This window comes from Nonomuraea sp. NPDC049725 (assembly GCF_040674795.1).
Classification (GTDB): domain Bacteria; phylum Actinomycetota; class Actinomycetes; order Streptosporangiales; family Streptosporangiaceae; genus Nonomuraea; species Nonomuraea ceibae.
The window spans coordinates 111,665-225,871 of record NZ_JBFANJ010000010.1; the positions used below are offsets into that span (position 1 = coordinate 111,665).

At 71.9% G+C, this 114,207-nt stretch carries 103 protein-coding genes (2 of these 103 only partly in view); 46 read left to right on the forward strand and 57 right to left on the reverse strand.

Annotated features, from left to right (window positions below; genetic code table 11):
* Positions 1-286, forward strand: the 3' end of a protein-coding gene (locus tag AB0J53_RS25910) for a hypothetical protein (protein ID WP_364176689.1). 647 nt of this gene lie to the left of the window's left edge; 286 of the gene's 933 nt are visible here — the last part of the coding sequence; the start codon falls outside the window, past its left edge; it ends in the stop codon at positions 284-286.
* 44 nt (positions 287-330) lie between these two features.
* Here the strand turns inward: AB0J53_RS25910 and AB0J53_RS25915 are convergent, their stop codons facing one another.
* From AB0J53_RS25915 to mshB, 3 genes are read right to left on the reverse strand one after another with little or no spacing between them, the layout of a single operon-like run.
* Positions 331-831, reverse strand: a complete 501-nt coding sequence (locus AB0J53_RS25915) for a flavin reductase family protein (RefSeq protein WP_357589934.1) — start codon at positions 829-831, stop codon at positions 331-333.
* An 18-nt stretch (positions 832-849) separates the two neighbouring features.
* Positions 850-1,260 carry a DUF6113 family protein gene (locus AB0J53_RS25920; protein ID WP_364176691.1) on the reverse strand — a complete coding sequence of 137 codons (411 nt, stop codon included), beginning with the start codon at positions 1,258-1,260 and terminating at the stop codon, positions 850-852.
* A gap of 9 nt (positions 1,261-1,269) precedes the next feature.
* A complete protein-coding gene (gene mshB / locus AB0J53_RS25925; protein WP_357589932.1) occupies positions 1,270-2,175 on the reverse strand; it encodes an N-acetyl-1-D-myo-inositol-2-amino-2-deoxy-alpha-D-glucopyranoside deacetylase in 906 nt (301 codons plus the stop codon).
* 45 nt (positions 2,176-2,220) lie between these two features.
* On the opposite strand from mshB, the gene AB0J53_RS25930 reads away from it, so the two are divergent.
* The 3 genes from AB0J53_RS25930 to AB0J53_RS25940 all read left to right on the forward strand — a co-directional run bounded on the left by AB0J53_RS25930 (position 2,221) and on the right by AB0J53_RS25940 (position 9,451).
* Positions 2,221-4,287, forward strand: coding sequence for a prolyl oligopeptidase family serine peptidase (locus tag AB0J53_RS25930; RefSeq protein ID WP_364176693.1), 2,067 nt, complete (start codon positions 2,221-2,223; stop codon positions 4,285-4,287).
* Positions 4,288-4,382: 95 nt separating this feature from the next.
* Complete coding sequence (locus tag AB0J53_RS25935; protein ID WP_364176696.1) at positions 4,383-5,759, forward strand: alpha/beta fold hydrolase; 1,377 nt, start codon at positions 4,383-4,385, stop codon at positions 5,757-5,759.
* Positions 5,760-5,863: 104 nt separating this feature from the next.
* Entirely contained in the window at positions 5,864-9,451 is a 3,588-nt protein-coding gene (locus tag AB0J53_RS25940; protein WP_364176699.1) for a BTAD domain-containing putative transcriptional regulator, read from the forward strand.
* An 888-nt stretch (positions 9,452-10,339) separates the two neighbouring features.
* Here the strand turns inward: AB0J53_RS25940 and AB0J53_RS25945 are convergent.
* The 3 genes from AB0J53_RS25945 to AB0J53_RS25955 form a co-directional block, all read right to left on the reverse strand.
* Complete coding sequence (locus AB0J53_RS25945) at positions 10,340-10,495, reverse strand: hypothetical protein (RefSeq protein WP_219511524.1); 156 nt, start codon at positions 10,493-10,495, stop codon at positions 10,340-10,342.
* Positions 10,496-10,569: 74 nt separating this feature from the next.
* Complete coding sequence (locus AB0J53_RS25950; protein WP_364176702.1) at positions 10,570-12,330, reverse strand: ABC transporter ATP-binding protein; 1,761 nt, start codon at positions 12,328-12,330, stop codon at positions 10,570-10,572.
* A gap of 4 nt (positions 12,331-12,334) precedes the next feature.
* The gene (locus AB0J53_RS25955; protein ID WP_308126071.1) at positions 12,335-13,993 is read right to left on the reverse strand and encodes an ABC transporter ATP-binding protein; all 1,659 of its coding nucleotides are present in this window, start codon (positions 13,991-13,993) and stop codon (positions 12,335-12,337) included.
* A 121-nt stretch (positions 13,994-14,114) separates the two neighbouring features.
* On the opposite strand from AB0J53_RS25955, the gene AB0J53_RS25960 reads away from it, so the two are divergent.
* On the forward strand, positions 14,115-14,738 hold the full coding sequence (locus tag AB0J53_RS25960) for a phosphotransferase (protein WP_357589924.1): 624 nt from the start codon (positions 14,115-14,117) through the stop codon (positions 14,736-14,738).
* Between the two features lie 7 nt (positions 14,739-14,745).
* Here the strand turns inward: AB0J53_RS25960 and AB0J53_RS25965 are convergent, their stop codons facing one another.
* On the reverse strand, positions 14,746-16,197 hold the full coding sequence (locus tag AB0J53_RS25965; RefSeq protein ID WP_364176706.1) for an ATP-binding protein: 1,452 nt from the start codon (positions 16,195-16,197) through the stop codon (positions 14,746-14,748).
* Between the two features lie 113 nt (positions 16,198-16,310).
* Between AB0J53_RS25965 and AB0J53_RS25970 the strand changes: the two genes are divergently transcribed.
* Together AB0J53_RS25970 and AB0J53_RS25975 are read left to right on the forward strand one after the other, a co-directional pair.
* Positions 16,311-19,271: a LuxR C-terminal-related transcriptional regulator gene (locus AB0J53_RS25970; RefSeq protein WP_364176709.1), complete on the forward strand. Its 2,961-nt coding sequence runs from the start codon at positions 16,311-16,313 to the stop codon at positions 19,269-19,271.
* Between the two features lie 123 nt (positions 19,272-19,394).
* Positions 19,395-20,225, forward strand: a complete 831-nt coding sequence (locus AB0J53_RS25975) for an alpha/beta hydrolase (protein ID WP_364176712.1) — start codon at positions 19,395-19,397, stop codon at positions 20,223-20,225.
* 264 nt (positions 20,226-20,489) lie between these two features.
* Here AB0J53_RS25975 and AB0J53_RS25980 read toward each other — a convergent pair whose 3' ends face one another.
* Both AB0J53_RS25980 and AB0J53_RS25985 read right to left on the reverse strand, forming a co-directional pair.
* On the reverse strand, positions 20,490-21,227 hold the full coding sequence (locus tag AB0J53_RS25980; RefSeq protein WP_364176715.1) for an ABC transporter permease: 738 nt from the start codon (positions 21,225-21,227) through the stop codon (positions 20,490-20,492).
* Positions 21,208-22,005 (reverse strand): ATP-binding cassette domain-containing protein, encoded by a 798-nt coding sequence (locus AB0J53_RS25985; RefSeq protein ID WP_364176718.1) that lies wholly within the window; start codon positions 22,003-22,005, stop codon positions 21,208-21,210. The genes AB0J53_RS25980 and AB0J53_RS25985 overlap by 20 nt, the downstream gene beginning before the upstream one ends.
* Before the next feature lie 87 nt (positions 22,006-22,092).
* Here AB0J53_RS25985 and AB0J53_RS25990 point away from each other — a divergent pair, with 87 nt between their 5' ends.
* On the forward strand, positions 22,093-23,196 hold the full coding sequence (locus tag AB0J53_RS25990) for a histidine kinase (RefSeq protein WP_219511503.1): 1,104 nt from the start codon (positions 22,093-22,095) through the stop codon (positions 23,194-23,196).
* The gene (locus AB0J53_RS25995) at positions 23,193-23,885 is read left to right on the forward strand and encodes a response regulator transcription factor (RefSeq protein WP_364176721.1); all 693 of its coding nucleotides are present in this window, start codon (positions 23,193-23,195) and stop codon (positions 23,883-23,885) included. Before AB0J53_RS25990 ends, AB0J53_RS25995 begins: the two co-directional genes overlap by 4 nt.
* On the opposite strand, the gene AB0J53_RS26000 is transcribed toward AB0J53_RS25995, so the two are convergent.
* Entirely contained in the window at positions 23,854-24,258 is a 405-nt protein-coding gene (locus AB0J53_RS26000) for a hypothetical protein (protein ID WP_364176724.1), read from the reverse strand. The two genes, AB0J53_RS25995 and AB0J53_RS26000, sit on opposite strands and share 32 nt — an antisense overlap.
* Before the next feature lie 104 nt (positions 24,259-24,362).
* On the opposite strand from AB0J53_RS26000, the gene AB0J53_RS26005 reads away from it, so the two are divergent.
* Positions 24,363-25,178: an alpha/beta fold hydrolase gene (locus tag AB0J53_RS26005; protein ID WP_364176727.1), complete on the forward strand. Its 816-nt coding sequence runs from the start codon at positions 24,363-24,365 to the stop codon at positions 25,176-25,178.
* Positions 25,179-26,379: 1,201 nt separating this feature from the next.
* On the opposite strand, the gene AB0J53_RS26010 is transcribed toward AB0J53_RS26005, so the two are convergent.
* Entirely contained in the window at positions 26,380-27,270 is an 891-nt protein-coding gene (locus tag AB0J53_RS26010; protein WP_364176730.1) for an NAD-dependent epimerase, read from the reverse strand.
* Between the two features lie 71 nt (positions 27,271-27,341).
* Between AB0J53_RS26010 and AB0J53_RS26015 the strand changes: the two genes are divergently transcribed.
* The gene (locus AB0J53_RS26015; RefSeq protein ID WP_364176732.1) at positions 27,342-28,286 is read left to right on the forward strand and encodes a helix-turn-helix domain-containing protein; all 945 of its coding nucleotides are present in this window, start codon (positions 27,342-27,344) and stop codon (positions 28,284-28,286) included.
* A gap of 14 nt (positions 28,287-28,300) precedes the next feature.
* Here the strand turns inward: AB0J53_RS26015 and AB0J53_RS26020 are convergent, their stop codons facing one another.
* The 3 genes from AB0J53_RS26020 to AB0J53_RS26030 are packed head-to-tail and all read right to left on the reverse strand — an operon-like array spanning position 28,301 to position 31,658.
* Complete coding sequence (locus tag AB0J53_RS26020) at positions 28,301-29,041, reverse strand: succinate dehydrogenase/fumarate reductase iron-sulfur subunit (RefSeq protein WP_219511491.1); 741 nt, start codon at positions 29,039-29,041, stop codon at positions 28,301-28,303.
* Positions 29,038-30,963: a fumarate reductase/succinate dehydrogenase flavoprotein subunit gene (locus AB0J53_RS26025; protein ID WP_364176736.1), complete on the reverse strand. Its 1,926-nt coding sequence runs from the start codon at positions 30,961-30,963 to the stop codon at positions 29,038-29,040. The genes AB0J53_RS26020 and AB0J53_RS26025 overlap by 4 nt, the downstream gene beginning before the upstream one ends.
* On the reverse strand, positions 30,960-31,658 hold the full coding sequence (locus AB0J53_RS26030) for a succinate dehydrogenase cytochrome b subunit (RefSeq protein ID WP_308126070.1): 699 nt from the start codon (positions 31,656-31,658) through the stop codon (positions 30,960-30,962). Before AB0J53_RS26030 ends, AB0J53_RS26025 begins: the two co-directional genes overlap by 4 nt.
* A gap of 193 nt (positions 31,659-31,851) precedes the next feature.
* Here AB0J53_RS26030 and AB0J53_RS26035 point away from each other — a divergent pair, with 193 nt between their 5' ends.
* The 7 genes from AB0J53_RS26035 to AB0J53_RS26065 all read left to right on the forward strand — a co-directional run bounded on the left by AB0J53_RS26035 (position 31,852) and on the right by AB0J53_RS26065 (position 39,168).
* Complete coding sequence (locus AB0J53_RS26035) at positions 31,852-32,781, forward strand: LysR substrate-binding domain-containing protein (protein ID WP_219511486.1); 930 nt, start codon at positions 31,852-31,854, stop codon at positions 32,779-32,781.
* A gap of 32 nt (positions 32,782-32,813) precedes the next feature.
* Complete coding sequence (locus tag AB0J53_RS26040; protein WP_364176741.1) at positions 32,814-33,947, forward strand: fused response regulator/phosphatase; 1,134 nt, start codon at positions 32,814-32,816, stop codon at positions 33,945-33,947.
* Positions 33,944-35,089 carry an ATP-binding protein gene (locus AB0J53_RS26045; RefSeq protein WP_364176744.1) on the forward strand — a complete coding sequence of 382 codons (1,146 nt, stop codon included), beginning with the start codon at positions 33,944-33,946 and terminating at the stop codon, positions 35,087-35,089. Before AB0J53_RS26040 ends, AB0J53_RS26045 begins: the two co-directional genes overlap by 4 nt.
* Positions 35,082-35,531 carry a response regulator gene (locus tag AB0J53_RS26050; protein WP_364176747.1) on the forward strand — a complete coding sequence of 150 codons (450 nt, stop codon included), beginning with the start codon at positions 35,082-35,084 and terminating at the stop codon, positions 35,529-35,531. The genes AB0J53_RS26045 and AB0J53_RS26050 overlap by 8 nt, the downstream gene beginning before the upstream one ends.
* Positions 35,532-35,726: 195 nt before the next feature.
* On the forward strand, positions 35,727-36,515 hold the full coding sequence (locus tag AB0J53_RS26055; RefSeq protein ID WP_219511478.1) for a hypothetical protein: 789 nt from the start codon (positions 35,727-35,729) through the stop codon (positions 36,513-36,515).
* Between the two features lie 14 nt (positions 36,516-36,529).
* Positions 36,530-38,416 carry a fumarate reductase/succinate dehydrogenase flavoprotein subunit gene (locus tag AB0J53_RS26060; RefSeq protein ID WP_364176750.1) on the forward strand — a complete coding sequence of 629 codons (1,887 nt, stop codon included), beginning with the start codon at positions 36,530-36,532 and terminating at the stop codon, positions 38,414-38,416.
* Positions 38,413-39,168, forward strand: a complete 756-nt coding sequence (locus tag AB0J53_RS26065) for a succinate dehydrogenase/fumarate reductase iron-sulfur subunit (RefSeq protein WP_219511475.1) — start codon at positions 38,413-38,415, stop codon at positions 39,166-39,168. Before AB0J53_RS26060 ends, AB0J53_RS26065 begins: the two co-directional genes overlap by 4 nt.
* A 33-nt stretch (positions 39,169-39,201) precedes the next feature.
* On the opposite strand, the gene AB0J53_RS26070 is transcribed toward AB0J53_RS26065, so the two are convergent.
* From AB0J53_RS26070 to ychF, 13 genes are all read right to left on the reverse strand, one after another.
* Entirely contained in the window at positions 39,202-40,425 is a 1,224-nt protein-coding gene (locus AB0J53_RS26070; RefSeq protein ID WP_364176754.1) for a hypothetical protein, read from the reverse strand.
* 74 nt (positions 40,426-40,499) lie between these two features.
* Positions 40,500-41,804: a hypothetical protein gene (locus AB0J53_RS26075; protein WP_364176757.1), complete on the reverse strand. Its 1,305-nt coding sequence runs from the start codon at positions 41,802-41,804 to the stop codon at positions 40,500-40,502.
* A 97-nt stretch (positions 41,805-41,901) separates the two neighbouring features.
* Positions 41,902-42,294: a (deoxy)nucleoside triphosphate pyrophosphohydrolase gene (locus AB0J53_RS26080; protein ID WP_219511469.1), complete on the reverse strand. Its 393-nt coding sequence runs from the start codon at positions 42,292-42,294 to the stop codon at positions 41,902-41,904.
* On the reverse strand, positions 42,291-43,385 hold the full coding sequence (locus tag AB0J53_RS26085; RefSeq protein ID WP_308126068.1) for an NlpC/P60 family protein: 1,095 nt from the start codon (positions 43,383-43,385) through the stop codon (positions 42,291-42,293). Before AB0J53_RS26085 ends, AB0J53_RS26080 begins: the two co-directional genes overlap by 4 nt.
* The gene (locus AB0J53_RS26090; RefSeq protein WP_364176761.1) at positions 43,382-44,002 is read right to left on the reverse strand and encodes a hypothetical protein; all 621 of its coding nucleotides are present in this window, start codon (positions 44,000-44,002) and stop codon (positions 43,382-43,384) included. The genes AB0J53_RS26085 and AB0J53_RS26090 overlap by 4 nt, the downstream gene beginning before the upstream one ends.
* Positions 44,003-44,004: 2 nt before the next feature.
* Positions 44,005-46,368, reverse strand: coding sequence for a type IV secretion system protein (locus tag AB0J53_RS26095; RefSeq protein WP_364176764.1), 2,364 nt, complete (start codon positions 46,366-46,368; stop codon positions 44,005-44,007).
* A complete protein-coding gene (locus AB0J53_RS26100; protein WP_219511462.1) occupies positions 46,365-48,842 on the reverse strand; it encodes an ATP-binding protein in 2,478 nt (825 codons plus the stop codon). The genes AB0J53_RS26095 and AB0J53_RS26100 overlap by 4 nt, the downstream gene beginning before the upstream one ends.
* 47 nt (positions 48,843-48,889) lie before the next feature.
* Positions 48,890-51,946 (reverse strand): TcpE family conjugal transfer membrane protein, encoded by a 3,057-nt coding sequence (locus AB0J53_RS26105; protein ID WP_364176767.1) that lies wholly within the window; start codon positions 51,944-51,946, stop codon positions 48,890-48,892.
* A 54-nt stretch (positions 51,947-52,000) separates the two neighbouring features.
* Positions 52,001-52,249 (reverse strand): hypothetical protein, encoded by a 249-nt coding sequence (locus tag AB0J53_RS26110; protein ID WP_246644910.1) that lies wholly within the window; start codon positions 52,247-52,249, stop codon positions 52,001-52,003.
* 81 nt (positions 52,250-52,330) lie between these two features.
* Positions 52,331-53,035: a conjugal transfer protein gene (locus AB0J53_RS26115; protein WP_246644889.1), complete on the reverse strand. Its 705-nt coding sequence runs from the start codon at positions 53,033-53,035 to the stop codon at positions 52,331-52,333.
* Positions 53,036-53,694: 659 nt separating this feature from the next.
* Positions 53,695-54,006 (reverse strand): hypothetical protein, encoded by a 312-nt coding sequence (locus tag AB0J53_RS26120; RefSeq protein ID WP_364176772.1) that lies wholly within the window; start codon positions 54,004-54,006, stop codon positions 53,695-53,697.
* 79 nt (positions 54,007-54,085) lie between these two features.
* On the reverse strand, positions 54,086-54,808 hold the full coding sequence (locus tag AB0J53_RS26125; protein ID WP_364176775.1) for a class I SAM-dependent methyltransferase: 723 nt from the start codon (positions 54,806-54,808) through the stop codon (positions 54,086-54,088).
* A 9-nt stretch (positions 54,809-54,817) separates the two neighbouring features.
* Positions 54,818-55,894 carry a redox-regulated ATPase YchF gene (gene ychF, locus AB0J53_RS26130; RefSeq protein WP_364176778.1) on the reverse strand — a complete coding sequence of 359 codons (1,077 nt, stop codon included), beginning with the start codon at positions 55,892-55,894 and terminating at the stop codon, positions 54,818-54,820.
* Positions 55,895-55,963: 69 nt separating this feature from the next.
* Between ychF and AB0J53_RS26135 the strand changes: the two genes are divergently transcribed.
* Complete coding sequence (locus AB0J53_RS26135) at positions 55,964-57,220, forward strand: DNA recombination protein RmuC (RefSeq protein WP_364176781.1); 1,257 nt, start codon at positions 55,964-55,966, stop codon at positions 57,218-57,220.
* A gap of 15 nt (positions 57,221-57,235) precedes the next feature.
* Positions 57,236-57,745: a DUF6542 domain-containing protein gene (locus AB0J53_RS26140; RefSeq protein WP_219504940.1), complete on the forward strand. Its 510-nt coding sequence runs from the start codon at positions 57,236-57,238 to the stop codon at positions 57,743-57,745.
* A 33-nt stretch (positions 57,746-57,778) separates the two neighbouring features.
* Here AB0J53_RS26140 and AB0J53_RS26145 read toward each other — a convergent pair whose 3' ends face one another.
* On the reverse strand, positions 57,779-58,744 hold the full coding sequence (locus AB0J53_RS26145; protein WP_219504942.1) for a 4-hydroxy-3-methylbut-2-enyl diphosphate reductase: 966 nt from the start codon (positions 58,742-58,744) through the stop codon (positions 57,779-57,781).
* A 101-nt stretch (positions 58,745-58,845) separates the two neighbouring features.
* Here AB0J53_RS26145 and AB0J53_RS26150 point away from each other — a divergent pair, with 101 nt between their 5' ends.
* Positions 58,846-59,904 carry a hypothetical protein gene (locus AB0J53_RS26150; protein WP_364176785.1) on the forward strand — a complete coding sequence of 353 codons (1,059 nt, stop codon included), beginning with the start codon at positions 58,846-58,848 and terminating at the stop codon, positions 59,902-59,904.
* A 26-nt stretch (positions 59,905-59,930) separates the two neighbouring features.
* Positions 59,931-61,142 (forward strand): exodeoxyribonuclease VII large subunit, encoded by a 1,212-nt coding sequence (gene xseA, locus AB0J53_RS26155; protein ID WP_219504946.1) that lies wholly within the window; start codon positions 59,931-59,933, stop codon positions 61,140-61,142.
* Here xseA and AB0J53_RS26160 read toward each other — a convergent pair.
* On the reverse strand, positions 61,084-61,728 hold the full coding sequence (locus tag AB0J53_RS26160) for a TetR/AcrR family transcriptional regulator (protein ID WP_364176789.1): 645 nt from the start codon (positions 61,726-61,728) through the stop codon (positions 61,084-61,086). The two genes, xseA and AB0J53_RS26160, sit on opposite strands and share 59 nt — an antisense overlap.
* Positions 61,729-61,816: 88 nt before the next feature.
* On the opposite strand from AB0J53_RS26160, the gene AB0J53_RS26165 reads away from it, so the two are divergent.
* A complete protein-coding gene (locus tag AB0J53_RS26165; protein ID WP_364176792.1) occupies positions 61,817-62,224 on the forward strand; it encodes a nitroreductase family deazaflavin-dependent oxidoreductase in 408 nt (135 codons plus the stop codon).
* Between the two features lie 26 nt (positions 62,225-62,250).
* Here AB0J53_RS26165 and AB0J53_RS26170 read toward each other — a convergent pair whose 3' ends face one another.
* From AB0J53_RS26170 to AB0J53_RS26180, 3 genes are all read right to left on the reverse strand, one after another.
* Positions 62,251-62,484: an exodeoxyribonuclease VII small subunit gene (locus AB0J53_RS26170; protein WP_364176795.1), complete on the reverse strand. Its 234-nt coding sequence runs from the start codon at positions 62,482-62,484 to the stop codon at positions 62,251-62,253.
* A 131-nt stretch (positions 62,485-62,615) separates the two neighbouring features.
* Positions 62,616-63,152: a DUF4245 domain-containing protein gene (locus AB0J53_RS26175; RefSeq protein WP_364176798.1), complete on the reverse strand. Its 537-nt coding sequence runs from the start codon at positions 63,150-63,152 to the stop codon at positions 62,616-62,618.
* An 11-nt stretch (positions 63,153-63,163) separates the two neighbouring features.
* A complete protein-coding gene (locus AB0J53_RS26180; RefSeq protein WP_219504951.1) occupies positions 63,164-63,763 on the reverse strand; it encodes a TetR/AcrR family transcriptional regulator in 600 nt (199 codons plus the stop codon).
* 81 nt (positions 63,764-63,844) lie between these two features.
* Here AB0J53_RS26180 and glpX point away from each other — a divergent pair, with 81 nt between their 5' ends.
* The gene (gene glpX / locus AB0J53_RS26185) at positions 63,845-64,879 is read left to right on the forward strand and encodes a class II fructose-bisphosphatase (protein ID WP_219504952.1); all 1,035 of its coding nucleotides are present in this window, start codon (positions 63,845-63,847) and stop codon (positions 64,877-64,879) included.
* Between the two features lie 9 nt (positions 64,880-64,888).
* Here glpX and AB0J53_RS26190 read toward each other — a convergent pair whose 3' ends face one another.
* Positions 64,889-65,539: a DUF1707 domain-containing protein gene (locus AB0J53_RS26190; RefSeq protein ID WP_364176803.1), complete on the reverse strand. Its 651-nt coding sequence runs from the start codon at positions 65,537-65,539 to the stop codon at positions 64,889-64,891.
* A gap of 98 nt (positions 65,540-65,637) precedes the next feature.
* On the opposite strand from AB0J53_RS26190, the gene AB0J53_RS26195 reads away from it, so the two are divergent.
* Positions 65,638-66,279 (forward strand): DUF998 domain-containing protein, encoded by a 642-nt coding sequence (locus AB0J53_RS26195; protein ID WP_364176806.1) that lies wholly within the window; start codon positions 65,638-65,640, stop codon positions 66,277-66,279.
* Positions 66,280-66,323: 44 nt separating this feature from the next.
* Positions 66,324-67,484: an MFS transporter gene (locus tag AB0J53_RS26200; RefSeq protein ID WP_364176808.1), complete on the forward strand. Its 1,161-nt coding sequence runs from the start codon at positions 66,324-66,326 to the stop codon at positions 67,482-67,484.
* On the opposite strand, the gene AB0J53_RS26205 is transcribed toward AB0J53_RS26200, so the two are convergent.
* Both AB0J53_RS26205 and AB0J53_RS26210 read right to left on the reverse strand, forming a co-directional pair.
* Positions 67,468-68,424: a Gfo/Idh/MocA family oxidoreductase gene (locus AB0J53_RS26205; RefSeq protein ID WP_364176811.1), complete on the reverse strand. Its 957-nt coding sequence runs from the start codon at positions 68,422-68,424 to the stop codon at positions 67,468-67,470. The two genes, AB0J53_RS26200 and AB0J53_RS26205, sit on opposite strands and share 17 nt — an antisense overlap.
* A 22-nt stretch (positions 68,425-68,446) precedes the next feature.
* The gene (locus AB0J53_RS26210) at positions 68,447-69,811 is read right to left on the reverse strand and encodes a PLP-dependent aminotransferase family protein (protein WP_364176814.1); all 1,365 of its coding nucleotides are present in this window, start codon (positions 69,809-69,811) and stop codon (positions 68,447-68,449) included.
* A gap of 68 nt (positions 69,812-69,879) precedes the next feature.
* Here AB0J53_RS26210 and AB0J53_RS26215 point away from each other — a divergent pair, with 68 nt between their 5' ends.
* Positions 69,880-70,797, forward strand: coding sequence for a DMT family transporter (locus AB0J53_RS26215; protein WP_364176817.1), 918 nt, complete (start codon positions 69,880-69,882; stop codon positions 70,795-70,797).
* Positions 70,751-72,403, forward strand: coding sequence for a fumarate hydratase (locus AB0J53_RS26220; protein ID WP_364176821.1), 1,653 nt, complete (start codon positions 70,751-70,753; stop codon positions 72,401-72,403). The genes AB0J53_RS26215 and AB0J53_RS26220 overlap by 47 nt, the downstream gene beginning before the upstream one ends.
* A 34-nt stretch (positions 72,404-72,437) precedes the next feature.
* Here the strand turns inward: AB0J53_RS26220 and AB0J53_RS26225 are convergent, their stop codons facing one another.
* Positions 72,438-72,626: a DUF5999 family protein gene (locus AB0J53_RS26225; protein ID WP_357586301.1), complete on the reverse strand. Its 189-nt coding sequence runs from the start codon at positions 72,624-72,626 to the stop codon at positions 72,438-72,440.
* 510 nt (positions 72,627-73,136) lie between these two features.
* Between AB0J53_RS26225 and AB0J53_RS26230 the strand changes: the two genes are divergently transcribed.
* From AB0J53_RS26230 to AB0J53_RS26245, 4 genes are all read left to right on the forward strand, one after another.
* A complete protein-coding gene (locus AB0J53_RS26230) occupies positions 73,137-73,745 on the forward strand; it encodes a superoxide dismutase (protein ID WP_219504966.1) in 609 nt (202 codons plus the stop codon).
* 70 nt (positions 73,746-73,815) lie between these two features.
* On the forward strand, positions 73,816-74,928 hold the full coding sequence (locus tag AB0J53_RS26235) for a serine/threonine-protein kinase (RefSeq protein WP_219504968.1): 1,113 nt from the start codon (positions 73,816-73,818) through the stop codon (positions 74,926-74,928).
* 35 nt (positions 74,929-74,963) lie between these two features.
* The gene (locus AB0J53_RS26240; RefSeq protein WP_364176826.1) at positions 74,964-76,754 is read left to right on the forward strand and encodes a protein kinase; all 1,791 of its coding nucleotides are present in this window, start codon (positions 74,964-74,966) and stop codon (positions 76,752-76,754) included.
* Between the two features lie 29 nt (positions 76,755-76,783).
* Positions 76,784-78,172 (forward strand): class II fumarate hydratase, encoded by a 1,389-nt coding sequence (locus AB0J53_RS26245; protein ID WP_357586295.1) that lies wholly within the window; start codon positions 76,784-76,786, stop codon positions 78,170-78,172.
* On the opposite strand, the gene AB0J53_RS26250 is transcribed toward AB0J53_RS26245, so the two are convergent.
* From AB0J53_RS26250 to trpD, 3 genes are all read right to left on the reverse strand, one after another.
* Positions 78,169-78,486, reverse strand: a complete 318-nt coding sequence (locus AB0J53_RS26250; protein WP_219504974.1) for a MerR family transcriptional regulator — start codon at positions 78,484-78,486, stop codon at positions 78,169-78,171. The two genes, AB0J53_RS26245 and AB0J53_RS26250, sit on opposite strands and share 4 nt — an antisense overlap.
* 69 nt (positions 78,487-78,555) lie before the next feature.
* On the reverse strand, positions 78,556-78,984 hold the full coding sequence (locus AB0J53_RS26255; RefSeq protein WP_219504975.1) for an Hsp20/alpha crystallin family protein: 429 nt from the start codon (positions 78,982-78,984) through the stop codon (positions 78,556-78,558).
* Between the two features lie 61 nt (positions 78,985-79,045).
* Entirely contained in the window at positions 79,046-80,095 is a 1,050-nt protein-coding gene (trpD, locus tag AB0J53_RS26260; RefSeq protein ID WP_364176831.1) for an anthranilate phosphoribosyltransferase, read from the reverse strand.
* A gap of 245 nt (positions 80,096-80,340) precedes the next feature.
* Here trpD and AB0J53_RS26265 point away from each other — a divergent pair, with 245 nt between their 5' ends.
* The 5 genes from AB0J53_RS26265 to AB0J53_RS26285 are packed head-to-tail and all read left to right on the forward strand — an operon-like array spanning position 80,341 to position 86,460.
* Positions 80,341-81,087, forward strand: coding sequence for an SDR family NAD(P)-dependent oxidoreductase (locus AB0J53_RS26265; RefSeq protein WP_364176834.1), 747 nt, complete (start codon positions 80,341-80,343; stop codon positions 81,085-81,087).
* On the forward strand, positions 81,087-82,985 hold the full coding sequence (locus tag AB0J53_RS26270) for a GAF domain-containing protein (RefSeq protein WP_364176837.1): 1,899 nt from the start codon (positions 81,087-81,089) through the stop codon (positions 82,983-82,985). Before AB0J53_RS26265 ends, AB0J53_RS26270 begins: the two co-directional genes overlap by 1 nt.
* A 54-nt stretch (positions 82,986-83,039) precedes the next feature.
* Complete coding sequence (locus tag AB0J53_RS26275; RefSeq protein WP_364176840.1) at positions 83,040-84,311, forward strand: MFS transporter; 1,272 nt, start codon at positions 83,040-83,042, stop codon at positions 84,309-84,311.
* Positions 84,308-85,306 (forward strand): alpha/beta hydrolase, encoded by a 999-nt coding sequence (locus tag AB0J53_RS26280; protein ID WP_364176843.1) that lies wholly within the window; start codon positions 84,308-84,310, stop codon positions 85,304-85,306. Before AB0J53_RS26275 ends, AB0J53_RS26280 begins: the two co-directional genes overlap by 4 nt.
* Entirely contained in the window at positions 85,303-86,460 is a 1,158-nt protein-coding gene (locus tag AB0J53_RS26285) for a tannase/feruloyl esterase family alpha/beta hydrolase (RefSeq protein WP_364176846.1), read from the forward strand. The genes AB0J53_RS26280 and AB0J53_RS26285 overlap by 4 nt, the downstream gene beginning before the upstream one ends.
* On the opposite strand, the gene AB0J53_RS26290 is transcribed toward AB0J53_RS26285, so the two are convergent.
* Complete coding sequence (locus tag AB0J53_RS26290; protein ID WP_364176849.1) at positions 86,445-88,442, reverse strand: glycosyltransferase family 2 protein; 1,998 nt, start codon at positions 88,440-88,442, stop codon at positions 86,445-86,447. The two genes, AB0J53_RS26285 and AB0J53_RS26290, sit on opposite strands and share 16 nt — an antisense overlap.
* Positions 88,443-88,512: 70 nt before the next feature.
* A complete protein-coding gene (locus tag AB0J53_RS26295; RefSeq protein ID WP_308125745.1) occupies positions 88,513-89,154 on the reverse strand; it encodes a lytic transglycosylase domain-containing protein in 642 nt (213 codons plus the stop codon).
* A 327-nt stretch (positions 89,155-89,481) separates the two neighbouring features.
* Between AB0J53_RS26295 and AB0J53_RS26300 the strand changes: the two genes are divergently transcribed.
* The 3 genes from AB0J53_RS26300 to AB0J53_RS26310 are packed head-to-tail and all read left to right on the forward strand — an operon-like array spanning position 89,482 to position 92,089.
* On the forward strand, positions 89,482-90,156 hold the full coding sequence (locus AB0J53_RS26300) for a response regulator transcription factor (RefSeq protein ID WP_219504991.1): 675 nt from the start codon (positions 89,482-89,484) through the stop codon (positions 90,154-90,156).
* Complete coding sequence (locus AB0J53_RS26305) at positions 90,156-91,580, forward strand: HAMP domain-containing sensor histidine kinase (RefSeq protein ID WP_364176852.1); 1,425 nt, start codon at positions 90,156-90,158, stop codon at positions 91,578-91,580. The genes AB0J53_RS26300 and AB0J53_RS26305 overlap by 1 nt, the downstream gene beginning before the upstream one ends.
* Positions 91,577-92,089: a hypothetical protein gene (locus AB0J53_RS26310; RefSeq protein ID WP_364176855.1), complete on the forward strand. Its 513-nt coding sequence runs from the start codon at positions 91,577-91,579 to the stop codon at positions 92,087-92,089. The genes AB0J53_RS26305 and AB0J53_RS26310 overlap by 4 nt, the downstream gene beginning before the upstream one ends.
* Here the strand turns inward: AB0J53_RS26310 and AB0J53_RS26315 are convergent.
* The 13 genes from AB0J53_RS26315 to AB0J53_RS26375 form a co-directional block, all read right to left on the reverse strand.
* Positions 92,079-93,347, reverse strand: coding sequence for a PhoH family protein (locus tag AB0J53_RS26315; protein WP_219505104.1), 1,269 nt, complete (start codon positions 93,345-93,347; stop codon positions 92,079-92,081). The genes AB0J53_RS26310 and AB0J53_RS26315 overlap by 11 nt on opposite strands.
* Positions 93,348-93,607: 260 nt before the next feature.
* On the reverse strand, positions 93,608-94,369 hold the full coding sequence (locus AB0J53_RS26320; RefSeq protein WP_049573692.1) for an isoprenyl transferase: 762 nt from the start codon (positions 94,367-94,369) through the stop codon (positions 93,608-93,610).
* A 53-nt stretch (positions 94,370-94,422) separates the two neighbouring features.
* A complete protein-coding gene (locus AB0J53_RS26325; protein ID WP_364176859.1) occupies positions 94,423-94,929 on the reverse strand; it encodes a hypothetical protein in 507 nt (168 codons plus the stop codon).
* A 145-nt stretch (positions 94,930-95,074) separates the two neighbouring features.
* Complete coding sequence (locus AB0J53_RS26330) at positions 95,075-95,428, reverse strand: hypothetical protein (RefSeq protein ID WP_364176862.1); 354 nt, start codon at positions 95,426-95,428, stop codon at positions 95,075-95,077.
* Entirely contained in the window at positions 95,425-96,222 is a 798-nt protein-coding gene (locus AB0J53_RS26335) for a DUF692 domain-containing protein (RefSeq protein ID WP_364176864.1), read from the reverse strand. The genes AB0J53_RS26330 and AB0J53_RS26335 overlap by 4 nt, the downstream gene beginning before the upstream one ends.
* A gap of 114 nt (positions 96,223-96,336) precedes the next feature.
* Entirely contained in the window at positions 96,337-97,653 is a 1,317-nt protein-coding gene (locus AB0J53_RS26340) for a serine hydrolase domain-containing protein (RefSeq protein WP_364176866.1), read from the reverse strand.
* Positions 97,654-97,821: 168 nt separating this feature from the next.
* Entirely contained in the window at positions 97,822-98,790 is a 969-nt protein-coding gene (locus AB0J53_RS26345; RefSeq protein WP_364176869.1) for a TIGR04222 domain-containing membrane protein, read from the reverse strand.
* Between the two features lie 98 nt (positions 98,791-98,888).
* Positions 98,889-99,812: a TIGR04222 domain-containing membrane protein gene (locus tag AB0J53_RS26350; RefSeq protein WP_364176872.1), complete on the reverse strand. Its 924-nt coding sequence runs from the start codon at positions 99,810-99,812 to the stop codon at positions 98,889-98,891.
* Between the two features lie 59 nt (positions 99,813-99,871).
* Complete coding sequence (locus AB0J53_RS26355; protein WP_364176875.1) at positions 99,872-101,665, reverse strand: phosphoenolpyruvate carboxykinase (GTP); 1,794 nt, start codon at positions 101,663-101,665, stop codon at positions 99,872-99,874.
* Positions 101,666-101,912: 247 nt separating this feature from the next.
* Positions 101,913-102,434, reverse strand: a complete 522-nt coding sequence (locus AB0J53_RS26360) for a hypothetical protein (RefSeq protein ID WP_364176878.1) — start codon at positions 102,432-102,434, stop codon at positions 101,913-101,915.
* A gap of 72 nt (positions 102,435-102,506) precedes the next feature.
* The gene (locus AB0J53_RS26365; protein ID WP_364176881.1) at positions 102,507-103,721 is read right to left on the reverse strand and encodes a C40 family peptidase; all 1,215 of its coding nucleotides are present in this window, start codon (positions 103,719-103,721) and stop codon (positions 102,507-102,509) included.
* A gap of 41 nt (positions 103,722-103,762) precedes the next feature.
* Positions 103,763-104,263 (reverse strand): transcription elongation factor GreA, encoded by a 501-nt coding sequence (gene greA, locus AB0J53_RS26370; RefSeq protein ID WP_219505008.1) that lies wholly within the window; start codon positions 104,261-104,263, stop codon positions 103,763-103,765.
* 108 nt (positions 104,264-104,371) lie between these two features.
* Complete coding sequence (locus AB0J53_RS26375; RefSeq protein WP_219505010.1) at positions 104,372-104,791, reverse strand: DUF4307 domain-containing protein; 420 nt, start codon at positions 104,789-104,791, stop codon at positions 104,372-104,374.
* A 135-nt stretch (positions 104,792-104,926) separates the two neighbouring features.
* On the opposite strand from AB0J53_RS26375, the gene mca reads away from it, so the two are divergent.
* From mca to AB0J53_RS26390, 3 genes are read left to right on the forward strand one after another with little or no spacing between them, the layout of a single operon-like run.
* Positions 104,927-105,811, forward strand: coding sequence for a mycothiol conjugate amidase Mca (gene mca / locus AB0J53_RS26380; RefSeq protein WP_364176886.1), 885 nt, complete (start codon positions 104,927-104,929; stop codon positions 105,809-105,811).
* Between the two features lie 42 nt (positions 105,812-105,853).
* Positions 105,854-106,030 carry a hypothetical protein gene (locus tag AB0J53_RS26385; protein ID WP_364176889.1) on the forward strand — a complete coding sequence of 59 codons (177 nt, stop codon included), beginning with the start codon at positions 105,854-105,856 and terminating at the stop codon, positions 106,028-106,030.
* A complete protein-coding gene (locus AB0J53_RS26390) occupies positions 106,020-106,313 on the forward strand; it encodes a GNAT family N-acetyltransferase (protein ID WP_219505014.1) in 294 nt (97 codons plus the stop codon). The genes AB0J53_RS26385 and AB0J53_RS26390 overlap by 11 nt, the downstream gene beginning before the upstream one ends.
* On the opposite strand, the gene AB0J53_RS26395 is transcribed toward AB0J53_RS26390, so the two are convergent.
* Positions 106,310-107,461: a hypothetical protein gene (locus AB0J53_RS26395; protein WP_364176892.1), complete on the reverse strand. Its 1,152-nt coding sequence runs from the start codon at positions 107,459-107,461 to the stop codon at positions 106,310-106,312. The genes AB0J53_RS26390 and AB0J53_RS26395 overlap by 4 nt on opposite strands.
* An 85-nt stretch (positions 107,462-107,546) precedes the next feature.
* Here AB0J53_RS26395 and AB0J53_RS26400 point away from each other — a divergent pair, with 85 nt between their 5' ends.
* The gene (locus AB0J53_RS26400; protein WP_364176895.1) at positions 107,547-109,511 is read left to right on the forward strand and encodes a thioredoxin domain-containing protein; all 1,965 of its coding nucleotides are present in this window, start codon (positions 107,547-107,549) and stop codon (positions 109,509-109,511) included.
* Between the two features lie 147 nt (positions 109,512-109,658).
* Here AB0J53_RS26400 and AB0J53_RS26405 read toward each other — a convergent pair whose 3' ends face one another.
* Both AB0J53_RS26405 and AB0J53_RS26410 read right to left on the reverse strand, forming a co-directional pair.
* On the reverse strand, positions 109,659-111,770 hold the full coding sequence (locus AB0J53_RS26405; protein WP_364176898.1) for a transglycosylase domain-containing protein: 2,112 nt from the start codon (positions 111,768-111,770) through the stop codon (positions 109,659-109,661).
* 77 nt (positions 111,771-111,847) lie between these two features.
* Positions 111,848-112,333: an Lrp/AsnC family transcriptional regulator gene (locus tag AB0J53_RS26410; protein WP_219505018.1), complete on the reverse strand. Its 486-nt coding sequence runs from the start codon at positions 112,331-112,333 to the stop codon at positions 111,848-111,850.
* Positions 112,334-112,429: 96 nt separating this feature from the next.
* Between AB0J53_RS26410 and hppD the strand changes: the two genes are divergently transcribed.
* Together hppD and AB0J53_RS26420 are read left to right on the forward strand one after the other, a co-directional pair.
* Entirely contained in the window at positions 112,430-113,539 is a 1,110-nt protein-coding gene (gene hppD, locus AB0J53_RS26415; protein ID WP_219505019.1) for a 4-hydroxyphenylpyruvate dioxygenase, read from the forward strand.
* A 74-nt stretch (positions 113,540-113,613) separates the two neighbouring features.
* On the forward strand, positions 113,614-114,207 hold the 5' portion of the coding sequence (locus AB0J53_RS26420; RefSeq protein WP_364176903.1) for a M1 family metallopeptidase. It continues 810 nt past the right edge of the window; 594 of the gene's 1,404 nt are visible here — the first part of the coding sequence; the start codon lies at positions 113,614-113,616; the stop codon falls past the right edge of the window.

Genomic DNA, 114,207 nt, shown 5'->3' on the forward strand with positions numbered 1-114,207 from the left:
GGTGACCTCCACCCCGCCCCCGACGATCACTCCCACGCCCACATCCACGCTGATCCCGCCGACGGACCAGCCCACCGACGTGCCGCCTCCGCCTGATCCGACGGACGTCCCGACCGACGTCCCGACCGGCCCTCTGCCGACCCCGACCCCGACCGGACCCCCGCCCACCCTTCCGACGGACCCGGGGCCGGACTGTCACACCCCGACCGAGCCGCCGCCACCGACCGTCTCCCCGACCGTGTCCCCCACGGGCGAGCCGACCGTCCCTGAGCCCCCGGTCCAGTGACGCGGCGTCCCACCGGCTCCCGATCCAGGGGGCCGGTGGGGCCGTCAGAGCTTCTTGTAGCGCCCCTCGTGGTACGTGAGCGCCTCGCCCTCACCCGGCATCCCCAGCGCTGTCACCGCCCCCACGATGATCGAATGGTCGCCGCCCGGGTGCACCGCGTCGGTCCGGCACTCCACCGTCGCCAGCGCCGCGTCGAACAGCGCGACCCCCGTCTCCCCCCGGTGGTGCCCCCACCGGGCGAGCTGCCCGTTCAACGGCCGTCCGCGATGGGCGAAGAAGCGCGAGGCGTCCTCCATGGAGGCCGGCAGCACCGAGACCGCCCACACCCCCGCCTCCAGCACCGCGTCGTGGAAGCGCGCGACCTTCTCGGCGCAGAAGAGCACCAGCAGCGGCTCCAGCGACACGGACGTGAAGGAGTTGACGGTCATCGCGTAGTCGACGTCTCCGAGCCGGGTCGTGACGACCGTCACACCGGTGGCGAAACGCCCGACGACTTTCCGGTACGTTTGCCGATCTCCGTGCCGCTCTATGGACGCATGGTGCACGAAGGTTACTTTATGCCGCTACGACCGGCTGCTCTCCGGGTGGCCGTGCATCAACCACGAACCCCCTGATGAGGGCGACAGCAGGAACGCCGCGACCACGGCCGCGATCCCCCCGTAGAGGTACACGTACCCGGGCGTGTTTCCCGAGATGACCAGATCGCCCGCGCCCAGCTTGAACGAGAACGCCATCGATACCAGCAGCCACCCCGCCGAGGTCACCGCGGAGCCCAGGCGGGTCCCCATCAGCCTGCCCGCCCCCAGGCTGAGGCCGAACAGGATGACCAGCCAGGCGATCGCCGTGACAGGCTGGCGCACGCCGTCGTGGGCATGGGTGAAGCCGCCCACCACGCCCATGACGACGCCCAGGACGAAGAGCATCCCGTAGGCGGCTCCGCCCAGCGCCGACTCGGCCTGGCTGCGTTGCTCCATATCGAGAGGTTAGTGGATGCCGGCGAACAGATCGTTCTCGCGGACATGCGGCTCGCCGAGCCCTCCGGCCTCGATCGGCGGGCCTGCCACGGCGGGTCCGCGTACGCCCTCGGCCAGCACGAAGTGCTCCACGCCGAGCACTTCCTGGCCGATGTCGTTGGACAGCGCGTACCACGGCTCCCTGACCGTGATCTGCGTGGCGTGGGCGCGCATGGCGGCGGCCTTGTGGCCGATCCAGGGGCGCGCGTCGATCTCGGTGGTGATCACGTCGTCGGGGCTGCCGAACGGCATCTCGTCCACGTCCTCGACGATGAACCCGGACCCGGCCTCCCGCAGCGCCTCGTTGCTCCGGCGCATCACGGACCTGGCGCTGGCCGTGTAGTAGAGCTTGGCGATCCGCCACGGCTCGCCCGCGCCGAACGCCGGGTCGGCGGCCAGCTCCCACGCCCGCCGCGACACCCGGTGCGCCTGGATGTGGTCGGGATGCCCGTAATGGCCGTTCTCGTCGTACGTGACCAGCACCTGCGGCCTGACCTCGCGGATCACCTCGACCAGCGCGCCGGCGGCCTCGTCCAGGTCGGCCTGCCAGAACGCGGTGGGGCGGTCGTTGGAGGCCACGCCCATCATGCCGGAGTCGCGCCAGCGGCCCGCCCCGCCGAGGAAGCGGTGGTCCTCGACGCCGAGCGCGGCGCAGGCGGCCGCCAGCTCGCCGATGCGGTGCGGCCCGAGCGCGTCGTCGCGGTCGGCGGCCAGGTGCGCGAGCTCCTCCGGGATGACCTCGCCCTCCTCCCCCAGCGTGCAGGTCACGAGCGTGACGTGGGCGCCTTCGGCGGCGTAGCGCGCCATGGTCGCGCCGGTGCCGATCGACTCGTCGTCGGGGTGTGCGTGCACCAGCAGCAGACGTCGGTCCATCATGGTCCGAAGCGTAACGGGCGCCTGGTTGCTGGCAGGATTGGGCCCATGAGTGAGAGCTTCCCGCGCCTGGCCGCCAGGACCCGCCGCTTCACCCTCGGAGTGCCCAGGGGCTTCACGATCTCCCCTGACGGCGGCAGGGTCGTGTTCCTGCGGACCAGGTCCGGCACCGACCCGGTGACCTGCCTGTGGGAGCTCGACACCGAGACGCACGTCGAGCGGCTGGTGGTCGATCCGCGCACGCTCGACGCCGACGAGGGCGACCTGCCTGCCGAGGAGCGCGCCCGGCGCGAGCGCAGCCGCGAGCAGGCCGGCGGCGTCGTCGCCTACTCGACCGACTCCGCGGTGACCAGGGCGGCGTTCGCGCTGGCCGGCGGGCTGTACGTGACCGAGCTGGCCGACGGGAGCACGCGCAGGCTCGACACGCCCGGTCTGGTGATCGATCCCCGCATCTCGCCCGACGGGCGGCATGTCGCGTACGTCACCGGCGGCGCCTTCCACGTGCACGACCTGACGTCCGGCGCCGACCGCGTCCTGGCGACGCCCGAGTCGCCGACCGTCACCTACGGCCTGGCCGAGTTCGTCGCCGCCGAGGAGATGGACCGGATGCGCGGCCACTGGTGGTCGCCGTCGAGCGACGCCCTCCTGGTCGAGCGGGCCGACGACGCGCCGGTCCGGACCTGGTACATCGCCGACCCGGCCAACCCCGACCGGCCCGCGACCGTCCAGCGTTACCCCGCCGCGGGCACGCCCAACGCCGTCACCGAGCTGTTCGTCCTGGGCCTCGACGGCTCCCGGGTCGCTGTGCCGTTCGAGCACGAATACCTGACCACCGCCTCCTGGGACTCCCACGCGCTGTCGATCGTGACGCTGTCGCGCGACCAGAAGACCATGCGCCTGCTCTCCGTCGACCCCGCGACCGGCGCGTCCACGCTGGTGCGCGAGGACACCGACCCGGCCTGGGTCGACATCGTCACCGGCGTGCCCGCCCACCTCGACGACGGCACGCTGGTCTGGGTCGCGTCCGCCGACGGGGGTCACCGGCTGTTCGTCGGCGACCGCGCCGTCACCCCGCCCACGCTCCAGGTGCGCGCCGTGCTCGACGTCGACCACGACAGCGTGCTGTTCAGCGCGAGCGGCGACCCCACCGAGATCCAGCTCTGGACCTGGGACGGCCACTCGCTGCTGCCCGTCTCCACCCGCTCCGGCGTGTTCTCCGGCCGGATGGCGGGCGGCGTCGGCGTGCTGTCGGAGCAGAGCCTCGACACCGAGGGCGTGGCCACCACCGTCGTCCGGCGCGACGGCGTGGCGATCCCGATCCCCTCCCACGCCGAGCGTCCCGGCCTCGACCTGCGCGTCTCGCTCGGCCGTTCCGGCCGCCGCGAGCTGTCCACCGCCGTGGTGCTGCCCTCGTGGCACGAGCCCGGCTCGCGGGCGCTGCCCGTCCTCATGGATCCGTACGGGGGTCCGCACGCGCAGCGCGTCCTCAACCGGCGCGGCGGCTACCTGGAGAGCCAGTGGTTCGCCGAGCAGGGGTTCGCCGTGGTGGTGGCCGACGGGCGGGGCACGCCGGGCCGCGGTCCGGCGTTCGAGCGGGCGGTGCTGAACGACCTGGCCACGCCCGCGCTCGACGACCAGATCGACGCCCTCCAGGGCGTGGCCGAGCAGTATCCCGACGACCTCGACCTGACGAAGGTGGCGATCCGGGGCTGGTCGTTCGGCGGGTTCCTGGCGGCGCTGGCGGTGCTGCGCAGGCCCGACGTGTTCCACGCCGCCGTGGCGGGCGCGCCGGTGACCGACTGGCGGCTGTACGACACCTGCTACACCGAGCGTTACCTGGGGGACCCGGCGGAGCAGCCGGACGTGTACGACAAGTCCTCGCTCTTCGGTGACGCGGCGAAGCTCGAACGGCCGTTGCTGCTCATCCACGGCCTGGCCGACGACAACGTGGTCGCGGCCCACACGCTGCGCCTGTCGTCGGCGCTGCTCGCGGCCGGGCGCCAGCACAGCGTGCTGCCGCTGTCGGGCGTCACGCACATGACGCCGCAGGAGGTCGTGGCCAAGAACATGATGCTGCTCCAGGTCGACTTCCTGAAGAAGGCGCTGCACCTGTGACCCAGGTCTGACAGACCACGGTCTGATTCGGCACCCGCCAGAACCAGACCGTGGTCCGATGTGCGGGGGGCGTCGCGTCCGCGATCGTGAACGTCATGTTCAAGCCCCTCCTGCTGGCGCTGGCCCTAATCCTGCCCACCCCGCAACAGTCCCCCGCCCCCTCGCTCGCTTGGAGCCCGTGCCCCGGCGACAAGATCGGCATGGAGTGCGCCGACCTCCAGGTGCCCGTCGACTGGAGCAAGCCCGACGGCCGCCGCATCACGCTCAAACTGGGCCGCCTCAAGGCCACCGGCAGGTCCGAGGGCTCGGTCCTGATCTCCTACGGCGGCCCCGGCGGTCCCGGCATCGGCCTGACGCAGAGCCTGTCCTCGTGGTGGACGAAGCTCCGCGCCCGCATGGACCTCGTCACCTGGGACACCCGCGGCTACGGCCGCCAGTTCGGCGGCCTCGCCACCGGCCTCGACTGCACCTGGACCCGCCTGCCGATCCCCGAGTTCCCGCGTGACGACGCCGGCTTCGGCCGCCTGTCCGACACCAACCGCGGGGCGGCCGAGGTGTGCCGCCACAACGACCCCGAGCTGTTCGCCCACATGAGCTCCGCCGACCACGCCCGCGACATGGAGGCGATCCGCAAGGCGCTCGGCGGCGACCGGCTCAACTACTACGGCGCCTCCTATTCCGGCATCTACGGCCAGGCCTACGCCCGCCTGTTCCCCGGCCAGGTCCGCACGATGGTCCTCGACGGCACCCTCAACCACAGCACTGCCGACTGGGGCGCCGAGGTGGCGGCCATGGCCGCCGACAACGAGCGGCACCTGCGGCGCTTCTTCACCTGGTGCGCCGCCTCCGGCGACTGCCGCGACGTCCCCGGCAAGTTCCGTTCCCTCGTCAGGCGGGCCGACCGCACCCCGGTCCGGGCCGCGGCCGGCGTCGCCTACACCGGCCGTGACCTGCGCTCCTTCGCGATCGGCCGGGCCCGGCAGGGCGAGCCGGGCTGGCCCGCCCTGGCCAAGGCCGTCCGCCGGGCCCACGCCGGTGACGCCTCCGGCTTCCTCCCCGAGCGCGGCGCCCGCTATCCCGACCAGAGCACCGGCGTGACCGAGTGCACCGACTGGCCGCGCCCCGCCTCCCGCGCGGAGCTCGACGCCACCGTCACCCGCGTGCGCCGCGCCGCCCCCACCGCAGGCGCCGCCAACACCCTCGCCGCCGGGTCGCTGGCCTGCATCGGCTGGCCCGCCCCGGTCACCAACCCGCCCGCCCCGCTCCCCAAGGGCCTTCCGCCGCTGCTGGGCGCCGGCGCGTGGGGCGAGTCCGACGCCGTCTCGCGCATCCTCGCCCAGGTGCCGGGCAGCGTCACGATCGCCCACGACGGTCCCGGCCACACCCTCTACGGCGCCAACGCCTGTGCCCGCGACCACATCGACCGCTACCTCACCGACGGGCGGCTCCCCTCCCAGGGCACGACGTGCTGACGACCCTCCTGGGCAAGCCTCGCAAACGGCGCAATATTACGAAATTGCGCCAATGCAACCCGTCCACAATCCTGGTGCAAAAGCACCAGGGCATGATCCGACCCGTGAGATTCAGGATTCTCGGACCGCTGCAAGTCCTGGGCGACGCGGGAGAGCTTGAGCTCGGCGGGGGCAGGCAGCGCATCGTGCTCGCGATGCTGCTCCTTGAGGCCAACCAGGTGGTGCCGATCAGCCGGCTCGTGGAGGCCATCTGGGGCGAGTGCCCACCCGGCACCCCGCGCAACCAGGTGCAGATCCGGATCTCCCAGCTCCGCCGCACCCTCGGCGACACCGCTCAGCCCTACCAGACCGTGATCACCAAGCCGTCGGGCTACCTCATCCGCGTCGCCCCCGCCGACCTGGACCTGACCGTCTTCGAACACCTCATCACCCAGGCCCAGTCGCAACCCCGCGACCAGGCCGCCCGCACCCTGCGGGAGGCGCTCACCCTCTGGCGCGCCCCCGCCCTGGCCGACGTCGACAGCGACCTGGTGCGCAGCATCGCCCACGGCCTGGAGGAGCGCCGCCTGCTCGCCTTCGAGCGCTGCGTCGAGCTGGAGCTGGAGCTCGGCCACCACCTGCGGCTGATCGAGGAGCTCCGCGCCGTCACCCAGGCCCAGCCGCTGCGCGAACGCCCCCACGGCCACCTCATGCTCGCCCTCTACGGCGCGGGCCGCCAGGCCGAGGCCCTGGAGGTGTTCCGCTCCTACCGCACCTACCTGCTCGACACCCTCGGCCTCGAACCGGGCGAGGAGCTACGCCGCATCGAGCACGCCATCCTCAACCACGCCTCCCCCACCCCTCCGACCCCCCGCACCGACACCCCACCCCAGGAGCCGGCCGGCCGCCCCCTGAACGGCCACCATCCCCGTGGCCGGCCCACCGCCCCGGACGATCCGTCCCTCGCCCCCTCCTCCGCAAGACCGCACGGCGGCCCGTTCTCCTCCCAGACATCCGAAGACGGCCCCGCCTCCTCCACCCAGAGCCCCGGCGGCGGCTCCTCCTCCTCGGGGGAGCATGGCGGTCCCGCATCCTCCACCCGGAGCCCTGGGGGCGGCCCCGTGTCCTCCCACAGGGGGCGAGGCGGCCCCGCATCCACCCGGAGCGGCCCCGTCTCCTCCCAGGAGCGAGGCGGCCGCGTGTCCTCCTCCCAGGAGCAGGGCGGCCGAAGCCCCGCCGCCCAATGGGAGCGGGGCGCTCCCGCCTCCCAGAGCGAGCGGGGCGGCCCCGCCTCTCAAGAGCGGGGCGCTCCCAGCGCCTCCTTCCCGGCAGCGCCCGGCCGGGGAGCGGCGGCGGGACCATCGGCGGGACCGGCCTCAGACGCAGCCGGGGCGGCAACGGCGGCCGCCCCATCGCCCAGGCCGGCGTCCCGGCCGACCCCGGCGCCCGGGCAGGCCTCACGACCGGCATCGGTGCCGAGGCCGGTGCCGCGCCAGCTTCCTCCGGTGCTGTCGCGGTTGTCGGGCCGGGAAGCGGAGCTGGCCCGGATCGAGGAGCTGCTGACCGAGCGGCACGGGACGACGCTGCCCGTGGTAGCGGTGCTGGGCAAGGCCGGGGTCGGCAAGTCGGAGCTCGCCCTGCACGCGGCCCACCGGCTCGCCGACGCCTACCCCGACGGCCAGCTCTACGTGGACCTCCAGTCCGGCGCGTTGCGGCCACAGGACGCGCTGGCCCGCTTCCTGCGCGCCCTGGGCCTGCCCGCCGTCCCCCGCACCCTGGAGGAGCGCTCAGCCCTGTTCCGCTCGACGGTGGCCGAACGCCGGGTGCTCGTCCTGCTCGACGACGCCGAGTCGATGCAGCAGACCGAGCCGCTCCTGCCCGGCGGCGCGTCCTGCGCCGTCCTGGTGACCAGCCGCCGCACCCTCGTCGGCCTGCCCGAGCGCCAGGTGATCCGGCTGGGCCTGCTCGACGGCCCGGACGCGGCCGAGCTCCTCACCCAGGACATCGGCGGCGGCTCGGCAGCCGACCCGGAGGCGATCCGCCTGCTGGTCGAGCAGTGCGGCGGCCACCCTCTCGCCCTCCGGATCGCCGGCACGAGCCTGGGCACCTGGCCGCACTCCGCCGTCCAGGACCTCGTCATGACGATCGGCGACCTGGACGTCAAGGCCGTCCTCGACGTCGGCTACCGCGCCCTCTCGCCCCAGGCCCAGGCCCTGTTCCGCCGCCTCGGCCTCATCAGCGGCCAGCAGATCAGCACCTGGCTGGCCCACGCCCTCATCTCCACCCCGGCCACCCGATCCCTCCACCGTGAGCTGACCACAGCACCCCACTCGGCCTTCCCCCGCCCCATCCACTCCCCATCCACCACCCTGGCCGAACCGGCACGGACGGACAGCCCGAGGCGGGACGTGGGCGACGATCCCGTGATCTCGGGCACCCTCACCCCGCCGTCGCCCTCACCGTCCGGTGCCGCGGCAGTGCTGGAACGGGCGTTCCAGGAGCTGGTGGACGCGGCGCTGCTGCGGCGGCGGGGCGACCACTACGTGTGGCACGACCTGGTCAGGATGTTCGCCGCCGAACACGCGTTCGCGGAGGACCCCCGGGAGATCCGCACCGCGGTGCTCGAACATGCGGGCGCGACCCTGCTCGCCCTGGTGGAGCAGGCGCACCGGCGCCACTACAGCGGCCACTTCACCGTGCTGCGCGGCCTGGTGGACCTGCCGCCGATCGACGGGTCACGACTGTTCGGGGACGAGCCGCTCGCCTGGCTCGACTCCGAGCTGCCGGTGCTGATCCGCGCCGTGCGGCAGACGGCCGACCACGGGCTGGCCGAGCTGGCCTGGAGCCTGGCCATGACGGCGGTGACGCTGTTCGAGACCTACGGCTACTTCGACGACTGGCGGGCCGTCTCCGAGACCGCGCTCGCCGCCTGCCGCGCCGCGGGCAACGCCCGTGGGGAGGGCGCGATGCTGTTCTCGCTCAGCTCGCTGGCCATCTTCCAGCAGCGTTACGACGACGCCGCTCCCCTGGTCGGCTCGGCGCTGGCCATCTTCGAGAAGATCGGCGAAGACCACGGCCGGGCGCTGGCCCTGCGCAACGCCGCGCTGCTGGACCGGGCCGCCGGTGACCTCGACGGCGCCCTGCACCGCTACACCGAGGCCCGGCGCCTGCTGCGCGCCGTCGGCGACCGGGCGGCGGAGGCGTACGTGCTGTCGAACATGGCCCTCATCCACGGCGAATGCGGGCGGCTGGACGAGGCCGATCCGCTGCTCAGGGAGGCGCTGACCTTCTACACCCAGGAGGGCGTGCGGCGGGGCGAGGCTCAGGCGCTGATGCGGCTGGCGGAGTTGTCGCTGCGCCGTGGCCGTTCCGAGCCGGCGCTGGAGGCGTACGAGAAGGCCAGGAGGATCGTCCGTGAGGCGCATGACCGCATCGGGGAGGCGTACGTGCTGCAGGGGCTCGGAGAGGCGCACCTGAAGCTGGGGCGGGCGGCGGACGCCGAGCGCACGTTGCGCGAGGCCCTCGACGTCGCCGCCGAGGTCGGCGACCGGCTCATCCAGGGCCGCGCCCGCCTGGCCCTGGGCACGCTCCTGCTGGAGAGCGGCCGCCCCGGCGCGACGCTGGAGCTGGAACGGGCACAGGCGCTGTTCGCCGAGATCCACGCCGAGCCCTTACGCGCCAAAGCCGCCGCAGCCTTGTCCCGCAGCCACTGACCACGCACATCAGACCCCACACGCCCCGGCCCACACGCCCCGGCCCGCGCATCCCCACACACCCGGCCCACACGCCCTGGCCCCACGCCCTGGCCTGCGCACCCCCACCCCCATACACCCGGTCCACACGCCCAGACTCACGCACCCCCGGACCTCACTTGCCCACCGGAGCCCCGCTGTCCCCGACCCGGCTCCCCATCCCCAGGCGGCGTGCGGCCCCGCCCACGTGTGCCCCACCGCGCCCACCCTCGCGACGCCCCCTCGGGCACTCACCCCCGGTGCCGCCGCCCCCCTGCGACGCCCCCTCGGCACCCACCGCTGCCCAGCGACCCTCCACGCCCCCTACGGCGCACGCGCGGGCGCTCGCCTCCGGTGCCCGCCGCACCCCTACGACGCGCCCTCGGCACTCACCCCGCCCTGGTGCCCGCCGCACCCCTGCGACGCCTCCTCGGCACGGCACTCGCCCCGCGCCCCGGTGGCCGCCGCCCCCCTGTGACTCCCCCTGGGCACTCGCCGCCCGCCTGCCCCGCTGCCCCCGGAGTCTCCTGCGGGCGCTTCTTCCGAGCGCCCCACTCCACCGGCCGGCGTGGCCGCTGGCCGGTGGAGTGGGGGCGGAGCTCTACGTGCCCCGGCGTGCCCGCTGGCCGGCGCGGTGGAAAGCGGAGCTTTACGTGCCCCACCGTGCCCGCTGTCGCCAGCAAGCTCACCCCCTGTTGCGTGGCGGCCGGGCCGGAGGTCCGGCCCCGCGTCACCGCCACCCCGGGCGCGTCCCCCGCGCGCCGGGTGTGGCAGCCGCTGGTACGGCGTGGCACCGGCTCTGGTCCCCGTGTCGCGCTGTGGCGACTGCTCCAGAGCCGCACGCCGGTCAGCGGCTGCCGCGTCCTTCCGTCAGATGGTCCACGGGATGTCGCAGTCGATCTTCGGGTTCGTCTCGCACAGGCGAGGCGGGTCCGGGACCGGTCCGTCGGCGGTGATGCCGGCGGGTCCGGTGACCCCGGTGAAGGCCGTTGCCGCTATCCCCAGGATGACTAGCCACTTGCGCATGTCTGCCCCCGTCATTCGTCGGATCGACGGCGCCGACGGTAGCGAGGGCCGCTTTGGTTTCGCTTTATCGCTGGTCAGGAGCGGGTGGTGGTGGTCGGGGTGCCGTGCCAGCTCTGCCACAGCGCCGCGTAGGAGCCGCCTTCGGCGACGAGCTCGTCGTGGGAGCCGAGCTCGCTGATGCGGCCGTCCTCGACGACGGCGACCCGGTCGGCGTCGTGGGCGGTGTAGAGGCGGTGGGCGATGGCGATGACGGTGCGGCCGTCGAGGACGGCCGCGAGGGAGCGTTCGAGGTGCCGGGCGGCGCGCGGGTCGATGAGCGAGGTGGCCTCGTCCAGGACGAGCGTGTGCGGGTCGGCGAGCACGAGGCGGGCCAGCGCGAGCTGCTGGGCGTGGGCCGGGGAGACGTCGAGGCCGCCGGAGCCGACGACGGTGTCGAGGCCGTCGGGCAGGGCGAGCACCCAGTCGAGGGCGTCGACGGCCGCGAGCGCGTCGCGTACGGCGTCGTCGTCGGCCTCGGGCCGGGCGATCAGCAGGTTGTCGCGCAGCGTGCCCTTGAAGACGTGGTGCTCCTGGGTGACGAGCGCGACGTGGCCACGCAGGTCGTCCAGGGGCAGGTCGACGAGCGGCACGCCGCCGACGGTGACGGCGCCGGTGCGGGGGCCGTGGATGCCGGCGAGCAGCCGGCCGAGGGTGGACTTGCCGGCGCCGGACGGGCCGACCATCGCCAGTCGTTCGCCGGGCCGCACGGTCAGCGACACGCCGTGGAGCACGTCGCGGCCGGGCCGGTAGGCGTAGCGGACGTCGTCGGCTTCCAGCAGTTCGCCGGTGGGGCGGGCGTCGCTGGGCTGCCGGTCGTCGGGCACGTTGGCGACGCCGAGCAGCCGCGCCATGGCGGCCCCGCCGACCTGGAGCTCGTCGATCCACATGAGGAACCGGTCGAGCGGGTCGATGAGCTGCTGGGCGTAGAGGGTGGCGGCGGTGACCTGGGCGAGCGTGACCCAGCCCGAGCTGTAGAAGAGGCCGCCGCACAGCAGCGCGGCCACGACGGGGACGACGTAGCCGAGCTCGACGGAGGGGAACCAGATGACGCGCAGGCGCAGCGTGTAGCGTTCGGCGGCGAAGGATCGGCTGATGTCGCGGTCGGTGCGTTCGCGGCGGCGCTGCTGGAGGCCGAGGGCCTCGATGGCGCGGGCGCCCTCGACGGTTTCGGCCAGCCCTTCGGTCATGTCGGCATATGCGGCGTTCTCCCGCAGGTAGCCGTCACGGGCCCGCTTCAGGTACCAGCGGGTGCTGAAGTAGAGCAGCGGCGCCGCGACCAGCATGGGCAGCATGAGCAGCGGCCCGACGAGCAGCATCGCGCCGATGGTGATCGTGAACGTGACGACCGCGATCAGCGTCTCGGGCACGGCGTGCCGTACGGTCCTGGACAGGGAGTCGACGTCGCGGGACGTACGGGTGAGCAGGTCGCCGGCGCCGGCCCGTTCGACCGTGGAGAGCGGCAGCGCGAGCACCTGGTCGACGAACTCCTCGCGCAGCTCGGCGAGGACCTTCTCGCCGAGCTTGGACGAGGCGAGCACGGCGTAGCGCACCAGCGTCCCCTGCAGCAGCAGGAATCCGGCGATGCCGGCGGCGACCACGAACGCGTTGACCTCGGCGCCCGTCTCGACGTCACGTACGAGATTGCCGAGCAGCCACGGCACGGCCAGGCCCGCGACGGCGGCGAGCCCGTGCAGGCCGAGCGCGCCGGCGAGCTGACGCGGGTACTTCAGGGTGAGCCGCCGCGCGTAGGCGCGCACCTGTTTCTGATCGGCGACGGGCAGGATCTCGCGGGCCATCTCGTCAGTCCTCCCCTCGGGTGACGGTCGCGGCGTAGGCGGGCGCGGTGGCCAGCAGGTCGCGGTGGGCGCCTTCGGCTCGTACGCGACCGTCCTCGACGTAGAAGACGTGGTCGGTACGGTCGAGCACGAGCGGGCTGGTGGTGCAGATGAGCGTGGTCTTGCCGGCGCGGGCGTCGGCGAGACGCTGGGCGATGCGGGCCTCGCTGTGGGCGTCGACGGCGCTGGTCGGCTCGACGAGGATGAGCACCTCCGGGTCGGCGATCAGCGCGCGGGCGAGCCGGAGCCGCTGCTGCTGACCGCCGGAGAACTCGCGCCCGGCCTCGGCCACCTCGGCGTCGAGCCCGTCGGGCAGCGCCTCGACGATGTCCTCGGCACAGGCGTCGTGGAGGGCCTGGCGGACGCGTTCGGCGGAGGCGCCGCCGCGTACGTCGAGCTCATCGCGCAGCGGGCCGGTGAACAGGCGGGCGCCGTTGTCGGCGACCAAAATGCGCTCACGTACCTCGTCGAGGGGCAGCGTGGCGAGCTCGGCGGGGCCGAAGGTGACGTCGCCGTCGGAGTAGCGGCCGAGGCGGTCGGCGATGGCGGCGGCGTCCTCGGGGCTGCTCGCGGCCAGCGCGGTCAGCCTGCCGGGTTGTACGGTGACGCCGCTGTAGGAGTCGCGCAGCACGCCGCCCGCGCTGGCGCCGGAGCCGCCGGTCACCTCGGGTTCGATCGACAGGATGCGCACCACGCGGCGGGCGGCGACGTGGCCCTTGGTCAGCTTGTCGGCCGCCTCGGTGAGCGTGCGCATGGGCCCGATGAGGAAGACCGCGTAGGTGTAGAAGGCGACGAGCTGGCCGACGGAGATCTGGCCGGACAGCGCGAAGGACGCGCCGACGCCGGTGACGAGCGCGATGAGCAGGCCCGGCAGCAGGATCTGGGCGCCTTCGAGCAGCGACTCGACGCGTGCGACGGAGACGCCGGCGTGGCGCGCCCGCTGTGACTCCTCGCGGTAGCGCTCGGCGAACACCCGCTCGCCGCCGATGCCGCGCAGCACCCGCAGCCCGGCCACGATGTCGGCCGCCCGGGTGGACAGGTCGCCGGTCAGGTCGCGCTGCCGGTGCTGCCGCCTGTGCAGGGGCTTGAGCAGCGGCGCGACGGCGCCCGCCATGACGGGCACGCCGACCAGCACGAGCAGGCCGAGCGGCAGCGAGGTGGAGATGAGGATCACCGTCACGGTGACGATCGCCACGACGGCGCCGGTGCCGCGCAGCAGGATGTCCATGGAGCTGCCGATGTGCGCGATGTCGGAGTTGCCGACACTGACCACCTCGCCGGTCGACAGCCGCTTGGGCAGGGTGGCGCCGAGCCTGGCCGCCTGCCGGGTGGTGAGCTGGACGGTGCGGTAGGCGGCGGCCAGCCAGTTGTAGACGGCGAACCGGTGCCGCATGATCCCACTGAACGCCTGCACCAGCCCGAGCGCCAGCAGCACTCCCGACCAGGTCAGCAGCGCGCGGGTGTCCTTGGCCGTGACGGCGTCGATGCCCTTGCCGAGCACTGCGGGCACGAGCGACTGCACGAGCCACCACAGCGTGGCGAACCCGATGCCTGCCAGCAGCTGACGGCCTTGGCGACGGGCGTTCCACCAGAGGTAGCGCAGCGGGCTTCGGATGTCGGGCACGCCGGGATCGGCTTCGGGAAGGGAGCGCATAGCCTGTCAAGGTTGACAAAGTCGTTGCCGCTCCAGCAATCCATTTTTCCAGGGCTGACGCGGGCCCGGGAGTGCGCCAGAATCGTTGGCTGTGGAGCACGGCTACACCAACAGCACGGTCGGAGACGGCGCCCTGGTCGTCAAGTGTTACCAGGGTCCCGACGCGCGGATCAGGCTCGGGACGGAGAGCCGGTTCCTGCGGCGGCTGCGCGGGCGGCTGCCGGTGCCGCGCCTGCATTCCGTCACCGAGACGAGCCTGAGCATGCAGTTCGTGCCGGGTGCGCACGGCCAGGACCTGCTCGACGAGGGCCGGGCGGCGGAGGTGCTGGCGGAGTGCGGGCGCACGCTGGCGCGGCTGCACCGGCTCGGCCTGGTGCACGGCGACTACGGGCCGCAGAACATGCTGTTCGACCCGGCGACGTTCGAGACGGCGGCGATCCTCGACTGGGAGTGGGCGCATCCCGGCCGCCCGGTGGAGGATCTGGCGTGGTGTGAGTGGATTGTCCGATCGCATCACCCGGAGCACGTGCCGCACCTGCGTCACTTCTTCGACGCCTACGGCGGACCGGTGCCGCCGTGGCCCGACCGGCATGCGTACATGCTGGCCCGCTGCCGGTCACTGCTCGACTTCACCGCCCGCTGGGAACCGGGCGGCGAGGGCGAGAAACTCTGGCGCCACCGCATCGAGACCACCAGCGCCTGGACATTCGCCTGACGGGCGGTCATTTCAGCAGCGTCGGCAGGTCGACGAGGATCACGTCGTCCCGTCGATCCGCGGTGGCCTTCAGATCGGCGTGGAAACCCTCCAGGGAGAAGACGGCCAGGGTCGCGGACGACGTGTCATGCCCCTGCTCCGCCAGCAGCGCCCGGAGCCGGTCGAGCCGGTCCAGGTCCGCCACGCCTCGCTTGGTGATCGTCGCCTTGGCCTCGCCGATCAGCGTCACGACGGCCCGGCCGGACCGCTTGTCCAGGGCGATGACGTCGATCTCGTGCTTGGCCCGCCCGCTGGCGTCGTTGACCACTGTCGCGGTGACCTGGCCGGCGCCGGCGTCCTGGGCGCGGAGCCAGGCGCGGGCGCAGTCCTCGAAGTGCGGGCCCAGGATTCGGGCCGTGAACGTGGGCTGCGCCCGGCGCCACGCCTCGGCAGACCTGCTGGTGTCCACGAGGTCGCGCTGGGGAACCGCGATCAGATTGTGGAACCGGACGATCGGGTCGGCGACGGTGATCACCGGCCGCCGTTCCCAGAGCGGGTCGTGGTCGTAGCGGAGGAAACCCGCGCCGGCCAGCGCCTCGATAGGACGCGTCAGCGATCCACGCGGCTGCTCCAGCAGTCCGCCGATCTTGGCCGGGCTCGTGGCGCCTTGGGCCACCGCATTGATGATCGCGTAGTGCAGGGAGCTTCCGGTGAAGCGGGGGTCCTCCCGCAGCAGGTACTCCGCCTCGCTCCCCGAGAACAACGCCTGGCTCGGGTCCAGCACGGTCGCCGCCACCCAGCCGTCCAGCTCCGCCAGGGTCCGCGGCGCGGGAACGTTGGCGAGGTTGCGGTAGCCGGGCGCGCCTCCGAGCACGCTGTGCAGGCGCACCGCGACGGCAGGATCATCGACGCCCCAGTGCCGCGCCATCGTCGGCAGGTCGAACGGCTGCAGGCGAAGATCGATCGACGCCCGGCCGCGCAACGCCTTCGTCCCCGACAGCAGCTCGTTCATCACCGAGATCGCCGAGCCGCACACGATCACCCTGCCGCGCTCCTGGCCCAGCCCGGCCTGCGACTGGTCGTACAGCAACTGGAGCAGACCGGGCAGCTCAGGAGAATGCGCCATCCAGTACGGCAGTTCGTCGATGACGAGCAGGCCGTTGCGGCGAGCGGTGAGGTCGATGGCCGTGGTGAGCAGGGACTCCCAGCCGGCGTCGGCCACCAGCTCGGGGCCGATGCCCGCATATCGGGCTATGTCGCCGGCGAACCTCCGCCGGGCCGGCACGACCCCCTCCTCCGCCACGGCGGTCACGTACAGCCCCCCGTAGACCTCCGCCAGCGCGCGCAGCAGGAAGCTCTTGCCCACGCGCCGCCGGCCGGAGACGACGCCCAGCCGCATGCGGTTGTCCGGATGCTCGACGAACTGCGCCAGAGCGGACCACTCCGCGTCTCGCGCCAACACGCGTTCAGGCTTGTGCATGCCTAAATAGTAATGCCTAGAGCTTACTATTTTGGAGCGGTTGGCTATCGGTGAAACGGCCTGCCTTACAGGGGGCCCTTTATCGCTTGACACACCCGAGTAACACTCTGGTCATGTCCACCACGCTGTATGGCCGTGCCGCCGAGCAGGAAGCGGTGCGGCGGCTGCTCGACGGGGCACGGGGCGGTGACGGGGGCGCGCTGGCGGTGCTGGGGGCGCCGGGGATCGGCAAGACCGCCGTCCTGGAGCTGGCGGCCTCGCTGGCGAACGAGTTCACGATGCTGCGGGCGCGCGGGGTGCGGCAGGAGGCCCACCTGCCGCTGTCCGGGCTGGACGCGCTGCTGCGGCCGGTCGCCGATCGGGTGCGGTCCGGAGTGCTCGGTCGGGCGCTGCGCACCGGGGTGGCCGGAAGCGGGGTGGCCCTGCCGGTGGCGGTGCTGGAGTTCCTGCGCGAGCTCGCCGCCGAGCAGCCGGTGCTGGTGTGCGTGGACGACGTGCACCTGCTCGACCGGGCCAGCCGCGAGGCGGTCTGCTTCGCGGCCAGGCGGCTGGCCGGCGAACGTATCGCGCTCCTCCTCTCGGCCCGTACGCCGGGCGACCCGCCGGTGCCCGACGACGTCCCGGTCCTCGCCGTCGGACCGCTGGACGACACCGCGAGCCACGCGCTGGCCAGGGACCTGCTGTCCGGCCGGGCCTCGGAGGGCTTGTGCGCCTGTCTGGTACGGGTCGCCCACGGCAACCCACTGGGGCTGCGCGAACTCGCCGAGTCGTTGACCGCCGCGCAACTCGCCGGGCTCGCCCCGCCGCCCGACACCCTGCCGCCCGGCGGACGCCTCCACCGTGCACACGCCGAACGACTCACGGGCTTACCGGACGAGACCCGCGCCCTGCTCCTCCTCCTGGCCGCCGCCCCCGGCCTCCCCACCAGCGATCTCCTCCAGGCCGCAGAGGGCCCTCCTTGCGCTCGGCCCACGGCCGCGCCCCTGGGACCGCGCGAACTTGCCGACCCGCCCACCGTCCGGACGGGCGATCCCGTGGCCATCCCGGCGCCTCCCTCCTGGCGCGCCGACGATCCTCCCGTCGAGGCGGCACCCGTTCGGTCCACGGACCCGCTGGCCGTGCTGGCGGTGGCCGAGCGGGCGGGGGTGATCCGGCCGGACGGGGACCGGTACGTGTTCGCCGACGAGACGCTGAGGGCCGTCGCGTACGCCGAAGCCCCGCTGGCCCGCCGCCGGGAGGTGCACCGGCTGCTCGGGAGGCGGCTCACCGGCCTGCCCGGAGCCTGGCACCGCGCCGCCGCACTCGACGGCCCGCCGGACGAACTCGCCGCCGACCTGGCCGCCGCCGCCTCCACCGCCGCCCGCACCACCCCGTACGCCCCCGCCCCACCACCCATCTACGCCCCAAGCCAAAGCCACACACCGGGCACAATCCACGAGCCCACCACGGACAACGCGGCGCAGGGACCAGGCGGGCCGAACGGACCAGGCGGCTCGGGTGGTGGTCACTGTCACCCCAGCCCCTCCCTCGCGTACGAGAGGGCCGCGCAGCTCGGCGGCGACGAGGCGAGCAAGGCGGCATGGCTGGCCGCGGCGGCCCGGCACGCATGGATGTCCGGGGACTTCCCCCGGGCCAGGTCGCTGCTGGCCGGGCTGCACCGCCCGGTGGTCACCGACGAGGCCGAGCTCATGTACGGGCGCCTGGAACTGCTCAGCGGACATGCCGACAGCGCCAGCGCCAAGCTGCTGGCCGCCGCCGCCCGGCTGGTGGACCGTGACCGGTTGGTCGCGGTCAAGGCGCTCCTGCATGCCGCCGAAGCCAGCTACATGTCCGGCGATATCCGTACATTTCACGCAATCGCCCACCAAGCCGCACTCCTGCGGCGCAGCGACGACTGCCAGGACACGCAGCTCATGTTCGAGTACCTGGAGGGGATCGCGGCGACGTTCAGCGGCAGGCACCGGGCGGCGGCCGGGCCACTGCGGCGGGTCGTCGCGCTGGCCCCGGCCGTACGCAACCCCACCACCCTCGTCTGGGCCTGCGTGGCGAGCCTGCTGCTCGGCGAGGACGCCACGGCCATCGAGCTGTCGGCCCGCGCGATCGACACCGCACGCCGGCGCGGCGCGGTCAGCGTGGTGCCCCAGTTGCTGGAGTCGCTGATCCAGGCGGAGTTCTGGCTGGGCCGTTACTCGTCGGTGGCCACGCACGCCGCCGACGGGCTGCGGCTGGCCCAGGCGTCGGGGCAGCTCAACTCCGCCGCCCGTCACCTCGGCTGGCTGGCCCACGCCGCCGCCGTACAGGGTGACGCGCAAGGCTGCCGCGAACGCGCCCACGCCGCGCTGGACCTGGCCGAATCCCACGGTCTCGGCATCGCCACCAGCCTCGGCAACTGGGCGCTGGCCCACCTCGACCTGGCCACCGGACGTCCGGCGGAGGCGGCGGCCAAGCTGCGCGGCCATCGCGGCAACGATCATGTCGTCATCCGGGTCATGGCCAGCCCGCACTTCATCGAGGCGGCGGCCCGTACCGGCGACCGCAGGCGTGCCTCGGCCGCGCTGCGGGTGCTCGACCGCTGGGCAGGCAGCACGCGCAGCCCCGACCGGCGCGCGCTCGTGGCGCGCTGCCGGGCGCTGCTCGCCACCGGCAGCGAGGCCGCCGAGCTGTTCAGGGAGGCGCTGGAGCTGCACGCGTGCCCGTTCGAGACGGCGCGCACGCAGTTGCTGTACGGGGTCGCGCTACGCAGGGAACGCCGGCCGGGAGCCGCCAGAGAACACCTGCACGGCGCCCTGGAGACGTTCCAGCGCCTCGGCGCGGGCCTGTGGAGCGAGCGCGCCAGGACCGAGCTGCGCGCGTCGGGCGAGACCGTCGTGCCCATCGCGCCGGCCGACGGCCCCGAGCGGCTGCTCACCGCACAGCAGTTGCGCATCGCCCGCCTGGTGGCCGAAGGCGCCACGAACCGGGAGGTCGCCGCGCAACTCTTCCTCAGCCCGCGCACGATCGACCACCACCTCCGCAACGTCTTCGCCAAGCTCGGCGTACGCTCACGCGTCGAACTGTCGCGCCTCCTCTCCTGACACCGGCGATTCACCCGATGCGTCCCCTTCACCCCCGTTTGAAAATGACGACGTCGCACCCCCCGAGAACCTGGAGTTCCCGACATGTCGTCATCCCCAGCGAGGACCATCGCGAAGATCGCCATGGCCGCGACCCTGGCATGCGGAACCATCGCGCTGCCCGCGCATGCCGCCGGCCCGTACGAGCGCGGCCCCGACCCCACCGACGCCATCCTCGAAGCGCTCCGCGGCCCCTTCTCCACCTCCGACCAGTCGGTCTCCTCCCTCAGCGTGAGCGGGTTCGGCGGCGGAGAGGTCTACTACCCGAACGACACCAGCCAGGGCACGTTCGGCGCGATCGCCATCTCCCCCGGCTACACCGCCTCCTGGTCCAGCCTCGACTGGCTCGGCCCGCGCATCGCCTCGCACGGCTTCGTGGTCATCGGCATCGAGACCAACTCCCGCTACGACCAGCCCGCCAGCCGCGGCCGCCAGCTCCTGGCCGCCCTGGACTGGCTGGTCGAGGACAGCCCGCTCGCCATCCGCAGCCGCATCGACGGCTCCCGCCTGGCCGTGGCCGGCCACTCCATGGGCGGCGGCGGCACCCTCGAAGCCGCCGACGACCGCCCGTCACTGCAGGCCGCGGTCCCGCTCGCGCCGTGGAACCTGACCAAGAACTGGTCAGGCGTACGCGTCCCGACGCTGATCATCGGCGGCGAGAGCGACTCCGTCGCCTCGGTCACCACCCACTCCCAGCCGTTCTACGAGAGCATCCCCTCCTCGTCGGAGAAGGCGTATCTGGAGCTCAACAACGCCAGCCACTTCTTCCCGCAGACCACGAACACCACGATGGCCAAGTCGATGGTCGCCTGGCTGAAGAGGTTCGTCGACGACGACACCCGCTACGAACGCTTCCTCTGCCCGCCACCGAGCGGCACGGCCATCGAGGAATACCGCGACACCTGCCCCCACTGACGCCCACCCAGTCCCGGCCTCCCGTGCGCAACGCATGGGAAGGCCGGGACGGCCCATGCAGCCCCTTCCCGCAGCACAACCGTCCCCTCCCACAGCACAACCGGCCCTCCCCACAGCACAACCGGCCCTCCCCACGGCGCAACCGGCCCTCCCCAGGCCCACAGCAGGCCCCCGGGCCCACAGCAGGTCCACACGGCCCCTCCACAAGGTCCGCACGCGCACGCCCTTCCCCTGACCCGGGACGGGGCCCGGCGCGCAGCCCGTTCAGCGCCGTCCGGTGAGGGCCGCGATGCCCAGCGGGATGACCGCCCAGCAGCCGAGCACGGTGAAAGCCACCCATCCCGGCATGATGGCCGGCACCTGCCCGATGAGCTGCAGCGCCGGGTAGGTCGGCAATAAGTAGTTGCCCCACTCGCCCCCGGGCAGCATGCGGGCCACGAACGGCACCAACAGGATGATCGCCATCAGCGCCGCCATCGCCGCCGCCCCGTTACGCAGGAGGGCGCCCAGCGCCAGCCCGAGCAGGGTGGTCGCCACGATCATGAGGGTGCCACCGGCGATCACCGGCCACGCCTCCCCCGGCAGTGCCGACGGGTTGAACTCGGCGGCCACCACGCGCCCGTACAGATAACCGGGAACCGCGATGAGCAGCGAGGCGACGACCGCTGCGCCGGCCAGCACCACCGCCTTGGCCAGCAGGACCCGCGACCTTGCGGGCGTGGCGACATGCGTGGCGTCGATCATGCCGGACGCGTGCTCGCCGCTGATCGTCATCACACCGAGCATCCCGAGCGGGAGCTGGGCCAGGATGACGCCCACGTACACGGCCACCACGATGCCCATGGCGGCCTGGTCAGGGGCGTGACCGGGGTCCCAGCGCGAGATGACGGCGCCGGCGCCCAGCGCGGTGAGCACGAGCGCGACGAACACCGCGATCCCCATCGTCCACCAGGTCGAACGCAGGGTCCGCAACTTGATCCACTCAGCGTTGACCGTGTCCATCGCGCACCCCCGAATGCCTCATGTCCTGAACTGCCCCACGTCGCTCCCGAGCTCCCTCGTCCCGCTCCGGAGCCTCCTCCCGGCCCTCCGAGACAAGGTCCATGAACACGTCCTCCAACGACGTCCCCGGCCGGACCAGCTCGGCGATCGGCGCGTCGGCGAGCAGCCTGCCGCGCCCGATGACGATCAGATGGTCTGCCGTCAGCGCCATCTCGCTCATCAGGTGGCTCGACACGAGGACCGTGCGGCCTTCGGCGGCCAGCGACCTGAGCAACTGCCGCGTCCAGCGGATGCCCTCGGGGTCGAGCCCGTTGACCGGCTCGTCGAGCAGGAGCGTGCCGGGATCGCCGAGCAGCGCCGCGGCGATGCCCAGCCGCTGTTTCATGCCGAGGGAGAAGCCGCCGATCCGTTTGCCGGCCGCGTCGCCGAGGCCGACGAGGTCGAGCAGCCCGCCCACGCGCCGCGTGGAGAGCCCGTTGGAGGCCGCCAGCCAGCGCAGGTGCTGCTCGGCGCGCCGCCCGCCCTGCACCGCGGTCGCGTCCAGCAGCGCGCCGACGTGGGTGAGCGGCCGTTCCAAGCTTCGGTACGGTCTGCCGCCGACGGTGGCTTGACCGGCGGTGGGCCGGTCGAGGCCGAGGATCAGCCGCATGGTCGTGGTCTTCCCGGCGCCGTTGGAGCCGAGGAAGCCGGTGATCCTGCCGGACGGCACCTCGAAGGTGAGGTCGTCCACGGCCAGGGTCTGTTTGAAACGCCGGGTGAGCCCGTTCACTTCGATCACGTGCTCCACGATCGGCCGGAACGAGGGTTTTCCACATCGGTCCTGAGACCGATGTTCGGCCCCGCCGCCCCCGGTTACCTTCGTTCCGTGCGCGAAGACCTCCGTCCCCCGCTGTTGAGCCGGGTCCCCGAGCGGGCCTGGCTGTGCCTCGACGCAGGCGTCGCCGTGTTCTTCGCGGCCGCCTTCGTGGGGCTCGCCTCGTCACGCGGCAGCGTGGCGCCCGACGCGTTCGACTATGCGGCGGCTCTGGCGACGACCTTGCCGATCGCGGTCCGGCGGCTCTGGCCGCGGGCGGTGTTCCTGGTGGTGCTGGCGGCGGGGCTCGGCATGCGCGAGTTCCTGCTCCCGCACGCCGACCTGCTGTGCCTGCCCCTCGCCCTTTACACGGTGGCGGCACGCCACCGGGCCGCGGTCCCCCTCGTGGCGGCCGTCGCCGTGGGGTGGCAGGGCGTGGCCGAGCTGCCGGTGACCGACACGGTGCTGGAGCAGCTAGCCCTGGTGGCGGCGATCCTGGTCGCCTCCTGGGCCGTCGGCACGACCGTGCGCCAACGCCGGGTCTACACCGAGCGGCTGACCCAGCACGCCGAGCAGCGCGCCCGGGCCCAAGCCGCGGAGGAGCGGCTGCGCATCGCCAGGGAGTTACACGACGTCGTCGGCCACAGCCTCAGCACGATCGCCGTCCAGGCGGGCGTGGCGGGCCACGTGGGCATCGAGGGCGAGATGAGCCGGGCGCTGCATTCGATCGAGGAGACCAGCCGGTCCGCGCTGCGCGAGACCGGAAGGCTGCTCGGCGTGCTGCGCGACGACGACGGGGCGGAGCTCGCCCCCGTTCCCGGCCTGGCCGATCTCGGCGTGCTGGTGAGGCGGGCCGAGGCGACCGGGCTGGAAGTGGACTTGGCGATCGACGGCAAGGTGAACGGAGAAATGGAGCTGACGGTCTATCGGATCGTGCAGGAGGCGCTGACCAACGTGGTCAGGCATGCCGACGCCCAGCACGTCGACGTCCGGATCCAGCGGCAGGAGGGCGGGCTGGTCGTGGAGGTCGTCGACGACGGCCGCCACGGGCCGGTGCGGCCTTACGGGCACGGGCTGACGGGGTTGCGCGAGCGGGTGCGCGTCTTCGGCGGCGAGTTCGCGGCGGGCGCCCACGCGCCGGGCGGATTCCGGGTGATGGCGAGGTTGCCTCAGTGACACGAGTGCTGGTGGCCGACGACCAACCGCAGATCAGGGGCAGCTTCCGCCTGCTGGTCGACAGTGCGCCCGGATGTGTGGCGATCGGTGAGGCCGCGACGGGTGCGGAGGCGGTGCGGCTCGCGGAGCGGGACCGTCCCGACCTGGTCCTGATGGACGTACGCATGCCGGTGATGGACGGGATCGAGGCCACCCGCCTCATCTGCGCCGCCCGCCCCGAGACCCGCGTGCTCATCGTGACCACGTTCGACCTGGACGAGTACGTCTACGGTGCGCTGCGCGCCGGAGCCGCGGGCTTCATGCTCAAGCACACCCCGGCGGCCGAGCTGCTCAAGGCCATCGAGGTGATCGCGTCAGGCGAGTCGCTGCTGGCGCCGACCGCCACCCGGCGGTTGATCCAGCAGTTCGTGAGCTCCGCGCCGCCCGCCGTGGAGCGGAGCCGGAGCCTGATGTCGCGTGCCGCCGAGCGGATCCGGCGTCCAGCGCCGCCCCCGCCGCTGGCCATCACCGAGCGGGAGCGCGAGGTGCTCGTCCTGGTCGCGAAGGGGCTGTCCAACGCCGAGATCGCCGGACAGCTCTACCTCAGCCTGAGCACGGTGAAGACGCACGTCAGTCACCTGCTCACCAAGCTGGACGCGCGCAGCCGCATCCACCTGGTCATCGCGGCGTACGAGGCGGGGCTGGTCTGACGGCGAACCAGGCCCGCGACGATCCCGGCACGACGACCAGCACGGCCATCACCACCCCATAGGCAGCGACGAAGAGACCGAAAAGCCCATATCCCGGTACGTACGGCCCCGACGACGACTCATGCACGGACAGCCCCGCCGGCACCAGCAACCCGCCCGCCAGCATCAGGAAGATCCGTGAGCCTCGCCAGCCGCGCCACAGCCCCTGCGCCGCCGAAACACCGGCGAAGGCGGCCATCGCGGCGAGCAGGACGAGCGGCCAGAAACCTTGGAAGATCCCGACCACCGCAGAGACGAGCACGACCAACACGCCCAGCTCGAACATCACCGCCGCAGCGATGACCGGCGCGGGCGGCCTGCCTTGGAGGGTCACGCGCTCGAACGTACCCACTCACGCCCTTACCAGGAGGACCGATTCCTTTTTGTCCCGACACCCGTCACACGGTCGAGAACGTGACAGAAACGGAGCAACACCCCATGCGCACCACCACGACCACGACCGTGATCTCCCGCGATGGCACCCCGATCGCCTTCGAGCAGCTCGGCACCGGTCCCGCCGTCATCCTGGTCGCCTCTGCGCTGGCCGACCGCAAGGACGCGGCCAAGCTCGCCCGCCTGCTCGCACCGCGCTTCACCGTGATCAACTACGACCGGCGTGGGCGGGGCGCGAGCGGCGACGGGTCCGCCTACACCGTGGAGCGCGAGATCGAGGACGTGGCCGCGCTCATCCACCATGCGGGCGGCTCGGCGTCGCTGTTCGGCAGCTCCTCCGGTGCGGTGCTCGCCCTGCGTGCCGCCGCCGCAGGCCTCAACGTCGACCGCCTGGCCCTGTACGAGCCGCCGTTCGCGGTGACGGGCGACGGGTTCGCCCCACCGGCCGGGTTCGCCCAGGAGATCGACGCCCTGCTGGCCGCCGACCGGCCCGGGGATGCGGTCAAGCACTTCATGACGCGGGCGCAGGGGATGCCGTCGTTCATGGTCGCCATGATGCGGCTGATGCCGGGCGTGTGGTCCACGCTCAAGAGGCTTGCGCCCACGCTGCCGTACGACATCGCGGTGATGGGCGACACTCAGCAGGGGCGGCCTCTGGATGCGGCCGCATGGGCGGGAGCCGTCGCGCCCACGCTGGTGCTGACCGGGAGCAAGAGCCCCGCCGGGTTCCACGACGCGGCCCGGGCGCTGGTGGAGGTCCTGCCGCACGCCGAGCACCGCACACTCGCCGGCCTCAACCACGGAGCCGTCATGATGGCCCCGCACAAGCTCGCCCCCGTCCTGTCGGACTTCCTCACGTGAAACCCACCGACCGGCGCAGACACCCACCGCCTCCCCGCCGCCCAACGCGCAAGGCAGGCGCGGGTTACCCAGCGGCGTCCGGACTGGCGGGTTGCCCAGTGCCCAAGACGATTGGGCGAGCGGGGCGCCCCGTCCAACCCACAGGACACACCGCACCCCGGCCACCCCGCCACTCCACCAGCCCGCCACTCCACCAGCCCGCCAGCCCGCCAGCCCGCCAGCCCGCCAGCCGAGCGACCGCACCCCGACGGTGGGGCCTCCCGCGTCCGCCCTGACCGCGCCCGCGCCTCCGCCCGACCTGCCCCGGCCGACCTGCCCTCGGCCGACCTGCCTCCTGCCCGACTTGACCGCGACTGACCGCGCCCGACCTGACCGCGCCCGACCTGACCGCGCCCGACCTGAGGTGAGCTGGCAGCGGATGGCGGCCCGGCGGAGCGGGTGAACGGCGGAGGAACGGCGCGCGCCCTGACGGCGGGAGGTCTAACGGTGGGGACGATCTGACGGACGGCGGACGGACGGCCGTCGGGCGGACAGCCGCCCGAGCGGACGCCGGGTGGACGGACGGCGAGCGGACGGACGGGGCACGGGCGGACGGGGCACGGTGGCCAAGCGGTGGCCCGCCAGAGGGTGCGCCCACGAACGGCGCTCAAGCGGGTAGTGCGCGACCGGTCCGTGCCCCGACGGTGCCGGCCTGACGGGCCTGCGGCCAGACGATTCGGGGTCTGGCGGTGCGCGACCGGATCATGCGTGCCCCGACGGTGCTGGCCTGGCGACGTGCGGACTGACCGCCTGCGGCCGGAAGATGCGCGACCCGGTCGTGCGCGGCCCGGTGGTTGCGGCCCGGTGGTTTGCGGCCCGACCTGCGCCGTCCGCCCCTCTCGGACGGGTGGCGCACGGACGAACGGTGCACCGCCTAACGGCGCGGACCAGGCGGGGCGCGACCCAGCGGTGCACGGCCCCTCCAACCCCTGCGCCGACGGAGATGCACGACCCGGCGATACGCGGCCCTACGGTACGCGGACGGGCGGGGCGCGGAGGGGCGGGGCGCGGACGGGCGGGGCGTGATCCGGCGGCGCACGGACCGACCGCGCACGACCCGACCGGGCGCGACCCGGCGGCGCACGACCCGGCACCGCGCGACCCGGCAGCGCGCGACCCGGCGGGGCACCGAACGCCGATTGGATGTGGCTTTCGATGAGGTTTAGAGCAGGTCGCTCAGGACGGTGTCGACAGGTGTGGCGGTGATGCCGAGGATCTTCTCCGTTTCGGTGTGGTCGATGACGAAGGGGTGGCCGGGCTTTGCGAGGACTTCGTGCAGTTCGGCCCAGAAGGGGTCGGTGAGCGCCAGCAGGGTGAGGTCCCGCTCGGTCAGCTGCTCCAGGCGGGGGGTCGGGGCGCCGGCGAGGTGGGCGAGGCGGCCGGCGAGGTCGCGGACGGACAGGGTCGCGGTGGGGACGTGCCAGGCGCGGCCGTACGCCTGTTCGTCGCGTCCGGCGGCGATGAGCGTGCGGGCGGTGTCGGTGATGGCGGAGTAGCTGTGCGGGACGTCGAGTTCCTGGGGGACGAGGGCGAGCCTGCCTTCGAGGACGGGCCGCTGCACCATGAGGCTGAACACGGAGTAGGCGCCGGCGCCGTAGAACTGCGCGGCGCGCACCTCGGTCACCTTGGCGCCCGAGGCGACGGCTTCCTCCCAGATGCGCGCCCTGGTGCGTCCCTTGGGCCCGGTCGCCGTCAGGGGGAAGTCGGGCCGGATGGGGCCGTCCACGGGGCCGTAGCCGTAGAGGTTGCCGAGCATCACGTACGGGACGCCGGTGCGGCGGACGGCGGTGAGCAGGGAGGCGGCGAGGACGGGGAACTGGGCGGGCCAGGCGTGGTAGGGCGGTGCGGCGGTGGTGAAGAGGGTGCGGGCGCCGGTGGCCAGTTCGGTGAGCCGGTCGGTGTCGGTGGCGTCGGCGGCGATGCGCTCGACGAGGGGATGTCCGGGGCCGCCTCCGGCGCGGCTGATCATGCGCACGCGTTCGCCGTCCTCGGCGAGCAGTTGTGCGGTCTTCGAGGCGGCGGCGCCACGGCCCACGATCACATGAAAGGTCATGGCGACCACGCTGCCGGGTGGCGGCGGCGTAGCCTAGTGGCCGGAATGCCAACTATCCGGAGGATCTGGCCATGACGGAAATTCAGGACAGGCACCGGATTGCCGTCGTGGTCGTGACCCCGGTGCTGAGTTTCGATGTGTCGATCCCGTTGATGGTGTTCAACAGCGTTCCGGACTATGACGTGCGGATCTGTACGGCGCGGCCGGGGGCGGTGCCGACGGTCGGGGGGCCGGACATCGTGGTGACGGACGGCCTGGAGGCGGTGGCGGGCGTCGACACGGTGATCACCGTGGGCAGCGGCGGCGAGCCGGCTCCGTCGGAGGTGCTTGCGGCGCTGCGGAAGGCGGAGCGGGCGGGCGCGCGCATCGCGTCCCTGTGTACGGGCGCGTTCGTGCTGGCCCAGGCGGGGCTGCTGGACGGGCGGCGGGCCACCACGCACTGGGGGCTGGCCGGGGATCTGGCGGCCCGGTTCCCGTCGGTGAAGGTGCAGCCCGATCTGCTGTTCGTCGAGGACGGCGGCATCTTCACGTCGGCGGGCGCGGCGGCCGCCATCGATCTGTGCCTGCACCTGGTGAGGCTGGACTTCGGGGCGGCGGTGGCGAACGTGGCGGCGCGGGCGGCGGTGGTGTCGCCGGTGCGGCCGGGCGGTCAGGCGCAGTTCATCGAGACGCCGTTGCCGCCGGAGCGGGGCACGTCGCTGGCGCCGACGCGGGCGTGGGCGCTGGCGCGGTTGGACCGGCCGTTGACGCTGGCCGACCTGGCGGCGCACGCCAGCACCAGTGTCCGTACGCTGACCAGGCGTTTCCACCAGGAGACCGGGTTGAGCCCGCTCCAGTGGCTGTTGCACCGCCGGGTCGACCGGGCCAGGGAGTTGCTGGAGACGACGGAGCTGCCGATGGACCAGGTGGCGGAGAAGAGCGGGCTGGGCAGCGCCGACTCCCTCCGCAAGCACCTGGTCGAACGGGTGGGGCTCACGCCGACGGCCTACCGCGCGAGCTTCACGCACGCACGGTAGGCCGGGAACGGCGGCTACTTGGCGTTCGCCTTCAGGTAGTCCGTGTTCATCTGGGCGATCGTGTCGAGCGGGATGCCCTTGGGGCAGACCGCGGTGCACTCGCCGGTGTTCGTGCAGCCGCCGAAGCCTTCGGCGTCCATCTGGTCCACCATGGCCTTGGCGCGGGACAGGCGCTCGGGCTGGCCCTGCGGCAGCAGGCTCAGGTGGGTGATCTTGGCCGCGGTGAACAGCGACGCCGACCCGTTGGGGCAGGCGGCGACGCAGGCGCCGCAGCCGATGCAGGTGGCGGCGTCGAAGGCGGCGTCGGCGTCCTCCTTGCGCACCGGGACGCTGTGGGCGTCGGGGGCGGAGCCGGCCGGGACGGAGACGAAGCCGCCCGCCTGGATGATGCGGTCGAAGGCGCTGCGGTCGACGACGAGGTCCTTCACCACCGGGAAGGGCGCGGCGCGCCACGGCTCGATGGTGATGGTGGCGTTGTCCTCGAAGTGGCGCATGTGCAGCTGGCAGGTGGTGGTGGCGCGCTGCTCGCCGTGGGCGACGCCGTTGATCACCATGCCGCACATGCCGCAGATGCCCTCGCGGCAGTCGTGGTCGAAGGCGATCGGGTCGTCGCCTTCGAGGATGAGGCGCTCGTTGAGGACGTCCAGCATCTCCAGGAACGACATGTCCGGCGAGACTTCCTCAACCCGATATGTCACCATCCGGCCGGCGTCGGAAGGGCCGCTCTGCCGCCAGACGCGAAGGGTCAGGTTCACTTGTAACTCCGCTGGGTCATCTTGACGTACTCGTACACGAGCGGTTCCTTGTGCAGCACCGGCTCGCCCTCGGGCGAGTGCTCCCAGGCCGACACGTGCGCGAAGGCCTCGTCGTCACGCAGGGCCTCGCCGTCGGCGTCCTGCGACTCGGCGCGGAAGTGGCCGCCGCACGATTCGGTGCGCACCAGCGCGTCCAGGCACATGAGCTCGGCCAGGTCGAAGAAGTCGGCCACGCGGCCGGCCTTCTCCAGCACCTGGTTGAGCTCCTCGGCGGTGCCGGAGACCTTGACGTTCTCCCAGAACTCCTTGCGCAGCTCGGGGATGCGGTCCAGGGCCTTGCGCAGCGACTCCTCGGTGCGCTCCATGCCGCAGTAGTCCCACATGAGCCTGCCGAGCTCGCGGTGGAAGGAGTCGGGGGTGCGGGTGCCGTTGACGGCGAGCAGGCGCTCGATCCTGTCGCGGACCTTCAGCTCGGCCTCGGCGACCGCCGCCTCGTCGACCTCGCCGAACGGGCCGTCCGCCAGGTAGTCGCCGAGCGTGGTCGGCAGCACGAAGTAGCCGTCGGCCAGGCCCTGCATCAGCGCGGACGCGCCGAGGCGGTTGGCGCCGTGGTCGGAGAAGTTCGCCTCGCCGATCACGAACAGGCCGGGGATCGTCGACTGCAGGTCGTAGTCGACCCACAGCCCGCCCATCGTGTAGTGGACGGCCGGGTAGATGCGCATCGGCACGTCGTACGGGTTCTCGCCGGTGATGCGCTCGTACATCTCGAAGAGGTTGCCGTACTTCTTCTCGACGGCGTCGCGGCCGAGCCGGTTGATCGCGTCGCGGAAGTCGAGGTAGACGCCGAGGCCGCCGGGGCCGACGCCGCGGCCCTCGTCGCAGACGTTCTTGGCGGCGCGGGAGGCGATGTCACGCGGGACGAGGTTGCCGAAAGCGGGGTAGATCCGCTCCAGGTAGTAGTCGCGCTCGTCCTCGGGGATGTCGCCGGGGGCGCGCTTGTCGTCCTTGCGCAGCGGCACCCAGACGCGGCCGTCGTTGCGCAGCGACTCCGACATGAGCGTCAGCTTGGACTGGTACTCGCCGGAGACCGGGATGCAGGTCGGGTGGATCTGCGTGTAGCAGGGGTTGGCGAAGTACGCGCCGCGCTCGTGGGCCCGCCAGATGGCGGTGGTGTTGCAGCCCTTGGCGTTCGTGGACAGGAAGAACACGTTGCCGTAGCCGCCGGTGGCGAGCACGACCGCGTCGGCGGTGTGGCGCTCGATCTCGCCGGTGACCATGTCGCGCACGATGATGCCGCGCGCCCGGCCGTCGGCGACGATCAGGTCGAGCATCTCGTGCCGGGTGAACATCTCGACGGTGCCGGCGGCGATCTGCCTCTCCAGCGCCTGGTAGGCGCCGAGCAGGAGCTGCTGGCCCGTCTGGCCGCGCGCGTAGAAGGTACGCGACACCTGCGCGCCGCCGAACGAGCGGGTGTCGAGCAGGCCGCCGTACTCGCGGGCGAACGGCACGCCCTGGGCCACGGCCTGGTCGATGATGTTCACCGAGACCTGGGCCAGGCGGTAGACGTTCGACTCGCGGGCGCGGAAGTCGCCGCCCTTGACGGTGTCGTAGAACAGCCGGTAGATCGAGTCGCCGTCGCCCCGGTAGTTCTTGGCGGCGTTGATGCCGCCCTGCGCCGCGATGGAGTGGGCGCGCCGGGGCGTGTCCTGGTAGCAGAACGACTTGACGTTGTAGCCGAGCTCGCCGAGCGTGGCGGCGGCGGACCCGCCCGCCAGGCCGGTGCCGACCACGATGACGTTGAGCTTGCGCTTGTTGGCCGGGTTGACCAGCCTGGCGCTGAACTTCCGCTTCTCCCAGCGCTCCTCGATGGGTCCCTCGGGCGCCTTGGTGTCCCGGATCTCCGGGCCCTCGGTGTACTTCATTGCACGACTCCGAACATGATGGCGAGCGGCGGGGCGAGGAAGCCGACGACCAGGACGGCCGACAGCAGGCCGGCGCTCAGGCGCAGCGCCTTGTTGCGGTCACGGTTGGCCCAGCCGAGCGTCTGGAAGGCGCTCCACACGCCGTGGCGCAGGTGCAGGCCGACCATGACGACGGCCACGAGGTAGATGAGCGTGACCCACCAGCGGGACGGGTCGAACCCGGCGATCATGCGGTCGGCCGGGGTGGAGTCGAAGCCCTTGGGGTTGACGACGCCGAAGGTGAGGTCGAGCAGGTGCCAGACGACGAACAGCGCGATCGTCAGGCCGCCGAACCGCATGATGTGCGTGGCGTAGCCGGTGGCCTGCGACTTCTTGGCGACGTACTTGACCGGGCGGGCCGAGCGGGCCCGGCGCGACAGCGAGATCGCGGCCCACATGTGCAGCACGACCGACAGGACGAGCGCGATCTCCACGATCGTCAGCAGCGTCCGGTAGGGCAGCAGCGGCTCCAGCAGCGTGCGCAGGGCGTGCGCGTACTCGTTGAAGGAGTCCTTGCTGATGAAGATCTTGAGGTTGCCCAGCATGTGGCCGATCAGGAAGAGCACCATCACGGCGCCGGTGACGGCCATGACGGCTTTCTTGCCGTTGGACGAGCTGAGGAACCCGCGGGGCCGCTTGCGCGTTGGCTTCTTCACGGGTGCTGGGGAGGTAACGGGCGCGGTGGCGGCGCCGCGCTCTATCGTGGCTGTCACATCTTCTGAAGCTAGGGTAACCAGCGATGATCCGTCCAAGTCATCGCGGGCCTGGTTTCCATAGCCAAAGGCTATGATGTCTGGTTTGTATGGCCGGCATAAAAGCCAGCGAGTCCGCCGGTGCGAGGAAAATCACATGCAGTTGCAGCAGTTGGCGTACTTCGTAGCGGTGGCCGAGACCAGGCACTTCACCCATGCGGCCGAGCGGATGCGGGTCGCCCAGCCGTCGCTCAGCAAGCAGATCAAGGCGCTGGAGACCGAGCTCGGGGCCCCGCTGTTCTCCCGTGCGCGCGGCAACGTCACGCTGACGGCGGCCGGTGAGGCGCTGCTGCCGCTGGCGCGCCGGATGCTGGAGGACGCCGAGACGGCCCGGCGGGAGGTCGCCGAGCTGGCGGGGCTGCGCAGCGGCCGGGTGCGGCTGGGGGCGACGCCGTCGCTGTGCGCGGGGCTGATGGCCGACGTGCTGGCCCGCTTCAACCACGCCTACCCGGGCATCGAGCTGCTGGTGGAGGAGGGCGGCTCGCGTGACCTGGTGCGGGCGCTGGCGCGGGGGCAGCTCGACCTGTCGCTGATCATCATGCCGTTGCAGCATGACGACCCGGCGCTGCTGACCGAGGAGATCCTGCGCGAGAACCTGGTGGTCGTGGCGCCCTCCCATGAGCGGTTGCGCAAACCGTACATGCGGATCGAGGACCTGCGCGGCCGGCCGATGGTGATGTTCCGGCGCGGCTACGACCTGCGGGAGGCGACGCTGACGGCGTGCCGGCAGGCGGGGTTCGAGCCGAGGTTCGCGGTGCAGGGCGGCGAGATGGACGCGGTGCTGCGGTTCGTGGAGGCCGGGCTGGGCGTGGCGGTGGTGCCGTCGATGGTGCTCGACGGCCGGCCGGGGCTGGCCGGGACGCCGCTGGCCCCGCCGGGGCTGAGCCGGACGATAGCGCTGGCGCACCGGCGCGACGTGGAGCCGACACGGGCGGCCCAAGCGTTTCGGACTACATTGCTCACATTCGTCGTCGAAGCTGGTCAGGAGGGTACCCTTCCCCAAGGGGTCGAGCTCATCGCAGAATGAGCGGACGGCCTATCTCCAGCGAAGAGGCGTTTGTGACGGCATCCCTATCCGAAACGCTGACGCTCCTGCTGATCGAGGACGACGACGGAGACGCGTTCCTCGTGGAGGAGCTGCTGAAGCAGGCCGCGGCGCCGCCCCGGATCACCTGGGCCCGCAGCCTGGCGGAGACCAGGGCCAAGCTCACCCCCCACATCCAGTGCGTGCTGGTCGACCTGTCGCTGCCCGACGCCACCGGCCTGGAGGCGCTGGAGCACGTGCTGGCGATGGCCCCGCACGCGGCCGTCCTGGTGCTGACCGGGCTGCGCGACGCGCACGTCGGCGTGGCGGCGGTCCAGGCGGGCGCCCAGGACTACCTGGTCAAGCAGGACATCGACGCCCGCCTGCTGGCCAGGGCCGTCCGCTACGCGATGGAACGCAAACGCGCCGACCTGGCCCACATCGCGCTGACGAAGGCCGAGCTGACCGCCGAGGAGAACGCCCGGCTGGAGAACGGCCTGCTGCCCACCCCGCTGCTGCGCACCCACGACCTGGAGCACGTCACCCGCTACCTGCCGGGCTCGCAGGGCCAGCGGCTGGCCGGCGACTTCCTCGACACCGTGCAGACCCCCGACGGCGCGGTCCACGTCGTCATCGGCGACGTGTGCGGGCACGGCCCCGACGAGGCGGCGCTCGGCGTCTCGCTGCGCATCGCCTGGCGCACGCTCGTGCTCGCCGGGATGGACGGCGACCCGCTGCTGCGGACCATGGACACGCTGCTGCGCGCCGAGCGCAAGGCGCCGGAGATCTTCACCACCCTCTGCACGGCCAGGATCAGCCCGGACCTGAGCCACGCCGCGATGCGGGTCGCCGGGCACCCGCCGCCCGTGCTCCTGCGCGACGGCGTCGTCGAGATCGTCGAGGGCACCCCGTCCGGCCCGCCGCTGGGCATCTTCCCCGACCGCGAGTGGGCGGTCATCGACGTGCCGCTCGGCGAGCGGTGGTCGATGATGCTCTACACCGACGGGCTCATCGAGGCCGCCGCCGGGCAGGGCGGCGAGCTCGGCGTCGACGGCCTGGTCAGCCTGGTCAAACAGCACGGCGTCATCGACCTCGACCGGCTCATCCGACACGTGGGCACCCTCAGCGACGACCTCGCCGCGGTGCTCGTCCGCAGGAGCGCCTCATGAGCATCAACCCGCTGCCTCCGGCCAAGCCCGCCACCGGAGTCGGCCGGATCCCGCTCGCCCGCTGGTTCCTCATCACCGGCGCGCTCACCGGGGTCGCGTTCCTGACCTCGGCCACGCTGATCATGATGATGATCTCCGAGCTGAGCGTGCTGGAGCCCCGGCCCGAGATCGCCGCCCAGGTGAACCGGCTGACCGTGCTGCTCGTGGTGCTCTGCTCGGTGCTGCTGGCCTCGGTCCTGGCGCTGGTGCTCATCGTCCGCTTCACCGTGCTCAAGCCCATCGCGCGGCTCACCGACCAGGTGCGCGCCGTCGCGGGCGGCGACTTCGACCACCGCCTCGGCGTGGCCAGGCCCGCCGAGCTGGCCGAGCTGTCCAGCCACGTCGACTCGATGCGCCGGCGCATCCTGTCGAACTGGCGCATCGCCCAGGACCAGGCCGACGAGCTGCGCCGCTCCAACGGGGAGCTGGAGCAGTTCGCGTACGTGGCCAGCCACGACCTTCAGGAGCCGCTGCGCAAGGTCGCCAGCTTCACCCAGATGCTCGAACAGCGCTACGGCGACCAGCTCGACGAGCGGGCCAAGCAGTACATCCACTACGCCGTCGACGGCGCCAAGCGCATGCAGCTCCTCATCAACGACCTGCTCGACTTCTCCCGGGTCGGCCGGGTGACCAGCGGCCGGACCGTGGTGGAGACGCGGCCCGCGCTGGACGCGGCGCTGGTCAACCTCTCGGGCATGATCGAGGACGTCGAGGCCACCGTCACCGCCGACGAGCTGCCCGAGGTCGTCGGCAACCGCGTCCAGCTCACGCAGCTCTTCCAGAACCTCATCGAGAACGCCGTCAAGTTCCGCGGCGAGCAGCCGCCCCGCGTGCACATCGGCGTCACCCGCAAGGGCGGCATGTGGGAGTTCAGCTGCTCCGACAACGGCATCGGCGTCGAGCCCAAGTACGCCGACCGGATCTTCCTCATCTTCCAGCGCCTCCACCCGCGGGACGTGTATCCAGGTACGGGCATCGGGCTCGCGCTCTGCCGCAAGATTGTCGAGTATCACGGCGGGCAGCTGTGGCTCGACGGCGACGCGGAGGGGCCGGGCACGACGTTCCGATGGACGCTACCGGCCGCGGGAGACGACGATGAATGACTGGCGCCCGATCGAGGTGCTCCTGGTCGAGGACGACCAGGGCGACATCCTGCTGACGCGGGAGGCGTTCGAGCTCAACAAGGTGAGCAACCGCCTGCACGTGGTGAACGACGGCGAGCAGGCGATGGACTTCCTGCGCCAGAAGGGCGCGCACACCGGCGTGCCCCGGCCCGACCTGATCCTGCTCGACCTCAACCTGCCCAGGAAGAGCGGGCTGGAGGTGCTGGAGGAGGTCAAGCTCGACGAGGATCTGCGGACCATCCCGGTGGTGGTCCTGACGACCTCGGAGGCCGAGGAGGACATCCTGCTCAGCTACAAGATGCACGCGAATGCGTATGTCGCAAAACCGGTCGATTTTCAGCAGTTCATAAGAGTTGTCCGTCAAATCGATAACTTTTTTGTGACTGTGGTGAAGTTGCCCAACCAGGGGTTGCGCGCCTGACGGCGGACGTGACAGGAATCACAGGTCGTCCTGGAAAAAGTGAGTGATGCTTCTCACAAATCCGTATGCGGGCGTCGTAACGTATCCCACACCAACGCGCGCCGGAGCGGAGCACAGCGCCCGCCACATGTGCGCGCCAGACAGACGACCCGGACCCCAGGCGTGCGGGGTCCGCGGGAGGTGGAGAGGTCCGCGATGACCCAGACGACGCCCGACGCTCCAGTGAGAAGGCAGCGTGCCCAAGTCAAGGTGCGCACCCTGCGCACCGACCGATGGTGGATCACCCCGCTGCTGACGTTTCTCGGGCTCAGCTCATTCCTGGTCTACGGGGTGTGGGCGATCATCGACACGAGCAACTTCGTCGAGCCCTATATCGCCCCCTTCGCCTCGCCCTGCCTGACGACCTCCGCGGTGTGCGACGGCGCCCGGCTGTTCGGGTGGGCTCCGATCGGCGACTGGTACGCGCTGCCGCCGGGGCTGCTCATCCTCGGTCTGCCGGGCGGGTTCCGGCTGACCTGCTACTACTACCGCAAGTCGTACTATCGCTCGTTCTGGCTGTCGCCGGCGGCGTGCGCGGTGCAGGAGCCGCACGGCAAGTACACCGGTGAGACCCGCTTCCCGCTGATCATGCAGAACATCCACCGCTACTTCTTCTACTTCGCCCTGCTGATCGGCGCGATCCTCACCTACGACGCGATCCTGGCGCTCGTCCACAAGCCGCTCGGCCTCGGCAGCTACATCCTGCTGGCCAACGCCGTGCTCATCCTCGGCTACACGCTGGGCTGCCACTCCTGCAGGCACATCACCGCGGGCCGGCTCAACCACTTCTCGCGCCACCCGTTCCGCTACAAGGCCTGGACCCTCGTCTCCAAGCTCAACGCCAAGCACCAGCAGTGGGCCTGGGCCTCGATGTTCTCCGTCATGGGCGCCGACCTCTACGTCCGTCTGGTGGCCAAGGGCATCATCGCCTTCCCGTTCGCGTAAGGAATCGTTTCACAGTGGAAATCGAGCGTCACGAATACGACGTCGTCGTCATCGGCGCGGGAGGCGCCGGGCTGCGCGCCGCCATCGAGGCCCGTCAGCAGGGCAAGCGCACCGCGATCGTGTGCAAGTCGCTGTTCGGCAAGGCCCACACGGTCATGGCCGAGGGCGGCGCCGCCGCCGCGATGGGCAACGTCAACTCCGACGACAACTGGATGGTGCACTTCCGCGACACCATGCGCGGCGGCAAGTTCCTCAACAACTGGCGCATGGCCGAGCTGCACGCCAAGGAGGCCCCGGACCGGGTCTGGGAGCTGGAGGCGTGGGGCGCGCTGTTCGACCGCACCAAGGACGGCAAGATCAGCCAGCGCAACTTCGGCGGCCACGAGTACCCCCGGCTCGCCCACGTCGGCGACCGCACCGGCCTGGAGATGATCCGGACCCTGCAGCAGCGCGTCGTCGCCCTCCAGCAGGAGGACTTCGAGACGCACGGCGACCACGAGGCCTACATCAAGGTCTTCCAGGAGTGCACGGTCACCCGCCTGCTCAAGCAGGACGACCGGATCGCCGGCGCGTTCGGCTACTGGCGCGAGAGCGGCAACTACGTCCTGTTCGACGCCCCCGCCGTGGTGCTCGCCACCGGCGGCATCGGCAAGTCGTACGTGGTCACCTCCAACTCCTGGGAGTACACCGGCGACGGCCACGCGCTGGCGCTGCTGGCCGGGGCCAAGCTGATCAACATGGAGTTCATCCAGTTCCACCCCACCGGGATGGTCTGGCCGCCCTCCGTGCGCGGCATCCTCGTCACCGAGTCGGTGCGCGGCGACGGCGGCGTGCTGCGCAACTCCGAGGGCGAGCGCTTCATGTTCAAGTACATCCCCGAGGTGTTCAAGGACAAGTACGCAACCACCGAGGAGGAGGGCGACCGCTGGTACACCGACCAGGCCAACAACCGCCGTCCCCCGGAGCTGCTGCCGCGTGACGAGGTCGCCAGGGCCATCAACGCCGAGGTGAAGGCCGGGCGCGGATCCCCCCAGGGCGGCGTCTACCTGGACGTGTCGACCCGGCTGCCCGCCGAGGAGATCAAGCGCCGGCTGCCGTCGATGCACCACCAGTTCAAGGAGCTGGCCGACGTCGACATCACCGCCGAGCCGATGCAGGTGGGCCCGACCTGCCACTACATCATGGGCGGCGTCGAGATCGACGCCGACTCCGGCGCGGCCTCCGTGCCCGGCCTGTTCGCGGCGGGCGAGGTGTCCGGCGGCATGCACGGCTCCAACCGGCTCGGCGGCAACTCGCTGTCGGACCTGCTGGTCTTCGGCCGGCGGGCCGGCGCTGGCGCGGCGGCCTACGTCGACACGCTCGCCGCCCGGCCCCGGCTCGCGCAGGCGGACGTGGACGCCGCCCGCGCCGAGGCCGAGGCGCCGCTCCAGCGCTCGGGCGAGAACCCGTACGAGGTCCACCAGGAGCTCCAGCGGACGATGAACGACCTGGTCGGCATCATCCGCAAGGCCGACGAGGTCGCCGAGGCGCTGGAGGTCGTGGAGAAGCTCAAGGAGCGCGCCCAGCTCGTCGGCGCGGCCGGGTCGCGCGTCTACAACCCCGGCTGGCACCTGGCGCTCGACCTGCGCAACATGGTGCTCGTCTCGGAGTGCGTGGCGCGGGCCGCGCTCAAGCGCGAGGAGAGCCGGGGCGGCCACACCCGCGACGACTTCCCCGGCATGAACCCCGAGTGGCGCCGCAAGCTGCTCGTCTGCTCCACCGGCGACGGCCGGTCGATCCAGGTCGAGGAGCGCGTCCAGCCTCCGATGCGCGACGACCTGATCACCCTGTTCGACCGCGACGAGCTGAAGAAGTATCTCACCGACGAAGAGATGGCCGAGTTCGACGGGATTTCGAAATGAGCTACAAGGCGAAGTTCAAGGTCTGGCGCGGTGAGGGAGGCGAAGGCAGGCTCGAAGACTTCACCGTCGAGGTGAACGAGGGCGAGGTCGTCCTCGACATCATCCACAGGCTCCAGGCCACCCAGGCCCCCGACCTCGCGGTCCGCTGGAACTGCAAGGCCGGCAAGTGCGGCTCCTGCTCGATGGAGATCAACGGCAAGCCGCGCCTGGGCTGCATGACCCGGATGTCCACCTTCGCGGAGGACGAGACCATCACGGTGACCCCGATGCGGACCTTCCCCGTCATCAAGGACCTGGTCACCGACGTCTCGTACAACTACCAGAAGGCCCGGGAGGTGCCGTCCTTCACGCCCCCGGAGGGCGTGCGGCCCGGCGAATACCGGATGCAGCAGGTCGATGTCGAGCGGTCCCAGGAGTTCCGCAAGTGCATCGAGTGCTTCATGTGCAACAACGTCTGCCACGTCATCCGCGACCACGAGGAGAACAAGCCGGCCTTCTCCGGCCCCCGCTTCCTCATGCGGATCGCCGAGCTGGACATGCACCCGTACGACGTGGCCGACCGCAAGGACTCGGCCCAGCAGGACCACGGCCTCGGCTACTGCAACATCACCAAGTGCTGCACCGAGGTCTGCCCCGAGCACATCAAGATCACTGACAACGCGCTGATCCCGATGAAGGAGCGCGTGGTCGACCGCAAGTACGACCCGCTGGTCTGGCTCGGCAACAAGATCTTCAAGCGCTCGTCCAAGTGACACCGGCGGCGGGGCCTTCGGGCCCCGCCGTTCTCACTTGCTCTTGCGCCGCAGCCCGCGCCTGCGCTTGCCCTGCTCGGGCCGGGGCTCCTCCACCGTCGCGCCGTCTGCCGGCGTGTCCTCCGCCGGCGTGCCCGGCAGCGGCTGGACGACCGTCCGGTCCGCCGCGAACGCCTGCCACGGCTCGGCGTCGCCCTGCTCGGCCATCGACGCCGCACCCAGCGGGCGCTCAGGCGTGTCCTCGTACGGGCCCGCGCCGCCAGGCGGGATGTCCGAAGGCGGCGGCTCCGGCGGGACCAGCGGCTCGAACGGCGCCCGGAAGGCCGGCTCCTGGTCCACGGTGTCGAACTGGTCCGGCTGCAGTACCACCGGCTCCTGCACGGTCGCCGGCTGCTGGTGCTCGGGAGCCGCCTGGCCGTACATGGCAGGGTCCTGGTAGACCGCGCCGTACTGGACCTGGCCCCCCGGATACGTCTGCACCGGGACGAAACTGATGATCGGCGCGTACGCCGTGCCGCCCGGGTAACCGGGAGCCGGGAACGCCGCCGTCGCATAACCCGGACCCGCCGGGTAGCCCGCCATCTCCGGCGGCACCGGCGGCAGCTGCGGCCCCGCCTTGCGCACCGCCGCGGCGTGCGCCATCCGGCGCAACCGGCCCTCGAAGATCAGCACCGCGAACAGCACCAGCAGCACCATGACCAGCGCCGGGATGCTGAGCTGCTGCGTCAGCGTCCGCTGGTCGAATTCCGGTGCCGCGTTACGCACCTCCAGCGGGATCGGCTCGCTCTCCGACGACTGCGGCAGCGTCTCCGACGGCAGCGGGTCGCTGGTGGCCACCTGCGGCATTTCGACCTCCGACTCCGTCTCGGAAGGCGTCGCCGCCGGGACCTCCACGCTCTGCGTCGGCAGCGGCTGAGGCTGCGGGGCCGAGCTCGTCTGCGGCGTCGGATCGGGCGCCTGTGTGGTCTTCGTCGGCGTCGGCTTGGCGGTCGTCTTCTTCGGGGTCGGCGTCGCCGTGACCGTCTTGGTGACCGTCGTCTCCGGCTGCTCCGTCGGGGTCGGCGTCGGCAGCGTGGTGATGACGGTGACCGTGGTCTCCGGCGGACCCTCCTCGCACACCTCGCCCGCGTCACACGGCTCCACCGGGGTCAAGGCCGTCGCCGAAGCGCTCTGCCCCACGAACGGGGCGACGCCCGCGCAGGTCAGCCCCAGTGCGAGCACCATCGCGGACACGGCCGTCGCTCGCGTGCGTGCCACCTGTGCCCTCCGCGCAGTCCCGCAACCTTGGTCAAGGGAATACTAGTCGGGTAAAAGGCACAGTAAAGACGGAATTACCAGACGTTTTTTTGAATGCGTGCCCGCTGCACCCTGGCGATCAGCCACAGCGCCCCCATCAGCGCCGCGATCCCCACCGCCACGGCAGGCACGCCCCGCGGCCCGGCCAGCGGATTCACCGCCTCCTCGGCCCGTACCCGCATCCTCCCGCCCCCGACCTCCCGAGGCAAGGGCGCCTCCACCGCCTCCACCGGCTGCCCCGTCCCCACGGGCGCCACCGCCACCCCACCCCCACCGGGAGCAGCGGCAGGCGCCCCCTGCTGGGCGGGCACGCCCCCAACGGCAGTGGCCCCACCCAACGCGGGCGCGTCCGCAACGTACGGCGCGTACCCCCGCACGGTGGCCCCACCCGGCGCGGGCGCACCCCCGACCGAGGGGGCCGCATTGAGGGCCGGCGCGTCCTGGACGGTCGCACCCCGCTGAGCGGGCGCGCCGCCGGTGGACGGTGTGCGGCCACGTGCGGTGGGGTCGCCCGGCGCGGGCGCGCCACCTACGGGCGGCGTGCGCCTCCGCGTGGTGGCGTCGCCCGGCGCGGGTGCGCCCCCGACGGAGGGTGCGGCATTGAGGGCGGGCGCGTCCTGGGCGGGCGGGCGTTCCTGGCGGGACGCGTCCCTCTGGGCGAGCGCGTCCTGCCGGGACGGCCGTGCCGAGTGGCCATCGGGGCGCGGAGGGACGGCGGCGGGCGGGGCGGCCTTCTGGGTGAGGCGGACGGCGTTGCCGCTGAAGCCCACCGCGTCACGCGGCACCGGCCCCTCGAAGATCGCAGTGCGCACGCTCCTGGCGATCGTCGTGTGCCCGAGCCCGCCGTCCTCGCGCACCTTCGCCACGGCGGCCAGCTCGACCTCGCCGGCCCCCTGCGGAACGGTGAGCGTCACGTCCACGACCTGCTTGCCGGCGAGCCGCCCCAGCGGGCACACGCGGGCACCGGCGTCCACCGCCCCCGAGAGCGCCCGGTTCGCCGTCACCCGGGCGCCTGCCACCCGCCCGGGGACGCCCTCCGGAGAAACGCCGGCCCCCACCGGCGCGGGCGCGGCACTCGCGGCGGCCTCAGGGACGACCCCGGTGACAGGCCCGGTGGCAGCCCCAGTGGCCGGGCAGGCGACGGTCGTGAGGGCGGCGGCCGGGACGCTGGCGACCGCGAGCCGGGCGTCGTGCCCCATGCCCTTGAGCCGCACCTGGTAGCGCAGCACGTCGCCGGTCCTGATCCATTTGAGCACCCCGTCGGGGTTGCCCACCTGGTCGAGCACCATGGATACCCCGTTGGCCGCCGCCGGCACGGCGGGCACTGCGGCAGCGAGCATCAGGGCTCCGCCCACGATCCAGCCCCGATTCATGACGCCGCCTCCCTCATCGTGACAAATAACGCCCAGTAATCGTTATGTCACAGAGAGCGACCATTCAATCCTCGCGGAGCAGTTTCTCCACAGCTTTCATCACAGGCAGGTCCCCCGCCAGCCACGGCACGTCGTAGTACGCGCCGGGCGCGAGCCAGCGCAGCGCCAGGTGTTCCTTGGGCCGGGGCGTGCCGGCGGCGACGGTGGCGAGCCAGACCCGCAGCACGTACTCCTTGCCGAGCGCCCAGTCACCGCCGACCCGTTCGCCGACGGCGATCTCCACGCCGAGCTCCTCGCGGCACTCACGGACCAGCGCGTCGAGCTCGCTCTCCCCCGGGTCGACCTTCCCGCCGGGGAACTCCCACCCGCCTCTCAGCGCCGCGGGCGCGCCCCGCTGCGCGGCGAGCACCTGCCCGCCGTCTCCCACGATCGCCGCGGCCACCACGATCACTGTCATAGGGATGCATTCTTCAGCTTCTCGAGCTGGTCGAGGACGGCGGGGTTCTGCAGAGGCCGGGTGAACCCGACGATCTTGTCCCGCGACTCGTAGCTCGTCACCTTGATCGGCCCGCACAGCCGGCAGCGCGCCTCCACCATCTTCCCCTTCGACACGACCATCCCGACATGCCCGGGGTTGTTGGCCGACGTGCCCGGCCCGGCATTGAAGAACACCAGGTCGCCGGGCTGCTCGGTGCCCTGTTCGATCTTCACCCCGAACGGCCACTGCCCGAACGTGGTGCGCGGGATCGACAGCCCCGCCGACCGGTAGGCGGCGAAGATGATGCCCGAGCAGTCGAACGCGTCGGGCCCGGTCCCGCCCCACAGGTACGGCTTGCCGCGCTGGTCCAGCGCGTAGGCCAGGATCTTGCGCACGACGTCGCTGGGCGCGGCCTCGACCAGCGGCTCGTCACAGGAGTCGTCGGTCTCGGGCGGCACCTCGACCTCGCCGGACCTGGCGTACTTCCTGGCGATCTCCTCGACCTGGTCCACGTACCACCAGGCCCGGTTGTAGACGAACAGGGCACGGCGGACGTTCTCGGGGGCGCCGTTGCGCTTGAGCATCCTGGCCGCGCCGAGAATGGCGTCGGCGGGGTTGTAGACGTCGCCGATGCCGTCACCGTCGCCGTCGGAGGCGTAGCCGTTGAACGTCGACGACATGGGGATCCGGGCCTTGCCACCCCATGTGCTGATCAGGAACTGCATCGGCCCGGCCGCGCCGGCGTAGTTGGTGCCGCTCTTGACGCCCGGCAGGTTGGAGCGGCCGTGGTCGGTCTCGCGCTTGCCGACGGCGGCCAGGATGTTCCACTGGACGCCGATCTTCTTGCCGTGCTGCCGGTAGAGCTCCAGGTATTCGGCGGGGATGTCGGAGGCGGCCGAGTCGGACGCCTCCTGCACCTGGGTGCCGTCGGTGCAGTCGGGCGGCGCGCCACCACTGCCGACGAACGAGGGGATGGACGTCATCAGCATCGGCGACACGATGACCAGGACGAGCAGCAGCATCCCGGCGACGACGACCGCGAGGATCACGCGGGGGCGGGAGGTGTTCACCCCTGCGGATCCCCGTCCTGGCCCTCGTCGGCGGGCCTCAGGTCGAACACCCGCCAATCGGAGCCCAGCTGGCTGACCGTCACCGCGTAGTCGGCCGCCTGCTGCTTGGCGCCGCTCTTGCCGGTGAGCTGCTGCGTCGCGGTGATGACGAACACGATGCTGGTCTTCTCGATCTGCCGGATCTCCTTCAGCGCGGCCGTCGCCGTCGACACGGTCTGGTCGTCCTGCTCCACCGGGCCGGCCGCGGTGCGGGTCCTGGCCAGGATGTTGCCGAAGTCGGCGGTGGTGTACTTGCGCACCCGGTCGGCGTACGTCTGCGGCGCCTCGTCGAAGCGGTACGTCGCGTACTCGGCGGTGAAGCGTTCGGCCAGGTCGGCGGCGGCGGCGAGCTGCTCCTTGGACATCGGCAGGAAGGAGTAGACGTCGAAGGGCGCGTCACTGGCGGTGGCCAGCGGCGTGCTCGCGATGACCGGCGTGCTCGTGGTCCGGCCGGAGGCGGCCTGCTCGGCGGCGGGCTGCTCCGGGTCGGGCCACAGCCACAGGTAGGCGCCGACGGCAGCGATGATCACGACGATGACGGCGAAGGCCATCCCTCGCTTGTCGCCCCGCTGAGCCATGATCAGTCCCTGTCCGGGTGGGAGGGGTTGAGCCAGAACGGCACCGGCGGCTCGGCCTTGCGGGAGCTGCCCCACAGCGGCGGCGGCTCGGAGGCGCGGCCGTCGGACTCGGAGCGGCTGAACATGCTGCCGCCTCCGCCGTTGCCGAACACCCGCCCGTCCTCGTTCCTGCCGAAGATGCCGCCGCCGGACGACTGCCGGTCGGACCGCGACCCGCCGCCGGAGCCGGTCCGCCGCGACCCGCCGAACATCGACCCGCCCGACCGGGACCCGCCGCCGCCCGAGCCGCCGAACCGCGACGCGCGCGACCCCCCGGACCCGGACCCGCCGGACCCGGAACCGCCGAACCGCGACCTGCCGGACCCGCCCGACCAGGAGCCGCCGGACCGGGACCCGCCCGACCCGCCGGACCCGCTCACGCCGCCTGACCCGCCTGAGCCGCCGAGCTGGGAGCCGCCCGTACGGGTGCCGCCCGAGCCTCCGCGTGGCGCCCAGCCACCGCCCGAACGGCCGCCGAACCAGCCGCCGCCCGCCGTACCGGAACCGCCGGAACCACCCGAGCCACCTGAGCCGCCGGGACGGCCGGGGGCGGCGCCGCGCGGGGCCGCGCCGGCGCCGCGCGTGCGGGTCGGCGCGCCACCCAGGTTGAGGGGCGGCGCGTCGCCCTTGCGGGGAGCGGGCGCCTGCCGCCCGGCCGCCTTGCCGCCCTGCGGGTCGGTGTCGAGCGGCGCGGGCACCCGGACGCCCGACGGCATCGCGCCGGTCTCGCCCTCCTCGCCGCGCGCCCGGCCCTGGGCGACGGTCGCCGCCGTGGCGCCGGCCGCGCCGCCCGCCACCGCGCTGACGATGGGCTCCGCCTTACGCGCCCCCCAGCGGCCGATCCTGGCCGAGGCGACCGGCGGCAGCACGTTCGAGGCCCGCTCCAGGACGGGCGAGCCGGCCGCGTCGCCGAGCATGCGGGTGGTGAGCGTGTGCCCGTTCATGGAGGCGAACAGGTGCTGGAACGGCCGCCGGTAGAAGAACACCGCGATCGTCAGCAACGCCATGAACAGGATCTGCATGCCCCACGGCATCGCGGTCGAGATGATCAGCGCGTAACCGTACACGAGCACGCCGAGCACGAGCGCGAGCACGGCCTGCCGCAGCAGGGTGCCGATCAGCATCTCCACCCAGCGCATGGCGATGATCCGCCCGCTGCCCGGATGCACGCCGATGAGCAGGAACACCGGCCCGAGGATGAGCAACAGCAGGAAGCCCACCTTGAGCACCAGCAGCGAGACCGCCACCAGGAAGATGAGCACCCCGGCCACCAGCGCGGCGATCAGCGCGCCGATGGCCACGCCGAGCCGGCTCGTCCAGTCACGCCCGGAGAAGATGAAGTAACGCGAGTCGTTGCGCAGCTTGTCAGCGATCTCGGCATATTTCGCCTGATGCGCTCCCACGTCGGGCGCCGGTTGCCCTGCCGTGGCCGGCGGGATGGACTGCGTCTCCAGCATCGTGCGGCCGAAGTCGCGCACGATCGGCTGGTTGGGGTCGGCGGTGCCGAACAGGCCCATCAGCCACGGCTTGCACACCAGTGTGGACCAGAGCGCGTCGGCGTTCTGGTCGACGCCCGGGGTGCCGTTCTGGCCGAAGCCGCCGGCCTTGACCTCGGGGCTGGCGTCGCCCGGTGGCGGCAGGCAGGACGCGCCGCCCGCGCCGGGCAGCCCGGAGAAGGCGGAGTTGACGACCTCACCGGTCTTGTCCGTGACGACCTTGCCCAGGCCGGTGAAGTCCTGCGGCCGGCTGAGGAACCAGGTGGCGACCGTGACCGCGAGCACCATCCAGATCACGCCCTCGGCGGTCGTGGTGGCCCGCTTGCGGATCAGCCCGTACCAGGCCAGCCAGATCGCGCCGAGGATGACGATGGGCTGCAGGTAGGGCCAGTACATGGCCTCCGACAGGTTCGTCACGATGTCGTCGACCACGTCCTTGATCGACTGGAGCGGCCCCTCGGTCGCCGCCGCCTGATAGGTCGTGATCGTGAGCCGGTCGACGGCCTTGGCCCACAGGAAGATCGTGTTGGCCCACGAGTTGCCGAGCACGGCCGCGATGTCGGAGCAGCCGAGCTCGTGCGTGTGCCAGAACTGGCCGGCCATGCCGAACTGGCTGTAGTTGGTGACCACCGCCGGCGTGCCGGGCTCGGGCGTCGGCGGCTGCATCATGCCGTCGGTGCCGCCGCCGATCACCTCGGGGGCGAGCTCGCCGGACAGGTCACACGGGCCCGCGGCGGCGGGCGACAGGCTGCCCGCCACGATCGGCACCACGAGGACGCCGAGCAACACCACAAGCGCCAGAGCCCATCGTCTGGGTAGCCGGATCCTCATGACCGCACCTCCTGCGCGTGGCCCACTCCCCCTTGAAGATCATCATGCCCGCCGCCGCCGGGTTTGTCGTGTGTCGGGTTCGTGTCGAGCCAGCGGAGCAGCTCCTCGGAGATCAGGTCTACTCCGATGCGGCCCGCCCTGCCATCCAGATCGCGGAAAATGCATTCCCCGTTGCCCAGCGATCTGAGGACGGCCTTGTGCTCCTCCGACGGTTCGACGCCCAGCAGCGACATCACGTGACCGACCTCCACCCGTTCGGTCGAGCGGAAGGCGAACACCGACGACAGGCAGTTGGTCACCTGTTCGTTGAGCAGGTCGCCCGCGTTCTGCGAGACCAGGACGAGGGCGGTGTTGCGGGAGCGGCCCATCCGGCTGACCTCGGGCACCAGCTTGGCGCCCTCGGGCGTGGACGTGATCGCCCACGCCTCGTCCAGGAAGATCGCCTTGGGCGCGCGCCGGTCGAGGCCGTTCATCAGCCGCCGGGCGAACTGCGACACCAGGTAGAGCAGGGCCACCGACAGCCGCTGCTCGTAGGAGTAGTCGTCGCGGCCCGTGGCCACGTCGGGAAGCGTCAGCCCGCCGAGAGTGAACACGGTGGTCCAGCCCTCGCTGTCGATCTGGTCGCCGCCCGACGGGTCGAAGCAGAGCCTGGCCAGGTGCATCTCCGACATCGAGCGCAGCACCGCGCCCAGGTTCTTCGACGCGGCGTCCTCGGCCTGCTCCAGATAGTCGACGACCTTGCCGAGCGACGGGTCGGCGGCGTTGGACACCGCCGCCACCGCCTGGATCATCGCCGACTCGCGCTCCTCCGACATGCGCGGCAGCAGCAGCCGCAGCGTCTCGGTCGCCATCGTCTTCTTGGCCGCGATGTCGTCCCCGAACGAGAACGGGTCCAGCAGCCCCGGCGCGGCCGAGCCCAGCGGGATGATCCGCGCCTTGCGCTCGCGCTTCTGCAGCAGCTCGACCAGCGACTCGGCGTCGCCCTTCGGGTCGATCACCGCGACCGTGACGCCGCGCAACGCCATCTGGTAGATCATCAGCAGGGCCAGCGTCGTCTTGCCGCCGCCCGGCTCGCCGGTGATCGCGATGGCGGTCGGCCGGTTGCGGCTGGCCGCCAGCAGCGGGTCGAAGTGCACGATGCTGCGCGCCCGGCCGACGGTCTCCCCGATGTACGGGCCCAGCCAGCCCTCGCCGCCCTCCTCCAGCCGGTCGCCCAGGTCGACGGTCGCCGTCGCCATCCCGCCCGCGATCGTACGCAGCGGCTGACGCTGGGCGTAGGCGTTGACGCCCACCTTCTCGCCCGGCAGCGACTCGCAGAACAGCGAGAACTGGTCACCGGTCGAGTTGACCACGTCGATGCCCATGTCGCGGTAGTGCTCGACGACCGCCTCCACCCGCTGCACGCAGATGTCCTCGGTCGGCGCCGACACGATCAGCCGGTGCCACCCGTACACGAACGGCAGCCGCTCCTTCGTGATGCCGTGCTCCAGCATCCGGGCCGCGTCGATCTGCTCCGCCAGCGCCAGCGGCGCCTCCGCGCCCGCCTCGCGGATGTGGATGTCCATGTCGCGGGCGTGCGCCAGCTTGCGCGCCACGTCCTTGGACGCCTTCACCGGCGGGATCAGCCGCATCCGCGACGACACCTCCACCGGGAACGGCAACTGGTCGGCGAAGTGCATCCACGGCTCCCCGTCGGGGAACGGCATCAGATCCGGGAACCGGGCGAACGACAGATACGCCACGTACGAGTCGCCCTGCGGCTGCACGATCCGCAGCAGCGACCTGCCGTTGTGGATCTCACCCTCGACCAGCGACTCGATCTCGCCCTTGCCCCAGCGCCGCTTCGGGCTCGCCGACGGCGCCGCGTCCGCCAGCGCCCCCGCCGCCGCGTGCTGGAACAGCCACGCGACCTCCACCGACGTGGCATGCCGGGCATACAGGGCACTGGACGCCAGCGCCCGGCCCAGCCGCTCGGCCTGCTCCGTCCACCGGCCGACCTCGCTCTCGGGCACGTGGTCGTCCTCCAGCCCGAGGACCTTCTCCGTCTTCTGGTAGAAGCCGAACACCTGAGCCAGCACCCCGGCGCCCAGCTGCTTGCCCCGCGGACCGAGCCGTACGCCCAGATAGACCTCCTTCGACCAGAAGTCCTTCGCCCAGACGTGCCGGTACATCTCCTCCAGATAGTCGCGCCAGCCCGGCCCCTCGTCGGAGGTCGCGTTGAGCGCCATCGCCCACTCCGCCGCCGGATAGGCGCGATGCGCCACCCGCAGGTGCACCTCGGCGTCGGGCATCCTGATCGCGGCCAGCGCGATCGTGATGTTGGTGGCCAGCGCCTCACGCTCCTCAGGCGTGACGAACTCGTAGCTGACCGTCGGAAGGCGGAAATACGCCCATGCGTCGGTGTCCGTGAGCAGGATGCGGTCGTCGAAATAGCGGACCGCCAGGCGCTGACGCGCTCTAGACGCCCTGCTCATGCCGCCCCCTCGGCGCATGAACGGGCCATGCCTGCTCGCATGTTCACTTATCGCTCACCGATTCTCGTGCCCGGGGGGTCACTCGCCAGCTCCTCTTCGTCAGTTCGGACCTTCTGTGCCGCGAAGCCCGCGATCACGACCCCGGCGAGAGCGAGATACGCCCGCCGCCCGGCCGCGCGCAGCTGCCCCGGATCGACCACCCCGGCGCCGCCCGGCGCCAGATCGTCGTCCCAGGGGACCCTGACGATGGCCCGGCACCTGCCGCGCGCCACCGCCTCCGCCTGCTCGACGTCCGTCATCGAACGCCGGCTCACCCCGTTGACCACCATGACCGCGCGCCGCCTCAGGTGCGCGCAACCGTGCCCGTCCAGCCACTCGTACGTCATCGCCACCGCGTCCGGCGCCTCCACGCTCGCGGGCACCACGAGCACGAGCTGATCCGCGTACGGGAGCACGCGGGCGGCCAGCGCGGCGGCCGGATCGATCACCGTGAGCTTGTAGTGCCGGTCGAGCAGGCTCATCGCCTCGCCCAGCCGGTGGTCCGAGAACAGGCCCCGGTCGGCCAGCCGCTGCTCGTCACCGTCGGCCCCCACCACCTCCAGCCCCGAAGCGGTGCGCGTGGTGTAGCCGCGCATCGTCAGATAGCCGCTCACCCGCTGCAACCCCGCCAGCAGCGACGTCAGCGTCTCGGGCGTCTCCGGATGGATGCGGCTCGTCATGCTGCTGTCCCCCGACGCCGCGTCCACGGCCACCACCCGGTCGTCGCGGTACTGCGCGAACGTGTGACCCAGCATCAGCGCCGTCGTGCTCTGCCCGGCGCCGCCGGTGCACCCCAGCACCACCACCCGCCGGCTCCCGGCGAACACCCCCCGGGCGCGCGCCTCGTCCAGCTCCGACCCGTCGGTCCGTACGCCGTTGCCGCCCACGACCACCTGCGCGATGCGCCGCCAGCCGCCCGAGTCGCGCCCCACCACGGACTCGACCCGCCGCACCCGCTGCCCCGGCCTGGGCCCCGGCACCACGGCCGCCCCACCGTCACGCCCCTCCTCCGGCTCCACGGGCACCGCTGGCGCCTCGGCCACCGGCTCCGGCGCGACCTCCTCTGGGGGCGGCAGCTCCCCGGGCACGACGTCCGTACGATGAATCGCCCGGCTCGGCAGCTCAGCCTCACGCCCCCGCAGCGGGCGCGACAGGGTGACGGGCTTGGCATCGGGACTCAACGGCGCCCACGCCCGCGCGTCGGGCAACGCCACCCCCGGCCCCAACCTGGGCGGCTGCCCCTTCCTGTGCTGACTCCGCGCCGCCTCATCCCCCTCGGCCTCCGGCCCAGCCCCACCAACCTCACCGTGGCCCTCCTCGGAGGCGGGGGCATCCTCGGAGGCGGGGCCCTCCTCGGAGGCGGCAGCCTGCCCGGCGGCGGTGGCCTCCTCGGAGGCGTGAGCGTCCTCAGAGGCGGAGACCCGCCCGGACGCAGCCACCCGCTCGGGGGCACCGGCCTGCTCCGGAGCCGAGGCATGCGCGGAGGCGCCCCCCTTCTCACGGGCGGCGGCCCGCTCGGACGCGGGAGCCTCCTTAGGGGCGACAGCCCGGAAGCGGGCGGCGTCCTCCTCAGAGGCGGCGTCCTCCTCAGGGGCGGCGGCCTGCTCGGAGGCGTCGGCCCGCAGGTGGGCAGGGGCCTGCTCGGAGGCGGGGGCGGCACTCCCCCCAACCGGGGACTCCCCGGAAACGGCCGCCTCCTCAGCCGCCTGCCCGTCCCCGGAGGCGGAGGCGCTCTCACGGACCGAGGACTCTCCACGCGCCACCGCAGGCACCGGGGGCTGTCCGGGCGCAGGGGCGGGCTCGCGGGCCGGAGCCTGCCCAGCACCGGACGCACCCTCAGCGGCTCGCCTCCGCTTGGAAGCCGCAGCCCCCTCACGGGCCGGCGCACCCTCCAGTCCCCGCGCACCCTCACGGGCCCGAGGCTGCTCGGAGGCCGACGCCCCCTCCTGGGCCGCGGCCGGCTCGGGCGCGGGGGCGCTCCCGGCGGCCAGCGGCCGCTCGGACGCCGCAGCGCGCTCGTGGGCCGGGGCACTCTGCCCGTCCCGCGCGCCGCCGCGGACCGAAGGCTGCTCAGAGGCCGACGCTCCCTCGATCGCCAGGGGCTGCTCGGCAGCGGGGGCGCTCCCAGCGGGCAGTGCGCGGTCTAGCGTCGGGCTGCCCTTGCGGCGGCCCGGGGTTCCCTCGGGGGTCTGGGTGGCGTCGGGGGTGGGGGTGGGTTTGGGGGGGTCGGCGGTGGCGGCGAGTTTGCGGAGGCGGCGCAGGGCCTCGGTGTCGATCGGCTTGCCCGTGGGTTTGCGGGCCGCCGTCTCCGGTCTGGGGCGCGCCGGGGCGGGGTCGCGTACGCCGTCGAAGGCGCGCAGGCCCTGCGCCTCCGGTGCGGGGTCGGGGGCGGCGGGGGTGTCGCGTACGAGGCGCAGCTCGACCGGGGCCGAAGGCGAGGGCGCGGCCGAGGGCGGGGGCGAGGCCGACGACGAGGGCGCGGGTGACGACGGCTCGGGGGCGAGGGCGGGGGCGGCGGCGGTGGGGCGGACGCGGGAGCCCCAGCGGACGGGCGGGTCGGCGAGCGGCGCCTGGGCGGCGGCCACGGCGGCGGCGGCCACGGCGGGGCGGACCTGGCGGGGCCCGGTGACCCGTTCGGGGGCGCGCTTGCGCTCGGTCTGGCGGGCCTTGCGGGGCTTCTTGACCTTCACCCGCTTGGGCGTGGCGTGCCAGACGCGCCCGGAGAACGTGATGGTCTCGGGCTCGGCCGCGGGCGACAGCCGGTACCAGGCGCGCGGCTGCCCCAGGTAGCGCAGCTGCGACTCCAGCAGCTCGGTCAGCCGTTTGCCCTCGATGACGGGCCGGGTGGACAGCCAGGTGACGATGCCGGGCGGGACGAGGAAGAGCACGTGCCAGGGCATCTCGACGGGTACGCCGACGAGCCAGAGCAGGAGCGACCACGGCACGAAGACGCCGACGAACACGCCGATCCAGACGATGGGCAGCGGCATGGGGAGCCGTAGGTCGTACAGCTTGTAGAGCCGCTTCTCGATACGCCAGATGTTCGTGTACGTGGGCAGGTCCACGCGGTCCTCCTCTCCACCCGCTCGTTCATGACCGCGCGGAGGCGGTCCCAACCCTCACTGGTTGATGCCCAGCGCGCCCGCGATCGCCTTGGCCGTCACCTCGATGATGTTGGGCACGTAGAAGATCACGCCGATGGCCACGGCCAGGATCAGGAACTGGACGAAGCGCGTGATCTCGCGGGTGAAGAGGAAGAACAGCGCGACCACGGACACGACGACGAGGAACAGCGGGGCGAAGAACGCGCGCAGGAAGTCGGCGAGTCCTTCGGTGTTGACACCCGTCGGTGCTGGTGTGGGTGTCATTTCGATGAGGTTGAGCACTATGCTTTTCAAGATCACTTCTTGTCCTCCCGGGGGGTGCCGATCAGCAGCGCGGTCGTGCGTCTACCCAACGGCCCTACCGGCACCGCGGATGTCGTCGACGTACCATTTGTCGCCCTGCTTCTCGACAGTGAGGCGGTAAGCCTGCTGGAGGCGGCCGGACACCGCTTCGGGGTTGTTGGCCTCGTCCGCGGGCGGCGTGCCGTCGGGCACGATCCACACCACGACCGCCTGGATCTCACGGGTGGCACCCCCCACAGGCACCACGACACTCTTGAGCTCGCCGAAGGTGAACGCGCCCGCGAAGGTGGGCAGGCTCGTGCCGGCGGTCACGTAACGCTGCAGCTCGACGGTGTTGCCCAGCGCGTAGTAGCGGAAGAAGCCCTCGAGCTGCGGCTTGAGCTCGGCGGCCGCCACGTCGTCGCTCTCGGGCGCGGCCACCTGCGGCAGCTCGGCCGGCGCGGGAGCGGGCAGGATGGCGGGCCAGCCGGAGACGACGAACCTGTCGTCGGAGTAGTAGAGCGGCACCGACAGGTGGAGCCTGCGGGACCCCGACTGGAACGCGACGGTGACGATCGCGTTGTTGTCGTCGCTGACCTGGATGTCGTACGGCTGGATCGCCACGGCGCCGAGCTTGCCGTTGCCGTCCCAGCCCATCTGCTGGTCCATGCCGTCGGCCATGAACGCGGCCAGCTTGCCGGACCTGCTCACGGCGTCGTCGGGGCTGAAATTCAGGTAAACGCCGGCGAACTGCGCGGCGAACGCCATGCCACGGTCCGCCGGGAACGAGCTGCCCGGTTGGGCGGCCGCATTCGGCGCGGCGGCGTTTTGGCCGGTAAACCGCTCAAAAGGGGCACGGATCCCATTCACCACGATAACCACAATAAGCGCCCAGAGAATGATGCGCCCGGTCCACACCAGCCATCGCCCGCCGCCGCCCGACCAGCCTCCGCGCCGCGGCCTGTGCGGAGGCGGCGCGTCGAAGTCGTGTTCAGGGCGTGCGGAAAGGCCGGGGTCGCCAGCGATCCGAGGACCGTGCTGGACGGTTGACCTACGAGCCATCACGCCTCCGCTCGCGCCAATCCCCCCGGCTGGCGCGGTGTCGTCCGTTGCCGATCCCCATCATCCGCGGTGAAGCAGTCACCCTATCCGGTCTCCGCCATTGTTCCAGGAAAGCCACGCCCATGCTGCAAGCATCGCCGTCCGGGGGCAAACCGAGTGCGCATGGGACGCATCGGAGCGCCGACTTGTGTGCGTTCCCTGTCGAATGGGCATTTGACCAGGCCAGAGACCTAAAAACGCATAACCCGGTGGCCACCTATTCCTGTCCATATGGCGTCAGGGGCGCTCTGACCTGCGATTTCCTCCTGAAAACAGGAACGGCCGCCGTGCCCGGCAGCGGGCAGGCGGCACGTCCGTATAGGGGGTCAGGCCGGCTCGGGGCCCTGGTCGCCCACCGACCGGCGGCGGCTGTGAAGGTCGACGACGGTCGGGGGCGCGGCCGGCGGTACGGCCCGCTCCAGCGACCCGCGCAGCTCCGCGAGCATCATCCTGGCGTCGCCTCCGCGCGTGCGGGTGGCCAGCTCCTCCCGTTCGTCCACCTTCCTGCGCAGATACGCCTCCCGGTTGACGCGCAGGCCGTACATGAGCTCCACCCTGAGCAGGGCCAGCTCCTCCTCCAGGGTGATGCCCGCGAGCTTCGGCACCGGACGACGTCGGCGGATGATGCGACGGATCATGAGGGCCTCCCGATTCAGCGTGAACGCCGTGACGATTCGACGCGCAAACTCGCCGGGTGGTTGACGCGGAAGCTGTCCCTCAGGCAACGAACCGGGCGACGAACACGAACTCCCGCCCCGGCCGGTCCGGCGCGTCGCGCACGTCCTCGACCCGGTAGCCCGCCGCGACCAGCGACCGCTCGACCTCGTCCCGCTCTCGGAACCGCAGCGTCGAGTCGGACGTGACCACGTCCCCGCCGTCGCCGAACACGTACGTGTGCCGGAAGGTCACGAGCGGGCCGGACACGTCCAGCACCTCGCACCAGGTCTCCACCTCGCCGACGCCGCCGATCTCCACCCGCCTGCGGGTACGGTCGCGCGTCCACTCCAGCCAGGCGCGCCGGGCGGGAACGCGGGTCTCGAAGGCCAGCACGCCCTCCGGCCGCAGCGCCGCCCTGACGCCGCGCAGCGTGGCCTGCCAGTCGTCGTCGGTGAGGAAGACCTGGGCCACGTTCGCGGTCATCACGGCAAGGTCCATGCGCAGCGGCGGCAGCGTGGTGGCGTCGCCGTGGATCCACCGCACCGCGCCGCACTTGCCGCGCGCCACGTCCAGCGACGCCTCCGCCGGGTCGACGCCGACCACCTCGACGCCGCGCGCGGCCAGCAGGCACGCGAACGTGCCCGTGCCGCAGCCCACGTCGAGCACCCGCCGCGCGCTGAACTCCGCCACCATCGCCGCATAGGCGTCGAGGTCGCCGCGGTCGGGGTCGAGCGGGTCGTAGATCCGGGCCAGCCGGGGATCGGCGAAGATCGCGTCGGGCACGCGCCCACGTTAGACGTTGAAGCGGAACTCCACCACGTCGCCGTCGCGCATCACGTAGTCCTTGCCCTCGATCCGGGCCTTGCCGGCCGAGCGGGCGCTGGCGATCGAGCCGGCCTCCACCAGGTCGTCGAACGAGACGACCTCGGCCTTGATGAAGCCGCGCTGGAAGTCGGTGTGGATGACGCCGGCCGCCTCGGGCGCGGTGGCGCCCTTGCGGATCGTCCAGGCCCTGGTCTCCTTCGGCCCGGCCGTCAGGTAGGTCTGCAGCCCGAGCGTCTCGAAGCCGACCCGGGCGAGCTGCGACAGGCCCGACTCCTGCTGGCCGACCGACTGCAGCAGCTCCAGTGCCTCCTCGTCGTCGAGCTCCACCAGCTCCGACTCGATCTTGGCGTCGAGGAACACCGCCTCGGCCGGCGCGACCAGGGCCGACAGCTGGGCCCGCAGGTCGTCGTCGACCAGCTCGTCGGCGTCGAGGTTGAACACGTAGAGGAACGGCTTGGCCGTCAGCAGGTGGAGCTCGCGCAGCTCCTCGCCGTCGAGCTGGGCCTCGAAGACCGTCTTGCCGGTCTCCAGGACCTTGAGCGCGGCCTCTGCGGCCTCCAGCGCGCCCTTCTTGTCCTTGTTGTGGCGCGACTCCTTCTGCAGGCGCGGGATCGCCTTCTCCACCGTCTGCAGGTCAGCCATGATCAGCTCGGTGTTGATCGTCTCGATGTCGCGCTTGGGCGAGATCTCCCCGTCGACGTGCGTCACGTCGGGGTCGCCGAAGACCCGGATCACCTGGCAGATCGCGTCGGTGTCGCGGATGTTGGCGAGGAACTGGTTGCCCCTGCCCTGCCCCTCGGACGCGCCCTTGACCAGCCCGGCGATGTCCACGAACTCCACCTTGGCCGGCAGGATCCGGGCCGAGCCGAAGATCTTGGCCAGCACGGGCAGCCGGTCGTCGGGCACGCCGACGATGCCCACGTTGGGCTCGATCGTCGCGAACGGGTAGTTGGCCGCCAGGGCGTTGCCGGTCTTGGTCAGCGCGTTGAAAAGCGTGGACTTGCCGACGTTGGGCAGGCCGACGATGCCGATAGAGAGGCTCACGTCCAGCGAGTTTACTGTGTCGCGTGTCGGGACCCGTCCCGGCGCGGCAGGGCTGCCATCATCGTGTGGATGGATGTCGTCTCCCTCCTCATCGGGCTGCTCGTCGGCGCGGCCATCGGATTCCTGGTGGCGCGCACGCGGGCGGCGGTGCGGGTGGCCGAGTCCGACGCGCGCGCCAAGGCCGCCGCCGACAAGCTCGTCTACGTCGAGGAACAGCTCGCCGAACGCTTCCAGGCCCTGTCCACCCGGGCGCTCGACGTCAACAACGTGCGCTTCCTGGAGCTGGCCGAGACGCGGCTGGCCGCCACCCGCGCCGAGGCCACCGGCGACCTCGACCAGCGCAGGCAGGCCGTCGAACACCTGGTGGAGCCGCTGAAGGACGCGCTGGCGCGGGTCGAGTCGCAGCTGCGCGACACCGAGTCGGGACGCCGGGCCGCGAGCGCCGAGCTGACCCAGCAGATGGAGTTCGTCCGGCAGAGCCACGAACAGCTCCGCGCCCAGACGACGGCGCTGGTGCGCGCGCTGCAACGGCCCGAGGCGCGCGGGCGCTGGGGCGAGATGCAGCTGCGCCGCGTCGCCGAGATCGCCGGGATGCAGCGGCACTGCGACTTCGACGAACAGGTCACCGAGGGCGCGATGCGGCCCGACATGGTGGTGCGCCTGGCCGGCGGCAAGAACATCGTGGTCGACTCCAAGGTCTCGCTCGCCGCCTACCTGGAGGCCGCCGAGGCCGCCGACGAGTCACTGGCCTCCGTACGCCTCGACGCCCACGCCCGCCACATCCGCGAGCACATCGACCGGCTGGCCGCCAAGTCCTACTGGCAGGGGTTCAACCCGTCGCCGGAGTTCGTCGTCCTGTTCATCCCGGGCGAGGCGTTCCTGTCACCGGCGCTGGAGCGCGACCCCGGGCTGCTGGAGTACGCGATGGCCCGCCGGGTGCACATCGCCACCCCGACGACGCTGATCACCATGCTGCGCACCGCCCACTACGCCTGGCAGCAGGCCGCGCTCAGCGAGAACGCCCGCGCGGTGTTCGAGCTGGGCAAGGAGCTGTACGAAAGACTGTCCTCGATGGGCCGCAACGTGGAGTCGCTGGGCCGTTCGCTGGCGCGTACGGTGGAGGCGTACAACAAGACGGTCGGCTCCCTGGAGAGCCGGGTCCTCGTCACCGCGCGCAAGCTGCACGATCTGGGCGTGGTCGACGGCGAGCTGGCCACGCCGGAGACGCTCGAAGGCGTGCCCAGGCCCCTGGCCTCCCCCGAACTGCTCGAAACCACGTCTCTCCTCCCGCACACGAACGGTAAGTTGGCCAACGGGTCGCAATAAAGGGGGGCGGGTCCGATGACCGGGAAAGGCAAGAGATCTGCCGTCAGGCTGACCGCCCGCGGCGCCATCGCGCTCACGCTGCTCGCCACGCTCGCCGGCTACGTGCTGGCCGCGGTCGCCGGCATCGAGGCGCTGGTCGGCGTCGCGTTCGTGGCGGCGTGCCTGCTCGCGGTGCTCCTGGTCAATCCACGCGAGCTGCTGTCGCTGGTCGTCACGCCGCCGCTGGTGTTCTTCGTCGCCACCCTCTTCGTCGAGCTCGGGCGGGCGCTCAGCTCCGTGGGCATCGTGCAGTCGCTGGCGCTCGGCCTCTACAGCTCGCTGTCACGCGGCGCGCCCTGGCTGTTCGCCGGCTCGGCCGTGGTGCTCGGCATCGCCTGGGGGCGCGGCCTGCGCGACAACGTGCGTGAGCTGCGCGAGGAGCTGCGGGCGGGCGCCGACGTGCCGCGCCCGCGCCAGCCGTTCGTCCCCGAGCCCGAGGGCTACTTCGAGCCGAAGGTCTACGGCACCCCCCGGGGCGACGACTAGCCCGTACGGGATCCCGTACGGGCCGATCGTGGGTCAGGACGCGCGCAGGTCCTTGCGGAGCTCGTGCGGCAGGGCGAAACGCATGCTCTCCTGCACCGGCTCGACCTCCTCCACGTCGCCGAACCCGTGGCCGGCCAGCCGCTCGAGCACCTGCTCGACCAGCTCCTCCGGCACGGACGCGCCGCTGGTGACGCCGACGGTGGTGACGCCGTCGAGCCACTCGTCACGGATGAACGAGGCGTTGTCGACCAGGTAGGAGGCGTCGGCGCCATAGTCCTTGGCCACCTCCACCAGGCGCTTGGAGTTGGACGAGTTCTCCGAGCCGACGACGATCACGAGCTGCGACTGCGCGGCGATCTCCTTGACGGCGACCTGCCGGTTCTGCGTCGCGTAGCAGATGTCGTCGCTCGGCGGGTCGATGAGCGTCGGGAAGCGCTCCTTGAGCCGGGCCACGGTCTCGGTCGTCTCGTCGACCGACAGCGTCGTCTGCGACAGCCAGACGAGCTTGCTCGGGTCCTTCACCTGGACGCGGTCGACCGAGTCGAGGCCGTCGACGAGCTGGATGTGGTCGGGCGCCTCGCCGGAGGTGCCCTCCACCTCCTCGTGACCCTCGTGCCCGATGAGCAGGATGTCGTAGTCCTGGCTCGCGAAGCGCTTGGCCTCGTTGTGCACCTTCGTCACCAGCGGGCAGGTGGCGTCGATGGTGCGCAGGCCGCGCTCCTTGGCCTCGCCGTGCACGGCGGGCGAGACGCCGTGCGCCGAGAACACCACGATCTCGCCCTCGGGCACCTCTTCGGTCTCCTCGACGAAGATGGCCCCCTTGGCCTCGAGCGTCTTGACCACGTGCGTGTTGTGCACGATCTGCTTGCGCACGTAGATCGGCGCGCCGTACTGCTCCAAGGCCTTCTCGACCGCGACAACGGCTCGATCGACTCCGGCGCAGTAGCCGCGCGGCCTGGCCACGAGGACGCGGCGGGAAGTGGACGTCTGGGGCTCCATACTTCTTATGCTACGTGGAACGACCAGCAAGCCCGAGCGTGCGCGGTTGCCCGCCTTTTGCCAGACTGGCCGTCCAATACTGACCTCCCAGGGAGACGTACATGTCCCTCAGCGACGTGATACGCAACATCACCAAGACCGTCACCGACAAGGACGAGCTCAAGGGCAAGGCCCGTGACCTGCCCGTCCTCTTCGTCCAGGGCACGCTCAGCATCGCCGGGCACGCCCTCCAGTTCGTCGACCGGGTGAAGAACTCGATCAAGGGACTGGGGAGCAAGGAAGAGGAGGAGAAGCAGGAGGAGCGCGACTCCCGTCCCGCCGACGCGGTTGCCGCCGAGGAGGAGGACAAGCCGGCCCGCAGGGAGCCGGTCATCTTCGCGCCCCGGCCCGACGCCGCCGCGCCCAACGGCACCTCCAAGACCAAGCCCGACCCGGTCATCTTCACCCCGGCGCCCAAGCAGGACGAGGCCCAGGCCGAGGCCGTCCACAAGCCCGCCGCCGAGGCCGCCGCCGCTCCCCAGCCCAAGCCCGCCCCCACGGAGGCCAAGCCGGAGCCCGCCGCCCCGGAGGCCAAGCCCGAGGCCGCCGCCGACCTCAAGGCCGAGCCCACCACCGAGCCCAAGCCGGAGCCCGTCGCCGAGCCCAAGCCCGCTGCCGTGCCTGAGCCCGTCGCCGAGGTCAAGCCGGAGGCCGCTGCCGCGCCTGACGCCGTCGCCGCGCCTGAGCCGTCTGTGGCCGAGACCGTCGCCGAGACCGTGGCCGAGAAGCCGAAGGCCAAGCCCAAGGCCGCCGCCAAGCCCGCCGCCAAGCCCGCCGCGAAGGCGCCCGCCAAGACCAGCCCCGCCAAGACCAGCACGCCCAAGGCTCCCAAGGCCGCGAAGGCCGACAAGCTGGCCGAGGCCGTCGAGGCCACTCCCGCCAAGGAGGCCCCCGCGCAGGAGACCGCTCCGGCCGTGGCCACCCCGGTGAAGGAGACGGGCCTGGTGGAGCCGATGCCCGGCTACTCCGAGCTGAGCGTCGCCTCGCTGCGCGCCCGGATGCGCGGCAAGTCCGCCGAGCAGATCGGCGCCTGCCTCGCCTACGAGCAGGCGACGGCCGCCCGCCCCGAGGTCGTCAAGATGTACGAGAACCGGCTGGCCAAGCTGCAGGCCGGGGAATAGTCGGCGCGGCACCGTAGGCTTCGGGCATGAGCTCGAAGACCACCCCCGAGGCGCCCCTGCCGGTCCGCACCGTCCTGCAGATGGTGGGCGGCTGGATCGGCAAGCTGGGCACGGTGTGGGTCGAGGGTCAGATCACCGACCTGAGCGCCCGCGGCGGCACGGTCTTCCTGACGTTGCGCGACCCGGTGGCCAACGTGTCGGCCCGGGTCACGGCCCCGCGCGGCGTCTACGAGGCGACCGAGCCGCGCCCGGCCGACGGCGCGCGGGTCGTGGTGCACGTCAAGCCGGACTTCTGGGTCAACAGGGGCTCGTTCGCCTTCACGGCGCTGGAGATCCGCCCGGTGGGCGTCGGCGAGCTGCTGGCGCGTCTTGAGCGGCTGCGCCGGCTGCTGGCGGCCGAGGGCCTGTTCAACGCCGACAGGAAGCGGCGGCTGCCGTTCCTGCCGGGCACGGTGGGGCTGATCTGCGGCCGTGACTCGGCGGCCGAGCGCGACGTGCTGGAGAACGCCAGGCGTCGCTGGCCGGCGGTGCGGTTCAAGGTCGAGGAGGTCGCGGTCCAGGGCCCTTACGCGGTGGGCGAGGTGACCGAGGCGCTGTCCAGGCTCGACGCCGACTCCTCGGTCGAGGTGATCGTCATCGCCCGGGGCGGCGGGTCGCTGGAGGATCTGCTGCCGTTCTCCGACGAGACGCTGGTCAGGGCCGTGGCCGCGTCCCGCACGCCGGTTGTGAGCGCGATCGGCCACGAGCAGGACAGCCCGCTGCTCGACCTGGTGGCCGACGTACGCGCCTCCACCCCGACCGACGCCGCCAAGAAGGTGGTGCCCGACGTCGGCGAGCAGCTCACGCTGGTCCGCCAGTTGCGTGACCGGGGCCGCCGGGTGGTGGGCGGCTGGCTCGACCGCGAGATGTCGTGGCTGACCTCGGTGCGCTCCCGCCCTTCGCTGGCCGATCCGGTGCGCGAGCTGGAGCGCCGCGCCGAGCAGGTCGACGCGCTGCGCGAGCGGGCCAGGCGTTCGCTGACGTCCTCGCTCGACCGGGCCGGCGACGATCTCACGCACGTACGGGCGCGTCTGGTCGCCCTGTCGCCCGCGGCCACGCTGGAGCGCGGTTACGCGATCGTCCAGCACCCGTCGGGTGAGGTGGTGCGGCGGGCCGCCGACATCGAGCCGGGCGCCGTGCTCACGGTGCGGCTGCCGGACGACCGGGTGACGGTGCGTGCTGAGCCTGCCGGGGAGTGACGAGCGCCAGCGCCAGCTCGTCGAACCCGGCCTTGATCTCCTCGACGCTCAGCCCCCGTTCCTCGCGCTGATAGGAGATCAGCCGGGCGGTGGCGGAGGCGAGCAGCGCGTCGGCCAGGAAGCCGGCGCGTGAGCCGGGCCTGACCTGCGCGATCAGCGTGGTCAGATGCCGATGATGGACCTTGTACGGCCCGCCGAACATGGCCTTGGGCGGCCCGGTCTCCAGGAGCATGAACAGGTCGAGCTGCTCGACGATCCGGTCGACGAGCGCGGCGAGGAACGCCCTGATGCGCTCGACGGGCTCCGCCCCCGGCCCGACCGGCGGCGGCCCGGTCATGAACGCCTCCTGGAAGCGCCGTTCGCGCTCGTCGACGAGGGCGTAGACGAGCCCGGCGCGGTCGCCGAAGCGGCGGTAGACGGTGCCGACGCCCACGCACGCCTCGCGGGCGATCTCGTCGAGGGAGAGCTGGTCGGCTCCCCGTTCGGCGATCAGGCGGGTGGCACAGTCGATGATCTTCTGCCGGTTTCGCGCCGCGTCGGCCCGCTCCGGCTGCGGCTGCCCGATCACTGGCAACTGTCGGCGCACACGCTGAGCATAGCGATTGCAACCGGAGGAATCTCCGTTTAGGCTCCGCGGTTGAGAACGGAGAGTTCTCCGATTAGAGGTGGGAATCATGGCGAACGACTTCAACCAGCAGGTCATCGACGAGTTCCGGGCCAACGGCGGACGCGTGGGCGGCTACTTCGAGGGCTCCGACCTGGTGCTGCTCACCACGACCGGCGCCAAGTCGGGCAAGCCAACGACGACCCCGGTGATGTATCTGAAAGACGGCGACCGCTACGTGATCATCGCCTCCAACGCGGGAGCCGACCACCACCCGGCCTGGTATCACAACCTGCGCGCCAACCCCGTGGCCACGGCCGAGATCGGGACCGAGACGTTCGAGGTCAAGGCCGAGTTCGTCGAAGGCGCCGAGCGTGACGAGCTCTACGCGCGGATGGTGGCCGTCGCCGCCACGTTCGCCGAGTACGAGGCCAGGACCACCCGCCGCATCCCGGTCGTGGCCCTGCACCGCAGCTAGTACGCGGCAGGCTAGAAGGGGGCAGGCTAAAAGGGGGCGTCGCCCGGCGTGGCCGACGGGTCGGACCGGCGCGCCATCGCGGCGGCCAGCTTGACCCGGGCGCCCTGGAGCCACTCCTCGCAGATCGCGGCCAGCTTCTCGCCCCGCTCCCAGAGCTCGATGGACTGTTCCAGGGTGAGCCCGCCGGTCTCCAGGCGGCGCACCACCTCGGTCAGCTCCTCGCGGGCCTGCTCGTATGAGGGTGCCTTGTCATCTGCCACCCTCCAACCCTAGGGGCCCCACCCGACAGAACACGCCCCACAGCCCGCACAGGGACCTGAAACCCCGAACGCGAGGGCCGAGGGTTCCACTCCCGGAGCGAGGGGGCCCCGCTGGAAGCTCGGAGGGTGGCTCAGGTGGCGGGCTTGGGGCGCTGCTGGAGGGTGGCGGCGAGCTGGCCGAGCTCGGTCCAGTCGGCGGTGCCGGTCACGACGAGCGTCACGTCGGGCAGCATGCGGATGAGCGTCCGCTGGTTCTTGTCCTCGCGGAAGCGCCGCTCCCACTGCTGGCCGTTGACGTCCTGGGTGCCGGTGGGCTTGTCGGAGTTGGCCATGCGGCTGGCGAACCCCGCCGCCGGCTTCTCGTCGCTCTGGATGAGCATGGCGTGCTGGCGGGCCTTGGTGGCGTAGCCGACGTGGAGCACCTGGGCCTTGCCTTCGCCCTTGGCGATCCGGTTGCTGTTGGGGATCCAGCCTTCGGGGTCCTTGGCGGGGGCCCACACCTGGTAGGGGACGGTGCGGGCGAAGTTGGCCACCGTGATCGTGTAGTCGAGCTTCGGGATGTGCTCGCCCTGGCTCTGCGGGGTGATGAGCAGGAACAGCCCTACCGCCCCGAAACAGACGAACAGGGCTACCGCGTAGCCGTAGAAACCTTCGGTGAACCGTCGCACACTTGGCGAGGTTACCCGGTGGCGTCGCCGGTCGGGCGAATGCGTCCGACGATGGCGAGGACGTCGTCGGCGAGCGCCCGGTCGCCTGTCTGGACGACTTCGCTGACGGCGGCGGCGAGTGCGCCGGTGATGACGACGACGAGGGCGTTCTCGGAGTCGTCGAAGAGCGCGGCGTTGCGCCGGGCCCAGGTGCGCAGCCGGTCGCGCATGACCACCTCGAACCCGGGCGGCCCGTCGCCACGCAGGAAAAGGGCGGCGAGCTCGCGTTCTTCGAGGCAGCCGTCGAGGTAGGCGCGGGCGGCGGCGAGGAAGACCCGCATGGGATCGCTCTCGCCGCTGTCGCGCACGTCGCGGGCGGCCTGCTTGGTCCGCTGGGTCTGCCGGGCCTGGAACTCCTCGAACAGCGTCAGGTAGAGGTCGGCCTTGCCGGCGAAGTGGTGGTAGAGGCTGCCGACGCTGGCCTCGGCCTTGGCCACGACGTCGGTGACGCCCGCCTCGGCGAAGCCCTTGGAGACGAACACGTCGCGGGCGGCCCTCAGGAGAGCGCTGCGCGTGGCCGCGCCCCGCTCGGAGGTGCGGGCCGTGACCGGCTGTTCCACTTCGCTGCTCATGGCTGGCACATTATCCTCCGCTGACCGGGGATACAGGGACAACTACGATCGGGATAGTCGTCCACGAGGAGGCCCTTCATCATGTCCGATCAGACGTCGGTTCCGGCTGCACTTGCTACGGGCGAGCACGCCCCTGACCGGAATCTCGCCTTGGAGCTCGTACGCGTTACAGAGGCGGCGGCGATGGCGGCCGCCCGCTGGGTCGGCAGGGGCGACAAGAACGGCGCCGACGGCGCCGCGGTGAACGCGATGCGCCAGCTGATCAACACCGTGTCGATGAACGGGGTGGTGGTGATCGGCGAGGGTGAGAAGGATCACGCTCCGATGCTGTTCAACGGGGAGCGGGTCGGCGACGGCGGTGGCCCTGAGTGTGACGTGGCGGTCGATCCGATCGACGGCACCAGGCTGACGGCGCTGGGCATGCCCGACGCGGTGTCGGTGATCGCGGTGAGCGAGCGCGGGTCGATGTACGACCCGTCGGCCGTGTTCTACATGGAGAAGCTGGTCACGGGGCCGGAGGCGGCCGACGTGGTGGACATCGAGGCGCCGGTGGCGGCGAACATCGCCGCGGTGGCCAAGGCCAAGCACTGTTCGGCGGCCGACGTCACGGTGGTGATCCTGGACCGGCCCCGGCACGAGCGGCTGGTCAAGGAGATCAGGGAGACGGGCGCGCGGATCAAGTTTATCACCGACGGCGACGTGGCGGGCGCGATCATGGCGGCGCGCGGCGGCACCGGCATCGACCTGATGCTGGGCATCGGCGGCACGCCCGAGGGCATCGTGGCGGCGTGCGCGCTCAAGTGCCTGGGCGGCGTCATCCAGGGCAAGCTGTGGCCGCGTGACGACGCCGAGCGGGCCAGGGCGATCGACGCCGGCCACGACCTGAGCCAGGTGCTGACCACGAACGACCTGGTCAGGTCCGACGACGTGTTCTTCGCCGCGACGGGCATCACCCAGGGCGAGCTGATGGACGGCGTGCGCTTCCGCGGCGGGGTGGCGGTGACGCAGTCGCTGGTGATGCGCGGGCGCTCGGGCACGATCCGCAAGGTGGAGAGCGAGCACCAGCTGTGGAAGCTGCGCGCCTACAGCGCGATCAACTTCGACACGGCGGGCTGAGCGGGAGCGTCAGCCGCGGCGGCGCTTGCGGCGGGGCGGCTCCTTGACCTTGACCTCGCCGGCGAAGTTGCTGGTGCGCACCTCGACGACGGGGGCGCCGGGCTCGGTGGGCTGCTTGGTGAGCCTGACGGTCTTGTCCTTGGTGACGCGGATGACCTCCAGGTCTTCGGGCACGTGGATCTCCAGCCCGCCGAAGACGAGGGTGGCGTTGATGACGATGCGCCGGTTCTGCAGGATCGCGTCGCGCAGGTCGAGCTTGGTGGTGCCGAACATGGCGGTGACCGACAGCTCGGCGGGCACCACCCACCGGCCGCCGCGTTCCTGCTTCTTGAAGACGGCGGAGACGGGCCGGCCGTCGAGGTTGAGCGGCTGCTGGTCGGCGGGCAGCAGGTCGGCGGTGAGCTGGGCGATCTCCCCGAGCGTGCGGGCCGCGTAGAGGGTGGTGAGGCGCTCTTCGAGCTCCTCCAGCGTGATCCGGCCGTCGGCGTGGGCGTCCTGGAGCACCTGGGCGATGCGTTCGCGGTCGGCGTCGGAGGCGCGCAGCTCGTGTGGCTGGGGCGCGCCTTCCTGGGCCGGGCGGCGGGCGGACACCCACTCCTCGGCCAGGCGCTCACCGACTTCTTGCAGGCGCGGCAACCAGGACCCGGGGCGTTCGTTCACAGTTCTGACAATATCCGGCGCTCCGCGGGAGCGGACCCCGGAATCTCCCTGAGATTGCGGCCGTTGAGCCGGACAGGCAGGCGTCGGGAGGGGTGTTCGTGCATCGGTCGGCACGCTGGGGATTGGGCGCGGTGGGCGCGGGGGCGGCGTTGATCGTGGGCCTGGATCTGGCCGCGCTGGGCGAGATGGACCCGTTCCGGCGCACGATCAGCGAGCACGGCCTGGGTGAGCGGGGGTGGCTGTTCGGGCTGGGGGTCGCGCTGCTGGCGGTGGGGTCGGCGGCGATCGGCGTGTCGCTGGCGCGGCGGCGGCTGGCGGGGGTGGTGGGCACGGTGGCGTTGCTGGCCTGGAGTGCCGGGCTGCTGGTGACGGCGTGGTTCCCGAAGCACGACTGGTCGGTGGGGCCGTCGCTGAGCGGCAGCATCCATCGGGCGGGCAGCGTGATCGCGTTTCTGAGCCTGCCGCTGGCGGCGTTGATCATCGCCAGGCCGTGGCGGGCGGAGCGGCATCGGGCGGCGCTGGCGGCGTTCGCGTTCGGGATCGTGGCGGTGCTGTGGGTGCTGGGCATGGGCGCGGTGGTGATGGTGGGGGCGCGCAGCGGTCTGGCGTGGTGGCAGGTGATGCCGCTGGGCCTGGTCGAGCGGTGTCTGGCCGCGATCGAGGTGATCGCGCTGACGGCGCTCGGGGTGTGGGCGGCGGGCAAGCCGGTGGGCCTGGTGGAGGAGACGTCGGCGGGCTAACCTGACCCCGCCTCACGTTTGATTCCCCCCATCAGGAGGCCGCCGTGCCGTCCCCGCGTGATCGCCAAGCCCGCCTCGCCACGTTCGCCGTCTACGCCGTGCAGGGGCTCTCCTTCGCCACGTTGCTCACCCAGGTGGCCCACCTCCAGGACAAGCACCGGCTCGACACGGGGGCGCTGACGGTGCTGCTGCTCATCGTGCCGGTCTTCGCCGGGGTCGGCAGCGTGGCGGCCGGCTCGATCGCGGCCCGGCTGGGCAGCAAGGCGCTGCTGCGCGTGGCCCAGCCGCTGGTGGCCGCCGCCGTCGTACTGGCCGGGCTCGCGCCGGGCGTGCCGCTGCTGGTGCCGGCGCTGCTGCTGTTCGGGGTGGCGGTCGGCGCGGTCGACGCGGGCATGAACATGCAGGGCGTCGCGGTCGAGCGCCGCTACGGCCGGGCCGTGCTCAACGGTTTCCACTGCCTGTGGAGCGTGCTGAGCCTGGCCGGGGCGCTGTGGGTGTCGGCGGTGGGCGACGGGCTGCCGCTGGAGGCGACCATGGCGATCCCGATGGCCGTGGCCGTCGCGGGCTCCCTGGCCGCCGGGCCGAAGCTCTACACGGCGGCCGAGGAGCGGGCCGTCCCGGAGACGGCCACGGCAGGCGGTCGCGTCCCGTTCCGGCCGATCCTCCCGCTCTGCCTGGCGATGGCCTTCCTGTACGTGGGCGACGCGGCGGTGTCGAACTTCTCCACGGTCTTCATGCAGGACACGCTGGCCGCCGACGCCCGGGTGATCCCGCTGGCCTACGCCGCCTACCAGGCGACCACGCTGCTGGTGCGGCTCGCGGGCGACCTGGCCGTCAGGCGTTACGGCTCGGCGGGCATCGTCAGGCTCGGCGGCGCGATCGCCACGCTGGGCTTCCTGGGCATCGTGGCGGCGCCCAGCCAGCCGCTGGCCGTGGTGGCGTTCGGGCTGACGGGCGTGGGGCTGTCGGTGGTGGCGCCGCAGTCGTTCTCGGCGGCGGGCAAGCTCGACCCGGCGGGCACCGGCAACGCGATCGCCCTGGTCAACCTGTTCAACTACGTGGGGTTCATCGTCGGCTCGGCGCTGGTGGGGGCGATCGCCGAGGCCGCCGACATGCGGGTCGCGTTCGCCGCCCCGCTCGTGCTGGCCGCCGCGATCATCGTGCTGGCGCGCGGGTTCGCGCCCCGGGTCAGGGCCGAGGCGTAGCCGGTTCGCGCACCTCGGCGACCTCGACCGGGCGGCGTTCGCGGCGTGACAGCTCGGCGGCCTCGGCGACGTACAGGGCTTCCAGGGCGTCCTCGATCGGGCACAGGCCGGGCGCGCCGCGCAGGAACGCGTCGAGCTCGGCCGCGTAGGCGTCGGCGAAGCGGGTGACGAAGTCGGGCCACGGCTCGCCGTGCGGCTGCAGCCCCTCGGCCGACGACAGCGGGGCGCGCGGGCCCAGGCCGACGGCGCGGGTCCCCCGGGTGCCGGCGAGTTCCATGCGGACGTCGTACCCGGCGCCGTTGTAGCGCGAGCCCTGCACGGTGGCCAGCGTGCCGTCGTCGAGGGTGAGCAGCGCGGCGCTGGTGTCGACGTCGCCGGCCTCGGCGAAGAAGGCGGCGCCCCGGTTCGCGCCGGTCGCGTACACGGAGACGATCTCGCGGCCGGTCACCCAGCGCAGGATGTCGAAGTCGTGGATGTGGCAGTCGCGGTAGATGCCGCCGGACTGCGGGATGTAGGCGGCGGGCGGCGGGGCGGGGTCGGCGGTGATCAGGTGCACCCGGTGCAGTTCCCCCAGCTCGCCGGCGCGCAGCGCGGCCCGGGCGGCGGCGTAACCGGCGTCGAAGCGGCGCTGGAACCCGATCTGCACCCGGTGGCCGCGGGCCGCCTCCAGCACCTCGGCGGTCTCCTTGACGCCGGCGGCGACGGGCTTCTCGCAGAAGGCCGGGACGCCGCGCCGGCAGGCCTCGCGCAGCAGCCCGGCGTGCGTGCCGGTGGGCGTGGCGATCACCACGGCGTCGGCCTCGAACGGGTCGCCGGGCCTGCCGTGCGGCGAGGTGCGCACCGGGTCGGCCACGACCAGGTCGTCCACCAGCGGATGCGCGGCCAGCGTGGCCGCGTGGAAGGCGCCGATGCGGCCCAGCCCGAGCAGTCCCACGCGCATGGCTTCTTTCTAGGCGAGCGGCCTACTCCTGTCCAGACATTCTGACCTTCAGTCCGCGTACGGCCTCCGCGGCCTTGCGGGCGGGCACCCGGGCGAAGCCGATCACGACGGCAGGCGGGCCGGCGGACGAGCGCATCGGCGCGACGGCCTCGGCCGAGAGCCCCAGCTCCAGCGCCGCCTCCACCACCTCGTCCTCGTCCCAGCCGTCGGGCAGGTCCAGGTAGGCGTGCAGCCCGGCCTCGATGCCGCGCACCCGGACGCCGGGCACGTGCTCGGCCAGCGCCGAGACCAGCGCGTCGCGGCGGCGGTGATACTCGCGGCGCATGCGGCGCAGGTGCTTGTCGTAGCCGCCGGTGCGCAGGAAGTGCGCCAGCGCGTACTGCTCGATGACCGGGGAGCCGAGGTCGAGCTCGCCCCGGGCACGGCGGACGGCGTCGGCGAGGTGGGCGGGGGCGGCCACCCAGCCCAGGCGCAGGCCCGGCGCCAGCGCCTTGCTGACGCTGCCGGACAGGATCACCCGGTCGGGCGCGAGCCCCTGGAGGCAGCCGACGGGGTCGCGGTCGAAGCGGAACTCGGCGTCGTAGTCGTCCTCCAGGATCGTCCGGTCGCCCTCGCGCGCCCACTCCAGCAGGGCGGCCCGCCGCGCGGGCGAGAGCACCACCCCGGTCGGGAACTGGTGGGCCGGCGTGACCAGCACCGAGTCGGCCCGGCGGGCCCGCAGGGCGGCGACGTCGAGCCCGTCCTCGTCCACCGGGACGGGCACCAGCTCGGCCCCGGCGCGGCGCAGCAGGGGCGCCTGACGGTGGCTGCTGGGATCCTCGACGGCCAGCCCGGCGGGGGTGAGCACGTGCAGGATCAGGCTGAGGCCCTGGGCGACGCCGCCGACGATGACCAGGTTCTCGGCGCGCACGTCGGCGGCCCGCACCCGGCGCAGGTAGCCGGCCAGCTCCTCACGGAGCTCGGGGACGCCGCCGGGGTCGCCGTAGTCGAGGGCGTCGGCGGGCACGGTGGCCAGGACGTGGCGGACGGCGGCCAGCCAGCGTTCGCGCGGGAAGTGGCCGAGCTCCGGGGAGGTGGGGCGGTGGCCGTAGTAGGGGGCGCGCGGCCCTGACCGGGGCGGCGTGGGGCTGGGGGCGCGGGCGGCGGCCGGGGCGACCTGGGTGCCGGAGCCGACGCGGGAGATCAGGAAGCCCTCGGCGACGAGCTGCTCGTACGCCTCGACCACCACGCCCCGGGAGACGCCCAGGTCGGCGGCCAGGTCGCGGGAGGCGGGCAGGCGGGTGCCGGGGGTGAGCCTGCCGAGCCGGATGGAGTCGCGCACCTCGGAGGCGATCTGCCCAGCGATCGCCCCCTTGCCGCGATTTATCGCGATATGAAGGTCGGCCATAATGGTCCTGTTTTACCTCGGCTCTTTGGACTATTTGCGGAGACCATTGGCTTCCTAGCATGCCGTACATGAGAAACGGAGTCGCCGGGGCCACAGCCGCCATGTTCCTCGTCGGGACACTGGCCGGGGTGTCCGGGCTGGTCAACGCCTATCCCGTGTACGGCGGGCAGGCCGTGCGCTATCTGCTCGCGGCCGTCGTCCTGGTCGCGGTGACGCGGGTGATGAAGCTGCGGTTCGTCCGGCTGACGGGCCGCGAGTGGCTGCTGCTCGGCGCGCTCACCACGGTCGGGCTGGTGATCTTCAACGTGGCCGTGATCGAGTCCACCCGCGTGGCGGGTCCCGCCCTGGTCGGCACCGTGCTCGGCACCGTGCCGCTCGCGCTGGCCATCGCCGGCGGCCGGCCCGCGCCGCGCCTGCTGGCCGGCTCCGTGGTGGTCGTCGCCGGGGCCACGCTCGCCACCGGGCTCGGCAGCGGCAACCTGCCCGGCCTGCTGTGGGCGCTCGTCGCCCTGGTGGGCGAGGTGGGCTTCTCCCTGCTGGCGCTGCCGCTGCTGCCGAAGCTGGGGGCCATCCGGGTGTCCACGTACTCGACGGTCCTGGCCGTGCCCCTGCTGGCCGTGACCGGGTTCGTCCGGGAAGGCACGGGGATGCTCCGGATGCCGACGCCCGCCGAGGCGCTGGGCTTCGGCTACCTGGCGGTCGTGGTGACCGTAGGGGCGTTCCTGCTCTGGTACACCTCACTGCCGAAGCTCGGGCCGGGGCGGGCCGGGCTGTTCGCCGGGCTGATCCCGGTGGGGGCCATCAGCACCGGTCTGGTGCTGGGCATCGCCACGCCGTCCCGCTACGACCTGCTCGGCGCCGGGCTGGTCATCGTCGGCATCCTCATCGGCCTGACCACCGCGCGGCGGACGGCGCGGGAGAGCGCGTACCCTACTGACCATGCCGGACTTCGACTACACCGATCTGCTTCCCCTGGGCGCCGATGACACGGAATATCGGCTGATCACGTCGGATGGGGTGAAGAAGATCGAAGCGGCCGGGCGGACCTTCCTCGAAGTGGAGCCCGAAGCGCTGCGGCTGCTCACCGAGACGGCGATCCACGACATCTCCCACTTCCTGCGGCCGTCGCACCTCGCCCAGCTCCGCAAGATCGTCGATGACCCCGAGTCCAGCGGCAACGACCGGTTCGTCGCGCTCGACCTGCTGAAGAACGCCTCCATCTCGGCCGGCGGCGTGCTGCCCATGTGTCAGGACACCGGCACCGCGATCGTCATGGGCAAGCGCGGACGCCACGTGCTGACCGACGGGGCCGACGCCGAGCACGTCTCGCGCGGCGTCTACGACGCCTACACGCGGCTCAACCTGCGTTACTCCCAGATGGCCCCGCTGACCATGTGGGAGGAGAAGAACACCGGCAGCAACCTGCCCGCGCAGATCGAGCTCTACGCCGAGGACCCGCACGGCCACCCGGACGAGTACAAGCTGCTGTTCATGGCCAAGGGCGGCGGCTCGGCCAACAAGTCCTTCCTCTACCAGGAGACGAAGGCGGTGCTCAACGAGAAGCGGATGATGGCCTTCCTGGAGGAGAAGATCCGCTCGCTCGGCACCGCCGCGTGCCCTCCGTACCATCTCGCGGTCGTCGTCGGCGGCACGTCCGCCGAGTACGCGCTCAAGACCGCGAAGTACGCCAGCGCCCGCTACCTCGACTCGATCCCCACCGAGGGGTCGGCGTCCGGCCACGGCTTCCGCGACCTGGAGCTGGAGGCCAAGGTCTTCGAGCTGACGCAGAAGCTGGGCATCGGGGCGCAGTTCGGCGGCAAGTACTTCTGCCATGACGTGCGGGTGATCCGGCTGCCCCGGCACGGCGCGTCCTGCCCGGTGGCGATCGCGGTGTCGTGCTCGGCCGACCGGCAGGCCCTGGCCAAGATCACGCCGGAGGGCGTGTTCCTGGAGAAGCTGGAGACCGACCCGGCGCGGTTCCTGCCCGAGACGACCGACGAGCACCTGTCGGACGACGTCGTCTCCATCGACCTCAACCGCCCGATGCCCGAGATCCTCGCCGAGCTCACGAAATATCCGGTCAAGACGCGGCTGTCGCTCACCGGCCCTCTCGTGGTCGCCCGCGACATCGCGCACGCCAAGATCAGCGAGCTGCTCGACAACGGCGGCGAGATGCCGCAATACCTGAAGGACCACGCGGTCTACTACGCGGGCCCGGCCAAGACGCCCGAGGGCTACGCGTCCGGCTCGTTCGGCCCGACGACCGCGGGGCGCATGGACTCCTACGTCGAGCGCTTCCAGGCGGCCGGCGGCTCGATGGTGATGCTCGCCAAGGGCAACCGGTCCAAGCAGGTCACCGAGGCGTGCAAGCAGTACGGCGGCTTCTACCTGGGCTCCATCGGCGGCCCGGCGGCGCGGCTGGCCCAGGACTGCATCAAGAAGGTCGAGGTCCTCGAATACCCCGAGCTCGGCATGGAAGCGGTGTGGAAGATCGAGGTCGTCGACTTCCCGGCGTTCATCGTGGTCGACGACAAGGGCGACGACTTCTTCACCGACCGCACCGGGCCGGTGCTGAGCATCGGGCGGCGCTGAGCCGCCTGACGTCCCAGGGTGCCGGGCAGCGCGGTCAGGCCGCCACCGGCACCCGATGCGGCGCCACGACGCTGCCGTCGGGCAGCAGCAGGCCGGTGTCCTCGAACAGGACGACACCGTTGCAGAGCAGGCTCCAGCCCTGGTCGGGGTGGGCCGAGATCACGTGCGCGGCTTCACGGTCGGGGGAATCGGAACTCGGACAAGTGGGGACGTGACTGCACATCGTGCACCTCTCAGATGGCGCGCTCCTGGATTCTGATCAGTAGGGCAGCTGGCGCCCGGACGGCGTGCGAAGGTCCAGCGAGGCCCCGCTCGGCCTGCGGGGCCGGCGGCGAACCTGGATCTGGCGCATCTTCACCACGTCCCTCGATCGGTTGTCAGTTGCTGTCGAGCTTCGGGCTGATGCCTTCATTGTGACGATCGGCACCGACAGATTCGGCCTCCTTATGTGCCTTCCTGCCCGATAGATCCAGCATGCCTGCGTGCCCTTACCACAGCCTTACAACTTGCTGACGCGTCCCCAGAGTTCCCGTCAGCAATCACTGCCTGCCCGTTACCCGGCGGCGTGTCTAAGAGGAGCGGAGTGCGGTCACCCGGGCGGGCGGGGCGAGCCGCCCGCCCGGACAGGACCGAACTGCGCTCCCATGCTGCCCGACTTGAGTCCTAGGTCGCAAGGCTGATGCAACTGCGAATCTCTTGCAATAGTGTCGTGATCACCACCGAAGGAGGACTCATGGGCGACTACACCCTTCCGGACATGCCCTACGACTACGCGGCGCTGGAGCCCGCCATCACCGGCGAGATCCTGGAGCTGCACCACGCCAAGCACCACGCCGCCTACGTCAAGGGCGCCAACGACACGCTGGAACGGCTCGCCGAGGCCCGCGACAAGGGCGAGTTCGGCGGCCTGGTCGGGCTGGAGAAGACGTTCGCGTTCAACCTGTCCGGGCACGTACTGCACTCGATCTTCTGGCAGAACCTCTCCCCCGACGGCGGCGACCGCCCCGACGGGCCGCTCCGCGACGCCATCGACGAGCACTTCGGCACGTTCGAGGCGTTCCAGAAGCAGCTCACCACCGCCACCGCGTCCGTGCAGGGCTCCGGCTGGGGTGTGCTGGCCTGGGAACCGCTCGGCCGGCGACTGGTCGTCGAACAGGTGTACGACCACCACGGCAACGTCGGCATGAACACCACGCCGCTGCTCGTCTTCGACGCCTGGGAGCACGCCTACTACCTGCAGTATCGCAACGTGCGCCCGGACTATGTCGAGAAGCTCTGGGGCCTGATCAACTGGGAGGATGTGGCCGCCCGCTTTGCTGACGTCACCGGTCAGACCGGTTGACTTGGATTCGCAACAAATTATCGGCCACGCCTCTACTGGTCGGTTTACACAAATAGGTAAGCTGCCAGGCATGCGTGCGCCCTCCGGTTACCTCCTCGCCGCGCGCTACCGGCTCGTCGAACCGGTCGGACGCGGCGGCATGGGCACCGTGTGGCGGGCACATGACGAGCTGCTCAACCGCGAGGTCGCGGTCAAGGAAGTGCGCCTTCCGACCGTGCTCGACGAGGAGCTGCGCGCCGAGCTGTGCGCGCGCACCGAACGCGAGGGCCGGGCCACCGCCATGGTCGCCCACCCGTCGGTCATCACCGTCTTCGACGTGGTCACCGAGGACGACCGGCCGTGGATCGTGATGGAGCTGCTCCGGGCCAAGTCCCTGGAGCAGCTCATCCAGGAGGAGGGACCGCTCCAGCCGCGCCACGCCGCCGAGATCGGCCGCCAGATCCTCGGCGCGCTGCGCGCCGTGCACGCCAAGGGCATCCTGCACCGCGACGTCAAACCCAGCAACGTGCTGGTGACCGAGGACCGCGCCGTGCTCACCGACTTCGGCCTGGCGGCCCTCGAAGGCGACGTCTCCATCACCCAGGCCGGCATCGTGCTCGGCTCCGCCGGCTATATCGCTCCAGAGCGCGTGCTCGGCGCCAAGGCCAGCCCCGCCGCCGACCTGTGGTCGCTCGGCGCGACGCTCTACACCGCCGTCGAGGGCCGCGGCCTGCACGGACGCCGTACGGCAGCCGCCGCGCTGGCCGCGCTGACCAGCGGCGAGCCCATCCCGATGGCCAAGGCCGGGCCGCTCGCCCCGGTGCTCGACGCGCTGCTGCGCATCAACCCGCACACCCGGCTCGACTCGGTGCGCGCCTCCCTCATGCTCGCCCGCGTGGCGGCGGGCGGCTCCGCCGAGGAGCCGCTGACCCCGCGCAAGGCCCCGCGCCCGGCCATGGCGCTCCACGCGCCGTCTTTCCCACGCCGGCCCGCGCACCGCGGGCTCCACCGGGCCGACGTCACCTCCTCGGCGACCGTGAGCGTGCCCGTCCAGCGGCAGGAACGCAAGCCGGGTGAGGGAGTTCACAGAAAAAGAGGGGAAGCCAGGCCCGCCCCGTCGGCTTATGCCCGCTTGAAATCGACGGTGATAAAGTTGTTCCTTCCTCGGCGGTTCTGGCCAAGAGAACTTCGCAAGCGAGGTTAAAGCACTTCCCAAGCGAGAATCGATATCTTCTTCTCATGCCGGAACAGCAGACGCGCCTGCTAGCGGAGCGTTACGAGCTCATCTCGCCCCTCGGCCGGGGCACCATGGGCACCGTGTGGCGTGCCCGCGACCGCGCCCTCGGCCGCGAAGTGGCGGTCAAGGAGATCCGCCAGGATCCCGGGCTCACCGAGGAGCAACGCGCCGAGCTGCGCGAACGCATGGTCCGCGAGGGGCGCATCGCCGCCCGCATCAGCCACCCGGCCGTCGCCGCCATCCACGACGTGCTCGTCCACGACAACAGCCCGTGGATCATCATGGAGCTCATCGAGGCCCGCTCCCTGGAGCAGGTCATCGACGAGGAGGGCCCGCTGCCGCCCCGGCTCGTCGCCGAGATCGGCGTCGACCTCCTCGGCGCGCTGCGCGCCGCGCACGCCCAGGGCATCACCCACCGCGACGTCAAACCCGGCAACGTGCTCATCACCGAGAGCGGCCGCGTCGTCCTCACCGACTTCGGCATCGCCAAGGCCGAAGGCGACTCCCGGCTCACCCGGACCGGCATGGTGATCGGCTCCCCCGGCTACACCGCCCCGGAACGTGCCAGAGGCGAATACACCGGGCCCGAGTCCGACATCTGGTCCCTGGGGGCCACGCTCTACTTCGCCGTCGAGGGCCGGCCCGCCTACGAACGCTCCACGATCGCCGAGACGCTGGCGGCGCTGCTCAGCGAGAGCGCCGACCCGCCCACCCAGGCCGGCCAGCTCCGCCCGGTGCTCGACGGGCTCCTGCACAAGAACTACAAGCAACGGCTCAACGCCGCCAAGGCCGAGACCATGCTGCGCATGGTCGCCGACACGCCGACGAGCGAGATGCCGGCCATCACCGGCGAGGCCCTCAACCAGGAGTCCCCCTTGTCCCAGCCCGCTTCCCGCCCCCAGCCCGTACCCCCTGCGACACCTGGGCCGGGCGCGGGGACGCCGGCGAGCAGCGAGGTCGGCTCGGCGTTCGCGCCCGGCGCGGCGGCGCCCGTACAGCTCGGCGGGCCCGGCGCGGTGGCCGACTCCGACAGGACGGTCAGCCTGCAGCGGCCCAAGAGCCCCTTCCCCCAGCCCGCCCCTCCGCGGACGCCGCCCGCGCCGCAGTCGCCCCCGCAGGGCCGCCCGGCGCAGGGCACGCCCCCGCACGTCGGCCCCGGGCACGCCCCCCAGCCTCCGTCCCCTCAGGGCCCGTACGCCCCCGGTGCCCAAGGACCGCGCCCGCAGGGACCAGGACCGCAGGGACCGGGGCCCCACGCGCCCGGCCCGCAGGGACCGGGACCCCACGGACCGGGGCCCCAAGCGAACGGGCCCCAGGGGCCGGGACCCCAGGCGGCCGCCCCTCACGGCCCCGGACCACAGGGAACCGGCCCGCAGGCGGCCGGCCCGCAAGGGCCTCAGGGACGTGGACCGCAGGCGCAGGGACCTCAAGGGCCTGGGCCTCAGGGCGCCGGGCGGCCTGGCCCCGTGGGCAAGGCCGGGGACGAGAGCACCATCGTCACGACGCGCATCCAGCTGCCGAGCGCGCCGGGCCTCCAGGTGTACCCGCCGACCCCGCAGCAGCAGCGCCCCCAGCAGCCCGCTCCCGGGCAGCCCCAGCAGGGCCCGTACCCGCCGGGGCCCCAGCAGCCGGAGCGCCCCGACTCCCACGGCCTGGGCACCGACCTGTTCGCCATCGCCGGCCCCGACGAGCCCGCGAGCGGCAACCGCAAGGGCATGCTCATGCTCATGGGCGTCGCCGCCGCCGCGGCCGTGGTGATCGCCATCCTGATCGTGGCCCTGCTTCAGAGCTGATCGCCTGCCCGTGAGCCAGACTGGGAGGCATGAGCGAGTACCGTATCGAACGTGACTCGATGGGCGAGGTGCGCGTCCCGGCGGGCGCCAGGTGGCGCGCGCAGACCCAGCGAGCGGTGGAGAACTTCCCTATCTCGGGCCGGACGCTGGAGCCGTCCCACATCGCCGCGCTCGGCCTGATCAAGGCCGTGGCCGCGGAGGTCAACGGCGAGCTGGGCGTGATCGACAAGGATCTGGCGGAGGCGATCGCGCAGGCGGCGGCCGACGTGGCGGAGAACGAGCACGACGAGCATTTCCCGATCGACGTCTTCCAGACGGGTTCCGGCACCTCGTCCAACATGAACGCGAACGAGGTGATCGCCTCCTTGGCGGAGGAGCGGCTGGGCCGCCCGGTGCATCCGAACGACCACGTGAACGCCTCGCAGTCGTCGAACGACGTCTTCCCCACGTCGATCCACGTGGCGGCGGCGACGGAGGTGACCTACCATCTGCTGCCCTCGCTGGAGCATCTGGCGACGGCGCTGCGGACGAAGGAGCTGCAGTTCCAGGATGCGGTGAAGTCGGGCCGCACGCATCTGATGGACGCGACGCCGGTGACGCTGGGCCAGGAGTTCGGCGGTTACGCGACGCAGGTGGAGCACGGCGCGGTGCGGGTGAAGGCGGCGCTGGGCCATCTGCTGGAGCTTCCGCTGGGCGGCACGGCGGTCGGCACGGGGATCAACACGCCGCCGGGGTTCGCGGAGCTGGCGATCGCGCGGCTGCGTGAGGCGACGGGGATCGGGTTCCGTGAGGCGATGGACCATTTCGAGGCGCAGAGCGCGCAGGATTCGGTCGTGGAGCTGTCGGGCCAGCTCAAGGTGGTGGCCGTCTCCCTGAACAAGATCGCCAACGATCTGCGCTGGATGGGGTCGGGGCCGCGGGCGGGGCTGGGTGAGATCAACCTGCCGGATCTGCAGCCGGGTTCGTCGATCATGCCGGGCAAGGTCAATCCGGTCATCCCGGAGGCCACGGCGATGGTGGCGGCGCAGGTGATCGGCAATGACGCGGCGATCACGTTCGCGGGCGCGTCGGGCAGTTTCGAGCTGAACGTGCAGCTCCCGCTGATCGCGCGCAACATCCTGGAGTCGATCCGGCTGCTGGCGAACGTGTCGCGGCTGCTGGCCGACCGGTGCGTCATGGGCATCACGGCCAACGTCGACAGGCTGCGGGAGTACGCGGAGTCGTCGCCGTCGATCGTGACGCCGCTCAACCGGCATGTCGGCTACGAGGAGGCCGCCAAGATCGCCAAGCAGGCTCTCCAGGAGCGCAAGACGATCCGCGAGGTGGTGATCGAGCGTGGCCATGTCGCGAACGGCACGCTGACGGAGGAGCAGCTCGACGGCCTGCTGGACGTGCTGTCGATGACGCGACCCGGCTAGGGCCGGTCGAGCTCGGCCAGCCGGGCGCGGGCCTGGTCGAGTTCGTCGCGCACCTGGGCGAGCTCGCGTTCGAGCTCCAGGATGCGGCGGATGGCGATGAGCGTCATGCCTTCGTCGACCATGCGGGTGACGTGCTGGACGGCCAGGATGTCGTGGCGTGAGTAGCGGCGCTGGCCGCCGTTGGACCGGCCGGGGCTGATGACGTCGTGGCGGTCCAGCCGGCGCAGGTAGGCCGGCTGGACCTGGAGCATCTCGGCCACCTGCCCGAGCGAGTAGAGCGGGGCGTGCTCGTTGTCGAAGGGGAGCTGGGGCATGCGGCCTGTCTCGCTTTCGGACGGGGGCGGACGGGGGGCGGACGGCGGCGCCCGCCCCGGTCGCCGGTGTCAGGCGTTGATGGCCTTGGGCGTGGTCCGCTGGATCTCCACCTTGCGCGGTCTGGCGCGTTCGAGGACGGGGATGCGGACGGTGAGGACGCCGTTGTCGTATCCCGCGTCGATGCGCTCGCTGTCGAGGTGTTCCGACAGGTAGACGCGCCTGGTGAAGGTGCCCATCGGGCGCTCGCGGACGAACAGCCGCTCGCCTTCGCCGATCTCCTCCTCGCGGCGCGCGCTGACGCTCAGGACGCCGCGGTCGACGGTCACCTCGATCGAGCCGGGCTCGACGCCGGGCAGGTCGAAGCGCAGGATGACGTCGTCGTCGCGGCGGAGCCCGTCCATGGCCATCGCGGCTCCGTCGTCGAAGGTCTGGCGGGCCAGGCGGTTGAACTGGCGCTCGAACTCCTGGAAGAACGGGTCGATCGACGTGAGCAGCATCCGAACCTCCTTGAAACTCGGAGTGGCTGTAACCTCCAACTACAGTTGCAGGTTAACTCCATTACGAGTTGGAAGCAAGTGCCCGCGTGGCCGCTGACCAGCGGGCGAGCAGATCGGCGGCGCCGCCTGAGTCGACGGCGTCGGCGGCCCGCTTGTACGCGCCCTCCAGCGCCTGGGTGAGCCCCTCGGCCGGGGGCGCGCCGTCGGCGGCCACCAGCGCGGCGGCGGCGTTGAGCAGCACGATGTCGCGCACCGGCCCCGGCGTCCCGGCGAACACGGCGCGGGCGACGGCGGCGTTGTGCCGGGCGTCGCCGCCGCGCAGCTCGTCGGGCGTGGCGCGCGGGATGCCCAGCTCGGCCGGGTCGAAGGAGGTGGGCGTGACCGTGCCGCGTCGCACCACCCAGACCGACGACGGCCCGGACGTGGTGAGCTCGTCGAGCCCGTCGTCACCCCGGAAGACCAGCGAGGACCCGCCGCGCTCGGCCAGCACGCCCGCGATCACCGGCGCCATGCGCGGATGGAACACGCCGACGGCCTGGGCGGCGGGCAGCGCCGGGTTCGTCAGCGGCCCCAGGAAGTTGAACACCGTGGGCACGCCCAGCTCCCGGCGGGCCCGCGAGGCGTGTCTGAGCGCCGGATGGAAGGTCGCGGAGAAGCAGAACGTGATGCCCGCCTCCTCGGCCACCCGCGCCACGGCCGCCGGCGGCAGGTCGACGACCACGCCGAGCTCCTCCAGCACGTCGGCCGCGCCGGTGGTGGAGGACGAGGCCCGGCCGCCGTGCTTGACCACCTTGGCGCCGGCCGCGGCGGCGACGACGGCGGCCATGGTGGACACGTTCACGGTGTTGGCGCGGTCGCCGCCGGTGCCGACGAGGTCGACCGTGTCACCGGGAATCCTGATCGCGGACGAGCCGGCGAGCAGCCCGTCGGCCAGGCCGGCCACCTCCTCGACCGTCTCCCCCTTGGCGCGCAGCGCGACGGCGAAGGCGGCGATCTGCGCGTCGGTGGCCCTGCCGGACATGATCTGCGACATGGCCCAGGCCGCCTCGCGCGCCGACAGGGAGCTGCCGCCGAGAAGCGTGGTGAGCAGTGCGGACCAGGTGACGGTCATGAGGACGCCCTTTCGTGTGTCGGGGAGCTCGACAGGGCGTCGCGGGAGCTCCCGGCGGGCCGCCTCGTCGAGGCGGCCAGGGATGCGTATGCGCTGGTGGGACCGCCTAGGAGGCGGGCCACCACTGGGACGGATACGCGATCACGCGGACAGGCTATCAGGTGCGCCGGGCCACATAGGGAAGCGGTCAGGTATGTCGTCCCAGCCCATGCGTGCCGGAGCCGCGACCGCCTAGGGTCGGAGGCATGGAGCTGACGGGGCGCACTGCGCTCGTGACGGGGGCCGGGGGCGGGATCGGCGCGGCGTGCGCCCGGCGGCTGGCCGCGGGCGGGGCCCGGGTGCTGGTCGTCGACCGGCGGGGCGACCTGGCGCGCGAGGTCGCGGCCGAGGTGGGCGGGCTGGCCGTGGAGGCCGACCTGGCCGAGCCCGGGTTCGCCGGCGCGCTGCCCGATGAGCCGGTCGACATCGTGGTGAACAACGCGGGGTTCCAGCACGTGGCGCCGATCGAGGAGTTCCCGCCCGACGTGTTCGCCGCCATGATGCGGGTGATGGTGGAGGCGCCGTTCCTGATCGCGCGCCGGGTGCTGCCGGGCATGTACGCGAGGGGCTGGGGGCGGATCGTCAACATCTCGTCGGTCCACGGGCTGCGCGCCTCGCCGTACAAGGTGGCCTATACGACCGCGAAGCACGCGCTGGAGGGGTTCAGCAAGACGCTGGCGCTCGAAGGGGCGCCGCACGGGGTGACCTCCACCTGCGTGTGCCCGGCGTACGTGCGGACCGGGCTGGTCGAGGGCCAGATCGCCGACCAGGCGCGCGCGCACGGCATCGCGGCGGACGAGGTCGTCGAGGACATCATGCTCAGGCCGGCGGCGATCAAGCGGCTGATCGAGCCGGAGGAGGTCGCCGAGCTGGTCGCCTACCTGTGCGGGCCGGCCGGGTCGTTCATCACCGGCGTGTCGCTGCCGGTCGACGGCGGCTGGACGGCGCGGTAGTGGTCAGGCGGTTCCTCGAACTGCTGGCCAGGGAGGCGTCGGCGGTCGAGTTCGAAGGCCCGGTCATCGAGGCGCGGGCCGCGGGCGCCGACCCGGCGGCGATCGAGGAGCTCGAACGCGCCAAGGTCGAGGCGCTGCGCGTGCGCGCCCTGCTCAGGCGCCGGGCCCGGCGCGAGGCCGAGCTGTCGGCGCTCTACGACACGGCCGGCGACCTGGCCGCGCTGCGCGACCTCGACGCGGTGCTGGAGGCGATCGTGCACCGGGCCAGGCAGCTCCTGGCCACCGACACCGCCTACCTCACGCTGCACGACCCCGACCGCGGCGACACGTACATGCGGGTGACCGACGGGTCGATCTCGGCCAAGTTCCGGTCGCTGCGGCTGGCGATGGGGGCCGGGCTGGGCGGGCTGGTGGCGCAGACGGCGGTGCCGTACTCGACCGCCGACTACTTCGCCGACGCCCGGTTCCGGCACAAGGACGACATCGACGAGGCCGTCCAGGAGGAGGGGCTGGTCGCGATCCTGGGCGTGCCGCTGCGGCTGGGCCAGCGGGTGATCGGCGTGCTGATGGCGGCCAACCGCAGCGCCAGGCCGTTCCACCAGGAGGAGGTGTCGCTGCTGGCCAGCCTGGCCGCGCACGCCGCCGTCGCGATCGACAACGCCAGGCTGCTGCAGGAGACCAGGAACGCGCTGGAGGAGCTCTCCCAGGCGCACCGCACCGCGCGGGCGCACGCGGAGGCGGTGGAGCGGGCCGCCACGGCGCACGACCGCATGACGTCGCTGGTGCTGCGCGGCGGCGGCATCGAGGACGTCGCCGCCGTCGTCACCGACGTGCTCGGCGGCTCGCTGGCCGTGCTGGACGACCTCGGCCGCCCGCTCACCGGCCACGTCGCCGGCCTGACCGATCCCGTACGGGCTGCCGGGCCGGACGCGGACGCGCCCGGCGGGGTGGACCCGGGGGTGCTGGAGGCGGCGCAGGCGTCGCGGGCGCTGGGCCGCACCGTGCGCCGGGGCGACCTGTGCATCGCGTCGGTGGACGTCGGCGGCGAGCCGCTGTGCACGCTGGTGCTGCGCAGCGACGACGCCGACGAGCGCATCCTGGAGCGGGCCGCGCTGGTGTGCGCGCTGCTGCTGCTGTTCCGGCGCAGCGTCGCCGAGGCCGAGGGGCGGGTGCGCGGCGAGCTGCTCGACGACCTGATCTCCAGGCCCGGCTCCCCCGGGCTGGCCGACCGGGCCAGGCGGCTCGGCATCGACCTGACGGCCCCGCACGTCGTGGTCGTCGCCCGGCACGACGGGCAGCGCGAGCGTGCCGCGTTCTGGGCCTCCTCGCAGGCCGCCCAGCGCCACGGGCTGGCCGCCGCGCGGCCGGGCGAGGTCGTGCTGCTGCTGCCCGGCCGCGACCCCGGCGCGCTGGCCCAGCGCACCGCCGGCGACCTGTCGGCCTCGCTCGGCGCCCCCGCGACCGCGGGCGCCTCCGCCCCGGAGACCGGCCCCGCCGGGGTCGCGCGGGCCTACCGGGAGGCGCGGCGGTGCGCGGACGCGCTCGTCGCGCTCGGGCGCGCCGGTGACGGCGCGAGCGCCGGCGAGCTGGGGTTCGTCGGGCTGCTCATCGGCGAGGGCAGGGACGTGCCCGGCTTCGTGGCGGGCGCGCTCGGCCCCGTCATCGAGTACGACGCCCGCCGGGGCACGGCGCTGGCCGCCACCCTGGCCGCGTACTTCGGCTCCGGCATGTCGCCGTCACGCACGGCCGAGACCATGCACATCCACGTCAACACCGTCACCCAGCGGCTGGACCGGGTCGCCAAGCTGCTCGGCGACGGCTGGCAGGAGCCGGAGCGCGCCCTGGAGATCCAGCTCGCCCTCCGGCTGCACCGGCTCGGCCACACACCCTCCAGCTAGAGTGTGGGGCCCGCAGCCATATGAGTGACGCGGGTCACTCCCTAGCGTGACGGCATGGCCACTTCCATCAAGAAGATCGTCGGCGCGAGCCTGATCGGCACCACCATCGAGTGGTACGACTTCTTCCTGTACGGCTCGGCAGCCGCACTCGTGTTCAACCAGCTCTTCTTCCCCGAGTCCGATCCGCTCACCGGGACGCTGCTGGCGTTCCTCACCTACGCCGTCGGCTTCGTCGCCCGTCCGCTCGGCGGGCTGGTGTTCGGCCACTTCGGCGACCGCGTCGGCCGCAAGACGCTGCTCGTGGTCAGCCTGCTCATGATGGGCGTCGCCACGTTCCTGATCGGCTGCCTGCCCACGTACACGGGCATCGGCGCGGCGGCGCCGCTGCTGCTGACCGGGCTGCGCCTGGTGCAGGGGTTCGCGCTGGGCGGCGAGTGGGGCGGCGCGGTGCTGATCGTCTCCGAGCACGGCGACGCGAAGCGGCGCGGCTTCTGGGCGTCCTGGCCGCAGGCGGGCGCGCCGGGCGGCAACCTGCTGGCCACCGGCGTGCTGGCCGCGCTGGCGGCGTTCCAGTCGGACGAGGCGTTCCTGGCGTGGGGCTGGCGGGTGCCGTTCCTGCTGTCGGGCGTGCTGGTGCTGATCGGGCTCTGGATCCGGCTGACGATCACCGAGTCGCCGGTGTTCCAGCAGGCCGCCCCGGAGAAGGCGCCGCCGATCGTGGGCGTGCTGCGGCACCACTGGCGGGACGTGGTCATCGCGATCGGCGCCCGGATGGCGGAGAACATCTCCTTCTACCTGATCACGGTCTTCGTCATCACCTACGCCAAGACCACCGGCCTGGACAATTCGACCGTGCTCGGCGCGGTGCTGATCGCCTCGGCGATCCACTTCGTGACGATCCCGCTGTGGGGGGCGCTGTCGGACCGGTTCGGCCGCCGCCCGATCTACCTGGCGGGGGCCGCGGGTGTCGGGCTGTGGATCTTCGCGTTCTTCCCGCTGATCGACACGGGCAACTTCCTGGCGATCACGCTGGCCGTGACGGTGGGGCTGCTGTTCCACGGCATGATGTACGGCCCGCAGGCGGCCTTCTTCTCGGAGCTGTTCGGGACGAGGATGCGCTACACCGGCGTGTCGATCGGCGCGCAGCTCTCGGCGATCGTCGCCGGCGCGCTGGCCCCGATCATCGCGGTCCAGCTCCTGCGGGAGTTCGGCAGCAGCCTGCCGATCTCCGCCTACCTGGCGCTCGCGTCGGCGCTCACCCTGGCCGCCGTCTACGCCGCCAAGGAGACCCAGGGCCGCGACCTGGCCGAGAGGATCCGCGCGTGAAGATCACCACGCCGAGGCTCACCCAGCACGTCAGGACCGTCGAGGGCCGCACCGGCGAGCCGGTGCTGTTCGTGCACGGCAACGTCTCCTCCGGCGCGTTCTGGCGCGACAGCATGACCGCGCTGCCCGGCGGCTTCCGCCCGCTCGCGGTGGACCTGCGCGGCTTCGGAGAGAGCGACCCGGAGCCGGTCGACGCCACGCGCGGCGTCCGCGACTTCTCCGACGACCTGGCGGAGCTGGCCGAAGCCCTCGGCCTGACCGCGCTCCACCTGGTCGGCTGGAGCATGGGCGGCGGCGTCGTGCTGCAGCTCCTGCTCGACCACCCGGCCCTGGTCAGGAGCGTCACGCTGGTGAACCCGGTGTCCCCGTACGGCTGGGGCGGCACGCACGGCCCCGACGGCACGCTCACGCACCCCGACGGCGCGGGCGCCGGAGCCGGGGCCGCGAACCCCGACTTCGTCACCCGGCTGAAGGCCGGCGACCTGTCGGACGAGTCGCCCGCCTCGCCCCGCTCGGTCTTCCGCGCCACCTACGTCAAGCACCCGGTGCCCGACGAGGACTTCTACGTACGGGCGATGCTCACCACCCGCGTCGGCGAGGCCAACTACCCGGGCGACCCGGCCACCTCGGCGGCCTGGCCGCACGTCGCGCCCGGCAAGCACGGCGTGCTCAACGCCCTGGCCCCCACCCACTTCCGGCTCGACGGCCTGCCGCAGGTCGAGCCCAGGCCGCCCATCCTGTGGATCAGGGGCGCCGACGACCTGATCGTCTCCGACACCTCCCTGTACGACCTGGCCCACCTGGGGGCGCTGGGCGTGGCGCCCGGCTCCCCCGGCACGCCCGCCCAGCCGATGGTCGCCCAGACCCGGGCGGTGCTGGAACGCTACGGCCGCTACCGGGAGGTCGTGCTGGACGACTGCGGCCACAGCCCGCACCTGGAGCGGCCCGCCGACTTCGACCAGCTGCTGGCCGCCCACCTCGAGGAGGCACGATGATCGTGGCCATGTCGCTCGTGGCGAGCCTGCTCGTGCCCGGCGGCCCCGGCGGGCTGACCGTGCCGGGCGCCGAGCACGCCGTCACCGCCCGGCTCGACGACCTCACCACCGCCGGCACGGTCGCCAGCGGCCACACCGACCCCGCCGACTGGGCCGGACTGCACCCGGCCGCCACGGTCAACCCCACCGGCGTGCCCGGCGTCCAGATCGACGGCTACTTCCCCGACACCTCCACCACCAACGCCACGCACGGCTGGAACCACGACTCCCAGTTCGTCATCCGGCTGCCCGACGACTGGAACGGCGGCCTCGTCGTCACCGGCACCCCGGGCAACCGGGAGCAGTACGCCAACGACTTCACGATCTCCGACTGGGTGCTGGCCAAGGGTTACGCGTTCGCCGCCACGGACAAGGGCAACACCGGCCTGGACTTCCACACCGACGGCCGCCGCCCCGGCGACGCGATCGCCGAGTGGAACGAGCGCGTCACCCAGCTCACGCTCGCCGCCAAGGCCGTCGTCAGACAGCGCTACGGCAGGAAGCCGGCCCGCACGTTCATGGCCGGGATCTCCAACGGCGGCTACCTGGTCAGGTGGCAGCTGGAGAACCGCGGCCACCTCTACGACGGCGGCCTCGACTGGGAGGGCACGCTCTGGCGGCTCAAGGGCGACAACCTGCTCGACTACCTGCCGGAGGCGCTGAAGGCGTACCCGGACCCGGAGGGCGTGCGGCGGGCCGGGTTCGCGGCGGGCTCGGAGTTCCTGTGGCCGTTCCACCGGCAGCACTACTGGGAGCTCACCCAGCAGCTCTACCAGCGTGAGCTGGACCCGTCCTACGAGGGCGCCCCGGCCGACTACGACTACGCCGAGCGCAGGCCGTACGCGGCGGTGGCCAGGATCGCGCTGACCGGCAGGATCACCAAGCCGCTGATCACCATCCACGGCACGCTCGACTCGCTGCTGCCGATCTCGCGCTCCTCCGACGTGTACGCCGAGATGGTCGGGCCGCACCGCCCCTTCCGCTATCACCGGGTGGAGGGCGGCAACCATCTCGACGGCCTGGTCGACGCCCACCCCGGCAGGCTGACGCCGATGCTGCCGGTGTTCCGGGAGTCGTTCGCCGAGCTGGAGGCGTGGGTTCAGTCCCGCAGGTAGCGGTGTTTGTGCGCGCGGGCCAGCCGCACCATGTGCCGCGCGCCGGGCAGCCGCCGGCCCAGCCGGTGCAGCCGGGTGTCGCGGCCCATCGGGGAGCGCCGCTTCGGGTCGGCGGCGGTGGCCGGGTGCACGGTGACCCGGCCCTTGCGCACCTCCAGCGCGAACCGGAGCCCGACCTCCTCCTCCGGGCCCCGCAGCACCGGCAGCCACACGCCGGTCCCGAGCTCGTCGCGGCCCGGCATCCTGCGCTTGATCGGCAGCTTGGCCACGAGCTGCCCGGCGATCTTGCCGGGCACCCCGGCCTCGGCCAGCGCGGGCGCCGACACCTCGCGGGGCCTGCGGCCGGTGCCGCGCAGCACCAGCTCCAGCGGCGGCCCGCCGCTCGGCGGCAGGTACGGCACGGGCAGCACCACGAACAGGCTCTCGCCGACCAGCTTGGTCTCCACGCCCGGCGACACCAGCGCGATCGACTCGGTGAACGTGCGCGGCTCCACGGCCAGGCCGAACTCGCCCGCGTCGGTCCAGCAGGGCACCACGAGCCGCATCCTGGGCCGCTGGGCCAGCACGCCGAGGCAGTTGAGCGGCCCCTCCGGCCGCCCGACCCGGCTCCTGGCCTGGTGGGCGCCGCCGAACATGCGCACGTGCACCTCCCACTGGCCGGGCCTGAGCGGCTCGCCCTGCGCGGCCGCGGTCACGTCGACCCTGGCCTCGCCGACGATGCGCACCCGGGCGTGCTTGCGGCCGTCGGGCACCCGTTCGACCTGGTAGGCCACCGGCAGGAAGTGCACGTCGCCGGACTCGGCGTGCCGCAGGTAGACCTCGATGCGGGCGCGTTCGACGGATTCGCTGACGTCGGTGACGCTCTGCGGGAGCAGCTTGGCGTCGACGGCCCTGGGCGGCCGCCAGTGCAGGCGGTCGTCGTCGACGCGGAACCGCTCGGGCTTGCCGTCGCCGCTCAGCACCTCGACCTCCAGGCCGAGCACGAGCACCTGGGCGTCCCAGCGCACCTCGGTCAGCCCGGCGCTCAGCCCGGCCCGCCGGGTGGAGTTGGCCAGCATGACGAGCTGGTCGAGCCGGCCGGCGCGGATCAGCGCGGCCACGGCCCTGAGCTGGACGGGCAGGTAGCGGTCGAGCCGGTCCGGGAACCGTTCGGCCACCAGCTCCTGGATCATGCGGAAGTAGGTGCCCCGGTCGGTGGACGACCCGGCGAACGCCGACGACAGGAACGGCCGCAGCACCGCCGAGCGGAACCAGAACGCGTACATGCGGTCCCGCTGCCGGCCCTCGCCCACGTACGCGTCGATGTCGCGCAGCAGGGCGCGCAGCTCGCGGACGGCGGCGCGCGGCTCCTCGGGGGCAGGCGGGCGTTCGCCGAGGTGGCAGCAGACCTGTTCGGCGAGGACGGCGATGACCTTGGCCTGGAGGTAGCAGCGGACGGCGAACGCCTGCTCGGCGATGGCCCCGCCGGGGACGGCGAAGCCGAGCTCGTGCTCCTCCAGGAAGGCGCGGCGGTAGAGCTTGTGCGGGGTGAGCAGGGTGAGCAGCCGGTCGCGCAGGATGTCGGCGCGGGCCTTGCTGCGGCCGAAGGCGGTCATCGGCGGCCCGCCGTCGCGCACCAGGCGGCCCACCAGCACGTCGGCGTCGGTCTCGACGGCCCGCTCGTGCATGCGCTCCAGCGCGTCCCGCTCCAGCCGGTCGTGCTGGTCGAGCAGGTAGACGTAGTCGCCCCGGGCGGAGGCGATGCCGACGTTGCGGCCGCGCATGGGCGAGCCCGTGTGCGGCAGGTGCAGCACGCGCACGTTGCGGCGCACGGCGGCGACGGTGTCGAGCCGTTCGGCGATGCCGTCCGTGGACCCGTCGTCCACGAAGATCACTTCATACGCGTCCGGCGGCAGCGTCTGCTCCAGTGTGGAGCGGATGCACGCGTCGGCGGAATCCCCCGGGTTGTGGACATTGACGATCACACTGACCTTCACACCCATGCGGCCAGCGTGCGCGGTCATACACGGCGGGGCCTGACGGCTTGCCGATTACAGGAGGAATGCTGACCTGTTAATACCATCCCCTGGCCTGCGAGTGCCCCCACGCGCCGCAAGGGGTGCCGTAGCGGCCCTTGATGTAGCCGAGGCCCCACTTGATCTGGGTGGCGGCATTGGTCTGCCAGTCGGCGCCGGCGCTGGCCATCTTGCTGCCGGGCAGCGACTGGGGGATGCCGTAGGCGCCGGAGTAGCGGTTCATCGCCCGCTCGTTCCAGCCGCTCTCCTTCTGCCAGAGGTTCTCCAGGCAGCCCCACTGGTCGGTGCCGAAGCCGAACGAGGACAGCATGGCCTTGGCCGTGGCCTTGTTGCTGCCGGGCGAGGGGTCGCTGCCGGGCGGGAAGTTGGCGGGCGGGAAGCCGTCGCCGCCGGGCGCCTGCTTCTTGATCTCGATGACGTCGAGCGGGTCGTCGTTGGCCGCCCGGCCCTCCTTGAGCTTCTTGGCCCTGTGGGCCTGGAGCGCGGCCTCCTTGAGCTGGTCGGCCTCGGGGTCGGGCGAGTAGAAGTCGCCGCTGGCCATCCGGCCGAGGTCCTCCAGCGAGAGCGGGTCGGCCGGCGGGGCGCTGGCGTTCTCGATGGCGCGGTAGGCGACGAAGCCGCCGCCGCCGAAGACGATCACGGCGGAGAGGCCGATGATCACGACTCGCTTGGGGGTCACCCGCGAGCGTCGGCGTGCCGAGCGGGGGACGCTGCGCGACGGGCGCTCACTCAACCTGGGACCTGGGCTCACGATCCATGAGCTTGCCGTGACTTGGGGGGTGCTGCGCAACCGGAACACGGGATTCGCTTGGTCGTACCTTGGCCAACCAGCAGGTTACCGGCAACTGTGATTTTGGTCACACTGGTTGGCCCGCCCCTCGGGCACCCGTAACCGAGGGGAGGGCCGATTCATACGCTGTTACAGGGGTTTAAGGATCAGGCAAGAGGCGCGTCACAGTTTCATGACACAACCCGGATATACCTGACAAGCCGGAATAATGTGCGAGTGGCAGGCATCCTTCTCGTCGAAGACGACCCCTCGGTCCGCACAGCTCTGGAGCTGGCGCTGGCCCGGCAGGGGCACTCCGTCACCTCCTACGCGACGGGTGAGGAGGCCCTGGACCACATCCGGTCACGCCGTCCCGAGATCGCCATTCTCGACGTCATGCTGCCCGGCATCGACGGCGTCGAGGTGTGCCGCCGCATCCGCAAGCTCGACCAGCTCCCCGTCATCCTCCTCACCGCCCGCGGCGACGACCTCGACGTGGTCGTCGGCCTGGAGGCCGGCGCCGACGACTACGTGGTCAAACCCGTCGAACCACGCGTTCTCGACGCCCGCATCCGCGCCATCCTGCGCCGCGCCGAATCGGCCTCCTCCGACCGCATCACGTTCGGCGACCTCATGATCGACCGGGGCGCGCTCAAGGTCACGCTGGCCGGCAAGGAGATCCACCTGACGCCCACCGAGCTGCGGCTGCTGCTGGAGCTGGTGCGCCACCCCGGCCAGGTGCTCAACCGGCGCTACCTGCTGCGGGCCGTCTGGGACCACACGCACGTGGCCGACTCCCGGCTCGTCGACGCCTGCGTGCAGCGGGTCCGCGCCAAGATCGAGCCGAGGCCGGCCGAGCCGGTGTTCATCCACACCGTCCGCGGGTTCGGCTACCGGTTCAGCCCTCCGTGATGAGGCTGCCCACCGGGTTCCGGGCGCGCCTGGTCATCACCTTCACCCTGGTCGCCGTGACCGCGTCGGTCCTGGTCGCCACCATCGGCTTCGAACTGGCCAAGTCGGCGCTGGTCAAGCGGGCCGAGGACTCCGCCGTCGACCTCATCTCCCGGGAGCTCAGCCGGATCACCTTCCCCATCGGCCGGCTGCGGCCCGGCGAGGCCGCGCCCAGCACCCGCGAGCTCGGCTACCTGACCCAGGCGCTCGACGGGCCCGGCCGCAGCGTGGTGATCGAGTACGGCAACCTGACGAACGCCGACGGCCCGATGACCATGACCGACGTGCCGAACGAGCTGCACGGCCGCGCCAAGCAGATGGTCGTCTCCCAGCGCCAGCTCCTGCACGGCGAGCTGTGGCTGATCGTCGGCGCCGAGGTCTACCGCGACCACGGCGCCGGCCCCGAGGCCACCGGGCTGCGCGCGTTCGTCTTCTTCCCCATGCGCGACGAGGAGAGCCAGCTCGCCACGCTGCGCTCCAAGCTCGCCCAGGGCGGCTCGGCCATCGTGGGCATAGCGCTGATCGTGGCGCTGCTGTCGGCCCGGCAGGTGCTGCTGCCCGTACGGCGGCTCAGCGCGGCCGCCCAGGCGCTCGGCGAGGGCCGCCTCGACACCCGCCTGCCCGTACGCGGGCAGGACGAGCTGGCCGAGCTCACCGCCCGGTTCAACGACGCCGCGGCGGCCCTGGAGCTGAGCGTGTCCGAGCTGCGCTCCCTGGAGGCGATGTCGCGCAGGTTCGTCGCCGACGTGTCGCACGAGCTGCGCACCCCGCTGACCGCCATGACGGCCGTGGCCGACATGCTCTCGGAGGAGGCCAACCGGCTCCCGCAGGCCCCCGCCGAGGCCGTACGGCTGGTCCTGCACGAGATCGAACGGCTGCGCGAGCTCGTCGAGCACCTCATCGAGGTCAGCCGCTTCGACGCGGGCACCGCCACGCTCAACCTGGAGGAGGTCAACGTCGCCGACGCGATCCAGGACTGCCTGGAGGTGCGCGGCTGGAGCGAGAAGGTCCGGGTGAACTCCTCCCGCAGCCTCCTCGTCAGCCTCGACCCCAGACGCTTCGACGTCATCGTCGCCAACCTCGTCGGCAACGCCCTCAAACACGGCGAACCACCCGTGATGGTCAGCGCGAGAGCCACGGACAACGGCCTGGAGGTGAAGGTGCGCGACCACGGCAAGGGCATCCCGCCGGAGGCGATGCCGCACGTCTTCGACCGCTTCTTCAAGGCGGGCTCCGGCCGCGCCCGCAGCCAGGGCAGCGGGCTGGGCCTGGCGATCGCGCGCGCCAACGTGCACCTGCACGGCGGCACGATCTCCGTACGCGCCCAGCACCCCGGCACGCTCTTCACCGTCTGGCTCCCGCACAACAGGAGCCCGCTGGCATGAGACGGACCCTGGCAGGAGCCCTGCTGCTGCTGACGGCGGCGTGCGGCATCGCCCCCACCGACGTGGTCGACCGGGCCCGGGCCCCCGTCGTCGACATCCCGCCGCCCTCGAAGACCATCTACCTGCTCAAGGACGGCGAACTGTCACTGGAGCCCGCCGACGTCCAGTCCGACTCGGTGAGCAGCCTGCTGAACGCCCTGTTCGCGGCCTCCACCAAGCCGCTCGGCGACCTCGACACGGCGCTGCGCGGCTTCACGCTCGAACGCATCGAGGACTCGCTGAACCCCGTCCCGCGCGACGAGGTCAGGCTGCCCAGGACCTCGACGCTCACCATCTACATCCGCGGCGATGGAACGCTGACCAGGGTCGGCAAGGCCCAGATCGTCTGCACGGCCCAGCAGGACCCCTCCGTCGAGGACATCAGGATCGTGCAGACGTACGGAGACCGCCGCCCGGCCAGGCGCGAGGGCGGTCTCCAGTGCCCGGAGCAGGTGAGCCCTAGAGAGTGATGTCCTCCAGCATCTCCGTCACCAGCGCGGCGATCGGCGAGCGCTCCGACCTCGTGAGCGTCACGTGCGCGAACAGCGGATGGCCCTTGAGCTTCTCCACCACCGCGACCACGCCGTCGTGCCGCCCGACGCGCAGGTTGTCACGCTGGGCGATGTCGTGCGTGAGCACCACGCGCGAGTTGGCGCCGACCCGGCTGAGCACGGTCAGCAGGACGCCGCGCTCCAGCGACTGCGCCTCGTCCACGATCACGAACGCGTCGTGCAGCGACCGGCCGCGGATGTGGGTGAGCGGAAGCACCTCCAGCATGCCCCGGTCGAGCACCTCGTCGATCACCTCGGGCGTGGTGACCGCGCTCAGCGTGTCGTAGACCGCCTGCGCCCACGGGCCCATCTTCTCGCCCTCGGTGCCCGGCAGGTAGCCCAGCTCCTGGCCGCCCACCGCGTACAGCGGGCGGAACACCACCACCTTGCGGTGCTGGCGGCGCTCCAGGACGGCCTCCAGGCCCGCGCAGAGCGCCAGCGCCGACTTGCCGGTGCCGGCCCGGCCGCCCAGCGACACGATGCCGATCTCCGGGTCCATCAGCAGCTCCAGCGCGATGCGCTGCTCCGCCGACCGGCCGTGCAGCCCGAACACCTCGCGGTCGCCGCGCACCAGCTTGACCGACTTGTCCGGCTGGACCCGGCCGAGCGCCGAACCCTTCGCCGACAGCAGCCGCAGACCGGTGTGCGCCGGCAGGTCCCTGGCCTCCTCGAGATCGGCCGTGCCGCTGTCGAACAGCGTCTCGACGTCCTCCGCGGTCACCTGGACCTCGGCCATCCCCGTCCAGCCCGACTCGATCACCAGACCGGCGCGGTACTCCTCCGCGGCCAGGCCGATCGAGGCCGCCTTGACCCGCATCGGCAGGTCCTTGGAGACGAGCACGACGTCACACCCCTCGGCGGCCAGCGAACGGGCCACCGTCAGGATGCGGGTGTCATTGTCGCCCAGGCGGAAGCCCACGGGCAGGATGGACGGATCGCTGTGATTGAGCTCAACCCTGATCGTGCCGTCGCCGGTCGGCATCGGCTCGTCCAACCGGCCGTACTGAACCCGCAGGTCGTCAAGGTAGCGCAGGGCCTTTCTGGCGAAGTAGCCCAGCTCGGGATGGTGCCGCTTCCCCTCCAGCTCAGTGATGACGACGATCGGCAGAACGACGTCGTGCTCCGCGAAGCGGGTCATGGCCGCCGGGTCGGCGAGCAGGACCGATGTGTCGAGCACGTACGTGCGCTTGGCCGAGTTGGACGAAGGGTTGCTCGAGGACACTGCCACACGTTCTCCCCCGGGCGCCCATGGGGACGGGCGCCCTGCAGACGAGGCGGGAATCGGACCGGGCCCGTGTCCCCGACCGCGACATGCCACCGGGGGCGCCGGACTCCGGCCCCCCTCGGCAGTGTTGGCGCAAAGGCGGGCCCTTTCCGGAGCGTCCGGCCTGCGGCCGGACACTTCCAACGTTACGTCCTGGATACCCAGATGTCCCGTCAGGAACCGTAACGCCGGTGTCTCGCAGCGTAATCGCGCAGCGCCCGCAGGAAATCGACCCTGCGGAAGTCGGGCCAGTATGCCTCGTGGAAGTAGAACTCTGAATGAGCGCTCTGCCACAGCATGAAGCCCGACAGACGCTGCTCGCCCGAGGTCCGGATGAGGAGATCCGGGTCGGGTTGGCCGCGGGTGTAGAGATGCTCCGCGATATGTTCGACATCGAGCACCTCGAAGAGGTCCTCGATGCTCGCGCCCTTGCTCGCATGCTCCTGCAGGAGTGAGCGCACCGCATCGGCAATCTCACGCCTTCCTCCATACCCAACTGCAACGTTCACAATCAGGCCGGGACGGTGCGATGTTGCTTCTTTCGCAGTTTTTAGGACATTAGCCGTGCGATCCGGCAGCAGATCGAGCGCGCCGACCGGGCTGATCCGCCAGCCCTGGTCCACCAGCTCCTGCGTGACGTCCTCGATGATGCGCAGCAACGGCTCCAGCTCCTCGCTGGGCCGGTTCAGGTTGTCGTTGGACAGCATCCAGACCGTGACGACCTCGACACCCGTCTCACGGCACCAGCCGAGCAGCTCGGAGATCTTGTCCGCGCCCTTGCGGTGGCCCTTGGCCACGTCACTCATGCCCATGGCACGCGCCCAGCGGCGATTGCCGTCGATGATCACCCCGACGTGCCGGGGAATGCTGTCTTTCGACAGCTTGGCCTCCAACCGGCGCTCATACAGCCGGTAGACCAGATCGCGCAGGCCCACGGAGTCCCTCCAGCGCTGGCGTGCCTCAGGTCGGATGACCTAACAGGCAATTATCACCGCGTTTCGCCCGTGCCCGTGCCTGAACGCGATAGTTCTTCACAACAGATGATCTCGGCCTCGTCGACCAGGCCACGAACGAAGCCCGCCAGCTCCGCCGACGTCAGCACCGCTCGCGCCCCCTGCCCGCCGGCGCCCCACGCCTCCACGAACGCCCGCCGCGTCAACCGCCACGCGCCCCGCCCGCCCGGCCGCGGCTCCCACACCGGAATCGTACGCAACCAGCAGCCCAGCTCGCCCCCCGCCGCCCCGCCCCGCCGCGTCCGATACCGGAACGAGAACAGCTCCCCGCCCTCCGGGAACCGGTCATCCGGATCCGGCCACCGCCCCGCCTCTCCTTCGCCCCGCCGCGCCTCCTCCACGCCGCCCGCCAGCCTCGCCAGCAGCCAGCCGCACCGCTCCCCGACCGTCCCGTACGGCAGCCCGTCACGCCACAACGCCAGCGTCACCTCGTACGGCCTGCCCGCCCTGTCCACGCACGCCACGGGCGTCACATCCAGCACCGACCCGTCCACACACCGCAATCCCCCCACTCCGCTCACCCTTCCCACCCAGCACCAACCAACCCCTTCCCCGGCAAGGCGTACGCAGCCGCAAGCAGGTGGGAGGGCGCGCCTGCGGCCCGGGGGCGTACGCGCAACGCCGGGGTCATCGGTGGCGGTTGGGGAGGAAACGAGCCCACCACGGGGGTTTGGGGGGCGGGGCGAGTTTGCCGTGGGTGGTGAGCCAGGCGGCGAAGTCGTCGGCGTCGGCGCGGTAGCCGGGCGGCGGGGCGGTGCGGGAGGCGGCGTACGCGGCGAAGTCGGCGGCCAGGTCGGGCCCCGAGGCGGCGGCGGCGTCGGGGCGGAGCCGGGCCACGACGCTGCGGCGTTTGGCGACGAGGCTGTTCGCCTGGATGCGCAGCCGTTCGGGATCGAAGCCGTCGGGCGGGGGCGCGCCGGTGACCAGGGCGGCGATCAGCCGTTGCTGGGCCCGGGCGAGGTCGTCGCGCTCGCCGGTCATGCCAGTGCCGCCCGGATGCGGGAGAGCTCGGCGGCCAGGGCGTCGTCGCTGGGGTAGTGGTCGTCCCATTCGAGCAGGACGCCCGGCGGGTCGACGCGGGCGCGGAGCTGGGCGAGGACGTCGAGGACGGCATCGGGGACGGCCGTGGTGTGGGTGTCGTGCCAGACGCCGTCCCGCTCGTACCCGCCGGCCACGTGGACGTACGCGAGCCGTTCCAGGGGCAGGGTGTCGAGGGCGTGGGCGGCGTCGAGGCCGAGGTTGACCTGGTTGGTGTAGAGGTTGGCCACGTCGATCAGCAGGTGTACGCCGGTGCGTTCGACGAGTTCGGTGAGGAACTGGGCGTCGGTGAGCTCGTCGTCGGGCCAGCCGAAGAGGGCGGCGACGTTCTCCAGGGCGAGCGGCACGGGGAGTGCGTCCTGGGCCTGGCGGACGTTCTCGGTGACGACCTTGAGCGCGTCGCGGGTGCGGGGCACGGGCAGGAGGTGGCCGGCCTCGATGCCGCCCGCCCTGACGAACGCCAGGTGCTCGCTGACCAGCGGCGCGTCGAGGGCCTGGGCGCAGGCGGCGAGGTGGGCGAGCGTGGCGGGCGAGGGTGGTTCGGCGCCGCCGACGCCCAGGCTGACGCCGTGCGGGATGACGGGCAGGCCGCGTTCGCGCAGCAGCCGCAGCGAGTGCGGGAGTGCCGCCGGGCGCACGTTCTCGGCGATGACCTCCACGAACTCGACGCCCGGCAGCCGTTCGACGGTCAGGTCGATCTCCGCCCGCCAGCCGATCCCCACACCCAGCCGCTCCACGCACCCTCCCCGATCGTCAGGTTCCGGCGTCGCCGCCCATGAAACCGCCACCTGCCCGCCCGGGGAAACCCCCGGGCGCGGTGACCTTCCTCCCTCTCGTCGTCCGGCGCCTGGTCACCCGGTGGGCTGCCCGTCGCAGAGCGCCGCCTTGACGAGCCCGTCCAGCAGCTTCGGGTAGGCGGCCATGTCGAGTTCGGCGTCTCCGGCGGTCAGCGCGGCCGTCACGGTCCTGCCGCCGTCGGGCGAGCTGTACATCAGCGCCGCGTAGCCCGCCGGGGGGCTGCCGTTGTGGTTGACCACGGTGCCGCAGCCGGGACCGAGGTCCTTGACGAACACCCCGAGGCCGTAGCGGCCGTAGAGGGGGTCGCTCTTGGCGTGCGGCTCGCGCATCTCGGTCAGCAGCCCGGCCGGCAGGAGCTTGCCGCCGTTGAGCGCGGAGAAGAACGTCTGGAGGTCCTCGGTGGTCGAGATCATGTCACCGGCGCCCGCCAGCAGGGTGTTGTTCTGGCGGGAGACGTCGGCCACCTTCCACTGGCCGGCGTCCTGGTAGCGGAAGTAGCCGTGGGCGTACGGGCCGGGCAGCCGGGTCCGGTCGCCCGGCACCACGGTGCCCGTCAGCCCGAGCGGCCGCACGACCCGCCGCTTCAGCTCCGCGTCGAACGAACGGCCGGTGACCTTCTCGATCAGCAGCATGGCCAGCGTGTAGTTGGTGTTGGAGTAGCTCCAGTCCGCCCCCGGCGCGAACTTCACCGGCTTGGACAGTGCGAACCGCACCAGCTCCTCCGGCTGGTAGGAGCGGAACCGGTTGTCCAGCCACTCCTTGCCCGTGGCGGGGAGACCGGGCACCCAAGAGCCGTCGGGGGCGAGGTCGCCGGTGTAGTTGAACAGGCCGCTGGTGTGCTGCAGCAGCATGCGGACCGTGATCCGCCGGTCCAGCCCGAACTCGGGCAGGTAGCCGTCCACCGGGGAGTCCAGCCCGAGCTCGCCCTCGGCCACCAGTTGCAGCACCACGGTCGCGACGAAGGTCTTGGTGACGCTGCCCACCCAGGTGTGCCCGTTCGCGGGGGGCTTCGCGCTCGCGCCCAGCTTGCGCCGCCCGGCGCTGCCGGTCCACTCGCCCCGCTCGTCGCGCACGCGCACCTGCACGCCGAGGAACCCGGCGTCGACGAACGCCTGGATGGCCTGCCGCAGCTCCGGGCGGTCCTGGCCGGCGTTGTTCGACACGACCGCGCTGCTGGAAGCGGCGGCCGCGCCCGGCGCGACAGCCGGGGGTGCGATGGCCCCGGCCAGCAGCCCGACCGCCAGCGTTGTGACCGCCATCGGCCGGAAGACGGTGTGCCGGCGTCTCGGCGCGCCGCCGTCGCGGCGGATCGTCCCGGTCGCTCCGGCGTGTCCTGCTGCGGAGGAGCCGTGGTTGCCTTGTTCCCTCATGACTGTCCCTGCCTACGGTGTTCGGTCCCAGGTGGCGGTCATGGACTGTCGTCAGCGAGTCGCTGCGCCGTCCATGACGTCCACGGTCGCCGGTCGCGCTGACGCCGGGCCGTCACCGGGCTGACGCCGCCGCTGACACGCGACCGGGCGGGACCGGAGGTGGCGGGGTCAGCCGCCGCCGCAGCCTCCGCAACCGCCGCCGCAGCCGGAACCGCCGCCGCCGTCACCGCCTCCGCTGTCGCCGCTGCCACTGCTACTGCCGCCGCCGAAGTCGTTGCCGCCGACGCCGCCGCAACTGCCGCCCGCGCAGCTCGATCCGTACGGGACGTCCTGGCCGCGGTTGTGGAGCTCGGCTTCCAGCTCGGGGTCGCCCAGCTCGCCGAGGCCGTGCAGGGCGACGGGCACGGCGACCGGGACGGCGAGGGCGCTCATGCCGGACGCGGCGAGGACGCCCGCGGGGTGGGCGGAGCGGGCGAGGCGCAGGTGCTCGTGGGCGGCGTCCGTGAGCTGGTCGGCGAGCGCCCGCCGGCGGCGGTGCGCGATCAGGCCGGTGACGCCGGCCACGGCGAGGGCCGCCGCGCCGAACCCCACGACCAGCGTGTGCGGCACGGCCAAGAAGACGGCGAGCCCGGCCACGGCCAGGACGAGCGACACCACCGACAGCGCCTTGAGCCGCCTGAGCAGCCGCCTGGCCGTCGCGTGGGAGCCGTCGGGCACCAGCAGCCCGTACCGGACGAGCTGGTGCCGCACGCCGTCCACGGCGGGGCCGTTGCCGACCTGGTGGCGTACGGAGGCGGCGGGCAGGCCCGTGGGCTGCGCCCGTACGGCGTCGAGGACGGCCCGCTCGACCGGCTCCTTCGGGCGGGAGGAGCCGGTGAGGCGGTGCAGCTGGCCGCCGCGTGAGACGCGCAGCCGTTCGGAGCGGACCAGGACGGCGATGGCGGTGTTGACCACCCGTTTGGGCCCGCCCGCCAGGTAGGCCAGCTCGTAGGGGGTCAGGTCGCGGGTGCGGTCGCCGTCGCCGCCCGCGCGCCGCCGCCGGTCGAGCTCGGCCAGGGCGGAGACGGCCCGGGAGATGGGCACGGCCAGGGCGGCGCAGACGATCAGGGTGAGGACGAGCCCGGGGATGCTGTCCAAGGCAGCCTCCTCTTCGGTGGAAGGGATCCGCGGACGACGCTGTGTTGGAGAGATGATCGGCCCCGGCCGGACGGCTGTGCCGTGAAGGTCTCAAGAACCTATCCGCCGCCGCCGCAGCCGCCGCCACCCCCGCAGCCTCCGCCGCCGGAGGAGGAGCTGTCGGAGGAGGAGCTGCTGTCGCCGAAGCCCGACGAATGGTCGGCGTGGCTGCCGCAGACCCCGGTCGCGTCGCCGCCCGGGGCGCCTCTGGACAGCTCGTCGGTGATCACGGGGTCGCCGGCCGCGCCGAGCCCGTACAGGGCGACGGGCACGCCGACGGCCGCGGCGACGGACGTGCGGTCGCGGGCGGTGCGCGGGTGCGCCGAGCGCGCCGTCTTCAGGACCTGCCGCCCTTCGCGGGTGAGCACGGCGCGCAGCTTCTCGCGCTGGCGCAGGACCGTGGCGATCCCGTAGACCACGGTGAACAGGCTGATGGGCGTGAGGACGGAGACGTCGTCGGGGTCTCCCAGCAGACCGCCGGCGGTCAGCGCGAGGGCGGCGACGTCGACGCCTATCACCACGAACAGCGCGGTCACCAGCAGGCGCATCCGCGAACGGGCGTGGTCGAGCGCGCCCTCGGGCACGAGCAGGCCGCGGCGGACGAGGCCGTCGGCCATCGCGGTCACCGCGCGGTCTTCGGCGAGCCCGCGCCGCACCTCCGCGGCGGTGCACCCGCCGGGCCTGGCCGCCAGGTAGTCGATCACCGCCTGCTCGACGGGCACGGGCGACGGCGCGGCGCCGTACACGAGGCTGACGCCGGCCCGTGAGACGCGGACGGCGCCGGCCGTCGCGAGGACGGTCAGCGCCGTGTTGACGGCCCGCCGGGGCCCGCCGGCCAGATAGGCCAGCTCATAGTGGGACAAGTGATGATCGATGCCGCTGGGCGGCTTCTCGGCGACCCGCCGTCGCGCGACGGCGACGTACGGCTCGGCGGCGATCAGGAACACCGCCGCCACGAGGACGGCGACGATCGATAAGTTCATCCACGACTCCCCCGGGTGCGGTACGGCCAAGCTAGAACGGCCGCACCGCACGCGCAAGGTCAGGAGAGCCGGTCGAGGAGGGCGTTGTACTCCTCCCACAGTTCCTTGGGCAGATGGGTGCCGAAGGTGTCGAAGTGGGCGGGGATCAGCGCCGCCTCCTCGCGCCAGACCTCGCGGTCGACGGTGAGCAGCGTGCGCAGGTCCTCCTCGGGCAGGTCCAGGCCCTCGGTGTCGAGCGTCTCCGGCAGCAGGCCGATCGGCGTGGGCACGGCCTTGGCCTCGCCGTTGAGCCGGTCCACGATCCACTTCAGCACGCGGCTGTTCTCGCCGAAGCCGGGCCAGATGAACTTGCCGTCGGCGTTCTTGCGGAACCAGTTGACGTAGTAGATGCGCGGCAGCTTGGCGCCCTTGCGACGGCCGATCTTGATCCAGTGGCCGAAGTAGTCGCCCATGTTGTAGCCGCAGAACGGCAGCATGGCGAACGGGTCGTGGCGCAGCTCGCCGACCTTGCCCTCGGCGGCGGCGGTCTTCTCGGAGGCGACGTTGGCTCCGAGGAAGACGCCGTGCTCCCAGCTCAGCGACTCGGTCACGAGCGGCACCGCGGTGGCGCGGCGGCCGCCGAACAGGATCGCCGAGATGGGCACGCCCTTGGGGTCCTGCCATTCGGGGGCGATGGTCGGGCACTGCGAGGCGGGTGTGGTGAAGCGGGCGTTCGGGTGCGCCGCGGGCTCGCCGCTGTCGGGCGTCCAGGGACGGCCCTTCCAGTCGGTGAGGTGCGCGGGCGGCTCCTCGGTCAGGCCCTCCCACCACACGTCGCCGTCGTCGGTGAGCGCGACGTTGGTGAAGATGCTGTTGCCCCAGAGCGTCTTGACCGCGTTGGCGTTGGTGACCTGGCCGGTGCCGGGCGCGACGCCGAAGAAGCCGGCCTCGGGGTTGATGGCGTACAGGCGGCCGTCGTCACCGAAGCGCATCCAGGCGATGTCGTCGCCGACGGTCTCGACCTTCCAGCCGGGGATGGTCGGCTGGAGCATGGCCAGGTTCGTCTTGCCGCAGGCGCTCGGGAAGGCGGCGGCGATGTAGCGGGTCTCGCCGGTGGGCGGAGTGAGCTTGAGGATGAGCATGTGCTCGGCCAGCCAGCCCTCGTCGCGGGCCATGGCGCTGGCGATGCGCAGCGCGTAGCACTTCTTGCCGAGCAGCGCGTTGCCGCCGTAGCCGGAGCCGTAGGACCAGATCTCGCGGGTCTCCGGGAAGTGGCTGATGTACTTGGTGGAGCTGCACGGCCAGGCCACGTCGTCCTGGCCCGGCTCCAGGGGCGCGCCCACGCTGTGGACGGCCTTGACGAACTCGCCGCGCTCCTCGATGAGCCGCAGCGCCCGCTCGCCCATCCTGGTCATGATCCGCATCGACACCGCGACGTACGGCGAGTCGGTGATCTCGACGCCGAGCTGGGAGATCTCGCCGCCCAGCGGTCCCATGCAGAACGGCACCACGTACATGGTGCGCCCGCGCATGCAGCCCTTGAACAGCTTGCCGAAGGTGCGGCGCATCTCGGCTGGAGCGATCCAGTTGTTGGTCGGGCCGGCGTCCTGCTCGCGCTCGGAGCAGATGAACGTACGGTCCTCCACCCGCGCCACGTCGCTCGGGTCGGACTTGGCGTAGAAGCTGTTGGGCCGCTTGGCCAGGCGGACGAACGTGCCCTGCTCCACGAGGAGGTTCGTCAGGCGCGTCCACTCCTCCTCGGAGCCGTCGCACCACTCGATCCGGTCCGGCTCGGTAAGGGTCGCTATCTCTTTCACCCACGCGGCCAATTCGCGATTGCTGGTCGGCGCGTGGACTTCCACGGAAACGGACACGACTGCGGCTCCTCCACTCTCTCAGGGCCCGCTCATCATTAACGACGACGGCACCCGAAAGCCAATTGGCATAGACCTCTGACTCGGGTGTCGCCGCAGGCAGCGGCCTCGACGATTGGGGGAGCCTACCCACCGGGACACGATTTAAAAGAAACTCGTCCGGGCACTGGTTCAGTCCAATCGGGATGGTCTAAACCAATTTCGGAAATGGTTTAGTCCATTGCCCGGACGGTTTTCCCTGCGTGCCTCAGGAATGCAGATCGGGGCCGGCGGAGCGAACGCGGTCGACGTGCTGGAGCGCGTCGCGCAACTCGGCCAGCCAGGTGTCGGTGTTGCGGCCGACGAGACGGACGCACCAGGCGAGGGCGTCACTGCGGCTGCGGGCCACGCCGGCGGCCACGAGCGTGTCGAGAACTTGCCGCTCAGATTGCCGCAATCTGGTCATAACGGGCACAGAGAGTGTGGTGAACATCACAGTCTCGCCACCGCAGACGACGCCCCACGAAACCTTCTGCCGGAACCGGCGCTCGGCCTCCTTGGCGATCTCGATCCGCCGCTCGCGGGTCTCCTCGCGGAAGCGCCGGATCAGCCCCTCGACGAGCGCGGCCCGTTCGGCGTCGTCGGCACCGGCCGGCGGGTCGGGCAGCGTGCCGAGCACCGCGATCTCCTCGCGGTCCCTGATGACCTCGGGCGCACCGGTGAACCAGCCCTCGGGGAGCCGCCCGGTGAACCAGCCGCGTATCTGCGCCGTCACATCATCGCTTGCCATGTAATCACCATTACACAGTTGCGTCCCGAATGCACGCGCCGAAGCCCATCGGGTATCCGTAGGAAGAACCGCTCAGACCCGCCCGGCGGCCTGCGGGCTCACCCGCACCACGCCGGCCAGGTTGCGGGTGCTGATCGGTGCGATCTTGACCACGTCGCCCGTGCGGGGCGCGTGCAGCATCTTGCCCTTGCCCCAGTAGATGGCCACGTGCGAGATGTAGGCCGGGTTGGTGGGGTCGTTGCGCCAGAACAGCAGGTCACCGGGCTGCGCCTGGGAGAGCGGCACCTGCGGGCCGGTCAGCCACTGCTGGTGCGTCACGCGCGGCATCCGCACCCCCGCCCGCGCGAAGGCCCACTGGACCAGCCCCGAGCAGTCGAAGGTGTCGGGCCCCTCGGCCCCCCACACGTACGGCCGGCCGAGCTTGGAGGCGGCGGCTTCCAGCGCGACCGTGAGCTGCTCGCCGGTCATGAACGAGCCGGTCGGCCAGTTGCGCTCGCGCGTCCGCGTCGGCGGCAGGACCGGGTTGACCATGGCCGACTGGGTGCCCTTGGGCAGCAGTTTCATCACCCGGCGCTGGAGCTCGGCCGAGTTGGTCTTGGGCGCGCTGATGATGAGCGCGTTGTCGCGCGGCAGGCCGAGCGCCCGCCCGGTCTCCCGCGACACCACCGCGTCGACCGCGCCGAGCCCGGTGGTGGCGTAGGCGCCGATCCGCAGCGGCCCGCGCGGCCCGCTGACCCTGCTGTGCAGCGTCAGCCCGCCGTCGTTGCCGAGCACGAACGACACGGCCACGTCCCCGGCGGCCACGTTCGACCACAGCGGGTCGGAGGCGGCCGTCACCTTCGGGGTGTAGGCCCGGAACGTGGACGGCGACACCGCGAGCGTCTGCACCCGCTTGCCGTCGAGCGTGATGCTGGCGGCGTCGGCCAGCTCCATCGCCCGCACGCCGGGCACCTTGGCGATCTTGGCTAACTGCTTGGCGGTGAACGGCTTGCGCGTCACCACGAACAGGTGCGGCTTGTGCAGCGTGCCGAGCGGCTTGACCGGCTCGACCGTCCTCGTGCCGGCCATCAGGCTCTGCCGGGGCGCCGGGCGGGGACGTACGGGCTCGGCGGCGACGGGCTGCGGCGCCGGGCGCTCGATCTCCGCCAGCAGCAGCACGTCGGCCGTCAGCACGGCCACCAGCGCCACCACGATGAACGGGATCAGCCTGCGGTGATCACGCCGCCTGGGCGTGTTGACCAGGAAGCTGAGGTCCTGCCGGATGCCCGAGGGGGCACGCGTGAACACCGCCGGGCCGTCGTGGGCCCGGCGGTGCCGGTCTGCGGGGGTCAGTTGCCGATGTACGGCACAGCCTCGAGGATCTCGACGGTGTTCTGGCGGCCGTTGGGCATGCTGTAGGTCGCCTTCTCACCGATCTTCTTGCCGTTGATCGCCGCGCCCAGCGGGGACTTGGGCGAGTAGACGTCGATCGGGGCGCCGCTCTCCTCACGGGAGGCCAGCAGGAAGGTCACCTCGTCGTCGTCGCCCTCGAAGCGGATCGTCACGGTCATGCCGGGGCCGACCACGCCCTCGGTCTTGGGGGCCTCACCGACCTGCGCGCTGTCCAGGATCTGACGGAGGTGGAAGATCCGGGCCTCCATCTTGCCCTGCTCGTCCTTGGCTGCGTGGTAACCGCCGTTCTCCTTGAGGTCGCCCTCTTCACGGGCGGCCTCGATCTTCTTGGCGATGTCGACGCGCCCGGGCCCCGAGAGATATTCGTGCTCGGCCTTCAGGCGGTCGTACGCCTCCTGCGTCAGCCATGTGACGTTCTCATCGCGAGAGTCGGCCACGGGTTCTCCTTGCTTGCTTAGGGGGCCCTGAGATCACTGAAGGTCGCGTACGGTTGAATTGCGAAAGGCTAACAAGTCAACGGCTGGAACGCTTCCCCAAATGTCTCACTATACGAGATTGCAGTACTGGACGTGGACAGACGTCGCCTGGGCACTGGTGTCCAGGCGCTCCTTGCGGGGCTTACTACCCTCACCAGCCGGAATTCTTACTTCCTTGCTGCCTACTTCCCCGTGGTTCACGTCCGTGGCCCTGATCCGGCACACCGCCGAGCGGTCGTCGGGCTTGTGCACCGTGAAGGTTACCTCGGCCCGGGCCTGATCCTCGATCCGGAACGAGACCACCTGCGCCTTGGCGCCCGTCGCGGTGCCCGTCATCGACCACATCACGTAACCCCAGCCACCTGCGACGATGGCCACGAGCACCCCGATCACGACGTGCACGACGAGCCGGCCGCCCCGCTCGGGACGGTCCGGAAAGTCGGCGGGTGTGCCGAGAACGGGTCCGTTCCCGACATCTCTGGTGGCCATGGCGGAATCTCCCTGCACTCCCTGAGCGTTATCCGAGACAATTGTCGCCCGCGGGGGTCACGCCCTCGCGACCGCCCAGCAGAAACTAACCTCTCTGGGCAACTGATCGGTCCCTACTGAGGAGACATCGAGCCCGTGAGTGCACCGCTGAGGCTGATGGCCGTCCACGCCCACCCCGACGACGAGTCGAGCAAGGGCGCCGCCACGATGGCGCGATATGTCCGCGAAGGCGTTGACGTGCTGGTCTGCACGCTCACGGGCGGCGAGCGCGGCTCCGTGCTCAACGAGAAGATGGACCGGCCGGAGATCGTGGCCAACATCGCCGCGGTCCGCCGCGCGGAGATGGACCGGGCCCGCGAGATCCTGGGCGTGCAGCAGCGTTTCCTCGGCTTCGTCGACTCGGGGCTGCCGGAGAGCGAGGAGGAGGAGCTGCCCGAGGGCTGCTTCGCGCTGCAGAAGCTGGAGGACGCCTCGGCGCCGCTGGTGGCGGCCGTGCGCGAGTTCAGGCCGCACGTGATCATCACGTACGACGACGACGGCGGCTACCCGCACCCCGACCACATCATGACCAACCGCGTGTCGGTGGAGGCGTTCGAGGCGGCCGGCGACCCCGACCGCTACCCGGGCACCGGCGACCCGTGGCAGCCGCTCAAGCTCTACTACCACATGGGCTTCCACCGGGCCCGCTTCGAGGCGCTGCACGAAGCGATGACCGCGCGCGACATGGGCTCCCCGTACGCCGACTGGATCTCCCGCTGGGAGGACCGGCCGGCCAAGTGGGAGGTGACCACGAAGGTGCCGTGCGGCGAGTACTTCGCGATCCGCGACGAAGCGCTCAAGGCGCACGCCACCCAGGTCGACCCCGACGGCTGGTGGTTCGTCTGCCCGCGTGAGCTGCAGGAGGAGATCTGGCCGACGGAGGACTACCACCTGGCGCGCTCGCTGGTCGACACCGAGCTGCCGGAGGACGACCTGTTCGCCGGCATCCACGCCGAGGAGACCTCCCCCGCCTGCCACTGAGGCGCCGGTCGGAGCACCACCCCCAGGTGGCAGACTGGAGGTGTGACCGTTCTAGCAGCAGGTGACATCAGTCCGGGCATCCTCGGCTTCACCGTCGTGGCTCTCATCGGCTTCGCGCTCTATTTGCTGGTCAAGTCGATGAACAAGCAGATCTCGAAGATCGAGGTGCCTTCCGAGGCCGAGCTTCGGCAGCAGGAAAGCGTGAAAAATGCCGATTGAAGTTGTCGACAACTCGGCGGAGAGCCGGTTCGAGGTTCTCGTCGACGGCAAGGTCGCCGGGTTCGCCGACTATCGCCTGCTGCCCACCAAGATCGTCTTCACCCACACCGAGGTCGCGCCCGAGCACGAGGGGCAGGGGCTGGCGGGCCGGATGGTCAAGCACGCCCTGGAGGCGGCGCGTGACACCGGCCTGACCGTGCAGCCGCTCTGCCCCTACGTGGCCTCCTACATCGAGCGCCACCCCGACTTCAAGAGCCTGCTCGGCGACCAGCCCGGCAGCTAGTCGGCAGGCGACCAGGCGCGTTCCAGCGCCATCGGCAGGCCCCACCAGCCGAGCGGCGTGAGCCTCTCGTCCTCGTCGACGATGCCGAGCTGCGCCCACAGCGCGACCACCGGCACGAACAGCGCCTCCGTCGCGTCGAGGTCGCCCGGGTCCTCGTCGTAGCCGTCGATGTCCTCCGACTCGGCGATGAGCACCGCGATCCGCTCCGGCGACGCGGGCGCGCCCGGCCCCAGCCGCGTCAGCGCGGCCACCGCGGCCAGCCAGTCGGCGTGCTGGAGCGCGCACAGGTTGGCCAGCACCGAGTCCTCGACGCTCACCTCCCGGTCGAGGTCGGCGAACTCCTCCAGCAGGTCGCTCTCCTCCGACAGGTCCGACACCGGCCCGGCGATGCCCGCCGCCACCGACAGCCACAGCTCCGCCTCGTCGACCGGCAGCGGCCGCTCGTCGAACCCCGCGCAGGCCCGCAGCACGTTGCCCGGATAGCCGGGCTCGCCCAGCAGCTCGCGCAGCCGGGTCGCCGCCCGGTCCAGCTCCGCGATCGGCAGCTCCGGCAGCTTGTCCAGCTCGCCGAGGATGCGCCGCAGCTCCGACAGCGCGAACGCCTCCTCCTCGTCGAACGCCGCGAACAGCTCCTCGTCCTGCTCGTCGCTGACCGCGAACCCGGGCACCCGCCCGTCGGCCAGCGGCGTGGCCAGCCACCGCTCCTGAAGCTCCTCGTACGCGCGCCGCGCGCCCTGGTCGCCGGCCGCCAGCGCGTCGGGGTCGATCTCGCCCGAGCGCACCCGCTCCTCCAGGTAGGCCACCAGCCGCCCGAACATCTCCTGCGCCACCGGCCCGCGCTCGTCCTCCTCCGGCCACACGAAGTAGCTCGGCGTCATGAGGATCGGCTCGGTGCCCGTCGACTCGACCCAGCGCTGCACGTCGCCCACCGTGGCGGCGCCCGACTCGATGGAGCTCAGCGCCGATCTGGCCGAGTCCCAGAACCGCACGGACAGCGGGTTGCCCGCGGCCATCATCGCCCGCCGCAGGTCGGGCAGCGCCACCAGCGCCACCCCGGATGCCACGGCCAGCAGGGCGCGGGCGACGTCGCGCCGGGTGAGCGCGGCCGGTGCGCGCCCGGCGTGCGCGCAGACGAAGTCGAGATCCACGATCCGTAAACTACGCCCCCGCCGCCTTCGCAAACACCGGTCCGCCGATAACGGGTGGGTCCCGGGCGTGTGAGAGCCTGGCTGTGTGAACAGGCTCGCCGGCTCGACCTCTCCTTATCTGCTGCAGCATGCCGCCAATCCGGTCGATTGGTGGCCGTGGGGAGAGGAGGCGATGAGCGAGGCCCGGCGCCGCGACGTCCCGTTGCTGATCAGCGTCGGCTATTCGGCGTGTCACTGGTGTCACGTGATGGCGCACGAGAGCTTCGAGGACGAGGCCACCGCCCGGCTGATGAACGAGCACTACGTCAACGTCAAGGTCGACCGCGAGGAGCGGCCCGACGTCGACGCCGTCTACATGAGCGCCACGCAGGCCATGACGCAGCAGGGCGGCTGGCCGATGACGGTGTTCGCGACCCCCGACGGGCATCCCTTTTACTGCGGCACCTACTTCCCGCGCCCGCAGTTCCAGCGGCTGCTGCTGGGGCTGCACCAGGCCTGGACCGAGGACCGGCAGACCGTGCTCCAGCAGGGCGCGAAGGTCGTCGAGGTGCTCGGCTCCGGCACCACGCTGCCCAGCGGCCCGCTGCCGACGGCGCAGACGCTGGAGCAGGCCGTGGCCAACCTGCGCGAGTCGTACGACCCGGTCCGCGGCGGCTTCGGCGGCGCGCCGAAGTTCCCGCCGTCGATGGTGCTGGAGTTCCTGCTGCGCTCGGGCGAGCGCGAGATGAGCGGCCGCACGCTGGAGGCGATGGCCAGGGGCGGCCTGTACGACCAGCTCGGCGGCGGGTTCGCCCGCTACAGCGTCGACGCCGGCTGGGTGGTGCCGCACTTCGAGAAGATGCTCTACGACAACGCGCTGCTGCTGCGCGTCTACACCCACTGGTGGGTCGCCGGCGGCGGCCCACTGGCCCGGCGGATCGCGCTGGAGACGGCCGACTGGCTGCTGCGCGAGATGCGCACGCCCGAGGGCGGGTTCGCCTCGGCGCTCGACGCCGACAGCGAGGGCGAGGAGGGCAAGTTCTACGTCTGGACCCCCGACCAGCTCCGGGAGGTGCTCGGCGACGACGACGGCGCCTGGGCGGCCGGGGTGTTCGAGGTGACGGGCACGTTCGAGCACGGCACGTCGGTGCTGCAACTGCTGTCCGACCCCGCCGACACGGCCCGGCTCGACAGCGTGCGGGCCCGGCTGCTGGCCGCCCGCGAGGAGCGCGTACGGCCGGGCCGCGACGACAAGGTGGTGGCCGGCTGGACCGGGCTGGCGATCGCCGCGCTGGCCGAGACCGGGATCGTGTTCGACCGGCCCGACCTGGTAGAGGCCGCCACCTCGGCCGCCGTGCTGCTCCACGAGGTGCACGTCGAGGGCGACAGGCTGCTGCGCACCTCCCGCGACGGGCGGGCGGGGGCCAACGTGGGCGTGCTGGAGGACTACGCGAACCTGGCCGAGGGCCTGATCGCGCTGCACGGCGTGACCGGTGAGACGCGCTGGTTCCGGCTGGCGGAGACGCTGCTCGGCACCGTGCTCGACAGGTTCGGCGACGGGACGGGCGGCTTCTACGACACCGCCGACGACGCCGAGCGGCTGTTCCAGCGGCCCCAGGACCCGACCGACAACGCCACCCCGTCCGGCCAGTACGCGGCGGCGGGCGCGCTGCTGTCCTACGCCGCGCTGACCGGCTCGGCCCGGCACCGCGAGGCGGCCCACGCCGCGCTCGGCACCGTGTCGGTCCTGGCCGGCAAGCACGCCCGGTTCGCCGGGTGGGGGCTGGCCGTGGCGCGGGCGGCGCTCGACGGGCCGGTCGAGGTGGCGGTCGTCGGACCGCCGGACGACCCGCGCACCGCCGAGCTGCACAAGGCGGCCTACCTGGCGGGGGCGCCGGGCGCCGTCGTGGCACTGGGCTCCGAGCCGGCGCCTGACGCCGTGCCGCTGCTCCAGGGGCGCGGGCTGGTCGCCGGGGCGCCGGCCGCGTACGTGTGCGAGGGCTTCGCCTGCAAGCTGCCGGTCACCACGGCCGCCGACCTGCGGGCGCAGCTGGACCGCTCCGGGGGCTGACCAGGCACCAACAGGTTCCCAACACGCGCTCTCTAGCGTCGGGGTGAAACGCACCGACGGGGAGAGGCAGCGGATGAGCCGCAGAACGTTCCACAGCGGCCGGAGGGACGCCGGTCCCCACACGATCAGGACGTGTGGGCGGCCCGGCTAGAGGACGGGTTCCGGGCGGCCGCCGTCGTCGGGCGGGCCGCCCGTGGGCTCGGCCGGAGCCTGTGTCGGCGGGCCCTGCTGCTCGTCCGGGACGGTCGGCGACTGCTCATCGGGCGTGTCGGGCTCGGTGGTGGGCTCGGGGATCGGCGGCTCGGTGGCGTCGGGCGAGTCGGGCGTCTCCGTCCACTCCTGCTCCGGCCCGTCGGTGGGCAGCGTCTCGGGCCGCCGCTGGTCGTGCTGGGGCTCGCCGTAGTCGGGCTGGTAGCCGTAGCGCGACGGCTCGGGGAAGCGCTCGACCGGCTCGCCCTCCATCGCCTCGGCCATGAACGCCCGCCAGATCCGCGCCGGGAGCTGGCCGCCGAACTGCACGCCGTAGCCGGGGATGCTCACGGTCTTGTTGTCGTCGCGGAACATGTCGACGGCCACGGCGAGCTGCGGCGTGAAGCCGTTGAACCACACCGAGCGGGAATCGTCCGTGGTGCCCGTCTTGCCCGCGACCGGCCGGTCGTACAGCCGCGCCGCGGTGCCCGTGCCGTACTGGACGACCTGCTGCATCGCGTAGGTGGCGTCGGCGGCGGCCTGCTCGTTGACGGCGCGGGTGGCCTCGGGCTTGACGACGTCCTTCATGCCGTCGGCGTCGGTGACGCTCCTGACGACGTGCGTCTCCATGTGGACGCCGCCGTTGGCGAAGGTGGCGAAGCCGGAGGCGTTCTGCACGGCGCTGACCGAGGCCACGCCCAGCGGGAACGTGGCGGCCTGGACGTGCGGGGCGAGCTGGGCGGCCGGGATGCCCATCGCCTCGGCGGTGGCGGCGACCTTCTCGGGGCCGACCTTCTGCGCGAGGTCCACGAACGCGGTGTTGACCGAGTTCTGCGTGGCGGAGACCAGGTCGATCCGGCCGTAGGAGCGGCCGCTGTCGTTGGGGATGGGGTTGTCCGGGTCGGACGCCACCCGCATCGGCGAGTTGCCGTTGACCCTGGTCGACAGGCCGAACCCGTTGTCGAGCGCGGCGGCCAGCGTGTAGGGCTTGAACGTGGAGCCGGCCATCACCTTGGCCGAGAACGCGTTGTCGTACTTGGACTTGCTGGGGCTGCCGCCGTAGAAGGCGACGACCTCGCCGGTGGCCGGGTCGACGGCGGCCAGGCCGGTGCGCAGCTTCTTGGGCAGGTTGTCCGGCAGCGTCTCCTTGACGGCGCGTTCGGCGGCCGTCATGAGGTCCTTGTCGAACGTGGTGACGATCTTCAGGCCGCCGCCGTTGATGTCCTCATCGGTGTAGCCGCGCCGGTTGAGCTCGGCGGTGACCTGCTCCAGCATGTACTGGGCCTGGCCCTTGAGCTGGAACGGCTTCTTGGGCGCCTTGAGCTTGGGGAACTTCTGCTCGGCGGCCTGGGCCGGGGTGAGCGCGCGGGTCTCCACCATGGCGTCGACGATCGCGCGCCAGCGGGCCTCGGCGGCGTCCAGGTCGGGGCCCTCGGGGTCGGCGAAGCGGCTCGGCTGCTGGATCACCGCGGCCAGGTAGGCGCCCTGGGCGATGCTCAGGTCCTCGACGTCCTTGCCGAAGTACGCCTGGGCGGCGGCCTGGACGCCGTTGGCGCCGCGCCCGAAGTAGATGGTGTTGAGGTACTGCTCCAGCACCCAGTCCTTGGACTTGGACTGGTCGACCTTCAGCGAGATCATGATCTCTTTGAACTTGCGGGTGACCGACCGTTCCTGGCTCAGGCCGCTGTAGTAGTTGCGGACGAGCTGCTGGGTGATGGTCGAGCCGCCCTGGAGCTGCTGCCCGGTGAGCGTGGACCACAGCGCCCTGGTCGTGCCCTTGACCGAGACGCCGCCGTCCTCGTAGAAGGAGCGGTTCTCGGCGGCGATGACGGCGTCGCGCACGTGCTCGGGCACCTTGTCCAGGGTGACGACCCGGCGGTTCATGCCCTGGCGGGCGATGACGCTCTTGCCGTCGCGGTAGTAGATGACCGAGCCCTGGGCGGTGGCGTCCTTCTGCGTGCTGTCGGGAATGGGCGTCATCGCCCACGCGATGCCGAACAGCGCGGCCAGCACGACGAGGCCGGCACCGGCCATGATCAGCAGGAATCGCAGCAACCGCCGCTTTCGCATCGTGCCGCCCTCCCCTGGTCCTCGGCGCGAACGTCAAGGGTAAACGATCGATAACGGTGCATCGTCCTGAGCCGATGCTACGACCGTTGACCCTCCCTGCGCGGGACATCGGCCACCAAAGGCAACACTCGGTACGGAACAGGGGTGTCCAGGGCGATGATCGAAGAAGTCCGGAGAACTCCCTGCACACCGACGATCTGGTCGATGACGCGCTGCAGGTCGGAGTTGGTCCGGGCGACCACCCGGCAGAGCAGGTCGCTGCCTCCGGTGATGGTGTGCACCTCCAGCACCTCGGGGATGAGCGCCAGCCGGTCGGCCACCGGGTCGTGCCCGGCGACCTGCCGGATCTCCATCAGCACGAACGCGGTGACGTCGTAGCCCAGCCCCACGGTCGACACGTCGGGGCCGAACCCGGTGATGACGCCCCGGGCGATCAGCCGGTCGAGCCGGGCCTGCACGGTGCCGCGGGCGACCCCGAGCCGGCGCGAGCACTCCAGCACCCCCAGCCTCGGCTCGGCGGCGAGGAGAGCGATGAGGCGCGCGTCGAGGTGGTCAATAGTCACAGGTTCTCCGGTGCTTCACACCCAGGATTGGGCAGATTGTCCACTCATCTACGTAACTCTTGCACAACTCGCCCAGGTAAATCGAGAGTTAGTGGCATGAGTGATGTCTTTCCGGTCAACGGCATGGATGCAGTGGTCTTCGCCGTCGGCAACGCCAAGCAGGCCGCCCACTACTACTCCACGGCGTTCGGCATGAAGCTGACCGCCTACCGAGGGCCCGAGAACGGCAGCCGGGACGAGGTGGCCTACGTGCTGACCTCGGGCAGCGCCACGTTCGAGTTCCGGGGCGCCGTACGGGCGGGCACCGGGGTGTCCGCGCACGTGGCCGCGCACGGTGACGGAGTCATCGACCTGGCCATCCAGGTGCCGGACGTCGAGGCGGCCTACCAGCACGCCGTCTCGCACGGCGCCCGCGGCCTCGACGAGCCGTACACGGTGGAGGACGAGCACGGCAAGGTCGTGCTCGCCGCGATCGCCACCTACGGCGAAACCCGCCACACGCTCGTCGACAGGTCCAACTACGGCGGCCCCTACCTGCCCGGTTACGTCGCCGCCGAGCCGCTGGTCGCCCCGCCCGCCACCAAGTCCGGCCGGCTCTTCCAGGCCGTCGACCACTGCGTCGGCAACGTGGAGCTCGGCAAGATGGACGAGTGGGTGGAGTTCTACCGCAACGTCATGGGCTTCACGAACATGGCCGAGTTCGTCGGCGACGACATCGCCACCGAATACTCGGCGCTGATGTCCAAGGTCGTGGCCGACGGCACCCGCAAGGTCAAGTTCCCGCTCAACGAGCCGGCCGTCAGCCGCAGGAAGTCGCAGATCGACGAGTACCTGGAGTTCTACGGCGGCCCCGGCGTGCAGCACATCGCGCTGGCCACCAACGACATCCTGACCACCGTCGACCACATGCGGGCGGCCGGGGTCGAGTTCCTCGACACCCCCGACTCCTACTACGAGGACCCGGAGCTGCGCGCCCGCATCGGCAACGTGCGCGCGCCGATCGAGGAGCTGCACAAGCGCAAGATCCTCGTCGACCGGGACGAGGACGGCTACCTGCTGCAGATCTTCACCAAGCCGGTGCAGGACCGCCCGACGGTATTCTTCGAGCTCATCGAGCGCCACGGCTCGCTCGGCTTCGGCAAGGGCAACTTCAAGGCGCTGTTCGAGGCCATCGAGCGCGAGCAGGAGCGCAGGGGCAACCTCTGAACCGGTGGTGATCAGCGGCTCCTTCGTGGATGCTTACGTTACGTAAGTTGACGATCACGAAGGGGAGCCGCGTCATGAGGCACACCAGGAGGCGGGCCGCGGCGCTGGCCGCCCTGATGAGCGTGCTCGCGTGCGGGCCGTCCGACGGGGCGGCCCGCGACGAGGGCCCGGCGGGGGCCCAGGCTGGCGCGGCGGGCATCGGCGACGCCGACTTCCCCACCGACGGCAACGGCGGCTACGACGTCGCCCACTACGCGCTCAAGCTCGGCTACACGCCCGCGAGCAAGCAGCTCGACGGCGAGGCCACGATCCGCGCCACGGCCACGGCGCCGCTGTCGCGGTTCAACCTCGACCTCAGGGGCCTCACCGTGCACGGGGTCTGGGTCGACGGGACCGCCGCCACGTTCACCCGGGCCGGCGACGAGCTCACGGTCGTCCCGGCCCGCCCGCTGGCCCGCGGCGTGCCGTTCATCGCCAGGGTCTCCTACTCCGGAGTGCCCGAACCGGTGCGCAACTCCACCAACCTGGGCACCTACGGCTTCGTCCCGACCCCCGACGGGGCGTTCGTGGCGTGCGAGCCCAACGGCGCCAAGACCTGGTTCCCCGGCAACGATCACCCCGCCGACAAGGCGGCCTTCGACTTCGAGATCACCGTGCCCGAGGGCGTG

Bases quoted from the DNA above. Each gene is read 5' to 3' on its own strand.
- AB0J53_RS25920 (WP_364176691.1), bottom strand. From the start codon at position 1,260: ATGGAGCAACGCAGCCAGGCCGAGTCGGCGCTGGGCGGAGCCGCCTAC.
- mshB (WP_357589932.1), bottom strand. From the start codon at position 2,175: ATGATGGACCGACGTCTGCTGCTGGTGCACGCACACCCCGACGACGAG.
- AB0J53_RS25930 (WP_364176693.1), top strand. From the start codon at position 2,221: ATGAGTGAGAGCTTCCCGCGCCTGGCCGCCAGGACCCGCCGCTTCACC.
- AB0J53_RS25935 (WP_364176696.1), top strand. From the start codon at position 4,383: ATGTTCAAGCCCCTCCTGCTGGCGCTGGCCCTAATCCTGCCCACCCCG.
- AB0J53_RS25945 (WP_219511524.1), bottom strand. From the start codon at position 10,495: ATGCGCAAGTGGCTAGTCATCCTGGGGATAGCGGCAACGGCCTTCACC.
- AB0J53_RS25950 (WP_364176702.1), bottom strand. From the start codon at position 12,330: ATGGCCCGCGAGATCCTGCCCGTCGCCGATCAGAAACAGGTGCGCGCC.
- AB0J53_RS25965 (WP_364176706.1), bottom strand. From the start codon at position 16,197: ATGCACAAGCCTGAACGCGTGTTGGCGCGAGACGCGGAGTGGTCCGCT.
- AB0J53_RS25970 (WP_364176709.1), top strand. From the start codon at position 16,311: ATGTCCACCACGCTGTATGGCCGTGCCGCCGAGCAGGAAGCGGTGCGG.
- AB0J53_RS25975 (WP_364176712.1), top strand. From the start codon at position 19,395: ATGGCCGCGACCCTGGCATGCGGAACCATCGCGCTGCCCGCGCATGCC.
- AB0J53_RS25980 (WP_364176715.1), bottom strand. From the start codon at position 21,227: ATGGACACGGTCAACGCTGAGTGGATCAAGTTGCGGACCCTGCGTTCG.
- AB0J53_RS26005 (WP_364176727.1), top strand. From the start codon at position 24,363: ATGCGCACCACCACGACCACGACCGTGATCTCCCGCGATGGCACCCCG.
- AB0J53_RS26010 (WP_364176730.1), bottom strand. From the start codon at position 27,270: ATGACCTTTCATGTGATCGTGGGCCGTGGCGCCGCCGCCTCGAAGACC.
- AB0J53_RS26015 (WP_364176732.1), top strand. From the start codon at position 27,342: ATGACGGAAATTCAGGACAGGCACCGGATTGCCGTCGTGGTCGTGACC.
- AB0J53_RS26025 (WP_364176736.1), bottom strand. From the start codon at position 30,963: ATGAAGTACACCGAGGGCCCGGAGATCCGGGACACCAAGGCGCCCGAG.
- AB0J53_RS26035 (WP_219511486.1), top strand. From the start codon at position 31,852: ATGCAGTTGCAGCAGTTGGCGTACTTCGTAGCGGTGGCCGAGACCAGG.
- AB0J53_RS26045 (WP_364176744.1), top strand. From the start codon at position 33,944: ATGAGCATCAACCCGCTGCCTCCGGCCAAGCCCGCCACCGGAGTCGGC.
- AB0J53_RS26050 (WP_364176747.1), top strand. From the start codon at position 35,082: ATGAATGACTGGCGCCCGATCGAGGTGCTCCTGGTCGAGGACGACCAG.
- AB0J53_RS26055 (WP_219511478.1), top strand. From the start codon at position 35,727: ATGACCCAGACGACGCCCGACGCTCCAGTGAGAAGGCAGCGTGCCCAA.
- AB0J53_RS26065 (WP_219511475.1), top strand. From the start codon at position 38,413: ATGAGCTACAAGGCGAAGTTCAAGGTCTGGCGCGGTGAGGGAGGCGAA.
- AB0J53_RS26075 (WP_364176757.1), bottom strand. From the start codon at position 41,804: ATGCTCGCTGCCGCAGTGCCCGCCGTGCCGGCGGCGGCCAACGGGGTA.
- AB0J53_RS26080 (WP_219511469.1), bottom strand. From the start codon at position 42,294: ATGACAGTGATCGTGGTGGCCGCGGCGATCGTGGGAGACGGCGGGCAG.
- AB0J53_RS26090 (WP_364176761.1), bottom strand. From the start codon at position 44,002: ATGGCTCAGCGGGGCGACAAGCGAGGGATGGCCTTCGCCGTCATCGTC.
- AB0J53_RS26095 (WP_364176764.1), bottom strand. From the start codon at position 46,368: ATGAGGATCCGGCTACCCAGACGATGGGCTCTGGCGCTTGTGGTGTTG.
- AB0J53_RS26100 (WP_219511462.1), bottom strand. From the start codon at position 48,842: ATGAGCAGGGCGTCTAGAGCGCGTCAGCGCCTGGCGGTCCGCTATTTC.
- AB0J53_RS26110 (WP_246644910.1), bottom strand. From the start codon at position 52,249: ATGACACCCACACCAGCACCGACGGGTGTCAACACCGAAGGACTCGCC.
- AB0J53_RS26115 (WP_246644889.1), bottom strand. From the start codon at position 53,035: ATGGCGTTCGCCGCGCAGTTCGCCGGCGTTTACCTGAATTTCAGCCCC.
- AB0J53_RS26120 (WP_364176772.1), bottom strand. From the start codon at position 54,006: ATGATCCGTCGCATCATCCGCCGACGTCGTCCGGTGCCGAAGCTCGCG.
- AB0J53_RS26135 (WP_364176781.1), top strand. From the start codon at position 55,964: ATGGATGTCGTCTCCCTCCTCATCGGGCTGCTCGTCGGCGCGGCCATC.
- AB0J53_RS26140 (WP_219504940.1), top strand. From the start codon at position 57,236: ATGACCGGGAAAGGCAAGAGATCTGCCGTCAGGCTGACCGCCCGCGGC.
- AB0J53_RS26145 (WP_219504942.1), bottom strand. From the start codon at position 58,744: ATGGAGCCCCAGACGTCCACTTCCCGCCGCGTCCTCGTGGCCAGGCCG.
- AB0J53_RS26150 (WP_364176785.1), top strand. From the start codon at position 58,846: ATGTCCCTCAGCGACGTGATACGCAACATCACCAAGACCGTCACCGAC.
- xseA (WP_219504946.1), top strand. From the start codon at position 59,931: ATGAGCTCGAAGACCACCCCCGAGGCGCCCCTGCCGGTCCGCACCGTC.
- AB0J53_RS26165 (WP_364176792.1), top strand. From the start codon at position 61,817: ATGGCGAACGACTTCAACCAGCAGGTCATCGACGAGTTCCGGGCCAAC.
- AB0J53_RS26180 (WP_219504951.1), bottom strand. From the start codon at position 63,763: ATGAGCAGCGAAGTGGAACAGCCGGTCACGGCCCGCACCTCCGAGCGG.
- glpX (WP_219504952.1), top strand. From the start codon at position 63,845: ATGTCCGATCAGACGTCGGTTCCGGCTGCACTTGCTACGGGCGAGCAC.
- AB0J53_RS26205 (WP_364176811.1), bottom strand. From the start codon at position 68,424: ATGCGCGTGGGACTGCTCGGGCTGGGCCGCATCGGCGCCTTCCACGCG.
- AB0J53_RS26210 (WP_364176814.1), bottom strand. From the start codon at position 69,811: ATGGCCGACCTTCATATCGCGATAAATCGCGGCAAGGGGGCGATCGCT.
- AB0J53_RS26215 (WP_364176817.1), top strand. From the start codon at position 69,880: ATGAGAAACGGAGTCGCCGGGGCCACAGCCGCCATGTTCCTCGTCGGG.
- AB0J53_RS26220 (WP_364176821.1), top strand. From the start codon at position 70,751: ATGCCGGACTTCGACTACACCGATCTGCTTCCCCTGGGCGCCGATGAC.
- AB0J53_RS26225 (WP_357586301.1), bottom strand. From the start codon at position 72,626: ATGTGCAGTCACGTCCCCACTTGTCCGAGTTCCGATTCCCCCGACCGT.
- AB0J53_RS26230 (WP_219504966.1), top strand. From the start codon at position 73,137: ATGGGCGACTACACCCTTCCGGACATGCCCTACGACTACGCGGCGCTG.
- AB0J53_RS26235 (WP_219504968.1), top strand. From the start codon at position 73,816: ATGCGTGCGCCCTCCGGTTACCTCCTCGCCGCGCGCTACCGGCTCGTC.
- AB0J53_RS26240 (WP_364176826.1), top strand. From the start codon at position 74,964: ATGCCGGAACAGCAGACGCGCCTGCTAGCGGAGCGTTACGAGCTCATC.
- AB0J53_RS26245 (WP_357586295.1), top strand. From the start codon at position 76,784: ATGAGCGAGTACCGTATCGAACGTGACTCGATGGGCGAGGTGCGCGTC.
- AB0J53_RS26250 (WP_219504974.1), bottom strand. From the start codon at position 78,486: ATGCCCCAGCTCCCCTTCGACAACGAGCACGCCCCGCTCTACTCGCTC.
- AB0J53_RS26255 (WP_219504975.1), bottom strand. From the start codon at position 78,984: ATGCTGCTCACGTCGATCGACCCGTTCTTCCAGGAGTTCGAGCGCCAG.
- trpD (WP_364176831.1), bottom strand. From the start codon at position 80,095: ATGACCGTCACCTGGTCCGCACTGCTCACCACGCTTCTCGGCGGCAGC.
- AB0J53_RS26265 (WP_364176834.1), top strand. From the start codon at position 80,341: ATGGAGCTGACGGGGCGCACTGCGCTCGTGACGGGGGCCGGGGGCGGG.
- AB0J53_RS26275 (WP_364176840.1), top strand. From the start codon at position 83,040: ATGGCCACTTCCATCAAGAAGATCGTCGGCGCGAGCCTGATCGGCACC.
- AB0J53_RS26285 (WP_364176846.1), top strand. From the start codon at position 85,303: ATGATCGTGGCCATGTCGCTCGTGGCGAGCCTGCTCGTGCCCGGCGGC.
- AB0J53_RS26290 (WP_364176849.1), bottom strand. From the start codon at position 88,442: ATGGGTGTGAAGGTCAGTGTGATCGTCAATGTCCACAACCCGGGGGAT.
- AB0J53_RS26305 (WP_364176852.1), top strand. From the start codon at position 90,156: ATGAGGCTGCCCACCGGGTTCCGGGCGCGCCTGGTCATCACCTTCACC.
- AB0J53_RS26310 (WP_364176855.1), top strand. From the start codon at position 91,577: ATGAGACGGACCCTGGCAGGAGCCCTGCTGCTGCTGACGGCGGCGTGC.
- AB0J53_RS26330 (WP_364176862.1), bottom strand. From the start codon at position 95,428: ATGACCGGCGAGCGCGACGACCTCGCCCGGGCCCAGCAACGGCTGATC.
- AB0J53_RS26340 (WP_364176866.1), bottom strand. From the start codon at position 97,653: ATGAGGGAACAAGGCAACCACGGCTCCTCCGCAGCAGGACACGCCGGA.
- AB0J53_RS26350 (WP_364176872.1), bottom strand. From the start codon at position 99,812: ATGAACTTATCGATCGTCGCCGTCCTCGTGGCGGCGGTGTTCCTGATC.
- AB0J53_RS26360 (WP_364176878.1), bottom strand. From the start codon at position 102,434: ATGGCAAGCGATGATGTGACGGCGCAGATACGCGGCTGGTTCACCGGG.
- AB0J53_RS26375 (WP_219505010.1), bottom strand. From the start codon at position 104,791: ATGGCCACCAGAGATGTCGGGAACGGACCCGTTCTCGGCACACCCGCC.
- AB0J53_RS26390 (WP_219505014.1), top strand. From the start codon at position 106,020: ATGCCGATTGAAGTTGTCGACAACTCGGCGGAGAGCCGGTTCGAGGTT.
- AB0J53_RS26405 (WP_364176898.1), bottom strand. From the start codon at position 111,770: ATGCGAAAGCGGCGGTTGCTGCGATTCCTGCTGATCATGGCCGGTGCC.
- hppD (WP_219505019.1), top strand. From the start codon at position 112,430: ATGAGTGATGTCTTTCCGGTCAACGGCATGGATGCAGTGGTCTTCGCC.